Origin of the sequence: Spiroplasma endosymbiont of Danaus chrysippus (assembly GCF_902809815.1) — a bacterium.
GTDB lineage: Bacteria > Bacillota_I > Bacilli_A > Mycoplasmatales > VBWQ01 > Spiroplasma_E.
The window spans coordinates 57672-173014 of sequence record NZ_CADDIL010000003.1; the positions used below are offsets into that span (position 1 = coordinate 57672).

The 115343-nt window shown below is 23.2% G+C and carries 128 protein-coding genes and 4 pseudogenes (1 of these 132 only partly in view); 63 read left to right on the top strand and 69 right to left on the bottom strand.

The window, feature by feature from the left end; all coding sequences use genetic code 4:
- Nucleotides 1-221: 221 nt before the first annotated feature.
- The 3 genes from SPIRDC1_RS03975 to SPIRDC1_RS03985 all read right to left on the bottom strand — a co-directional run bounded on the left by SPIRDC1_RS03975 (nt 222) and on the right by SPIRDC1_RS03985 (nt 3664).
- Nucleotides 222-899 (bottom strand): hypothetical protein, encoded by a 678-nt coding sequence (locus tag SPIRDC1_RS03975; RefSeq protein ID WP_174480651.1) that lies wholly within the window; start codon nt 897-899, stop codon nt 222-224.
- Nucleotides 900-1000: 101 nt separating this feature from the next.
- Nucleotides 1001-1555, bottom strand: coding sequence for a hypothetical protein (locus tag SPIRDC1_RS03980; RefSeq protein ID WP_174480652.1), 555 nt, complete (start codon nt 1553-1555; stop codon nt 1001-1003).
- A 726-nt stretch (nt 1556-2281) separates the two neighbouring features.
- Nucleotides 2282-3664, bottom strand: a complete 1383-nt coding sequence (locus SPIRDC1_RS03985; protein WP_174480653.1) for an MFS transporter — start codon at nt 3662-3664, stop codon at nt 2282-2284.
- 523 nt (nt 3665-4187) lie between these two features.
- Between SPIRDC1_RS03985 and trxA the strand changes: the two genes are divergently transcribed.
- Both trxA and SPIRDC1_RS03995 read left to right on the top strand, forming a co-directional pair.
- Nucleotides 4188-4529, top strand: coding sequence for a thioredoxin (gene trxA, locus SPIRDC1_RS03990; protein WP_199188855.1), 342 nt, complete (start codon nt 4188-4190; stop codon nt 4527-4529).
- Nucleotides 4530-4539: 10 nt separating this feature from the next.
- Entirely contained in the window at nt 4540-5364 is an 825-nt protein-coding gene (locus SPIRDC1_RS03995) for an HAD family hydrolase (protein ID WP_174480654.1), read from the top strand.
- Between the two features lie 238 nt (nt 5365-5602).
- On the opposite strand, the gene SPIRDC1_RS10245 is transcribed toward SPIRDC1_RS03995, so the two are convergent.
- Entirely contained in the window at nt 5603-5725 is a 123-nt protein-coding gene (locus SPIRDC1_RS10245) for a hypothetical protein (protein WP_255495910.1), read from the bottom strand.
- Between SPIRDC1_RS10245 and SPIRDC1_RS10485 the strand changes: the two genes are divergently transcribed.
- A complete protein-coding gene (locus SPIRDC1_RS10485; RefSeq protein WP_368668556.1) occupies nt 5706-5819 on the top strand; it encodes a thioredoxin family protein in 114 nt (37 codons plus the stop codon). The genes SPIRDC1_RS10245 and SPIRDC1_RS10485 overlap by 20 nt on opposite strands.
- Here the strand turns inward: SPIRDC1_RS10485 and SPIRDC1_RS04005 are convergent.
- The 3 genes and pseudogenes from SPIRDC1_RS04005 to SPIRDC1_RS04015 all read right to left on the bottom strand — a co-directional run.
- Nucleotides 5812-6207 (bottom strand): annotated as a pseudogene (locus SPIRDC1_RS04005) (transposase); the annotation flags it as partial. The gene SPIRDC1_RS10485 and the pseudogene SPIRDC1_RS04005 overlap by 8 nt on opposite strands.
- A 398-nt stretch (nt 6208-6605) precedes the next feature.
- Entirely contained in the window at nt 6606-7448 is an 843-nt protein-coding gene (locus SPIRDC1_RS04010; RefSeq protein WP_174480656.1) for a hypothetical protein, read from the bottom strand.
- 125 nt (nt 7449-7573) lie between these two features.
- Nucleotides 7574-8758 carry a hypothetical protein gene (locus SPIRDC1_RS04015; RefSeq protein ID WP_174480657.1) on the bottom strand — a complete coding sequence of 395 codons (1185 nt, stop codon included), beginning with the start codon at nt 8756-8758 and terminating at the stop codon, nt 7574-7576.
- 399 nt (nt 8759-9157) lie between these two features.
- On the opposite strand from SPIRDC1_RS04015, the gene SPIRDC1_RS04020 reads away from it, so the two are divergent.
- The 14 genes from SPIRDC1_RS04020 to SPIRDC1_RS04075 all read left to right on the top strand — a co-directional run bounded on the left by SPIRDC1_RS04020 (nt 9158) and on the right by SPIRDC1_RS04075 (nt 14316).
- A complete protein-coding gene (locus SPIRDC1_RS04020; protein WP_174480658.1) occupies nt 9158-9646 on the top strand; it encodes a hypothetical protein in 489 nt (162 codons plus the stop codon).
- Between the two features lie 130 nt (nt 9647-9776).
- A complete protein-coding gene (locus SPIRDC1_RS04025; protein WP_174480659.1) occupies nt 9777-9974 on the top strand; it encodes a hypothetical protein in 198 nt (65 codons plus the stop codon).
- 18 nt (nt 9975-9992) lie between these two features.
- Nucleotides 9993-10145: a hypothetical protein gene (locus tag SPIRDC1_RS04030; protein WP_174480660.1), complete on the top strand. Its 153-nt coding sequence runs from the start codon at nt 9993-9995 to the stop codon at nt 10143-10145.
- Nucleotides 10135-10317: a hypothetical protein gene (locus SPIRDC1_RS04035; protein WP_174480661.1), complete on the top strand. Its 183-nt coding sequence runs from the start codon at nt 10135-10137 to the stop codon at nt 10315-10317. The genes SPIRDC1_RS04030 and SPIRDC1_RS04035 overlap by 11 nt, the downstream gene beginning before the upstream one ends.
- Nucleotides 10318-10320: 3 nt before the next feature.
- Nucleotides 10321-10449 (top strand): hypothetical protein, encoded by a 129-nt coding sequence (locus SPIRDC1_RS10250; protein WP_255495911.1) that lies wholly within the window; start codon nt 10321-10323, stop codon nt 10447-10449.
- A gap of 121 nt (nt 10450-10570) precedes the next feature.
- On the top strand, nt 10571-10759 hold the full coding sequence (locus SPIRDC1_RS04040) for a hypothetical protein (protein WP_174480662.1): 189 nt from the start codon (nt 10571-10573) through the stop codon (nt 10757-10759).
- Nucleotides 10752-11480: an ERF family protein gene (locus SPIRDC1_RS04045; protein ID WP_174480663.1), complete on the top strand. Its 729-nt coding sequence runs from the start codon at nt 10752-10754 to the stop codon at nt 11478-11480. The genes SPIRDC1_RS04040 and SPIRDC1_RS04045 overlap by 8 nt, the downstream gene beginning before the upstream one ends.
- Nucleotides 11473-11964 (top strand): RuvC family protein, encoded by a 492-nt coding sequence (locus SPIRDC1_RS04050; RefSeq protein WP_174480664.1) that lies wholly within the window; start codon nt 11473-11475, stop codon nt 11962-11964. The genes SPIRDC1_RS04045 and SPIRDC1_RS04050 overlap by 8 nt, the downstream gene beginning before the upstream one ends.
- Nucleotides 11964-12089, top strand: a complete 126-nt coding sequence (locus SPIRDC1_RS10255; protein WP_255495912.1) for a hypothetical protein — start codon at nt 11964-11966, stop codon at nt 12087-12089. The genes SPIRDC1_RS04050 and SPIRDC1_RS10255 overlap by 1 nt, the downstream gene beginning before the upstream one ends.
- Complete coding sequence (locus SPIRDC1_RS04055; protein ID WP_174480665.1) at nt 12089-12283, top strand: hypothetical protein; 195 nt, start codon at nt 12089-12091, stop codon at nt 12281-12283. Before SPIRDC1_RS10255 ends, SPIRDC1_RS04055 begins: the two co-directional genes overlap by 1 nt.
- A 2-nt stretch (nt 12284-12285) precedes the next feature.
- Nucleotides 12286-12558 (top strand): hypothetical protein, encoded by a 273-nt coding sequence (locus SPIRDC1_RS04060; protein ID WP_174480666.1) that lies wholly within the window; start codon nt 12286-12288, stop codon nt 12556-12558.
- A gap of 21 nt (nt 12559-12579) precedes the next feature.
- A complete protein-coding gene (locus tag SPIRDC1_RS04065) occupies nt 12580-12807 on the top strand; it encodes a hypothetical protein (RefSeq protein WP_174480667.1) in 228 nt (75 codons plus the stop codon).
- On the top strand, nt 12807-13019 hold the full coding sequence (locus tag SPIRDC1_RS04070; RefSeq protein ID WP_174480668.1) for a hypothetical protein: 213 nt from the start codon (nt 12807-12809) through the stop codon (nt 13017-13019). Before SPIRDC1_RS04065 ends, SPIRDC1_RS04070 begins: the two co-directional genes overlap by 1 nt.
- A 58-nt stretch (nt 13020-13077) precedes the next feature.
- Complete coding sequence (locus tag SPIRDC1_RS04075; protein WP_174479940.1) at nt 13078-14316, top strand: IS256 family transposase; 1239 nt, start codon at nt 13078-13080, stop codon at nt 14314-14316.
- 75 nt (nt 14317-14391) lie between these two features.
- Here SPIRDC1_RS04075 and SPIRDC1_RS04080 read toward each other — a convergent pair whose 3' ends face one another.
- The 14 genes from SPIRDC1_RS04080 to SPIRDC1_RS04145 all read right to left on the bottom strand — a co-directional run bounded on the left by SPIRDC1_RS04080 (nt 14392) and on the right by SPIRDC1_RS04145 (nt 31872).
- Nucleotides 14392-14850: a hypothetical protein gene (locus SPIRDC1_RS04080; RefSeq protein WP_174480669.1), complete on the bottom strand. Its 459-nt coding sequence runs from the start codon at nt 14848-14850 to the stop codon at nt 14392-14394.
- 624 nt (nt 14851-15474) lie between these two features.
- On the bottom strand, nt 15475-18426 hold the full coding sequence (locus tag SPIRDC1_RS04085; RefSeq protein ID WP_174480670.1) for a hypothetical protein: 2952 nt from the start codon (nt 18424-18426) through the stop codon (nt 15475-15477).
- The gene (locus SPIRDC1_RS04090; RefSeq protein WP_174480671.1) at nt 18338-19723 is read right to left on the bottom strand and encodes a hypothetical protein; all 1386 of its coding nucleotides are present in this window, start codon (nt 19721-19723) and stop codon (nt 18338-18340) included. The genes SPIRDC1_RS04085 and SPIRDC1_RS04090 overlap by 89 nt, the downstream gene beginning before the upstream one ends.
- A 1-nt stretch (nt 19724) precedes the next feature.
- Nucleotides 19725-21128, bottom strand: a 1404-nt coding sequence (locus SPIRDC1_RS04095; protein ID WP_233214980.1) for a hypothetical protein, incomplete at its 5' end; no start/stop codon positions are given.
- Between the two features lie 93 nt (nt 21129-21221).
- Entirely contained in the window at nt 21222-23051 is a 1830-nt protein-coding gene (locus SPIRDC1_RS04100) for a hypothetical protein (protein ID WP_174480673.1), read from the bottom strand.
- Nucleotides 23017-23652 carry a hypothetical protein gene (locus SPIRDC1_RS04105; protein WP_174480674.1) on the bottom strand — a complete coding sequence of 212 codons (636 nt, stop codon included), beginning with the start codon at nt 23650-23652 and terminating at the stop codon, nt 23017-23019. The genes SPIRDC1_RS04100 and SPIRDC1_RS04105 overlap by 35 nt, the downstream gene beginning before the upstream one ends.
- A gap of 153 nt (nt 23653-23805) precedes the next feature.
- Nucleotides 23806-24996, bottom strand: coding sequence for a hypothetical protein (locus SPIRDC1_RS04110; RefSeq protein WP_174480675.1), 1191 nt, complete (start codon nt 24994-24996; stop codon nt 23806-23808).
- Between the two features lie 4 nt (nt 24997-25000).
- Complete coding sequence (locus tag SPIRDC1_RS04115) at nt 25001-25489, bottom strand: hypothetical protein (protein WP_174480676.1); 489 nt, start codon at nt 25487-25489, stop codon at nt 25001-25003.
- A 16-nt stretch (nt 25490-25505) separates the two neighbouring features.
- Entirely contained in the window at nt 25506-28364 is a 2859-nt protein-coding gene (locus SPIRDC1_RS04120) for a hypothetical protein (RefSeq protein ID WP_174480677.1), read from the bottom strand.
- Complete coding sequence (locus SPIRDC1_RS04125) at nt 28327-28695, bottom strand: ANTAR domain-containing protein (protein WP_174480678.1); 369 nt, start codon at nt 28693-28695, stop codon at nt 28327-28329. Before SPIRDC1_RS04125 ends, SPIRDC1_RS04120 begins: the two co-directional genes overlap by 38 nt.
- A gap of 261 nt (nt 28696-28956) precedes the next feature.
- Complete coding sequence (locus SPIRDC1_RS04130) at nt 28957-29640, bottom strand: phage portal protein (protein WP_174480679.1); 684 nt, start codon at nt 29638-29640, stop codon at nt 28957-28959.
- Nucleotides 29641-29643: 3 nt separating this feature from the next.
- Nucleotides 29644-31002, bottom strand: a complete 1359-nt coding sequence (locus SPIRDC1_RS04135) for a terminase large subunit domain-containing protein (protein WP_174480680.1) — start codon at nt 31000-31002, stop codon at nt 29644-29646.
- The gene (locus tag SPIRDC1_RS04140) at nt 30996-31391 is read right to left on the bottom strand and encodes a terminase small subunit (protein ID WP_174480681.1); all 396 of its coding nucleotides are present in this window, start codon (nt 31389-31391) and stop codon (nt 30996-30998) included. The genes SPIRDC1_RS04135 and SPIRDC1_RS04140 overlap by 7 nt, the downstream gene beginning before the upstream one ends.
- A 163-nt stretch (nt 31392-31554) precedes the next feature.
- Nucleotides 31555-31872 (bottom strand): hypothetical protein, encoded by a 318-nt coding sequence (locus tag SPIRDC1_RS04145; protein ID WP_174480682.1) that lies wholly within the window; start codon nt 31870-31872, stop codon nt 31555-31557.
- Between the two features lie 299 nt (nt 31873-32171).
- Between SPIRDC1_RS04145 and SPIRDC1_RS04150 the strand changes: the two genes are divergently transcribed.
- Together SPIRDC1_RS04150 and SPIRDC1_RS04155 are read left to right on the top strand one after the other, a co-directional pair.
- Nucleotides 32172-33242: an Mbov_0401 family ICE element transposase-like protein gene (locus tag SPIRDC1_RS04150; RefSeq protein WP_174480683.1), complete on the top strand. Its 1071-nt coding sequence runs from the start codon at nt 32172-32174 to the stop codon at nt 33240-33242.
- 470 nt (nt 33243-33712) lie between these two features.
- Nucleotides 33713-34708 carry an IS3 family transposase gene (locus SPIRDC1_RS04155; RefSeq protein WP_174479968.1) on the top strand — a complete coding sequence of 332 codons (996 nt, stop codon included), beginning with the start codon at nt 33713-33715 and terminating at the stop codon, nt 34706-34708.
- A 6-nt stretch (nt 34709-34714) separates the two neighbouring features.
- Here the strand turns inward: SPIRDC1_RS04155 and coaE are convergent, their stop codons facing one another.
- The 3 genes from coaE to SPIRDC1_RS04170 are packed head-to-tail and all read right to left on the bottom strand — an operon-like array spanning nt 34715 to nt 37083.
- Entirely contained in the window at nt 34715-35332 is a 618-nt protein-coding gene (gene coaE / locus SPIRDC1_RS04160; protein ID WP_174480684.1) for a dephospho-CoA kinase, read from the bottom strand.
- 10 nt (nt 35333-35342) lie between these two features.
- Entirely contained in the window at nt 35343-36281 is a 939-nt protein-coding gene (tsaD, locus tag SPIRDC1_RS04165) for a tRNA (adenosine(37)-N6)-threonylcarbamoyltransferase complex transferase subunit TsaD (protein ID WP_174480685.1), read from the bottom strand.
- A complete protein-coding gene (locus SPIRDC1_RS04170) occupies nt 36256-37083 on the bottom strand; it encodes a purine-nucleoside phosphorylase (RefSeq protein ID WP_174480686.1) in 828 nt (275 codons plus the stop codon). Before SPIRDC1_RS04170 ends, tsaD begins: the two co-directional genes overlap by 26 nt.
- Nucleotides 37084-37369: 286 nt before the next feature.
- On the opposite strand from SPIRDC1_RS04170, the gene SPIRDC1_RS10260 reads away from it, so the two are divergent.
- Nucleotides 37370-37504, top strand: a complete 135-nt coding sequence (locus SPIRDC1_RS10260) for a hypothetical protein (RefSeq protein ID WP_255495913.1) — start codon at nt 37370-37372, stop codon at nt 37502-37504.
- A 34-nt stretch (nt 37505-37538) separates the two neighbouring features.
- Here the strand turns inward: SPIRDC1_RS10260 and SPIRDC1_RS04175 are convergent, their stop codons facing one another.
- The 4 genes from SPIRDC1_RS04175 to SPIRDC1_RS04190 form a co-directional block, all read right to left on the bottom strand.
- Complete coding sequence (locus SPIRDC1_RS04175; RefSeq protein WP_174480061.1) at nt 37539-38534, bottom strand: IS3 family transposase; 996 nt, start codon at nt 38532-38534, stop codon at nt 37539-37541.
- Nucleotides 38535-38786: 252 nt separating this feature from the next.
- Entirely contained in the window at nt 38787-39650 is an 864-nt protein-coding gene (locus SPIRDC1_RS04180) for an ABC transporter permease subunit (protein WP_174480687.1), read from the bottom strand.
- The gene (locus SPIRDC1_RS04185; RefSeq protein WP_174480688.1) at nt 39643-40548 is read right to left on the bottom strand and encodes an ABC transporter ATP-binding protein; all 906 of its coding nucleotides are present in this window, start codon (nt 40546-40548) and stop codon (nt 39643-39645) included. The genes SPIRDC1_RS04180 and SPIRDC1_RS04185 overlap by 8 nt, the downstream gene beginning before the upstream one ends.
- 150 nt (nt 40549-40698) lie before the next feature.
- A complete protein-coding gene (locus tag SPIRDC1_RS04190; RefSeq protein WP_174480689.1) occupies nt 40699-41334 on the bottom strand; it encodes a hypothetical protein in 636 nt (211 codons plus the stop codon).
- A gap of 97 nt (nt 41335-41431) precedes the next feature.
- On the opposite strand from SPIRDC1_RS04190, the gene SPIRDC1_RS04195 reads away from it, so the two are divergent.
- A complete protein-coding gene (locus SPIRDC1_RS04195) occupies nt 41432-42427 on the top strand; it encodes an IS3 family transposase (RefSeq protein ID WP_174479968.1) in 996 nt (331 codons plus the stop codon).
- A gap of 139 nt (nt 42428-42566) precedes the next feature.
- Here SPIRDC1_RS04195 and SPIRDC1_RS04200 read toward each other — a convergent pair whose 3' ends face one another.
- Nucleotides 42567-43805, bottom strand: coding sequence for an IS256 family transposase (locus tag SPIRDC1_RS04200; RefSeq protein ID WP_174479940.1), 1239 nt, complete (start codon nt 43803-43805; stop codon nt 42567-42569).
- A 94-nt stretch (nt 43806-43899) separates the two neighbouring features.
- Here SPIRDC1_RS04200 and SPIRDC1_RS04205 point away from each other — a divergent pair.
- Nucleotides 43900-44793, top strand: a pseudogene (locus SPIRDC1_RS04205) (IS256 family transposase); the annotation flags it as partial.
- 29 nt (nt 44794-44822) lie between these two features.
- On the opposite strand, the gene SPIRDC1_RS04210 reads toward SPIRDC1_RS04205, so the two are convergent.
- The 9 genes from SPIRDC1_RS04210 to SPIRDC1_RS04250 all read right to left on the bottom strand — a co-directional run bounded on the left by SPIRDC1_RS04210 (nt 44823) and on the right by SPIRDC1_RS04250 (nt 51671).
- Nucleotides 44823-45641 carry a hypothetical protein gene (locus tag SPIRDC1_RS04210; RefSeq protein WP_174480690.1) on the bottom strand — a complete coding sequence of 273 codons (819 nt, stop codon included), beginning with the start codon at nt 45639-45641 and terminating at the stop codon, nt 44823-44825.
- Nucleotides 45642-45645: 4 nt separating this feature from the next.
- Nucleotides 45646-45891, bottom strand: coding sequence for a hypothetical protein (locus tag SPIRDC1_RS04215; protein WP_174480691.1), 246 nt, complete (start codon nt 45889-45891; stop codon nt 45646-45648).
- Nucleotides 45892-45908: 17 nt separating this feature from the next.
- A complete protein-coding gene (locus SPIRDC1_RS04220) occupies nt 45909-46094 on the bottom strand; it encodes a hypothetical protein (protein WP_174480219.1) in 186 nt (61 codons plus the stop codon).
- A 17-nt stretch (nt 46095-46111) separates the two neighbouring features.
- Nucleotides 46112-46285 carry a hypothetical protein gene (locus SPIRDC1_RS04225; protein ID WP_174480692.1) on the bottom strand — a complete coding sequence of 58 codons (174 nt, stop codon included), beginning with the start codon at nt 46283-46285 and terminating at the stop codon, nt 46112-46114.
- A gap of 108 nt (nt 46286-46393) precedes the next feature.
- A complete protein-coding gene (locus tag SPIRDC1_RS04230) occupies nt 46394-47281 on the bottom strand; it encodes a hypothetical protein (RefSeq protein ID WP_174480693.1) in 888 nt (295 codons plus the stop codon).
- 22 nt (nt 47282-47303) lie between these two features.
- On the bottom strand, nt 47304-48323 hold the full coding sequence (locus tag SPIRDC1_RS04235) for a hypothetical protein (protein WP_174480694.1): 1020 nt from the start codon (nt 48321-48323) through the stop codon (nt 47304-47306).
- A gap of 87 nt (nt 48324-48410) precedes the next feature.
- Entirely contained in the window at nt 48411-49457 is a 1047-nt protein-coding gene (locus SPIRDC1_RS04240; protein ID WP_174480695.1) for a DUF3137 domain-containing protein, read from the bottom strand.
- A gap of 152 nt (nt 49458-49609) precedes the next feature.
- On the bottom strand, nt 49610-50764 hold the full coding sequence (locus SPIRDC1_RS04245) for a YitT family protein (protein ID WP_174480696.1): 1155 nt from the start codon (nt 50762-50764) through the stop codon (nt 49610-49612).
- Between the two features lie 13 nt (nt 50765-50777).
- The gene (locus SPIRDC1_RS04250) at nt 50778-51671 is read right to left on the bottom strand and encodes a hypothetical protein (RefSeq protein WP_174480697.1); all 894 of its coding nucleotides are present in this window, start codon (nt 51669-51671) and stop codon (nt 50778-50780) included.
- Nucleotides 51672-51797: 126 nt separating this feature from the next.
- Here SPIRDC1_RS04250 and SPIRDC1_RS04255 point away from each other — a divergent pair, with 126 nt between their 5' ends.
- Entirely contained in the window at nt 51798-52082 is a 285-nt protein-coding gene (locus SPIRDC1_RS04255) for a hypothetical protein (protein ID WP_174480698.1), read from the top strand.
- A 154-nt stretch (nt 52083-52236) separates the two neighbouring features.
- Nucleotides 52237-53438 (top strand): annotated as a pseudogene (locus SPIRDC1_RS04260) (IS256 family transposase).
- 29 nt (nt 53439-53467) lie between these two features.
- On the opposite strand, the gene SPIRDC1_RS04265 reads toward SPIRDC1_RS04260, so the two are convergent.
- Nucleotides 53468-54406: a hypothetical protein gene (locus tag SPIRDC1_RS04265; protein WP_174480699.1), complete on the bottom strand. Its 939-nt coding sequence runs from the start codon at nt 54404-54406 to the stop codon at nt 53468-53470.
- A gap of 684 nt (nt 54407-55090) precedes the next feature.
- On the opposite strand from SPIRDC1_RS04265, the gene SPIRDC1_RS04270 reads away from it, so the two are divergent.
- Complete coding sequence (locus SPIRDC1_RS04270; RefSeq protein ID WP_174480700.1) at nt 55091-55276, top strand: hypothetical protein; 186 nt, start codon at nt 55091-55093, stop codon at nt 55274-55276.
- 73 nt (nt 55277-55349) lie between these two features.
- Here the strand turns inward: SPIRDC1_RS04270 and SPIRDC1_RS04275 are convergent, their stop codons facing one another.
- Nucleotides 55350-56843 (bottom strand): YfcC family protein, encoded by a 1494-nt coding sequence (locus SPIRDC1_RS04275; RefSeq protein WP_174480701.1) that lies wholly within the window; start codon nt 56841-56843, stop codon nt 55350-55352.
- A 356-nt stretch (nt 56844-57199) separates the two neighbouring features.
- Here SPIRDC1_RS04275 and SPIRDC1_RS04280 point away from each other — a divergent pair, with 356 nt between their 5' ends.
- The 4 genes from SPIRDC1_RS04280 to SPIRDC1_RS04295 all read left to right on the top strand — a co-directional run bounded on the left by SPIRDC1_RS04280 (nt 57200) and on the right by SPIRDC1_RS04295 (nt 61448).
- The gene (locus SPIRDC1_RS04280; RefSeq protein WP_174480702.1) at nt 57200-58960 is read left to right on the top strand and encodes an APC family permease; all 1761 of its coding nucleotides are present in this window, start codon (nt 57200-57202) and stop codon (nt 58958-58960) included.
- Between the two features lie 255 nt (nt 58961-59215).
- Nucleotides 59216-60055 (top strand): hypothetical protein, encoded by an 840-nt coding sequence (locus SPIRDC1_RS04285; RefSeq protein ID WP_174480703.1) that lies wholly within the window; start codon nt 59216-59218, stop codon nt 60053-60055.
- A 286-nt stretch (nt 60056-60341) separates the two neighbouring features.
- Entirely contained in the window at nt 60342-60695 is a 354-nt protein-coding gene (locus SPIRDC1_RS04290; protein ID WP_174480704.1) for a hypothetical protein, read from the top strand.
- Nucleotides 60696-60983: 288 nt separating this feature from the next.
- Complete coding sequence (locus tag SPIRDC1_RS04295) at nt 60984-61448, top strand: hypothetical protein (RefSeq protein ID WP_174480705.1); 465 nt, start codon at nt 60984-60986, stop codon at nt 61446-61448.
- A 73-nt stretch (nt 61449-61521) separates the two neighbouring features.
- Here SPIRDC1_RS04295 and SPIRDC1_RS04300 read toward each other — a convergent pair whose 3' ends face one another.
- The 5 genes from SPIRDC1_RS04300 to SPIRDC1_RS04320 form a co-directional block, all read right to left on the bottom strand.
- Nucleotides 61522-61914, bottom strand: coding sequence for a hypothetical protein (locus SPIRDC1_RS04300; RefSeq protein ID WP_174480706.1), 393 nt, complete (start codon nt 61912-61914; stop codon nt 61522-61524).
- 8 nt (nt 61915-61922) lie between these two features.
- Complete coding sequence (locus tag SPIRDC1_RS04305; protein WP_174480707.1) at nt 61923-62258, bottom strand: NHL repeat-containing protein; 336 nt, start codon at nt 62256-62258, stop codon at nt 61923-61925.
- The gene (locus tag SPIRDC1_RS04310; protein ID WP_174480708.1) at nt 62249-63187 is read right to left on the bottom strand and encodes a ligand-binding sensor domain-containing protein; all 939 of its coding nucleotides are present in this window, start codon (nt 63185-63187) and stop codon (nt 62249-62251) included. Before SPIRDC1_RS04310 ends, SPIRDC1_RS04305 begins: the two co-directional genes overlap by 10 nt.
- A gap of 197 nt (nt 63188-63384) precedes the next feature.
- The gene (gene mnmA, locus SPIRDC1_RS04315; protein ID WP_174480709.1) at nt 63385-64500 is read right to left on the bottom strand and encodes a tRNA 2-thiouridine(34) synthase MnmA; all 1116 of its coding nucleotides are present in this window, start codon (nt 64498-64500) and stop codon (nt 63385-63387) included.
- 313 nt (nt 64501-64813) lie between these two features.
- The gene (locus SPIRDC1_RS04320; RefSeq protein WP_174479968.1) at nt 64814-65809 is read right to left on the bottom strand and encodes an IS3 family transposase; all 996 of its coding nucleotides are present in this window, start codon (nt 65807-65809) and stop codon (nt 64814-64816) included.
- Nucleotides 65810-65974: 165 nt separating this feature from the next.
- Between SPIRDC1_RS04320 and SPIRDC1_RS04325 the strand changes: the two genes are divergently transcribed.
- Complete coding sequence (locus tag SPIRDC1_RS04325) at nt 65975-66292, top strand: hypothetical protein (RefSeq protein WP_174480710.1); 318 nt, start codon at nt 65975-65977, stop codon at nt 66290-66292.
- A gap of 29 nt (nt 66293-66321) precedes the next feature.
- Nucleotides 66322-66645 (top strand): hypothetical protein, encoded by a 324-nt coding sequence (locus SPIRDC1_RS04330; RefSeq protein WP_174480711.1) that lies wholly within the window; start codon nt 66322-66324, stop codon nt 66643-66645.
- A gap of 53 nt (nt 66646-66698) precedes the next feature.
- Here SPIRDC1_RS04330 and SPIRDC1_RS04335 read toward each other — a convergent pair whose 3' ends face one another.
- The 3 genes from SPIRDC1_RS04335 to SPIRDC1_RS04345 all read right to left on the bottom strand — a co-directional run bounded on the left by SPIRDC1_RS04335 (nt 66699) and on the right by SPIRDC1_RS04345 (nt 70724).
- Complete coding sequence (locus SPIRDC1_RS04335; protein ID WP_174480712.1) at nt 66699-68060, bottom strand: Sapep family Mn(2+)-dependent dipeptidase; 1362 nt, start codon at nt 68058-68060, stop codon at nt 66699-66701.
- 26 nt (nt 68061-68086) lie between these two features.
- The gene (locus SPIRDC1_RS04340; protein WP_174480713.1) at nt 68087-69097 is read right to left on the bottom strand and encodes a hypothetical protein; all 1011 of its coding nucleotides are present in this window, start codon (nt 69095-69097) and stop codon (nt 68087-68089) included.
- A 91-nt stretch (nt 69098-69188) separates the two neighbouring features.
- Nucleotides 69189-70724, bottom strand: coding sequence for a hypothetical protein (locus tag SPIRDC1_RS04345; RefSeq protein ID WP_174480714.1), 1536 nt, complete (start codon nt 70722-70724; stop codon nt 69189-69191).
- Nucleotides 70725-71193: 469 nt separating this feature from the next.
- On the opposite strand from SPIRDC1_RS04345, the gene SPIRDC1_RS04350 reads away from it, so the two are divergent.
- Nucleotides 71194-71841, top strand: a complete 648-nt coding sequence (locus tag SPIRDC1_RS04350; protein WP_174480715.1) for a hypothetical protein — start codon at nt 71194-71196, stop codon at nt 71839-71841.
- A 418-nt stretch (nt 71842-72259) separates the two neighbouring features.
- Here SPIRDC1_RS04350 and SPIRDC1_RS04355 read toward each other — a convergent pair whose 3' ends face one another.
- Nucleotides 72260-72586 (bottom strand): hypothetical protein, encoded by a 327-nt coding sequence (locus tag SPIRDC1_RS04355; RefSeq protein WP_174480716.1) that lies wholly within the window; start codon nt 72584-72586, stop codon nt 72260-72262.
- Between the two features lie 597 nt (nt 72587-73183).
- On the opposite strand from SPIRDC1_RS04355, the gene SPIRDC1_RS04360 reads away from it, so the two are divergent.
- From SPIRDC1_RS04360 to SPIRDC1_RS04395, 9 genes are all read left to right on the top strand, one after another.
- Complete coding sequence (locus SPIRDC1_RS04360; protein ID WP_174480717.1) at nt 73184-73393, top strand: hypothetical protein; 210 nt, start codon at nt 73184-73186, stop codon at nt 73391-73393.
- 17 nt (nt 73394-73410) lie between these two features.
- Nucleotides 73411-73533 (top strand): hypothetical protein, encoded by a 123-nt coding sequence (locus tag SPIRDC1_RS10265; RefSeq protein ID WP_255495914.1) that lies wholly within the window; start codon nt 73411-73413, stop codon nt 73531-73533.
- Nucleotides 73526-74167, top strand: coding sequence for a PD-(D/E)XK nuclease family protein (locus SPIRDC1_RS04365; RefSeq protein ID WP_174480718.1), 642 nt, complete (start codon nt 73526-73528; stop codon nt 74165-74167). The genes SPIRDC1_RS10265 and SPIRDC1_RS04365 overlap by 8 nt, the downstream gene beginning before the upstream one ends.
- A 3-nt stretch (nt 74168-74170) precedes the next feature.
- The gene (locus tag SPIRDC1_RS04370; RefSeq protein ID WP_174480719.1) at nt 74171-74395 is read left to right on the top strand and encodes a hypothetical protein; all 225 of its coding nucleotides are present in this window, start codon (nt 74171-74173) and stop codon (nt 74393-74395) included.
- A complete protein-coding gene (locus tag SPIRDC1_RS04375; RefSeq protein WP_174480720.1) occupies nt 74388-74579 on the top strand; it encodes a hypothetical protein in 192 nt (63 codons plus the stop codon). Before SPIRDC1_RS04370 ends, SPIRDC1_RS04375 begins: the two co-directional genes overlap by 8 nt.
- A 110-nt stretch (nt 74580-74689) precedes the next feature.
- Nucleotides 74690-75535: a RecT family recombinase gene (locus tag SPIRDC1_RS04380; RefSeq protein WP_174480721.1), complete on the top strand. Its 846-nt coding sequence runs from the start codon at nt 74690-74692 to the stop codon at nt 75533-75535.
- Between the two features lies 1 nt (nt 75536).
- Nucleotides 75537-75677, top strand: coding sequence for a hypothetical protein (locus SPIRDC1_RS04385; protein ID WP_174480287.1), 141 nt, complete (start codon nt 75537-75539; stop codon nt 75675-75677).
- Nucleotides 75678-75982: 305 nt separating this feature from the next.
- On the top strand, nt 75983-76240 hold the full coding sequence (locus SPIRDC1_RS04390; RefSeq protein ID WP_174480722.1) for a hypothetical protein: 258 nt from the start codon (nt 75983-75985) through the stop codon (nt 76238-76240).
- A 3-nt stretch (nt 76241-76243) separates the two neighbouring features.
- On the top strand, nt 76244-77032 hold the full coding sequence (locus SPIRDC1_RS04395; RefSeq protein ID WP_174480723.1) for a hypothetical protein: 789 nt from the start codon (nt 76244-76246) through the stop codon (nt 77030-77032).
- Nucleotides 77033-77225: 193 nt separating this feature from the next.
- Here SPIRDC1_RS04395 and SPIRDC1_RS04400 read toward each other — a convergent pair whose 3' ends face one another.
- From SPIRDC1_RS04400 to SPIRDC1_RS04420, 5 genes are all read right to left on the bottom strand, one after another.
- Nucleotides 77226-77432, bottom strand: coding sequence for a hypothetical protein (locus tag SPIRDC1_RS04400; RefSeq protein ID WP_174480724.1), 207 nt, complete (start codon nt 77430-77432; stop codon nt 77226-77228).
- A gap of 461 nt (nt 77433-77893) precedes the next feature.
- A complete protein-coding gene (locus SPIRDC1_RS04405) occupies nt 77894-78955 on the bottom strand; it encodes a hypothetical protein (RefSeq protein ID WP_174480725.1) in 1062 nt (353 codons plus the stop codon).
- Nucleotides 78956-78959: 4 nt separating this feature from the next.
- A complete protein-coding gene (locus SPIRDC1_RS04410) occupies nt 78960-79412 on the bottom strand; it encodes a hypothetical protein (protein ID WP_174480726.1) in 453 nt (150 codons plus the stop codon).
- A gap of 16 nt (nt 79413-79428) precedes the next feature.
- On the bottom strand, nt 79429-82248 hold the full coding sequence (locus tag SPIRDC1_RS04415; protein ID WP_174480727.1) for a hypothetical protein: 2820 nt from the start codon (nt 82246-82248) through the stop codon (nt 79429-79431).
- Nucleotides 82217-82567, bottom strand: a complete 351-nt coding sequence (locus SPIRDC1_RS04420; protein ID WP_174480728.1) for a hypothetical protein — start codon at nt 82565-82567, stop codon at nt 82217-82219. Before SPIRDC1_RS04420 ends, SPIRDC1_RS04415 begins: the two co-directional genes overlap by 32 nt.
- 156 nt (nt 82568-82723) lie before the next feature.
- Between SPIRDC1_RS04420 and SPIRDC1_RS04425 the strand changes: the two genes are divergently transcribed.
- On the top strand, nt 82724-83524 hold the full coding sequence (locus SPIRDC1_RS04425; RefSeq protein WP_174480729.1) for a DDE-type integrase/transposase/recombinase: 801 nt from the start codon (nt 82724-82726) through the stop codon (nt 83522-83524).
- A 29-nt stretch (nt 83525-83553) separates the two neighbouring features.
- Here SPIRDC1_RS04425 and SPIRDC1_RS04430 read toward each other — a convergent pair whose 3' ends face one another.
- From SPIRDC1_RS04430 to SPIRDC1_RS04440, 3 genes are all read right to left on the bottom strand, one after another.
- Entirely contained in the window at nt 83554-84792 is a 1239-nt protein-coding gene (locus SPIRDC1_RS04430; RefSeq protein WP_174479940.1) for an IS256 family transposase, read from the bottom strand.
- An 805-nt stretch (nt 84793-85597) separates the two neighbouring features.
- A complete protein-coding gene (locus SPIRDC1_RS04435; protein WP_174480730.1) occupies nt 85598-86155 on the bottom strand; it encodes a hypothetical protein in 558 nt (185 codons plus the stop codon).
- Complete coding sequence (locus tag SPIRDC1_RS04440; RefSeq protein WP_174480731.1) at nt 86094-86417, bottom strand: V-type ATP synthase subunit I domain-containing protein; 324 nt, start codon at nt 86415-86417, stop codon at nt 86094-86096. Before SPIRDC1_RS04440 ends, SPIRDC1_RS04435 begins: the two co-directional genes overlap by 62 nt.
- 577 nt (nt 86418-86994) lie before the next feature.
- Here SPIRDC1_RS04440 and obgE point away from each other — a divergent pair.
- The 5 genes from obgE to SPIRDC1_RS10270 all read left to right on the top strand — a co-directional run bounded on the left by obgE (nt 86995) and on the right by SPIRDC1_RS10270 (nt 91199).
- Nucleotides 86995-88281: a GTPase ObgE gene (obgE, locus tag SPIRDC1_RS04445; RefSeq protein WP_174480732.1), complete on the top strand. Its 1287-nt coding sequence runs from the start codon at nt 86995-86997 to the stop codon at nt 88279-88281.
- Between the two features lie 24 nt (nt 88282-88305).
- Nucleotides 88306-89397 carry a DNA recombination protein RmuC gene (locus SPIRDC1_RS04450; protein WP_174480733.1) on the top strand — a complete coding sequence of 364 codons (1092 nt, stop codon included), beginning with the start codon at nt 88306-88308 and terminating at the stop codon, nt 89395-89397.
- Nucleotides 89398-89399: 2 nt separating this feature from the next.
- On the top strand, nt 89400-90146 hold the full coding sequence (nadE, locus tag SPIRDC1_RS04455; protein WP_174480734.1) for an NAD(+) synthase: 747 nt from the start codon (nt 89400-89402) through the stop codon (nt 90144-90146).
- A 12-nt stretch (nt 90147-90158) separates the two neighbouring features.
- Nucleotides 90159-90881: a YebC/PmpR family DNA-binding transcriptional regulator gene (locus SPIRDC1_RS04460; RefSeq protein WP_174480735.1), complete on the top strand. Its 723-nt coding sequence runs from the start codon at nt 90159-90161 to the stop codon at nt 90879-90881.
- A 186-nt stretch (nt 90882-91067) separates the two neighbouring features.
- The gene (locus tag SPIRDC1_RS10270) at nt 91068-91199 is read left to right on the top strand and encodes a Holliday junction ATP-dependent DNA helicase RuvA (RefSeq protein WP_255495915.1); all 132 of its coding nucleotides are present in this window, start codon (nt 91068-91070) and stop codon (nt 91197-91199) included.
- Between the two features lie 34 nt (nt 91200-91233).
- On the opposite strand, the gene SPIRDC1_RS04465 is transcribed toward SPIRDC1_RS10270, so the two are convergent.
- Complete coding sequence (locus SPIRDC1_RS04465) at nt 91234-92229, bottom strand: IS3 family transposase (RefSeq protein ID WP_174479968.1); 996 nt, start codon at nt 92227-92229, stop codon at nt 91234-91236.
- A gap of 59 nt (nt 92230-92288) precedes the next feature.
- A complete protein-coding gene (locus tag SPIRDC1_RS04470; RefSeq protein WP_174480736.1) occupies nt 92289-92510 on the bottom strand; it encodes a hypothetical protein in 222 nt (73 codons plus the stop codon).
- A gap of 561 nt (nt 92511-93071) precedes the next feature.
- Between SPIRDC1_RS04470 and SPIRDC1_RS04475 the strand changes: the two genes are divergently transcribed.
- The 11 genes from SPIRDC1_RS04475 to SPIRDC1_RS04525 all read left to right on the top strand — a co-directional run bounded on the left by SPIRDC1_RS04475 (nt 93072) and on the right by SPIRDC1_RS04525 (nt 103416).
- Nucleotides 93072-93776 carry a hypothetical protein gene (locus tag SPIRDC1_RS04475; protein ID WP_174480737.1) on the top strand — a complete coding sequence of 235 codons (705 nt, stop codon included), beginning with the start codon at nt 93072-93074 and terminating at the stop codon, nt 93774-93776.
- 385 nt (nt 93777-94161) lie between these two features.
- A complete protein-coding gene (infC, locus tag SPIRDC1_RS04480) occupies nt 94162-94704 on the top strand; it encodes a translation initiation factor IF-3 (protein WP_174480738.1) in 543 nt (180 codons plus the stop codon).
- Nucleotides 94705-94720: 16 nt separating this feature from the next.
- A complete protein-coding gene (gene rpmI / locus SPIRDC1_RS04485; RefSeq protein ID WP_174480739.1) occupies nt 94721-94909 on the top strand; it encodes a 50S ribosomal protein L35 in 189 nt (62 codons plus the stop codon).
- A 16-nt stretch (nt 94910-94925) separates the two neighbouring features.
- On the top strand, nt 94926-95285 hold the full coding sequence (gene rplT, locus SPIRDC1_RS04490) for a 50S ribosomal protein L20 (RefSeq protein ID WP_174480740.1): 360 nt from the start codon (nt 94926-94928) through the stop codon (nt 95283-95285).
- Nucleotides 95286-95462: 177 nt separating this feature from the next.
- Complete coding sequence (locus SPIRDC1_RS04495) at nt 95463-96335, top strand: TMEM164 family acyltransferase (protein ID WP_174480741.1); 873 nt, start codon at nt 95463-95465, stop codon at nt 96333-96335.
- Between the two features lie 20 nt (nt 96336-96355).
- Entirely contained in the window at nt 96356-96859 is a 504-nt protein-coding gene (locus tag SPIRDC1_RS04500) for a dUTP diphosphatase (RefSeq protein WP_174480742.1), read from the top strand.
- A 35-nt stretch (nt 96860-96894) separates the two neighbouring features.
- Nucleotides 96895-97602, top strand: a complete 708-nt coding sequence (locus tag SPIRDC1_RS04505; RefSeq protein ID WP_174480743.1) for a M48 family metallopeptidase — start codon at nt 96895-96897, stop codon at nt 97600-97602.
- Nucleotides 97580-98359, top strand: coding sequence for a TrmH family RNA methyltransferase (locus tag SPIRDC1_RS04510; protein WP_174480744.1), 780 nt, complete (start codon nt 97580-97582; stop codon nt 98357-98359). Before SPIRDC1_RS04505 ends, SPIRDC1_RS04510 begins: the two co-directional genes overlap by 23 nt.
- Before the next feature lie 64 nt (nt 98360-98423).
- Nucleotides 98424-99488 (top strand): phenylalanine--tRNA ligase subunit alpha, encoded by a 1065-nt coding sequence (gene pheS / locus SPIRDC1_RS04515; RefSeq protein WP_174480745.1) that lies wholly within the window; start codon nt 98424-98426, stop codon nt 99486-99488.
- Between the two features lie 24 nt (nt 99489-99512).
- Complete coding sequence (gene pheT / locus SPIRDC1_RS04520; protein ID WP_174480746.1) at nt 99513-101918, top strand: phenylalanine--tRNA ligase subunit beta; 2406 nt, start codon at nt 99513-99515, stop codon at nt 101916-101918.
- Nucleotides 101919-101994: 76 nt separating this feature from the next.
- Complete coding sequence (locus SPIRDC1_RS04525; protein WP_174480747.1) at nt 101995-103416, top strand: MATE family efflux transporter; 1422 nt, start codon at nt 101995-101997, stop codon at nt 103414-103416.
- A gap of 638 nt (nt 103417-104054) precedes the next feature.
- Here SPIRDC1_RS04525 and SPIRDC1_RS04530 read toward each other — a convergent pair.
- From SPIRDC1_RS04530 to SPIRDC1_RS04545, 4 genes and pseudogenes are all read right to left on the bottom strand, one after another.
- Nucleotides 104055-104378, bottom strand: a pseudogene (locus SPIRDC1_RS04530) (transposase); the annotation flags it as partial.
- Nucleotides 104371-105366 (bottom strand): IS3 family transposase, encoded by a 996-nt coding sequence (locus SPIRDC1_RS04535; protein WP_174479968.1) that lies wholly within the window; start codon nt 105364-105366, stop codon nt 104371-104373. The pseudogene SPIRDC1_RS04530 and the gene SPIRDC1_RS04535, both read right to left, overlap by 8 nt.
- A gap of 71 nt (nt 105367-105437) precedes the next feature.
- Nucleotides 105438-105650: a hypothetical protein gene (locus SPIRDC1_RS04540; protein WP_174480749.1), complete on the bottom strand. Its 213-nt coding sequence runs from the start codon at nt 105648-105650 to the stop codon at nt 105438-105440.
- Between the two features lie 20 nt (nt 105651-105670).
- Entirely contained in the window at nt 105671-106336 is a 666-nt protein-coding gene (locus tag SPIRDC1_RS04545) for a hypothetical protein (protein ID WP_174480750.1), read from the bottom strand.
- Between the two features lie 854 nt (nt 106337-107190).
- On the opposite strand from SPIRDC1_RS04545, the gene SPIRDC1_RS04550 reads away from it, so the two are divergent.
- From SPIRDC1_RS04550 to SPIRDC1_RS10490, 3 genes are all read left to right on the top strand, one after another.
- Nucleotides 107191-107385, top strand: coding sequence for a hypothetical protein (locus SPIRDC1_RS04550; RefSeq protein WP_174480751.1), 195 nt, complete (start codon nt 107191-107193; stop codon nt 107383-107385).
- Complete coding sequence (locus SPIRDC1_RS04555) at nt 107385-107531, top strand: hypothetical protein (RefSeq protein ID WP_174480752.1); 147 nt, start codon at nt 107385-107387, stop codon at nt 107529-107531. Before SPIRDC1_RS04550 ends, SPIRDC1_RS04555 begins: the two co-directional genes overlap by 1 nt.
- A gap of 134 nt (nt 107532-107665) precedes the next feature.
- Nucleotides 107666-108101: transposase (locus SPIRDC1_RS10490; RefSeq protein WP_368668554.1), on the top strand; the 436-nt coding region annotated here is incomplete at its 3' end.
- Between the two features lie 414 nt (nt 108102-108515).
- Here SPIRDC1_RS10490 and SPIRDC1_RS04570 read toward each other — a convergent pair.
- From SPIRDC1_RS04570 to SPIRDC1_RS04595, 6 genes are read right to left on the bottom strand one after another with little or no spacing between them, the layout of a single operon-like run.
- Nucleotides 108516-109877 (bottom strand): hypothetical protein, encoded by a 1362-nt coding sequence (locus tag SPIRDC1_RS04570; protein WP_174480560.1) that lies wholly within the window; start codon nt 109875-109877, stop codon nt 108516-108518.
- A 2-nt stretch (nt 109878-109879) separates the two neighbouring features.
- Complete coding sequence (locus SPIRDC1_RS04575) at nt 109880-111349, bottom strand: phage terminase large subunit (protein WP_174480755.1); 1470 nt, start codon at nt 111347-111349, stop codon at nt 109880-109882.
- 4 nt (nt 111350-111353) lie between these two features.
- The gene (locus SPIRDC1_RS04580) at nt 111354-112583 is read right to left on the bottom strand and encodes a hypothetical protein (RefSeq protein ID WP_174480756.1); all 1230 of its coding nucleotides are present in this window, start codon (nt 112581-112583) and stop codon (nt 111354-111356) included.
- On the bottom strand, nt 112522-113106 hold the full coding sequence (locus tag SPIRDC1_RS04585) for a hypothetical protein (protein WP_174480757.1): 585 nt from the start codon (nt 113104-113106) through the stop codon (nt 112522-112524). Before SPIRDC1_RS04585 ends, SPIRDC1_RS04580 begins: the two co-directional genes overlap by 62 nt.
- 43 nt (nt 113107-113149) lie before the next feature.
- Nucleotides 113150-113500 carry a hypothetical protein gene (locus tag SPIRDC1_RS04590; RefSeq protein WP_174480758.1) on the bottom strand — a complete coding sequence of 117 codons (351 nt, stop codon included), beginning with the start codon at nt 113498-113500 and terminating at the stop codon, nt 113150-113152.
- 3 nt (nt 113501-113503) lie between these two features.
- A complete protein-coding gene (locus SPIRDC1_RS04595) occupies nt 113504-113770 on the bottom strand; it encodes a hypothetical protein (RefSeq protein ID WP_174480759.1) in 267 nt (88 codons plus the stop codon).
- A gap of 138 nt (nt 113771-113908) precedes the next feature.
- Between SPIRDC1_RS04595 and SPIRDC1_RS04600 the strand changes: the two genes are divergently transcribed.
- Complete coding sequence (locus SPIRDC1_RS04600) at nt 113909-114904, top strand: IS3 family transposase (RefSeq protein ID WP_174479968.1); 996 nt, start codon at nt 113909-113911, stop codon at nt 114902-114904.
- 437 nt (nt 114905-115341) lie between these two features.
- On the top strand, nt 115342-115343 hold a 2-nt sliver of the coding sequence (locus tag SPIRDC1_RS04610) for a hypothetical protein (protein WP_174480761.1). 424 nt of this gene lie beyond the right edge of the window; only 2 of the gene's 426 nt are visible here; only part of the start codon is in view: it crosses the right edge, with 2 bases visible at nt 115342-115343; its stop codon lies beyond the right edge, outside the window.

Sequence of the window (115343 nt, forward strand, 5' to 3'; positions counted from 1 at the left end):
ATTATTAATATGACCATTTATTGTTCTAGTAAGAAAACCTCTTCCATCACTAGCAGCATTCCCATTTGCTTGATTTATTATATTTGGTAATTCAGATAATACTTCGTCAATAATCTTTTATTGCTCTTCTTGCTTATATATTAATTTAAAAGCTGGTTTCATTTTATTTGTTAAATTATATAAATCAGAACTAGTTACACCAAGTGCTGATAATACCATTCCTAATTTTGGAAATGTTTCTTTAAATTGAATTCAAGCTTTTTTTCAATCACCTTTATTTTGTGTAACATCTGTTGCATAAGTTTTAATAGCATTAGTATAGCGCTAATAAAAAGAAAACTAACGATAAAGACTCCTAATTGACTTAATTCATTTTGATTTTTAACTCAATTTTTAAATGATTGTAGCAATGTATGATCATTATTTTGAGGGCAAAAATAATTTTTTACTGGTTCAAAAATTGTATTTAATGCATTTTTAATAAAACATTCATTAACAAATATCATTACTGTAGCACGAACAATAGTTGAAATAATATTATTAATTGATACTATATCTTCTTTATAAGATTCTCATGTTAATGTTTCAACAGTATAAGCAGAAGAAGCAGTAATAACTAAATGATTTATTAATAATGTTTTCAAAAAAAAGTTAGTATTGGATAAACTATTTTTTATAATTTCTTTAATAGAATAGTCTTCATTTTTTAAATCAGTTTTTGATAATTCACTTAATTCATTTAAAAGTTCTTTTAAAAAATCATTACTGATTTCTGCACTAATTAAAGAATTAAATTTTTCAAAAGTAAATTCATCATTAAAATTAATATTTTTTAATTCATCTGTAATATGATTTATTACATCATGTTTTTTGATAATTGTTGATAAATTAGTACACAACTTATCTAAGTTCGAATTAATTTTATTTAATTTTTCATATTCTTTAAGTTCTAAATGTTTTTCTAATTTTTTAATAATAATTTCAAGTGGTAAATATTCATCTAATTCTTTTTTTGTGTTAATTGATTTGAAGGTAATAAATCAATAATACTTTTTAATCCAAATGGATAGTAAGATAAAAAATAAGATGTAAGTGTATCAACACCAGCCATAGCATAATTTTCAGGAATTTTTAATGATTCTCACATTCCTTTGCCTAATATTTCTAATTGTTCTATAAAAGTTTTACCTATTATAGACTTTTCTGATACTACAGCTATTGAAAAATATCTTTGTGCTACTCTAATTGAAATGCCTGTTAATAATACAATTGGAGAAGATAAATATTCAATAGTTTTTCAACAACAATTATTTGAACTTATTTCACTTTCTTTTTTAATAAATTTTGGTAAGTTTTCATAAATTTCTCCTAAATCATTAAAATATATTCTTACTTTATTTTTATATTTTTGTTCATCACTATTTCAATATTGATTAATGTAATTGGTATAATAACGAATTCTTAAATTAATATTTGCAAGTTCTCCAATAATTTTTTTAGTTTTATTAATAACTATTTCATTATTATTTTCTATTCCTACCACTAAAGATTCCATATTTTGATTTCTTATATTGGCACTAGCTACTGCTACTTAGCCCTTTTTAAACTTATATTAATAACACGTTTTCTCTATTATGTATAATTAAAATTTTATTGCATAAAGATTCAGAAAAGTTTCCAAAGATTTTTTAAACATATTTTAAAATTAACACAATATTTTCATTTTCTTTTTAAAGAAATATAGGTTTTATTTTGAAATTTTAATATTTATGTTAAATGTTCTATTTATATGTTTCTATATTAATTCAATTCGCTTATATTTCTTGATTTTATTCCAATATCTCTTTTTAATAGAACTATTTAAATTAAAAATAAAAGTTCATAATATATATTTTTATATATAAGAAATTATTGTTTTACTTACAAAGAATAATTGAATCAACTAAATTTCATTTTTTCTATCAATATGTAAAAGAAAAACCCCATAAATAATATATTGTAATTTCATTAAATAAAAAATAATAATATATAACTAGATTTATTTAAAAATAACAATATATTTTTCCTTTTTATAAGACATTACAAAAAAACATAAAAAAACTACTTAGTAAAAATAAAAAATAATACTAGTAGGCTAATAACCAATAATTTTGTGTGTCTTAAATTTATTATAACACCGTAACTTTGAAAATCAATAAAATTTTATTAATTTTATTATTAAAATATCATTTTAAATAAAAAAAATTAGCACCCTTATTATGGTGCTAATCTAATAATATTTTTATAATATTTTATTATCTTGATTTTTTGTTCATAGTAAAGCTAATGAAATAATAGCAGCAGCAATACAACCATAAAAGTAATAAAATACATAATCTCAGTTTTCATTACCAATACCAGCAATTACTACTTTTGAAAAAAGAGCATCACCAAGAAAATAACCAGATAATCCTGTAAATCCTGAAGCAGTAGCAGCTGCTTTCTTATTTGTTAGTTCAATAGCAGTAGCACCAATCATCGCTTGTGGCATATAAATACCAAAACCAGCAATCATTAAAGCAGTAATAAGCATAGGCATATTACCACGAGGAGCAACTTGCAATAAAACTAGTCCACAAAGTGCAATTAATAATCCAAATATCATTAATGGTGCTTTACGATTATTAAAAAATCACTTAGCAAAATATGCTGCAGAAATACCACCAAATAAACCAGATAATTCAAAACAGGCAGCAAATCATTTACTGTGTTTTAAATCTAAGCCATGAATATCTTTCATTAAAATTAATGTTCATCCTGCCAGTCCTTGTCGTACAACATATACTCAAATATTAGCAAATGCTAATATTCATAAAAATTTATTTTTTAAAATATACTTTACAAAAATTTCTTTTCAATTAAGTTCTACTTTTTCTTCTTTATGTTCTAGAACACCTTTTCATTTTTCAACAGTAGGTAACCCTTCTGCTTCAGGGCGATCACGTAATCCTCATAAACATAATGGAATCATAGCTAAAGCAAAAATACTAGGAATTCAAAAATATAAACCATAAATTGTTCCACCCGGATCAAGTAATGTTACTAAAGAAATAACAACAACCGGTAATAAAGCAGCACCAATATTTTGTCCTGAGTTTCAAATTCCAATACGTCCTGAACGTTCTTTATCAGTAAATCAATGAGAAAATAGTCTAGCTGTAGCTGGTCAACCCATACCTTGGAAAACAGCCAACATCGCAATCAAACTCAACATCATTACAAATGGGCCAACACTAATTTTAGTTCCAGCAAAAGCAACTACACCACCCATAATAATATTTAAAATAGAAGAAACAAATAATCCAACAATCATGATTACTCTTCCTGAACTACGGTCAGCGACATTTCCAACAATAAATTTAGCACCACCATAAACAACGGCAAAAATTGTTCCCATTAAAGCATACTCCATTTTAGTTATGCTACCATTGCTTTCTAAAGCAGAACCCGCTACTGTATACGCTTGACGAGTAAAGTAGTAAAGAATATATGATAAAATGCTAAAACCAAAAACTTGATTACGTAAAATAATAATTTTTTTATTAACTTGCTTTAAGTCTTCACTAAAAATTTCTTTTTTTGCAGGTGGCTTAAAAACACATGCAAGTCTATTAAAAACAGACATTTTTTTACTCTCCTTCTAAAAGGATGCATAAATTATAGTAACCCAAATAACCTGCTCTTAAAAACTTAATATAAACATACTTTAACACATAGGTTTTTATAATTTTTGTTTTTGTGGAAAAATAAATAATATTAAAAATTAAAAAATAACTCTCTACCAAACTATTTTTTTGAAATACCATAAATAAATATTAACTCTACACCTTTTAAAATTCATTTACATTTATTTATTAAACAGTTTTATAAAATGTACTAATAATTTATTTATCCCCTTTTCAAATTGTTTAGTCCTAACCTATATATTTCAGATTATAACAGATATATTCTAAAATTGAAAAGATATTTCTTTAATTTTAAAAAAAATAATTTACAATTTTCTTATGAATTTATTCTAAAAAAATTATAAATATTTATATAGTAATAACTAAAATTAAAAAAATTATTTTATCGTTTAATGTTTTAAAAATTAAAACTAATGATAGAATTAAACCATAAAATAAATTAAAAGAAAAGGTAGTGAACACATGCATAATGAAAGCAAAATACAACATATTAATTCTATAAAAGAAGTTGAGCAACTTTTACAATCAAAAAAAATAACAGTAATTGATTTTTCAGCAGAATGATGTGGTCCTTGTAAAATGTTAGGGCCAAGATTTGAAAATGTTGCTAATGACGAAAAACACAAAAATATTAATTTTATTAAAGTTGATGTTGACAAAGCTAAAGAACTAGCAAAAGATTATGAAATCCAATCAATTCCAACATTAATTTATTTTAATAAAGAAGGAAAAGAAGTTAAAAAAACTTTTGGTTTAGTTTCTGAAAAAGATATGACTAATATTATCGAAGAAATAGGAAAATAAGGTATTTATAATGGCTATTAAATTAATTGTTCTTGATCTAGATGGAACTTTATTGAAAAGTAGATGAAAAATTCATCCTAAAAATCTAATTGCAATTCAAAAAGCATATCAAAAAAATATTAAAGTTATTATTGCAACAGGAAGAGCACCAAGTTCAACCATTGATATTGCAAAAGCATGTTTAATGCATGAAAAAACCGGTCATATTATTTGTTATAATGGTGGTAACATCCTTGATATTACTAATGATAATAGATTAGATATATTGTATGAAAAATCATTAACAAAAGAACAAATACAAACAATAGTTAAATTTGCTAATAAAAATAATTTAGCAATGTGAGGATATAGTACCGATAATAAAACAGGCTTAATTAATCGCAGATCACTAAAAGTTAAAATTATGGAAAATTTTAATAACCTACCAACTAAACAAATTGATGAGAATACCGATGAGGGTATGTATAAAATTTTATTATTTTGTAAAAAGAAAAAACAAGTTAATCCAATTTTAGAACAATTAAATACTATAAAAGATTTAGAACTTGCTACTTCTTCTCATAGTGTTATCGAAATTAATCCAATTGGTGTTAATAAAGCTGCTGCTGTACAATTTTTATGCAAAAAATGAAATATTACTCCTGACCAAGTACTAGCTTGTGGTGATGGTATGAATGATTATAACTTAATAAAGTGGGCTAAATATGGTATTGCAATGCAAAATGCTCATCCTAATTTAAAAGAAATAGCATATGATGTTACTAGTAAAAATACTTGTGGTGGTGTTGCAAAAGCTATCGATAAATATGTATTTCCTAAATCAGAGTTTGAATAAATAATTAAATATATTTTTATTAATACTTAGTCATATTAAAGTAGTATCAGATTATATAACAGGAAGTAAAAAATGATATATTATTGATTTTATTGATGAAAAAACTCGAATTACTTATTGTTATCCATCTGAACAAGCACAAACCAGAGATATTGTAAAAATTATTAAAAATCCTTTCATGTCAAAATTAGTGTTAATTGTATAACACAATTGTTTTTCGAATACATTCAAGTTTTTTTTAAATTAATGGTCTAGTAAAAAGGGCTAAGTAGCAAGTAGCAAGTAGCGGGCCAAGATTTGAAAATGTTGCTAATGACGAAAAACACAAAAATATTAATTTTATTAAAGTTGATGTTGACAAAGCTAAAGAACTAGCAAAAGATTATGAAATCCAATCAATTCCAACATTAATTTATTTTAATAAAGAAGGAAAAGAAGTTAAAAAAAAATTCTAATATCTGATAAAGTCATACCTTTTGCATATAGTGAAAGAACTTGTTGATCAAAACCATCAAATCTTCTCTGTCTTTTTGTGATTATTACTGGTTCAAAATTACTATTGCGATCTCTTGGTATATCAATTTCAATTTTACCTTGTTGAGTTATTAATTTTTTTGATGTTGTACCATTACGAACATTGTCATTATTACTGCGTTGATTTCTTTCATGTCCTAAATAATTTTGCATCTCAGAATTGAACATTTTTTCTACCAATCGTTTAGTTAATTCTTTATATAAGCCTCCCTCTTTAAAAACTGTTGTTAAATCCTCAGTATTTTCTAATAATAAATCTACTGCTTTTGATATTGGATCATTGTTATTAAGATTATCTTTTTTAGCCATCTGTAACTGACTCTTTCTAGATATATAAATTATATTTACTAGAATTAATTAAACATAGTTATTTTTGTAAGTCACACAGATTACTAAACATTTCCCAAAAAAATGAACATTGCCTATTCAAAATTGAAATACAGCAATTGCTCATTTTATGATAAAATTTGAAGACAGAATTAATCTGAACTAGTACTTTGTAAAACAAAGAAACATAGATTACTAAAAAGCCTCTTGTGCGTGTTTAATTGCTCTTTTTTCTGCACTAGTAAATAAATCAGTTGCTTTTTCTTTTAATTTCTGAATTTTTTCAAATGCTTGTTTTTCTAACTTTTCAAATTTTTCTTGTAATTTATATATACTTTCTCGTATTTTTTCAAAATATGGTGTATCTTTTCAAAATTTATTTAAACCTTTTTTAAATAAAATCTAATATCAAAATATTTAAAAGTTTGATTTGCTTTTAAAACAAGTTGATGAATAACATTATTTTTAAAATTAAATTTAATAGCATTAGCACGAATTTTTTGTAAATCTAAAATTAAAGTTTTTCCATATCTATTTTCTGTATGTATTGTATGAACTAAATTTAATCAATCATGTTGATTCATTTTTAATACTTCTTTTAAATCAGTATTAAATTTTTTTAAAAAGTTATTTGCTTTTTCAATATCTTTAATTTTAAATTTAGGAGTTAATTGTGGACTTAGTTTTATTAATGTATTTTCTAATAATAAGTAATCTTTTAACTCTTGTGCTTCTAATTTTTGAAAATTATTTTTATATTGTCTTTCAGCAACATAACCTAAATCTCGTAATACTGTTTCACGATTAGGAGTAAAACTATAATTCATTAAATAACGTTTATTACCAATAATTTTATCTGTTAAAATTTCTTTTCCACTTACTTGACTAATAATTTCTTGTAAATTTTTTGCTTCTTTAATTCCCACTTGTTCTAATGTTTTAGTTTTTTGTGCTAGTTTAATAAATTTACTTGTACGATAACCACGACTAATTTTATTAAGTCCAGCAAATGCAGGAAGTATATTAAAGAAAGTATTTAATTTTGTTACATTTCCTTTTAAATAATCATAAACTTGATTAATAGTAAAATCAGTTAAAAACTCTACACCAACAGCACTAATACTAGCAACTAAATCACTTGCACCTAATCCAAGGGCTACACTTTCACTTAATCCACCAGTAAAAGGAGCAAGTGCTACTGCTATAACTTGTACACCAATCATTTCTAAAATTTGTCATTAAAAACTTTTATTTTCTTGTTGGTTACTTGTTCTAGTATGTTTTGGTTTATTTATGTTTAAAAGTATTGCTGTACTAGTTGTACCAATTGGCATGATATTAATTTCCTTTATTTAAGAGTTATTTTAATTGGATTTGTTGAACCTTTATAATTTAAATCATTAACATTTGCAGTAATAGTTATATATAAGTCACCCGCTTTTTGTTTTTGATTACTTACATTAGTTTTTCCTTGTGCATCACTAAAATATTTAATAGTTGGATTTGTTAAATTAGGATTTAATGATTTAAGTTCATTAGTACTTTTTATTTGTGTATTTAATTCACTATTATTGTTATTAATATTTGCAGTAATATCAGTTGTTAAACTTGTAATTTTAGTTTTTAAATCAGTTTTTTCTGTTTTAATAACTCCACATAACATTCATCTTGATGTTGTTTCATTATTAGAAATATATGGTATTGCTTCTCCAACAACTTCACCAGCAACTTTATGTGCTCTTCCTGCTTTATCATCTTTAATAAAATCTACATAAATAACTGTATTTTCTATCATGTATCTTTTCATCGCTCTTGGTGTTGCTAAAATAAAGGTCATTAATTGTTGTTCATTTTTATCATTAGTAAAAATCATATAATCATCAAGAACGATTTCACATAATACACCTTTTACATATAAATTATTTCCATTTAAACGTAATTGTTGTGCCAACTGATTATCGGTAATTAAACCTTTATTATCTGCTAAATAAACTAAACTATCATAAAGACCATTAGTAATAAAAAATTTACTATTTGCAATGTTTCTAAATTGAAACAAAGTATTTCAAGCAGATAACATTGATTTTAAATAACCTACTGGTGTTGTATCTTCAATATCTATTTTAGTAGCAAATTTTGCAATTGCTTGTGTATCATCAATTGCCAATTTATCTGCTAAATCATTTGCAACTTCATATTGCATACTATCTAATAAATTTTGTCCATTATTTGCTTTTAAATCTACATCTGTAATAATTTCTCCTGCAAGATATTTTTTAGTTATTTTTTTACTAATTTTATCTGTATCAACATATGGTAATTCATATCTTTTGCTTTTATCATCCCAAGCAATAATTTTAACTTTTGGATCTTTTGGTTTTTTAACTATAAATTCAATATTTACTGAATCAACAATTTCAGTAGGAAAAAAGTTTGCCCATGGACTATTTGAAATTTTAAAAAACTCTATAAATTCTGGTGCTTCTACTAATCTCTCTGTATTGTCTAAATTTTGATTAAATGGTACTGACATTTTATTTCTTCCTTTCGTTTATAAATAATTGGACGTATTGCAAGGTTAGTTAGATTTAATAAGAACTTAAATGAGAGATAAAACTCTCATTTTTAATTGTTGAACAATTATAATTAATTATTTTATTAAACCTATACTTTATTAAAGTAATTAATTATTCCAAATTTAATAAAAATTATAAAAGCTATTGTATAGGAATTTGCAAATAGTAATTTTTCTGCTGGTCTTTAAAAATTTAAGATTTTTTTCTCCCCCTCCCTCCAGACCTCCTACCCCCAAGGCTTTTGCTACCTATAGTAGCAATAAGCCTATACGTATAGTAGTAGAAGTATTTAGTTAGTAGTATATAAGCCTTTTATCACTGTAGGTGATAAGGCTTATACGTAGAAAGGATTTGTAATGATTAATGTTAATTTAGATATTAAAAATAAAGTTAGAGAAACAACTAAAGGTATGTTATTAGAAATTGGTGAATATGAAACATGATTTCCTATTAAAGATACTATTATTAATCAAAATAATAAAAAAATAACATTAAAAATAATTGAAGATTTTAATTATAAATTAGGTAAAAAATCAATTACAAAAGATATTGAAAGTATTAAAGGTAGTGATATTTTAAAATATATAAAAAATATTTCAGATATTACTACAAATGAAAATGAATTAATATCTTGTGAATTTTATGAAGAATATAATGGTTATTATATTTTTACAAATGATAAAAATCAAGAATGTTTTAAATATAACATTACATGAGAACAAGATATGAAAAGTTTTAAAATAAATAATCCATATAATGATAATGATTTAGCAATAAATTATATTGTTACACCAATGAAAGATATAAATACTCATAATGAAAAAATATTTTATTTAAAGTATTAAAGGAAATTAATATGTTATTAAATGTTGAAAAAATAGAATTAATAAAAAATTTATGTAATGAAAAATTACTTAAAAATAAAAAATATATTGAAATACAAGAAATATTAAAAATTATAGAAAGAGATTAAAAATGGAAGAAATAGATAATTTAGAAATACAAGAAGATAATAAAGAATTACAAAATAAATTATTAAAAGAACAAATTGAATTAATTGAAGAACAAAAAGAATTTTATAAAAAATCATGAAAAAGTAGAATTATATTTTTAACAATTTGAATAATTATTATGATTTTAACATTAATAATTATTGCTTCTAAATATTCTTAATTAAAGGAGTTAATATAAATGATTAATTTAAAAGAAGAAAAAAGAATGTATTTAAAACATGAAATAAAAGTATATGGTTCATGTGATATTTGTCATAAAAATTCATCATTTGCAAATAGAACTTGTAATAAATGTTTTTATAAATTAATAGGTGAAAAAAATGAAATGTAATATACATAATGAAAAATATATATGATGAAGTGAAATTGAAAATACATATTATTGTAATAAATGTATTAATGAAATGATTGAAGAAGATATGTATTTAACATCAAATAATTGAGATTACTTATATGAATATTATATTAATGAATTACAATTAGAAAATTTTAAAGGAGTGTAAATCATGGATGATTATAATTATATTTCTAGAGAAAAATTAATTAAATTTTTAGAAGAAAGTGAAAAAAATTATGAAGCAATTAATATTAAATGATTAAAAAAAGAAATAGAAGATGGAGAGTTTATAGAATAATGAAAAATACAAATATTCCTCAATGAGCAAATGATTTACAAACATTTTTTAATGATTTAGAAAATGGTGTGTATGGTGAAAGTATTAAAAATGCTTTTAAAAAAGAAAGTAGTGAATAAAAATGGTAGCAGCACCTAAAAAGAAACCAGAAGATTTAATTATTAAACAAATTCATATTAGATTAAATAAAAGTGATTATTATGAATTAAAAAAGATGTGTTTAGAAGAAGATATTACAATTAATAGTTTTGTAAAGAATTTAATTAAAAATGCAATTAAAAAAAATAGAAAGAGTGATTATAATGAATAATTTATATAAAAAAATACTTAAATTACAATTAGAAATTGGTAGTACACCTAAAAATGGTTTTAATAAATTTGGAAATTATAAATATTGATTATTAAGTGATATTTTTAATAAATTTAAATTATTATGTAAAGAATTAAATATTGTTATTATACATGAAGATATATTAACAACTGATAGAAAAATAAATTATTTAGATACTAAAGAAGTAGAAATAACTTATTTTAAAAGATATACAATTATTGATTTAGATAATGATAAAGAAATAAAATATTTTGATATACTTGCTTGTGCTAAAAATACAGATATAGCAAAAGCAAAAGGTAGTGCAGAAACTTATGCTTATAGATATTTTTTAATGAATTTACTTTTATTAAGTGAAGATGAACTTGACCCAGATAATGATAGTGTTAATTTAATTCAAAATAATAATAAACAACAAAATAATTATATTAATAATAATGTAAAAATACAAAATGAAAAATGAGAACCAAGTGAAAAACAATTAGATTATTTTGAAAAATATATGGTTACAAATACAGTTTTATTTGATGAATGTATAAGAGATGATATGGAAAGATTAAATCCAAGTAATAATAAAGATTTTTTAATATTAATGGGTGAAAATTATTTAAAAGTATTATTTGATAAATTTAAAGAAATTCGTGAAAGATTTAAAAATTTAAAAAATAATAATAAAAATGAGTATAGAAATTATGAATAATTATTTACTTTCAATTGACCCAAGTATTAAAAATACTGGATTTACTTTATGAGAAAATAAAAAACCAATTTGAATAAATAGCTATGATTTTAAAAAATATGATAATTGTAAATTTTTTAATGAAATTGAAGATAAAATTGATGATTATTGTTTTCTTGAAGATTTTGATTTAATTATTGAACGTGGTACTTTTCATAGTAAAAATGGAATTGGTTATGAAACACAAGAACATTTACGTGGTTTTATTGCTGGACAATTTAATAAATTAATAACAAAAGATATGCTTATTAGTCCTAGTGAATGAAAGAAATGATATGTAAAAATATTTTGATATGCAAAAGATAAAAAATGAGATAAAGAATTATCATTAAAATTAGCTAATCAAGTAATTCAAGAACAAGGTTGAAATATAACAATATCAAATCATGATGAAGCAGATAGTTTATTAATTGGTTGATATTATTTAAATAAGGAGAATAAATAATGAAAAAAGAAAAAATTAAAATTAAAAATCATGAATTTGAATTATATGATTATCAAATTAATACTTTATTAGATATTATAAAAGAAATGATAAAAGCAAATATATATGAAAGAAGAATAGATTAATGCAAAAACAAAAAGAAGAAAAAGTATTATTAAAATGTATTGTTAAAGATTGTAATAGTAAAGTATTAGTTACTTTAAAAATTGGAAATATTGAAGATAGTGCTGTTCAATTTTTTAATATGTGTTATTTTCATAAAAAACAATTTAAAAATAAAATAAAAGAAATTAAAAATGAATTTAAAAATAAGGAGTAAATATGAATTTATGAGACTTTTTAAAATATAGTGATAAATATAATGTTTTTAAAATATTTACTGAAGATAAAGAAATATATTTTTCATGAAATGGTGGAAGTAGTGAATTAGATGATGACCGTACTTTATTAGGTTATGAATTAGCAGACTGAAAAGTATTATCATATAAACAATATCCAAATGAAATTATGGTATTTATTAAATTAGATAATCAATTAATGCAAAATTATAATCATTTTCCAGATTATTTCCAGATACAAAAGAAGAAAGATTAAATTATAAAAAAGGAGTAAATAATGAAAACTAAAGAAAAAATTATAAATATTAATAATATTACTAAATATAAAAATGATATTGAAAATTTATATAATGATGGAATTAAAATCATAAATAATTTAAAAAATAATAATTATATAAATAAAATTGATTATGAAATTATAAATACTATTTTAAGAATGTTTAAAGTACAAGAAGATTTAATTTGTAATATTTCTATAAAACATAATAAAGAAGAACATAAATAATGGAAAATAAAATACTAATTGCTATTACTCTAGAAGATTTAATTAATATTTTAGATAATAATTTAAAAGATAATAATTCAATAAAAATACTAAAAGAAATAATTGATAAAAAATATCATTATGGTGTTATGCAAGAAAAAGAAAATACAGATTTACAATTAGAATTAATTAAATTGGGAATGTTTAGTAATCTGTGTGACTTACAAAAATAACTATGTTTAATTAATTCTAGTAAATATAATTTATATATCTAGAAAGAGTGAGTTACAGATGGCTAAAAAAGATAATCTTAATAACAATGATCCAATATCAAAAGCAGTAGATTTATTATTAGAAAATACTGAGGATTTAACAACAGTTTTTAAAGAGGGAGGCTTATATAAAGAATTAACTAAACGATTGGTAGAAAAAATGTTGAATTCTGAGATGCAAAATTATTTAGGACACGAAAGAAATCAACGCAGTAATAATGACAATGTTCGTAATGGTACAACATCAAAAAAATTAATAACTCAACAAGGTAAAATTGAAATTGATGTACCAAGAGATCGTAATAGTAATTTTGAACCAGTAATAATCACAAAAAGACAGAGAAGATTTGATGGTTTTGATCAACAAGTTCTTTCACTATATGCAAAAGGTATGACTTTATCAGATATTAGAATGCAGTTGCAAGAGTTATATGATGGCGCAGATATTAGCGAAAGCGTAATTAGTCAAATTACTGATGATGTCATTGATGATGTCAAAGCATGGCAAAATCGTCCATTAGATAGTGTTTATCCAATCATTTATTTTGATTGTATCGTAGTTAAAGTACGTCAGGATAAACGTATTATTAACAAATCAGTTTATATAGCTTTAGGAGTTGATTTAGAAGGTAAAAAAGATGTTTTAGGTTTATGAATTAGTGAAAATGAAGGTGCTAAATTCTGATTAAATAATTTTACAGAAATGAAAAATCGAGGCTTAAATGATATTCTTATTGCTTGTAGTGATAATTTAACAGGCATGTCAGAGGCAATACAATCAGTTTATCCTAAAACTGAACATCAATTATGCATAGTTCATCAAATTAGAAATAGCTTAAAATATGTTTCATACAAACATCGAAAGTCTCTAGTTATCGATTTAAAGCCAATTTATACAGCATGTAGTGAAGAACAAGCAATGCAAGCTTTAGAATCATTTGAAAGTAAATGAAATAAACAATATCCACAAATTGCTAAATCTTGATATAAAAATTGAGAAAATTTAATGGTTTTTATTAGTTATCCAGCAGAAATTAAAAGGGTAATTTATACTACAAATGCTATTGAATCTGTTAATAGCCAATTACGAAAAGTTATTAGAAATAAAAAAGTTTTTCCTAATGATATGGCAGTTTTTAAAATTTTTTACTTAGCAATTGAAAATATCACAAAAAAATGAACATTGCCTATTCAAAATTGAAATACAGCAATTGCTCATTTTATGATAAAATTTGAAGACAGAATTAATCTGAACTAGTACTTTGTAAAACAAAGAAACACAGATTACTAAAAAGCCTCATTAAATTGAAAAATGCTTTATAAAAGGCATTTTTTATTTTAAATTTATATTAGTTTTATTAACTATTTTTTGATATTCATTTATTAAAAAATTTCATTTTTTTCATTTTTTTTGAACTATTTTGTGTTTAAAACTACATGTATTTGCAATTAATCCTTTCATTAAATTTTCTTCTTGATTTTTTAATTTAATAATGATTTTATCATATTGATTTTTTTTATTTATGAAATTCATGTCATTTTCTATTTTATAACTAATCATATCATTTATAAGACCACTTTTTTTATTTAGAAATTTATCTAAATTAGATAGTATTTCTTTTAAAGCAGGTTCAATATTATTTCAACAAAAACTACATTTTATTAATTTTATTTTATTTTCATTATATTTATATTTTAACTTAGCAATTTTTTTTGATAATTTTTTTAATTTTTTAAAATTATTATTTCATTCTAATGTAGGTTTGAATGATTTATCAATCAATGATGACATATTTAATTCCTTTATTTTATTATTAATTTAATATAATATATTTTTATAATAACAGAATATATAAAAAAGTTACCATATTGGTAACTTTTTAATTAGGTGCTAGCCTAACAATCGTATACAGTGAGAATTATTATACTTACCAATTAGGTAAACATTTTCATATTTATACATTAATATTTAAGATTTTGAAGAAATATTATTTTGATTATGTTTTCTTTTGAATTTAAAAATAGATTTTAATTTTGGATATTTTTTAATTAATTTTAAAATTATTGGAATAAAATAAAAATATAATAACTCAATACATCCAAAAATAATAAAAATATAATAAACACTTTTTATATTCAAATTATTATTAAAAAAATAAAAAAGTAAAGGACATATAAGGAAAAAAGTTAAAGTAGTATATATATATATATAGTTTTTAATATTTTTATTACCACAAAAACGAATAAATAATTTGTATGGTACAAACATTAAAAACAAAAATGTCAGAGACAAGGCAATTGAAAATGTATAAGGAGAATTAATAAAATTATCTCATCATGGTCAAAATTCATTACGATTTAAAAAATACATGCTTACTCACTTCCTAAAAATTAATCATATTTTAATTCTACCAAATTATCTTGAATTTAAAACTATTTTATAAATATTAGATTTAATATTTGATATATATCTATATGCTCAACTTTTATCAGGTTCTCTTTGTGCAGAATTAGTATATTCTATTTTACCTAAATTTCCTTGCAAATAAATAGTTCAATTTAATTTTTCAGAGTTATTAACTATACTAAATACTATAGGATAATCATTATTTATTTTTTGTTCATAAGAATTATAAGACTTTTTAATTTTTAAATCAAATTCATAATTACAGAAAGAATATGAATTAAAAATATTATAATTGTTAATACTTTTATAATAAGCATTTGCAAAATAATCATTAACTTCATTAGGAGCAATTGTACCAAACTTACTAAAAAATTCAGATTCTGGAAAATTGTTTTTATTTATTTTTAAATCTTTTAAATCAATAGTTATACTTGTATTTTTTACTTCTTTTGATGGTTTAAAAGTTTCGTTATTAATATCAATGATATTTAAATCAGAACTTTTTGAATTTGCTATTGTTTCAAATTTATAGCTATAATGTATTGTTATGCTTTTGTAAAATCTTTTTAAATGATTAAATGTATTAATTAATAATGTAGGGTCTAATAATGAATTTAAATCTATTTCATATTTATCAAATTTACTTATATTTTTTTCTTCTCATTCTTTTATATTATTAAATCCTTTTTTTATTAATGATACATCGTTTGCTGTCATTTCTATTTTTAAATCTGGATTAATAATTATTGTTTTTGCTATATTTTGTGGACTTGGTGGTAATATTTTTGCTGGATAACTAAAAGTAGTTTCTTCAGTTTCTTCATATTCATCATGATTTAATTTATATAAAGTTGTTCAATTAAAAGCATTACCAGTTAAATAACCCATATTATTATAACGAAATTGAGCAACTGATATTTCATTATAATCACCTTGATAAGTAAATGGATTATCACTATAAAATGTATGTCTTTCTTCACCTTGATGTAATGATTGAGTTACAATTGTATCAATAATATAAGCATAATTTGAACCATCAATAACTCCATTTGCACTTGGATTTCATTGACAATCTTTATCTTCATTTGTAAAAGGACTTGCTATATCTAAAAACTCAGTATCTTCTGCTAAAATATATACTTTATTATTTTTCTTTTGTGATAAATCAACGGTACTTATTTGTTCTTTTACAGTTAATTTCTTACCAGAACTAGGGTCTCATGGATAAACTGATACTCTATCACTTAATTTCATAGTCATAGCAGTTGTACTAACATGTGAACCTAACATTTTACCTAATGCAAACTCACTTGAATTACTAAATACATTTAAAGGTATAAATCAATTATTATCATTATTACCAATAATTGAACTTAAATTACTTGCAAAGAATGCTGACATAAATCCATTAAAAAATGGCATATTTTTATATTGTTGAGAATTTTGAGTGATAATAAATCCTACTGGTATACCTAATGTTAAAGCATTTAATAATTTACCTACTAATGGAATTGAACTTAAAGCAAATGGTAATCATTGTACACTATCATAAGGCATTTGAATTAATGAACTAAATACTACACTATTAAAATTTAATATTGCTGACATATACTTTTGTGATATTTTTTTATAATCAACAGTTGGTGAACCAATAACTAATCCAGTATCTGGGTCTTTATATTTAAAATTACTTGACATATCAACATTATATTCACCTTGTAAATTATTTATATTTCATTCACTATCTCAAAAAAACTTTGCTTTACCAATAGCATCACCATTACTATTTATTGCTAATTGTTTATTACATGTTAATATACCTTGAAAATCTTTTTGAGCTAACATATCAAATTTTCTTGCTTCTAAAAATTTTTGTCATGTATCATAATGAGTAAATCCAGTTGGTTTAGCATCCATAATATTATAAAATGTTGTTTCTGGATGACTACTTGTAGTTATTTTATCATTTATACCAGCAAGTAAACCACCATTATTTTTAATATTAGTTGTAGATTTTTCATTATTACCAGCAATAAATAATCTTCTTGAAGCAAATACTTTACTTTCAAATATTTCTTCATTATTTTGTTGAATTGGTTCTTGACCTTGAATTATTGGTCTACCATAATAATAACAACTTGTTAATAATTCTAATCCATAACTTTGTCTATGACTATATCTTACTCCTATATCACGCATTAAAGTACGATTTAATGTTACTTTTCCTTGTTGAATAGTAGGAAAAGCATAACCACTACCTGGTGAAGCATATTGTACAAAATCAAGTGTATTTTGACCACTTGCAACTACTCTATCATTTAAACTACTAAAAGTTAATACTTGCATACTAAATGCACCATTATAAGGACTATAATAATTTGTTACATTTGAAATATATAATAATTGTCTATCTTGATTTTTACCACTATTACCACCAATATTTTCATTTTCATCATTAAATACAACAAAAAATTGTAAATAATCATCAATTGTAATATGTTCTTCAAACATTACTAAAGTATATTGTCTTTTAGTTTGTACTGTTTTAAATATTTGATTATTTGGTAAATTACTAAAATCAACACCACTTGTATCATCAATTAAATAAGCATTTCAATAATCACCAATTTTATATTTTTTTGTATAAAATTCATCTTGACCATTAACTTTATGTATTTCTTCATTAATTTTACCTTTATTTTTTTGAGATATTTTTGTACTATTTTTTCAAATACATACAACTGGAGTAGTACCAGTTAATATTAATTCATATTGACCAAAATCACTTATTTTACTATTAATAGGTTTATATCCAGTTTCAGTTAAAGGTATAGCACCATTATTAATAATAAATGGAAATATTTTTCAATAACTACATCTCTTTATTAATTGTTGAGTTTGCTTTAATGCTAGATGTGCTTGTTTCATTAATTGAATTCTTACTGCGTTGTTCATTATCATTTGTATTATCTCCTAAATTTTTATTTAAAAATTTATTTTCATTAATAATATGTTCTAATTTTTGTTTTGCCATTAATGTATCAATATTTTCATATAAACTAATTGCTTCAACTATTGACATTGTTCCATTATTTAATCTACTATTAATTAATTCATCTTGTACTAATTGGTCAACCATAGCAATTGGTATAAATTCAAAACTATAAGGCCTTTCACCTTTACCATTTCAATATACTTTTCCATTTTCATCTTTAGAAGAAGTTACTAACATATCAAACATTCTATATAAATAAGTTGTATAATGTGTTATTTTTACTTCTGTTGTTTGCATATCAAATTTATTATTCATTAATGTTTTAGTTTTATTTTCATAATTAATACCATTAAATTCATCATAATCATAACCAGCACCATTAAATATTTGTTTTGCTGTACCATTATAATCAAGTCAATATTCACCAAATTTTGGATTACCTTGTACAATATCAACTCCACCATTACCACCTTTTACATAATTTGCAGTAGTAATATTTAAAAATGCGTCTTTAATAATTGATTGAAAATCATCACTTAAATTTAAAGCTTTAAATTTTTCATTATCAATAATTCCATAAAATCTAGTTAAATTTAATATTCTTTCTTTTCTTTTTTGTTTAATAATATGTTGTAAATCTCATATTAAATTTCATACTGGTGCACAATCTGGATATGCATTCATTTGTGTACTATTACCATAAAAATGAATTTGTGGTAAATTTGTAATTTCAACAATTGGTAAATAACCAAATGGATTTTTTAATTCATATTTTTCTTTTAATTGACTTTCTGGTTTAATTTTTGATTTTGTACTACCTAATAAAATCTCTCTATTACCATTAAATATTTCAACTTTTACTTTTGAATTTTCTATTGTTACTCATGTTAAACTACCATTATCACTTTGTTCATTCATAAAAAATAATTCTGCTGATTGTTCTTGTTCATTAAATTTAGCAACACGTGACATAAAACTTGGACTTGGTAAAGTTAAACTTAATTCACCATTTTTAGTTAACATTCATATTAAAAAACATTTACCTAATAATGAATTTTGAATACCAAATTGATATAATTTTTCATTTCATTTATCTTTATCTTTTAATTTATTTAAAAAATTTAATAATTCTTTATTTTCACTTTTAAATAATAAACCTTTACCTAATCATAACATTGTACTTTTATTTGCAATAATTCTAGGTATATCTAATTCTCAAGTATCTTCATGTATACTAAAATATTCTGTTGGACTATAATTCATATTATCACTCCTTATTATTAATAAAACTATATTGTTTACCAAATTCAAATTTAGTTTTATTAATTAATAATTCATTATTTATTTGTTCAATTAATCATTTCATATCATTCATTAATGCATAACAATCACTATCTCAAGTATCATCATATAAATCTAACATTTTAGGTTCATTATTTGAATTTTCTATTTTAGATTTAGATAATCATTGAATTAAACTATATTGTCTTTTAGTTTCTTGACAATTATTTCAATCATAACTTAATATATTTTTAATTAATCCAGTAGTAGTAAAATCAATTCTATCTTTTAAATACATTACTGATTTATCTACTGGTTCAAAATTTAATCAACTCATATTTCTTTTATTTTTTTCCACATTTAAAACATCAATAAATGCTTGACCACCATTACCATAATCAACATAACAAGTAAAACCTTTAAACATAGCAAAATATTTTTGTGCTTCAATTAAATAATAATCAATAATACTATTTGCTAATTCATAAGTATTTTTAAAATGCATTGCTGGTTGACCATTAATATTAGCATTACTATGATAAAATTCACTTACTTTATGCGCTCTTCTTCCATTATAATTTTCACCAATAAATCATAATGAAGCAGCAGTAGGATGACCACTACTACTTGTTGCCATACCTATATCTAAACCACCACTTAATCTTTGTACTTGAAAATCTAATTTAGTATTTACTTTATCTAAATATCTTGCAAATATAGCACCTTGTAAAACACTAGGAACTCCATAATATCAACTTTGTGCTTTTATAGAGTCTAATACTTTTAATTCTTCTAAATCATTAATTATATCTTGTGATAAATTATGTTTATTTAATTTTCAATTACTATAATGAAATAATTTAAATTTATTATTATCAATAATAGATTTTATTTGTTCATTTTTTACTTTCATTATTTCTAAATTATAAGGTACACGTTCATTCATATAATTAATATGATATTGATATATATTATCTGGATTACAAGTTGTTATTTTAATTCTTTTTTTAGCATTACCAATAGCAAATGTAATTGCTTGAAATTCTTGTTGTGTAAATTCATTTGCTTCTTCTTCTCATTCTATTGATAAATCAAATCCTTTTATTTCACTACGAGAAAGGCCTTTTAATGGTATTCTATCATTACTATTACTATACACACCCATAACTCTAATAAATGATTTACTACCTTTAAAACGAAAATCTGCTTGTTTATTTGGATATTTTAAAGTAAAATCTTTATAATCTTGAAATCCAGCAGATATAAATGCTTCATATATTTCTTTAACCATATCATTAATATCTTTATTAAGTTTTCTAAAACCATAAATAGCAACTTTTTTATTTAATTTAATTGCTACTGCAAATAATACTGGTAATATCATTGCNCAATAATGAATATAATTAAACCAGCAACCGCAGAAGATAATAAAACTCCTATTAAACCTAAAATAATCTTTATAATTTTAAAAAACATAATATTATTCCTGTAATTCTTCTAATTTTAAAAGTTGGCCAAATCTTGTAGGGTCACTAACGATAGCAATGGTATCATTTTGCATTTGTAAAGAAATTATTATTCTATCATTAACTTTATCTCAATCCAAAGTTTGAACCTCTTTATTTAACTCACCATATAAAAATTCTTTACACATAAAAGCAAATTTTTTATTACTTGATTGACTTTCAAAATTATAATAAATTTTATATTTAGTATTTGATTTAAAAGTATATTTAATATGATTTATATTAATTTTTGTTCCTACTTCTTTTCATTTTCGAATACTTGGAATTGGATTATTTTTTAATTCAATATCTCAACAATTTTCTTCAATTTCATTTGTTTCTAAATTATTAGAAATAATTTTTATTGGTTTATTCATATTAATTTTATTTGGTGAAATAATATTTAATGTATTACTAGTAATTTTATAAATATTTTCATTATTTTCTTCTAATTCTTCTAATTTTCATAAATTACCGTTTCTTGTATTTCCAGCTAATCAAGTAAATATTGGAGTATTTGTTCTATTACAAATTAAATAAGGTTGAGAATGATTTATATCAAATGTTAATTCAGTATTACTTCCTTTTGAATAAATAAATTCTTCATAAATATAAATATCAGATAATATTAATGTTTGTCTTCTAATACCATAATTAAATCATATACGATATCTTTTATTTTCTTTACAATCATATGTAATAGTTTGATTAACTCCATTTATAACACTTGTAGCAACTATTAATCACTTTTCTTTATCTTGCTTTTTATCTAATAAATTATCAACATATTGTTTTGTAGTTGCATCTTTTTCTTGTTCTGGTTCACCTATATCAACAATTCTAGAATTATTTGAAGTAATAATTCTTTTTTCTTTAGGTTGAATAATATTTGGACTATTAGGGTCTACTTCTCATAATGATTCACTACTACCACCAGTAGCACTAATAGTATTAGTTTCTTTATCAATAGTAATATTTTCACCAGCAATTAATTTATCTTGTTTTTTATCTAATAAATTATCAACATATACTTTAGTTGTAGCATCACTTAAAAATGTAGGTGTACCAACATCAATAATTCTTCTACCATTAACATCAATACCTTTATCATCTTTTGGTTTAATAAAATTAGGATTATCTTTATCAAGTTCTCATAATGAATCAATATTACTATCAACATGAATTTTTAATTTAGGTATAGTATCAGTAATATCATCAATTTTTATACCAGTACCTTCAATTAAACTCATTTTTTGTAAAAATGTTTTATTTCCAGAATCTCAAGTTATAACTCTAGTATCACTTTCATCAAAAATATTAGGTGTATTAAAATTATCTGTATTACATGAAATAGGATTATTAATTGCTTTTCTTGAAGTATGTAAATTTGCTTGTTGTAATAAATTATATACTTCCATTAAAACATAATCTGGTTCACTTGGTGGACTAATACTACTTGATAAACCATTACCACTAATAGATACTGAACTTCTTATAAAGGCCATTCCATCAGTTAAATAATATATAGTCATTCTTGCTGTTGCTCTTTTAACTAATTGTTGTTGAGTTTCATTAAGATTTTTAAATCCTATTACTTCAATTTGATTACCAGTAATAGTATTAATTCTTTCACTACTAATAGCAATTGCCATAACAGTTAAATTAGTTTTATTTTCATCACTAGTAGTTTGGTCAGCATCTGGTATAAAACCATATATAGTTTTTAAATCATCTTTTGTAATATAATTTAAATTTACATTTCAATCAATATTATTTTTGTTTTCCATAATCTTTATACCTTCCATATCCTTGTACTGCTTGTGATTTATTAACTACACCAATAACAGATTTATATTTTCCTTGTTGAGTAACTTTTTTATTCATATTTTTAACATTAGTTCTAACTCTTTTTTCTCTATCAGTTTTAGATAAACCACCATTGGCATATTCTCTAATAAATACACTATTAGCACCAGTACCATACATACTTTTTGCTTTACACATATCAATTCAAGTTTCTCTTGTGACCATAAAATAATCATAACTTTTAGATAAATTAGTTCTATAAGTTAATGTAGCAATACCATAAGTACCAGATTGTTGTTGTATTACTGGAGTTCATATACCACCCGCTAATGCACTACTAGAAAGATTAATATAAACTCCAATAACACTATCAGCAAAATTTTCATTAATAGCATTCATTATTATTTCTTTACCTTTTTGCATTAATCCTTTACCAGTTAAATATTGTTTTTGAATATGTTGTAATTTTGCAATATTATTATTAGTAATATGTGTCATTATTTTTTTATGAATTACTGGTAAATTAGTTAATTTTTGTAAAACTTGTTGAAATTCTGATAATTCTTTTTGAGATTTACCTTGTCCTAATACTTTTGACATTAATTGATTTTTTAATATTCCTGCTGGATTTTTTAAAAAACTATTAAATAATGAATTATTTTTTTTTAAATTTTTCTATTAATTCAGCAGTTTGTATATCACTAACAGCAGTTTCTAATATTATTTTTAATAATAATATAATAGGCATTTAAATTACTTCTTTGTAAAAGTTACTTGTAAAGAACCATCATATAAAGTTTTACCTTCAACATTAGCACTTGTTGCTGTTAAATTTGAAAAATTAGCATTACCTTTAACATAATTAGGATTTTTAGCAATAACTCCTGCTTCTACTTCATCAGCAGTTGGTGTAGCACCAGCCATAGTTATTTTTCCTAAATTAGTAAATTCAATTGCTGTTGCAATATCTATACTTGAAGTAACTGTAAATCCTTTAACTAAATCTGGACGTAATGCTTTACCTTCTGAAACTAAAAACTTATGAAAATTCTTAATATTACCATTAGTTTGTAAAACAAAAATATTATCTTGACCACGATTAAATGGAAATGCTAATGCTTCTTTATGAACTAATACAGCATCACATCCTAAAAAATTAAATCCTTCTTTTTTATCAATAACTCCAGCGGGATAATTTCTACCTAATCAAGGACATTCTACAATTTTAATACCACCAATTTCTACAATTTTACCATCTTTTAATGCTTGACTTGCACTATCACTACCTAATGTAGTTGTTGATAATAATACTAATGGTTTAAAAAAACTAGATACTCATAATGTATAATCTTCTTCATCTGTACCAATATATTCATCAGTAATTCTTGCTTTTAATGTTGCTAATGTATTTGATATTTTTAATCATAATAACATTCTATAATCATCTATTTTTGGATTACTTGGTAATGCAATTTTAATAATTTCATTATCTTTTGCTGTTTTAACTGCTAATGATAATAATTTTGCTACTAAATAAGTTTCTACTGTTTTTGCTTTTGCATCAATTCAACTAGATGCTAAACTATCTGATACAAGAACATTACCATCTTCATATCTTGCACCTAATCTTTTTAAATCTAATGTTTCTTCTTCAAAAACAATTTGTTTCTTTTTATCTAATAAAATTTGTTCAACTCTTGTGGCTGTTAAATCATTAGCACCAGCACCAGCATTATAATCATCTGTAAGATTTTTTTTAGTAATATTATAAATAGCAGTACCAGCATCTAATTGTTCTCTATTTTCTACTGTAGCATTAATTAATGCAACTCTTTTTGATAATAAAACTTTTAAATTTTTAATATATTTAACTGATAAATCTAATTTACCAGTTGGATTACTTGGGTCATTAATTGTTGTTGATTGTGTTGTAATAATTGCCATATTTTTAACCTACCATTCCTATTTTTCTAGTATCTACTTCATCTTCTTTTTTTTCTTTAAATTTATCTTTTATATCTAAAGAATTACTAATATTTGTATCTTTATTTTTATTAAATAAATGTGGAAAATCTTTATTTAATAATGATAATTCTTCTTCAATATCTTCTTTATCTCCAAGATATCTTTTTAATAAATTAATATTTTCTTGTGATAAATCATATTTTTTATAACTTTCTGAATGTCTAATTTCTCTATCTTTATCAGTTTTTTCTTTATATAAAGCATTATATTTTTCTTCTAATTCTTTATTTCTACTTTCTAATTCTTTATATTTATCTTCTAAAGTTGGTTCTTTAGATTCTTCAGTTTCTGGTTCTTTTTCTACACTTTCTTCTGATTTTGTTACATTTTCTTCCTTTTTTTCTACACTTTCTTGTTCATCTTTTTTTTCTTCCATAGTATTACTTCCTTTCATTTCATTTTCATTTAACATAATTACCACCACCTTTCTAAGTTGAACTTTTAGGATTAATTACTAATGACGTAGTTTGAAGATTTCAATTAGCAGATGATGCTCCCATATAAAGTTTTGATACTAATGTTGTTATAAATTGGTATTGAACTACGATTAAGTTATCATCTTGACTTTGATATGCTTTTGTTTTAAAAGCCATTATTTTAAATCAAATACTATTTGGTAAATTTTTACCACTAGTTGTTTGAATATCATTAGTTCATATTAAATCATTAATATATATATTATTTAATCTTTCTGCATTTGTTAAAGAAGCAGTTTGATTAATTCCTATACCACCATAATCTTCATTTTTTATATTAAATGTTCAATTATTATTACTATCATTATGATTTCCAGAATCATTGTTATAAGTATTATCATTATCTTGAAAAAGAGCAGTGTTATTTTGGTCATCTGGGAAATTACCAATATCATTTAAATTTATTTTAATAGGTGTAAATCAATTTTTATTATTTATATATTTTTCTGCTAATGGTCTATCATCATATATTGCATTCATATTAAAATTAAATGTTAAACTTTCATAATCTTCTTTAAATTTATCAACATTATCATAACCATATTGATTTACATAAATACTAATACTATTATGAAACTTACCTTTAACATCTTCTAAAATATGTGGTCTCATTTGATAATTTAAACTTGCATTTTCTAATGGAGAATTAATATTATTATTAATTCCATATTGACTTTGATTACTTAAATCAATAAATATAGGGTGCGCTCTTGGTATTAATGGTGGTGGTTGTATTGCTTGTGGATAATTAAATGGTTTGTCAAATTTAAAAGTATTATTTGCTAAAATAAATGTATTTTGAATTAATCTACTATTATTACTTGCTTTACCTACTGTTTGATAAGTACCACTTCAAATAATAAAATTATCATTAATAGCACCACTTCTATTATTAGGCATACTATAAAATGTTATTTTAAAATTACTTTTACCAACAACTTTAATATCAATCATATCAATTGCTCATTTAACAATATTTGTATTAGTAAAATCTGATGTAACTAATAAAGGATTTATATTATTATCTTGTGGTAATAAATTAATTAATTCATTATTTGTTTGATTAATTTGAGCAAGATTATCTGTTGTTAATGTTTGATTACCAATAGCATCACCAGTATTTAAATTAAATTGATAAATATTCATATTATCTGTTAAATTAAATGTAAATGATGTCATATGACTTGCTGTTCCTAATACAGATTGAATAGTATCTGGTGTTTCATTTCTAAATACATCTAATGGAATTAATGCTGGATTAGTACTTTGTGAACTATATAATAATGTTGTATAAAAATTATATAATTCAGCAGATATTAAACCATTTATATAAGGAAATTGAGGTATTAATAAATTACTTGATAATTTAGCACCAATATCTAATCCACCAACAAAAGCATTCATAAATGAACCAAATAATGGAATAGTATTAAGATTAATTTTAATAGTTTCTCTAACTGTTAAAGGTATTTCACTAATAGGATTATAAATAAAATAATGTAATGCATTAATAGTATTTAATTGCTTAAATTTATTATTATTCATATTATAATGAGTATTACCAATAAATTTTTTAGTATTTTTATTATAATATTGAAAATATGGATTACCAGCAGTTGCATAATTATAATCTTCTATTTCAGCACCATTTAAAAAATTATTATCTCAATAATTTACTAATCTATTAGAAACATCTAATTTATTAGTATTCTTAGTTTTTTCAACATTAGTTCTTAAATGACCTTCATAATGTTTAGTTGCTCCATCATCATAATTTGGAGAAATTACTTTTTGTCAATCTTGATAACTATCCATTGTACTTTCACCACGTACAGTTAATACATAATTAGTTTCTGGTAATGCTTGAAAACTTACTGGGTCATAAGTTGAACATTGATATTGTCATGGAAATAATAATTTACTTGGATATTGTCTATATTTATGCTGTTTAGTATTAATAGGATTATTATCAATATCTCTACCCCATAATGCTATTGAAATAGGTTTTACTGAACCATAAAAAGATATTTGACAATGAGTAACTGGTAATGGTGTTAAATAATTACTATCTAAAATAATATTATTATTTTCATCTAATGTTGGTAATGCTACTGGGTCACCTGGCGCACCTAATTGTACATATTGATTAATTGCTAATCCACTATGTGCTAATTTATCATTTAATGAACTAAAAGTACATTGAATATATGCAAGTTCTTTATTTTCATTATTATAAGTTTTACTTGCAACTTCTAATATATATCATTGTCTATCAACTTTAATTGATTTATCAGTATTTATAACTTTATTAATTTCTGGAATCATATAAAGTTTATAAAGATTTGAAACAATATTATTAATAAAATTAAAATTCTTTTTTTCATTTGGAATATTAATAACTACATTTTTAATGGCTTGTTCTTGAATAAAAGCATTATTTGCTGGAGTAGCACTATAAGTAATACCTAATTGGTCACTTAAAATATTTCCATAAAATACATCACCAATTTGTAATTGTTTATATGCTTCATCTGGATTATCTTTATTTTGAATAGGATAATAAGAATGGTCTCAAACTGCTTGTATTGCTTCTCTACCAGTATATATTTTTGCAAATGAAGTATAATCATTAGGAATACTAGTTGGTGGTTTATATCCAGTTTCTGTTGAATTTATAGCACCTAAAATAATAGTAAAAGGACATACACGAAATTGTAAATCTTTATTTTGTGTAAAATCTTTTTCAATTTCCCCAGTTGATTTTCAAACTGTTTTAATTAATTGATGATTTATTTTCGGTATCATTCCCATTTTTAGTTTCTCCATCAACATCTTTTATTAATTTATTTTCAAATTCAATTTCTTCTTTTTTATAATTTCTATTTTCTTTTAAAATTTGTTGTGCTTCTTCTTCACTAACACCATTACGTTTCATAATAATACGTTTTCTATTAGTTAAATCTAATGCTAATTCCATTTCATGAATTTCAAGTGATTTTAATCTATCTGTAATAGTATTTTCTTTAATTTCAAATGTTCATTTAGATTTATCACCATCTAATCCCATTAATATAAAACATCTTTGAAATATTTCATTTCAATCACTTTGATTTAAAGTTCTTTTAATTCTTGTAGTTTCCATATCACGAGAATTAGTAATTAATACTTCTGCTTCAGTTTTTTGACTTGTAGTATCATTTACTGGACTATAGCCACTACCTTCAAATGCTTTATCAATAATAAATTGAATAAATTCTGCATATTTATCTAATATTGGACTACCTTGTAAAATAGCAATTGGTGGTGTTCCACTAGTACTTCCTAAACTTCTTAAATTTGCTTGTAAAATAAATTTACCTATTAATTTTTTTAAATCAAAAGCAGTTTTAGATTGATTTATTTCTTATTCAGTAATATCTAAAAATACACGAGTAACATTATATTCAAGTTCATGTTCAATTGATTCAAATGTTTTATTTAATAATTTTTGTAATTTTTTAATTGGAGTCATATCTGGATAATAATCACCAATAACTCCACCAAAGAAATTCTTTTTAGGTAAATTTTGCATAAATTTAACTGGAATAATACCTAAATTATGATTTTCTATTAATGGTAATTGTAAATCTTTACTTATTTTTTCTTGTAATCCATCTAATGTAATAAAATCACTAGTAAAATATCTAATTATTTGATTTGGAGTATATGTTGTTTTAACATAAATACTTTGGTCATCATATTGTAATCTTGACCATGTTGAAGCACTTTGTTCAGTATCTAATACTCTTGCAACCCGTGATTGAGCATAAGGTTGAGCAAAATTTAATGATATTCTACCAGTTTTACTTTTATCAATTTGAACAATACTATAACCATAACCAGATTTAATATGACAATCTTGATAAAATAATGAATCTAAATTATTTCATTCTTTTAATTTTTCAATTGCTCTTTTATATTCTTCATGTTCACTAGTTAATGTATAACCATTACCCCATAATAATTTAGAAGCATGATTTGCTATAATTTCTTGAAGATTTATCATACATCAATTAGGAGTTAATATTTCAGTATTATGATTATTCATATGTTATTTCCTTTCAAAATAAGGATTTATATTTGCACTTAAATTTCTAATATATGGCTCAATTGCATAATCAAATGCATCTCGTAAATGGTCGTTACCCGGCAAAGGTATTTGTTTAATACTTTTTTCATCTCATATTGCTAATCTAAATTCATCTAATAATTCTTGTGCATTCATACTAATATTTAAGCGTTCTGAAGCCATTAAAGCCACATTCTTACCTATTCTAAATTCAAGTCTTAATTTCACACAATCTTTAAAATATAGCCATGAATTAACTTGATATTTAATCGCTGTATCATTTAACATTTCAATAAATGTATAATTACTAAAATCACAATATACAGTTAAACCATATTCATATAACAAATTATTTTCTTTTGCTAATTTAATATAAAACTCAACTACTAATCTTGCTAATTGTTTATTATCATAACGAATTAATTTATTTTCTATTTTTAAACAATCAATAACATTAACAAATTTAAAATTATAATCAAAACCTATTAATAAACATGCTAATGCATCATCTTTAAACCCATAATCTAATCCAGCACTAAATCTATAACTTGGTTGTAATAAACGTGATATCTTATGAATTAAATGTGTATATATTCCACCAGATTCATAACCTACTAAACCATGACTTCTGACTCTTGCAGATATTGGGTCTAGAGCTTCTAATTCTAATAAACTTTCACCTTCATGTTTTGGTAATAAATAATTAAGTTTTCAATTTTGATAATGAATAATTCTTTTATCTTTTTCATTAAAATAAAATTGTTCATATTCATTAATAATTTGCTTTTCATTTTGTGGATAATAAGTAACTACATTTTTAATATAATAATTTAAAATACTTCAAGGATTACAACTATTAATTTCTAATAATTGACTACAACCACGAATAGCATCTGCCATATCTTGTCAATCTTTTTCAGCAATTTGATGTGCTTCATCAACATGTCTAATTACATAATCATATTTTGAATTATCTGGTAAACCAGTTAATTTAATTTCACTATTATTTTGTTTATATAAAGCACGACATTCAATTTCACTATCTTTATATTTAATAGTTTTACGTGTTTCAGAAAGTGTATAATCTAACCCAATTGCAAATAATACTCATCTATTTTTTAATTGATTTCAAGTATCATATAATTGTTCACTCATATTTCTAAAAACATAAGTTTTAACTTTTGTATTAGGTAATACAGTTGCTTTACATTCAAAATCAAAATCTTGAATAGTTTTACCAGATTTACGACTAACTAATTGGTCAATTCTTTTAACAGTTAAAGATTTTTTATAATACATTTGTTTTAAAATATCATTAAGATATCCAAAATGTTCTAACATTTATTTTTACTCTTATTTTCTAAACTAATTGCTATAGGGGCTGTATTATCACTACTTTTTATATCAATTTTTGTAGATAAATGATATTCTTTCACAAATGCTCTTTCTAAATATCATGCAGTATTATTTGCATTTGCTTTTAAATATCTTTGTGTATTAATATGGCGTATTTGTAAATATGCTCAATTAATTTGTTGTAAAAAAGTATTTCTCTTTTTTTGTTTTCAACTATAAAGAGTATTTTCTGTAATATTTAAATAAACTAACATACCAATTTTAGTAGGTACTTCATCAAACTCTTTACAATGAATAAAATAATTTTCTAATGCTTCTCTTAATTTTGTAGCATCATTAAAAATTGTTCTTATTTTTATTTTTTCTTCTTGCACATAAAAATCTCCTTTCATATGCTTTAAAAATACAAAAATTTATGCTATAATTAATATAATCTTTAAGTTAGAACTGCCTTGTAAATAACTTATTAACTTTATTAATTACTTCATATATCTTTTTATTTAATTTTTATAATATAATTATAACAAAAAATAGCAGTTATATTGCTATTTTTTTATTTCTTTTTTTAAATTTAAACATTTTCTTAACTTTATTTCCTAAACTTTTTCAAAACTTAAATTCTGGATGTTGTGATTTATACATAATCATAGCGCCAATAACAGTACCAATAATATTTAAAGAAATGGTAAACAATACGATTCCAAAAGGATTATTTTTTTCACATAACTCTCACCCTAAATTAATTAAATGAAGGGAAAATGCTATTCATGCTAATGATAAGGGAACTAACATAATATAAAATACAGTCATAGGTGGGTCTACTTCTTTTATTTCAGTTAACAATAAATAATCCATTTTACTTTCCTTTTCTATTTATATTTTTCTTTATTGTACATTATTTTATTAAAAAAGAAAAGATAACTAATAAAAGTTATCTCTAAACGTTGCAATAGATTTGCTAGTTATTTCAATCGTTCTTTATTATTATACTCTAAAACCAAACATTTTTCAACAATAATTTAGTAAATTTGTTAGAATAGTTAGGATTAAAAAATAAATAGAAAGGTGTTAAAAAATGTTTAATTATAAAAATAATCTTGAATATGAAATTAATAGAATTATAACAAATCATGTTAATAAAATCCATGCTTTTGATGAATATTTTTTTTCAAAATAGAGATAAAGATAGATATAAAGTTGCTAAAAAATGTAATCGTAGTATTATTTTTGAATTTGGTAAAATGATTTTTAATCAAAGAGTTTATTGAGATAAATTAAAAAAAGAATATTATTATCCAGTTTATGAAGAGTTTAATATTGAAAAAAGAGCAAAAATTATTAGTTGATTAAAAGACGAAATAATATCATATATTGGAAGAAAGAAACATTATCAAGATATTCAAGATATTTTAAAATTTACTTATGTTTCAAAAGTAACAATTAGTAAAATTCATAAAAATGCAAAAGTGCAAGAAAAATTACCAGAACAAAAATTTAAAGTTAAAAATAGTGAATTTATTTATATTAATGCTGATGATTGTTATGTTCCAGTTTGAAATAAAAATCATAAAAGAGAAATGCAAAAAATTCGTAGTATTAGTTACAATACTGGTAAAAAACAAATAGGTAAAAATAGAAATAAGTTATCAAATAAAATTTATACTTTTATGGGTGATTATAAATATAGTCCTAAAGAAGATTATTTACAAGCAAATCCAACAGTTGATTTTACTTGAAATGGATTAAAAAAATATTATGAATTTGAAAATGCTAAATTAGTAGTTTCTGGTGATGGTGCTGGATGAATATATAATTTAGCAAAATATTTGGGCGCTTATTATGTATTAGATAAATATCATGCTTTTTATTATTTATGAACTGCATATAAACCTGATAAAAGAAAAAATAAAGTTAATCCAGAAAATTTAAAAAACTTTTTAAGGTCTTGAAAATATTTTTGTAATGGTCAATATGATGAGTTAATAGCATTTTTAATTGAAACCAAAGTAAATAAAGAAACTTTAAGAATTTTTGAAAATAATAAAGAAGGTATTATTAATCAACCTGCTGATTGAAATATTGGCTGTAGTGCTGAAAGTGATATTCAACATTTAGTTAAATCTCAAACTAAAGGTGCAAAAATATATGCTTATCCAACGTTAATTAATATGTTAATGGCTAGAGCCAATTATTTAAATAGTAGAAATTATATTAATAGTGCTTAAAGTAATACAATTTAATATTTTTTAATTCTAATTTTAAGATTAGTATTTTTGTGTTGTTTAAATGTAATTTTGTAATTATATTTTTTAATCTTTTTAAATTTTATGATATAATTTAATTAACAAATATTTAGATTTGCTAGTTTTATTGTTTGAAGTTAGAAAATCTATCCGTTATATTTATTCGTCCTAGATTTACTTAAAATATTTTTTCATTCAAGATTATGTATTTAAATAAAGTAATTTTTATATGACCTAAATGAGGACCTTAATATTTTTTAAAGATTATTTTAAGTAAATCTAAAAATATTTACATTAAATATAAAAGGAGAATACAATTATGTCAAAAAATGAAAGTAAATTTCAAGTAGATGCTACTTGCTACTTAGCCCTTTTTACTAGACCATTAATTTAAAAAAAACTTGAATGTATTCAAAAAACAATTGTGTTATACAATTAACACTAATTTTGACATGAAAGGATTTTTAATAATGGATAAAATTAAACAAATAGCATTAGTAATTAACAAGTTAAATATCAAACAAAAAATTCAAATTATTGATGATAGCAAAAACCAATATTCAATTAGATATCTTTGCCAACATCTTCAACTAAACCGATCAACATATTATTTTGTAAAAAACAAACAAAACCCTATTAAAAAAGAAAAAAATCAAATTAGTAATTGTACACATAAATATCAAGAATTATGCCAACTTTTACTTGAATTTCATTTTACAAGAAAAGGACAAATTTATGGCTATTTACGAATTTTTTCAGCATTTAAAGAATGATTAAAACAATACAAACATATTATTTTAAATCTAGAATTATCAACAAAACAAATGCGAAAAATTATGAAAGATCACAATCTTCAAGGATTAAAACAAACTAAAAATAACTATCCTAAAAACAAAAAAAATCCAAATAAGTGAATACCTACAATGGATAAAGTAAACAAAGATTATAAAAGTACAACCTCTTCAAATCAAATTTGATCAATGGACACTAAACAAATAAATACTAAAGAAGGTTGATTATATCTTTTTGTAATTATTGATTTTTATTCAAATAATATTGTAAGCTATAATACATGTTCAAACAAATCCTATCAAGATTTAATTCTTCCTGCACTTGAAAAAATAAATCAACAATTCTCTTGAAACCAAGTAAAAAACGTTATTTTACACTCAGATAACGCCAACGAATTTTATTGTCAAGACATCACAAATTGAGCTGCTGATAAGCAAATAATTTTAAGCAAAAAACAACCTTATGATATTGGTGGCAATGTAATATCTGAAAACTGATTTTCTCATTTATCTCAAGAATGACTACCTAAAGGTTCAAATCAATATTTTTCTCTCAATGAAGCTATAAATGATGTAAACCAATATATTATGTTTTATAATTACGAAAGAATACATTCTAAATTTCTAAAACCACCAATTTCACAAATAAAAATTTAAAACTGTCTATCCAAAAGTGGTCCAGTATTTAGGGCTAACCACCGTTAATAACTTTTTTTCAACTTTTTGTAATTGTTTAATAAAATCATTAATAGTACCGTTATTTTTAACAATAAAATCAATATCTTTATTTAAAATTAAATATTTTTTTTGTTGATTTAATAATGAAATAACTTGTAAATCATTAACATTATCACGTTCTTTTATTCGTTGGATTTTTTTATCTTCTTCAGCCTCAATTAAAAGAATTTTATCAACTAATAAATTTAAATTTGCATTAAATAATACTGCACAATCAATAACAATTAATTCTTGCTGTATTTTATTACGAATAATATCTTCTTCAACAATTTTTATCATTTTTGGTCAAATAATATTTTCTAATTTACGTAAAATATGAGGGTGTTGAAATGCTTCATACCGTAATTTTATTTTATTAATTGTTTTATCATTATTAATAAAAGTATCACCGAATTCATTAATTAATGCTTTTTTTGTTTCTTTTAGTGTATAAATATGTTTAACAACTTTATCAACAAAAATAACATACGCACCTTTATTTTGAAAAAAATTTGTAGCAGTTGTCTTACCTACTCCCGCTTCACCAATAATACCAATAATCATGAATTCACCCTTACTTATGTTCAATTTGATAACTTGCAAGAATACCAATCATTGCTGCATTATCAGTACAGTATTCTAATTTTGGAACAATTATTTTTAAATTTGGATATTTAATTTTTAAATTTAATACTGCTAATCTTAATTGCTGATTAGCACTAACTCCTCCTGCTAAAACTAAAGTTTTTGGATTATGTTTTTTTAATGCTAATTCAATTTTATTAATCAATACTTGAATAACTGTTGTTTGAAAAGAAGTTGCAAAATTATTAAATTGTAACTTACCTTTTTCTTTATTTATCAAATTAGCACAGGCTGATTTTAAACCACTAAAACTAAAATCTAAACTATTATCATTTTTAGGTAATGGTAATTTATAAGTTTGTTTTCCCAATTTAGCACTTCGTTCAATTTCAGGACCACCCGGATATTTTAAACCTAACATTCTTGCAACTTTATCATAACATTCACCAACAGCATCATCTAATGTTTGACCAAGTATAGTGAAATTTAAATGTTCATTTGCCAACATCAACTGTGTATGACCACCACTAACTAATAAACCAAGTACTGGAAATTCTCATTCATTATTAATTAAAGAAGCATACAAATGTCCATACAAATGATTACACGGAAGCAATGGCTTTTCTAAATAAGCAGCAATAGTTTCTGCTATAATTTTACCTACGTGTAAACAACTAGCCAGACCAGGAGTATTAGTATAAGCAACAAAATCAATATCCATAATTGAAATGTTAGATTTTTCAATTGCTGTTTGTAAGACAGTAGCAATATTTTCACTATGAGCTCGTGCTGCTAATTCTGGAACAACACCACCATATTGTTGATGAAGCTTAATTTGTGAAGCAATAATATTACTTAAAACGTTTTTATCTTTAATAACAGCAACACTAGTTTCATCACAACTAGTTTCTATCGCTAAGATTATCATCAATATCCTCTTCTTTATAATAAGCAACTGCTGATTCTAAAGCTAAAATCATCATTTTTTTAAAACTAGTTTCACGTAATGCTGCTGAAATTGATTCACCGGTAATAAAAGAATCAGAAATTGTTAATAAACAAGCCGCATTTTTTTCTAAATGTTTTGCATTAGCAAATAAGGCAAAAGATTCCATTTCTACTGCTAAGCATTTACTAATTAAAGGATTAGTTTTATAATCATTATCATTAATACGATAAAATACATCACTTGAATGAATTAAACCCGATCTTAAATTTATTTTTTCACTTACTATATACGAAGAATTTTCATTTTTTTGCTGATCAAATTCATTATCAATTTTTTGTGCCACTTTATTAATAATTTTGCTAATATTACCAACAGATTCAATTTGATTTTCATCAATATTAGCAGCATATTTAGCGAAAGTAGATTCACTATATACTTTAGTAGTATTAATAATATCATAAACTTTAACATCTTTTTGATATGAACCAGCGCTACCAACACGAATAATACAGTCAACATCATAAAATTTAAATAACTCATATGAATATATACCAATTGAAGGCATACCCATACCACTAGCAGCAATAGTAATATTATATCCTTTATATTTTCCAGTAAACATTAACATATTACGAACATTATTTACTTGTTTTCAATCTTGTAAAAAATTAGAAGCAATAAATTGAGCACGTAATGGATCACCTGGCATAATTACTACTTTTGCAATTTGATCACGAGCAGCTTTGATATGAGCTGTTGAAATTTTTTCTTTATTTTCCATATATTCTCCTTTTTTTAAATAATAATAGTTATTATAATATATTGTTAATTTAGTAACAACATTAATATTTTTAATGACTAGTTTTTTATTTTAAAAATTAAATTTAATTTTATAACTTTTCATACTAATTAAAGAAAATAAAAAATATTCTAAAAAAAGTTTAATCAACACCTTTTTTAGTTTTTTAGTATAATTTATTAAAACTAAATAATGTTTAGTTTATAAAAAACTCATTACTTTATTTTAAAGTAAATGAGTTTTTATTTTAAAAAGGTGGGAAACATAAATGTTTAAAAATTTAACTAAAGGAAATAAAAAAGAAATAGAAGAATGCCAAAGAAAAATGAAAAGTTCTTCTGAAAATCGCAAATATTTACAACAAAAAATATATTTTGAATGAGAAAAATTAGATGGTGGTTAGCCCTAAATACTGGACCACTTTTGGATAGACAGTTTTAAATTTTTATTTGTGAAATTGGTGGTTTTAGAAATTTAGAATGTATTCTTTCGTAATTATAAAACATAATATATTGGTTTACATCATTTATAGCTTCATTGAGAGAAAAATATTGATTTGAACCTTTAGGTAGTCATTCTTGAGATAAATGAGAAAATCAGTTTTCAGATATTACATTGCCACCAATATCATAAGGTTGTTTTTTGCTTAAAATTATTTGCTTATCAGCAGCTCAATTTGTGATGTCTTGACAATAAAATTCGTTGGCGTTATCTGAGTGTAAAATAACGTTTTTTACTTGGTTTCAAGAGAATTGTTGATTTATTTTTTCAAGTGCAGGAAGAATTAAATCTTGATAGGATTTGTTTGAACATGTATTATAGCTTACAATATTATTTGAATAAAAATCAATAATTACAAAAAGATATAATCAACCTTCTTTAGTATTTATTTGTTTAGTGTCCATTGATCAAATTTGATTTGAAGAGGTTGTACTTTTATAATCTTTGTTTACTTTATCCATTGTAGGTATTCACTTATTTGGATTTTTTTTGTTTTTAGGATAGTTATTTTTAGTTTGTTTTAATCCTTGAAGATTGTGATCTTTCATAATTTTTCGCATTTGTTTTGTTGATAATTCTAGATTTAAAATAATATGTTTGTATTGTTTTAATCATTCTTTAAATGCTGAAAAAATTCGTAAATAGCCATAAATTTGTCCTTTTCTTGTAAAATGAAATTCAAGTAAAAGTTGGCATAATTCTTGATATTTATGTGTACAATTACTAATTTGATTTTTTTCTTTTTTAATAGGGTTTTGTTTGTTTTTTACAAAATAATATGTTGATCGGTTTAGTTGAAGATGTTGGCAAAGATATCTAATTGAATATTGGTTTTTGCTATCATCAATAATTTGAATTTTTTGTTTGATATTTAACTTGTTAATTACTAATGCTATTTGTTTAATTTTATCCATTATTAAAAATTCTTTCATGTCAAAATTAGTGTTAATTGTATAACACAATTGTTTTTCGAATACATTCAAGTTTTTTTTAAATTAATGGTCTAGTAAAAAGGGCTAAGTAGCAAGTAGCAAGTAGCATTCTAATAAATAACCAAAATTTAAAAACTAAAATCAAAAATTTTAATAAAAAAGTAATATCTTATTGACATTAAATAAATAAAAATGTCTTTAAAGTTTTAAAGACATTTTTATTAAACTCATTTATTAAACAATATTATCAATTTACAAAGATAAATCTTTTTTAATAAGAAAATAATTTCCTAATGGAAATAAACCAAGAGGTACTATTAACATTATTGGATATTGTCAAGCAAAATCTAATGCTCTAACAGAAAAAAGCGGTGCTTTTGCTACTTCTGTAACACCGGGAGCGGGTGTTATATTTGGAATATCACCAAACTTAAATGGAGAATTAAATAAAGAAGCAATTGTCATATATTTAAAATATTTAAGGTATTCAAGTCCAGGCATAAAAGAGAATAATGTCATTGTTTGAAACAAAATAAATACTGTTGAAATACATGTTGCTACTGAAAGAGAAATAACTGACTTATTAAAGTAACTAATAAAAGTTCAATTAATTGATGCTCAAAGTAAAGCCAATAATATTAAACCCAAATTATATAAAACAAGATATCCAAATTCTTGAAGTTTAAAATCTTGAAATCTAATTGGAAAAATAATTAATTGAAAAACAAAAATTGAACCATATAATATTAATATTGAAGAAAGCAAAACAAAAAGTTTTGAATTTAAAATAGTTTTTCTAGACATTGGCATTGTTAATCATGAAGCTAAATAACCTTTATCAATTTCTTTAGAAACTAAAATATGATTTAAAATTAAACTAAAAGAAAAAATTAATATTAACCCCGGAATACCAAAAAAAACAAAATTAAGATAATTCATGCCACCTAATCCACCTAAACCTAATACTCCATGTTCTTCACCAATTAATGTCGTAGTTGGAGCAAGATAATCTTGTGTTAAAATGGGAGCTATTAAAATGCATAAAATTATAAAAAATAATATTAATGGAATTTTAATATTTTTAAATTGTGATTTAACAAATCTAAAATTAATCATTAAAATTTACCTCATCCTTATAAAATTTAATAAAATATTCTTCTAAACTAAATGGTAATTCTTTAAAATTATCAACTTTATAAAGTGATAATTCTTTTAAAAACTTATCAACATTAGTACTTAAAACATTCAGTTTAATAACTTTTGTTATATTATTTTTTTCAATAATATCTCATTTTTTATTTAAGAAATCATTATAATCTTTCACTGTTGAAAATTTAATTTCATAATTTTTCTTAGCAGAATTTTGTATTTCCTTAATTGATATTTCAGAAATTATTTTCCCTTTTTTAATAACAGCAACTTTATCACATATATTTTCAATTTCGCCAAAAATATGAGAACTCATAAATATTGTTGCACCTTCATTTTTAGAATTTCTAATTAAAGTATTAAACCTTTCTTGCATTAAAGGATCTAAACCTGAAGTTGGTTCATCTAAAACTAAAACTTTTGGTTTATGCATAAAAACTGAAATAATCGCTACTTTTTGTTTCATACCCTTAGACATTTTTTTAATTTTTCTTTTTGCATCAAGTTCAAAATAATTAATTAATTTTTCAACATATGCCCAAGAAATATTTTTTCTAATATTAGCTACTGTCTTTAAATAAGCAATTCCTGACATATAATCAGGCAATGTTACTTCACCAGCTAAATAGCCAAGAGATTCCATAATTTTTGCCGATTCTTTTCAACAATCATAATCTAAAATCTTTGCAAAACCAGTATCAGATTTAATAAAACCTATCATTTGTCTAATAACAGTAGTTTTTCCAGCACCATTAGGACCAATAAAACCATAAACTTCACCTTTATTGATTGAAATATTAATATCAAAACAACCAATATTTGGAGAATATTCTTTAGTTAAATTTTTTAATTGAATTATATTCATATTTTCCTCCAAACTAAACTAATTCATGAAATTATTATAAACCAAAAAGAAGAAAATATAAATAATGATATGTTTCTTTTTTATAAAAGAATCTTTAATATACTTATTTTCAAGTTTTATAAAATATTATCATTTAATTAAATTAAATAATTAAACGTTTCCTAACTCACGAAAACGAAATGAAGTTTTATTTAGTTTCTTTAACTCTCGTTTATTTAAAATATAAATAATTATTCCGGCAATTAAACCAACTAAAACACAAACGATAGCAATAATTAATAAAATTTGAATTCCCTGCAATGAATAATTTCGATGACCATCAACCACATAAGAATTATTTGGCAATTTTCCAATGGCTGAAGCGACATAATTAAATCAAGCATCTGGAGTAAAAGCAATTCAAGAAATTAATGATATTGTACTAGCATAACTATTTTTTTCCATTGGTAATTCTCCAACTTGAACAAATCTTAACGTCAATAATGCTCAACCCACACAACCAATAAACATAAAAAGTAAACACATTATAACTTGAAATAAAATTTGAACTGCTTTTGATGACTGTAAAAATCAAGCATTACCTCAACCAGGGATAACTACATATAAAGAGCATGCAATCATTCCAACTAATAATAAAAATATTAAACCCAAAACGTAAGACTTTCACTTATCAGCTCAACGACCAATTGGACTAGCAACTAAAAATATTAAACCATATGAACGAATTCCACCAAGAATAGTTACTACACCAACAGTAACACCAACTTCTGTTAAAGCATCTTTCATATAAGCTACTTAGCCCTTTTTACTAGACCATTAATTTAAAAAAAAATTGAATGTATTCGAAAAACAATTGTGTTATACAATTAACACTAATTTTGACATGAAAGGATTTTTAATAATGGATAAAATTAAACAAATAGCATTAGTAATTAACAAGTTAAATATCAAACAAAAAATTCAAATTATTGATGATAGCAAAAACCAATATTCAATTAGATATCTTTGCCAACATCTTCAACTAAACCGATCAACATATTATTTTGTAAAAAACAAACAAAACCCTATTAAAAAAGAAAAAAATCAAATTAGTAATTGTACACATAAATATCAAGAATTATGCCAACTTTTACTTGAATTTCATTTTACAAGAAAAGGACAAATTTATGGCTATTTACGAATTTTTTCAGCATTTAAAGAATGATTAAAACAATACAAACATATTATTTTAAATCTAGAATTATCAACAAAACAAATGCGAAAAATTATGAAAGATCACAATCTTCAAGGATTAAAACAAACTAAAAATAACTATCCTAAAAACAAAAAAAATCCAAATAAGTGAATACCTACAATGGATAAAGTAAACAAAGATTATAAAAGTACAACCTCTTCAAATCAAATTTGATCAATGGACACTAAACAAATAAATACTAAAGAAGGTTGATTATATCTTTTTGTAATTATTGATTTTTATTCAAATAATATTGTAAGCTATAATACATGTTCAAACAAATCCTATCAAGATTTAATCCTTCCTGCACTTGAAAAAATAAATCAACAATTCTCTTGAAACCAAGTAAAAAACGTTATTTTACACTCAGATAACGCCAACGAATTTTATTGTCAAGACATCACAAATTGAGCTGCTGATAAGCAAATAATTTTAAGCAAAAAACAACCTTATGATATTGGTGGCAATGTAATATCTGAAAACTGATTTTCTCATTTATCTCAAGAATGACTACCTAAAGGTTCAAATCAATATTTTTCTCTCAATGAAGCTATAAATGATGTAAACCAATATATTATGTTTTATAATTACGAAAGAATACATTCTAAATTTCTAAAACCACCAATTTCACAAATAAAAATTTAAAACTGTCTATCCAAAAGTGGTCCAGTATTTAGGGCTAACCACCTAATATGCAAAAGTAGACTGGAACATGTACATCCCAAAAACAAAAATACCACAAAGAGGCTTTTTAGTAATCTGTGTTTCTTTGTTTTACAAAGTACTAGTTCAGATTAATTCTGTCTTCAAATTTTATCATAAAATGAGCAATTGCTGTATTTCAATTTTGAATAGGCAATGTTCATTTTTTTGTGATATTTTCAATTGCTAAGTAAAAAATTTTAAAAACTGCCATATCATTAGGAAAAACTTTTTTATTTCTAATAACTTTTCGTAATTGGCTATTAACAGATTCAATAGCATTTGTAGTATAAATTACCCTTTTAATTTCTGCTGGATAACTAATAAAAACCATTAAATTTTCTCAATTTTTATATCAAGATTTAGCAATTTGTGGATATTGTTTATTTCATTTACTTTCAAATGATTCTAAAGCTTGCATTGCTTGTTCTTCACTACATGCTGTATAAATTGGCTTTAAATCGATAACTAGAGACTTTCGATGTTTGTATGAAACATATTTTAAGCTATTTCTAATTTGATGAACTATGCATAATTGATGTTCAGTTTTAGGATAAACTGATTGTATTGCCTCTGACATGCCTGTTAAATTATCACTACAAGCAATAAGAATATCATTTAAGCCTCGATTTTTCATTTCTGTAAAATTATTTAATCAGAATTTAGCACCTTCATTTTCACTAATTCATAAACCTAAAACATCTTTTTTACCTTCTAAATCAACTCCTAAAGCTATATAAACTGATTTGTTAATAATACGTTTATCCTGACGTACTTTAACTACGATACAATCAAAATAAATGATTGGATAAACACTATCTAATGGACGATTTTGCCATGCTTTGACATCATCAATGACATCATCAGTAATTTGACTAATTACGCTTTCGCTAATATCTGCGCCATCATATAACTCTTGCAACTGCATTCTAATATCTGATAAAGTCATACCTTTTGCATATAGTGAAAGAACTTGTTGATCAAAACCATCAAATCTTCTCTGTCTTTTTGTGATTATTACTGGTTCAAAATTACTATTACGATCTCTTGGTACATCAATTTCAATTTTACCTTGTTGAGTTATTAATTTTTTTGATGTTGTACCATTACGAACATTGTCATTATTACTGCGTTGATTTCTTTCGTGTCCTAAATAATTTTGCATCTCAGAATTCAACATTTTTTCTACCAATCGTTTAGTTAATTCTTTATATAAGCCTCCCTCTTTAAAAACTGTTGTTAAATCCTCAGTATTTTCTAATAATAAATCTACTGCTTTTGATATTGGATCATTGTTATTAAGATTATCTTTTTTAGCCATCTGTAACTCACTCTTTCTAGATATATAAATTATATTTACTAGAATTAATTAAACATAGTTATTTTTGTAAGTCACACAGATTACTAAACATTCCCAAATTTTTTCACTATATGCAAAAGGTATGACTTTATCAGATATTAGAATGCAGTTGCAAGAGTTATATGATGGCGCAGATATTAGCGAAAGCGTAATTAGTCAAATTACTGATGATGTCATTGATGATGTCAAAGCATGGCAAAATCGTCCATTAGATAGTGTTTATCCAATCATTTATTTTGATTGTATCGTAGTTAAAGTACGTCAGGATAAACGTATTATTAACAAATCAGTTTATATAGCTTTAGGAGTTGATTTAGAAGGTAAAAAAGATGTTTTAGGTTTATGAATTAGTGAAAATGAAGGTGCTAAATTCTGATTAAATAATTTTACAGAAATGAAAAATCGAGGCTTAAATGATATTCTTATTGCTTGTAGTGATAATTTAACAGGCATGTCAGAGGCAATACAATCAGTTTATCCTAAAACTGAACATCAATTATGCATAGTTCATCAAATTAGAAATAGCTTAAAATATGTTTCATACAAACATCGAAAGTCTCTAGTTATCGATTTAAAGCCAATTTATACAGCATGTAGTGAAGAACAAGCAATGCAAGCTTTAGAATCATTTGAAAGTAAATGAAATAAACAATATCCACAAATTGCTAAATCTTGATATAAAAATTGAGAAAATTTAATGGATTTTATTAGTTATCCAGCAGAAATTAAAAGGGTAATTTATACTACAAATGCTATTGAATCTGTTAATAGCCAATTACGAAAAGTTATTAGAAATAAAAAAGTTTTTCCTAATGATATGGCAGTTTTTAAAATTTTTTACTTAGCAATTGAAAATATCACAAAAAAATGAACATTGCCTATTCAAAATTGAAATACAGCAATTGCTCATTTTATGATAAAATTTGAAGACAGAATTAATCTGAACTAGTACTTTGTAAAACAAAGAAACACAGATTACTAAACATTCCCATTTTTTCTATCATTTCAAAATTCTGTGGGTATTGCTTTTCTTAAAATACCAGTTGCTGCTCTTTTTTGTTCTTCGGCATCATATTTATAATTAATTTTAACTATAAAATTTAATTCTTCTTTTACTTTACTATTTTTTGTTGGTTTAATTTTTATTTTTAATTCTTTTCCTTGTACAATATCATTAGTATTTAAAGTTTCAAATTCAATTTTGTAATCTTCATTAATAACAGCGCTAGGATAAAGATTTTTTATTTTATTAGCAATCATTTCTCTAATACTATTAGTACTATTAAATTCTTCAATTGTGGTTACCTTTGTAATAGTAAATTCACCAATAACTTCTTCTTTAGAACAAATATTATTGTTACTATTATTATTTATTTTTTCTTCTAAATCTATTTTTTCTTTTTTTATTTGTTCAAGTTCTGATTGAATTTTAATTATTTTTTCTTGAAGTTCTTTTTTTTCAAGTTCTTTTTCTAAATTTTTTTGTTTTTGTTCTAAATCTTTAATTTCTTTATCAATTTTAGCTGCTTTATCATAATCAGCATCTTTTACAAATTGTTCTTTTTCTTTAATTAAATTATTTTTATTATTTTCTAATTCACTTAACTTATCTTTAATTTCTTGACTATTAGTATTATTATTTATTTTTGCTTCTAATTCTTTAATTTGTTTATTCTTTTCTTCAATATTTTTGTTTAATTTTTCAATTTCTTTCATAGATTTATCATTATTATAGTTTAGAAGTTGATCCATTTTTTTATTAATTGTTTGTTTAAATATTGGTTGTTCTTTAATCATTTTTTTAATAGTTTCTTCTAATTTTTCAATTTTCTAGATTATTTGTTTTAAATTTTAAGTAATCATAAAATTCAGTTTTAACTTGATATTTTTTAAATATATTAATCATTTCTTTTTCTTTAATTTCTTGATTAAGTTTATTTAACTTATTTTCTGCTTCATTAACTTTATTTTCTATTTCTTGTGAAGAAGCATTATTTTCAGTTAAAGGTTCAGTTGTTTGTTGAACATTATTTTCATTTTCTAACATTTAACATTCTCCTAATCTTATCCCAATAATCAATCTTTAACTAATTGTGGCATTTCACTTATTAGTTTTTTATAATCATTAACAGCATTTTCTAATGTATTGATATCAGAAAATTTAAAACAATTATCAATATGTAAATCAAAATCTCTATCAATACTGATATCTTGTTTTCTATATTTTTCATTAAATTCAATTTTTGTCATATTATTTTTCTCCTTTATTAATTTTTTCGTTTAATTTTGCTAATTTTTTTTTGATGTTTTATAATTTTGTTATTTACTCTAACATGTTTTGGAGTTGTGATAAATCTTTTTAATAAAACAATAATTTCTCTGCAAATTAATGTTCCAACACTTGTTCCAATAATTATTAATTCATGTAAAAATTCTTTCATTTGAATATTTTCCTTTCAATTTTTAATTTTTTTAATACAAAATTAGTTATAAAAGTAATTTTTATTATTAATTTTTATCTTTTCAAAAAGGAACTAAAAATGTATTAATTAACTATTAGTAGTAAAAATAAAAGTTAAACCTTCATATTTATTACCAAAAGCAATATCCTTTGAATTTTTACCCTTTAATCCAATTTTTATATAATCATAATATTTATCACCAAATTTTTTATTGCCAGTAATAGCAATAACATTATTATAGCCACCAGCATTTAACAAATATGGTTTAAAATTATCAAAAGTTAACCAAGTAAAGGGTTTTTTTGGAATAAAATTTAACAATAGAACTAAAATATTACCAAGTAAAGGGTTTTTCACTTCTTCAGAAGGAATTCACTCTTGAAATAATTTTCAAAAATTTTTAGCTTTATCTGAATTATTTCTTAAATATTGTTCTTTTTGATTTTTTTCTTCCCTTTTAAAAGTGGCACCAGCAGTAACTAAGTCATTATAAAATCCACCACTGTCTTTTTTGTTAATTGATAAATATTGTGTTCCATTAACTAATGGTTCTAATTTTTCATTTATATAATCTTGTAATGGACTAAAATTAGCATTAAAACTACAATCTTTTACCGTAGAATTATTATAAACAGCTAAATGAATTTTAATATTAGTAGTACTAATTTTTTTTATTTCATCTTGACCATTAGTAATTTCATAAGTAATATTACTAAAATCTTCTGGAGCAGTATTAAACAAGTTACTAATATTGTCTTCAATTAATTTTTTAAAATCAAAAACATGAGTTTTATTTTCGGGTTTTAAAAAATTATTAAAATTGGGATAAGTATTATTAGCAATTAAATTTGCAGCATCTTCTAATAATTGCTGATAATCAACTGATGAATTCTGAAAAACATCACATGCACTAATATTAATACTAGTAATACTAGTAAATGCAAAAACACTTATAATTTTTAATATTTTTTTCATAATAAACTTCCTTAGATAATCACTACTTTTTTAGTATTATCTTCAAATTTTTCTTTTTTGTATTAATAATTCTATTTTTAATTTGTGAAATTTCATCGCGGTTTGTTATTTCATAAAATAAATGATAATAAATATATTTCAACTCACTAACTTTAATGTTTTGTTTTTCAACAAATATTAGAAATTGATAAATTTCATGTAAAAGTTCAAATATTTTATTTTTTTCTTCATTAGTTAATACTTTTTGTTTTAATTCATTTCGAATAATTAATGGTGCTTCTTTAACAAATAGAAAATCACTAATGATATTTTTATAATCTCAATTATAAAATATTTTAAAATCATCAACTTTAGTTTTAACATTTTTAATATTATTTAAAATAGTTTTAACATCATTTTTAACTAAACTTTGAATGAAGACTGCTAATATTAATGCTAAAGAACTAGCGGGAATAAAGTACTTTAAAACTTGATCAATGTTAATAGCACCCTTAGTAAAATTTAAAATTGAATTTTTTATAATTAAATATAAAACTTCAAAACCTAAAATGATAAATAATGATCGTTTTTCTATATCTTTTCATCAAGGATTACCAAGAATCTGATTTTTTTCTTCTAATATTTTTTCTAAAATAATATAAATAATAAAATAACAAAATCAATAAGTTAAAACAAATAATGTGGTAAAAACATTAGTAAAACAAAAAATATAAGTAATGTTTCTAGCAACATTTAATACTAATAAAGCTTTAAAAATAAAAAAATTATTTTCAAAATTTGAAATTACCTTATATTTATTTTCAATATATTTTTTCATTCAACATCTGATTTGAATAAATATTAAAGTATTACTTGCAATACAACTACTAAAAATAGCAATATATAAATAAGTTTTTAAAGTAATAATAGTTTCATCAGTAATACTAGCATTATTGAAAAAATCAAATGTTAAAATTTTATTAAAAATACTACTTTTAATTTCTCATAAAATTGCACAAATAATCAAACAAATTGTTAATAACATTCATAAGATTGTTTGCATTAAGTATTTATTGTTAAATCATTTTCAACTTGATTTTAATAATTGATAGTTATTCATAATTTTATCTACCTTATTTTTAAATTATTATTATAATAATTGCAAACTATTAACTCACATTTGTGCTTGCGTTAAATTTAAAATATCTTTACTAATCATTGCTAATAATTTATTAATAAACTTTTCAAGATTAGTAGTAGTGGGTAAAACCATTAATTTACCTTTTCCGTCATTATAAGGATTTTTTCCTAATTCATATTTTCAACTTAATGTTAATTGTTCATTTTCTATGTGAATAACTGGTAAATCCTTATTTCCTAAACTATAAGCAAATTCATTAAGTAAATTCATTACTTTTGGTTCTAAAATTAATCTTAATTTAATTTGATTATCACATTTTACTTCAAATAAATCTTCAAATAAATGTGATTCTAATTGAACTTTCTTTTTACTACGAAATTTTTTTGAAAATATATTACGTGGTGTTAATGTCATTGTAAAATTATTATTACTAATAATAGTTGTATAATAAACAAAACGTGCATAATAACAAGTAATTTTTTCTGTTTCAATAACTTGAGCAGCACTATTATATCCAGAACTTGTCTCATACATAACTTTTTGGTTAATGATACTTCCATAGTTAAAATTTTGACCATTAATACTTCCTATCATTACTTGTTCGCAATAATTATAATAATTAGGTTGTTCATCTAAAGGTAAATTACCTTGTGGTTCAATTGTTCAATAATCACTAATAGTTGTTAAATTCATTTGTGAATTATTATCTTTAATAACTCATTGATAATAGTTAATAATTGGTAGTTCTTCTATTAATTTTTCATGAATTTTAGTTTTTAATACAAAACTCTGCACTAATAAAAAGCATCCAACAATGAATCCAATAATACTAATAATGGTAAATGGTTTTTTAATAAATGATGATTTGTTAATACCAATACTAGCACCAATAGCAATTAGAGCAATTAGAGCAATAATGGTAGTAATAATTCATAAACTAATTCATAAACGATTATTTATTAATTTAATTCATCAATGATTACTACTATTATTATAGTCAGTATGAATATTATTAACAATCTCATTTACAACCTTTGGTGATAAACTATGTTTCATAATTATTCCATTCTTTTTTAATTCTTAATATAGTTTATAACTAATTTTGTTTTATAAAAAAATAGAAAAAGACTAACTATAGATGTAATAATCTATTTAGAAGTCTAAAAACCTACTATTATAAAACTAATTACATTATAACATATATATTATTAGTTTTTTTCTAAAAAATCATTAATTTCAGTAATATTAACAGATGCATTTTGTGGAGGTTTACCTGCATTACCACCATGCATATATTTTGCAGGAACTGCTACCATAAAAACTTTAGGATCGATTCGAACTATTTTTGTTTTAAAAAAATTATATTCTAATAATGACATTGTTGTCATCATCATTTTATATTCATTACCTGAATACAAACCTTTCACATTTCAAACATTACCACCACGTAAATAATTATTTCGATAAATATCATTACGGATTTGCTCTAATTCATTAGAAATAATAAAGACACTCATCAACATATATTTTGGATAAACTCTATTCATAACAAAAGCTGCTACATAAATATAAACAAGCGTTGACATAAAATAAGGTCTAACTAAAAAATTATCAACAAGACTAGTTTTCTGTAAAAAAGTTCCATCAAGAATTAAAACAATAACAACAATAATAATATTAGTATTTCTAATAATAGTAGCAATTGAATATTTACGTTTCATAGAAATATAAGTACTAATAAAATCCATACCACCACTAGATCCACCAGTTTTAAATAAAATACCAATACCAGCACCATAAATTAATCCACCTAAAGCAGCAAAAAGAAAAGTACGTGGTAAAACTAAGTGCCAATAATCTGTAGTACCTTTTAATGGCTCATTACCTAAAACTTGAAAATTTTTAAGAGCATCAATTGCTGTTAACAAAAAGTTAATTCCATTTTGAAATAACAAATAAATGATAGTATAAAGAGTAAAACGAAATCCAACCTTGAATAATCCCCAAATAATGATAGGACCATTAATAAGAAAATATACTGGATAAAATCAAAATGCTTGTGTTGTTTCTTGTTCAGTAATACTGCCATTATAAGATAAGGCAATAAATTTAGCTATTAATTGTGCAAAAGCTGATAAACCATTAGTATATAAACCAGCACGATTAATAAAATAAAAAAAGGAAACAGTTGTTAAAAAAGCACCAATAAAAATTAATAATAAATTTTTAGAAGTTATTTTTCAATTAAAGTTTTTTCATGAAGAATGGATCTCTTGTTTAACACCAATATTTTTAAAAGTAAAGGCATCAACAATTAACGGTGGCTCTTTTTCTTTATTTTTTGCTTCTGAATTATTGGACATATTAAACTCCTTTTTAACTATTAAATTGAAGTATTGTTGGAACATAATTACTATCATCATAAGGCGAAGGTAAAGACATGTCAATTAATGAATCTTGAAAACTAATCACAAAATTAACTTTAAGTTCTAATTTATTAGGACCAGAGCTTGTAACTTTTTGACCATCAATTCCTTTCATATTAATATCAACAGAATTAACATAAGGATTATTATTTAATGCTAAACTTATTCCTTCTTGAACTAAAGTTTTAGTTTTTTGAGAAAAATCAGCATATGTTTTATCAATATCAGGTTTAGTTTCTTCATCAACACTAATTGGTACTATTTGTCCTGATAATTTAGTAACATCACTAACACAACTATAAACTATGTAATAGCTTTGTGTATAAGAACATTTTATATTAAAAGTTTTTTTTATGTATTGTTCAACTTTAAAACTTTTATCATTATTTACTACTCCAACTTGATAAGTAATATTAATACTAATTCTACCGGTTGAAGTATCAACATTTCAAGTTCTTGCTTTTGTTGATTCATCTATTTTACCATTATCAATCGTAAAATAATAACATTTAGTACCTACTTCTAATTGACTATCAAATCAAGTTGGTTCTTTAATATTTGCTTTATCTAAAATTAATTTGGAAAGTGATTGTGCAAGACTGTTTTCTAATGCTTTATTTTCAATAACTTGTTCTTTTTCAGGTCTTTGACCATCAATAGGAACACCCACTGGTTTTTTAATACCAACTTTTGATAAAGTTGATTCTCAACCATTATAATTACCATTACCATTAGTAATTGCTTTTAAAATACTATCTTGTTGTTGATCAGAACAAGCTAAAACTGGTGTTACTATTCCACTACCAAAAGCAATAGTACCCATTAATGTTAAAATTTTTTTCATAATTATAATCATTCCTTAATTTAAAAAATATCATATATAAATTGTAACTTATTTTTATTATTTTGCTATACACTATCTTCAAAATCTTTATAATTAATATTAGTTTATATTAAAGGAATTGATAATATGTTTAAAATTTTATATACACTAGTTACTATTTCACTAGCCGCTTTTACTAATTTAAGCCAAGTGAAAATAAATAATTATCATCATAAAGAAATAAAATCAGAAAATACTATCCTAAATGAACAAAGTTTAACCTTAGCTTTTGAAAGTGGAAATTTTTATAATTGAAATGAAAATGATTCAACTAATTCTATTGCTGGTATTTTTACAAATTCACAAGCACAATCTTATTTATTAAAGGTGGTTAGCCCTAAATACTGGACCACTTTGGATAGACAGTTTTAAATTTTTATTTGTGAAATTGGTGGTTTTAGAAATTTAGAATGTATTCTTTCGTAATTATAAAACATAATATATTGGTTTACATCATTTATAGCTTCATTGAGAGAAAAATATTGATTTGAACCTTTAGGTAGTNAATCTTAATAACAATGATCCAATATCAAAAGCAGTAGATTTATTATTAGAAAATACTGAGGATTTAACAACAGTTTTTAAAGAGGGAGGCTTATATAAAGAATTAACTAAACGATTGGTAGAAAAAATGTTGAATTCTGAGATGCAAAATTATTTAGGACACGAAAGAAATCAACGCAGTAATAATGACAATGTTCGTAATGGTACAACATCAAAAAAATTAATAACTCAACAAGGTAAAATTGAAATTGATGTACCAAGAGATCGCAATAGTAATTTTGAACCAGTAATAATCACAAAAAGACAGAGAAGATTTGATGGTTTTGATCAACAAGTTCTTTCACTATATGCAAAAGGTATGACTTTATCAGATATTAGAATGCAGTTGCAAGAGTTATATGATGGCGCAGATATTAGCGAAAGCGTAATTAGTCAAATTACTGATGATGTCATTGATGATGTCAAAGCATGGCAAAATCGTCCATTAGATAGTGTTTATCCAATCATTTATTTTGATTGTATCGTAGTTAAAGTACGTCAGGATAAACGTATTATTAACAAATCAGTTTATATAGCTTTAGGAGTTGATTTAGAAGGTAAAAAAGATGTTTTAGGTTTATGAATTAGTGAAAATGAAGGTGCTAAATTCTGATTAAATAATTTTACAGAAATGAAAAATCGAGGCTTAAATGATATTCTTATTGCTTGTAGTGATAATTTAACAGGCATGTCAGAGGCAATACAATCAGTTTATCCTAAAACTGAACATCAATTATGCATAGTTCATCAAATTAGAAATAGCTTAAAATATGTTTCATACAAACATCGAAAGTCTCTAGTTATCGATTTAAAGCCAATTTATACAGCATGTAGTGAAGAACAAGCAATGCAAGCTTTAGAATCATTTGAAAGTAAATGAAATAAACAATATCCACAAATTGCTAAATCTTGATATAAAAATTGAGAAAATTTAATGGTTTTTATTAGTTATCCAGCAGAAATTAAAAGGGTAATTTATACTACAAATGCTATTGAATCTGTTAATAGCCAATTACGAAAAGTTATTAGAAATAAAAAAGTTTTTCCTAATGATATGGCAGTTTTTAAAATTTTTTACTTAGCAATTGAAAATATCACAAAAAATGAACATTGCCTATTCAAAATTGAAATACAGCAATTGCTCATTTTATGATAAAATTTGAAGACAGAATTAATCTGAACTAGTACTTTGTAAAACAAAGAAACACAGATTACTAAAAAGCCTCTTTTATTCTTATTGTTGTTGTTGACTTTAAAGAAATAGTTTCTTGATTTTTTACTAAAGCAATAGAAAGTGTTAGTTCATCTCCGTCTGTTAAATCATTTGGACGAGGGAATTCTCCTCTTCTTTCAAAACTTATAACATTAAATTTTGCTTTTCAACCAACTAATTGTTCAAAGTTATTAAATTTAATAGCTTTTTCAGTTCTGCTTTTGCTTATTAATGGTACTTCTGTTTTATCTTTTAATCATTTATTAACAGTTTCTTCTAATTTATAACCCGCTTGGAAATGCTCAATAGAACTTCCTTCATAAACAAATTCATTATAACTTAACTTAGCAGGACTATCACTTGCAAAAATATTAAATAAAGCATCAGTTCCAGTCATTGCTTTTACTGTATATTTATCCCCTAAATTTGTTTTACCATCTTCTTTAAAGAATTGTAAATTATATGTCCCATCACCAACTACAAGTTTTTCATCATCATTTGGTTCTACAAATTTACTAGTAGAAACTTTTATATTAGATATTTTATTTTTAATTTTAGCAACTTCCGCTGCATCAAAAGTACCATCTTCAGGTGTTGTTCCTGATGTTAATTTCTGTTGTAAAACAGATTTTAAAAAATAGAAACTGTCTTTATCTTTAGCTTTGGCTTGACCAGTAGTTGCCTCATTTTCTAATAATTTAGTAACCAAAATATCGGAATTATCAATTCAGAAAAAGGATGTATCTTTTTCTCAATCAAGTCTAATAGTTTTTAAACCGTTTCCTTCATCATTTGTTAAATTTAAATTTATTGATACTTGATCTAGTAATATTTTTACCTGATCTTCTTTGTTGTTACCACAAGCTATAACAGTAGTTACTGGTACTGTTGTTATGACACTAGCACCTAATAACTTTAATAATGTTCTCATATTCCTCATTTTTCTCTTAACCTCCTCAGTTAAATCTAGAATAGATGTGAGAAATTATCTTCAATAATCTTATGTAAAACATATTATTTTAAATAACTCACTAACACTATTATAATACATAAAAAAATTTTATGGTTTTTTTAAACCTTTAAGAGTGTATTTATAAATTATTAATAGTAAAATTAAATAAAAAACACTTATAATTTTATTTTTTAATATAATCAAAATATATTAAAAATATTTAAGATTTTAATTAAAAATTAAAATCATATTAGTATTTATTGTTATAAAGTAATATCTGAAAAAAAATAAAAATAATAAAGTATAATATTTCTATAAATAAAAAAATATAAGTTTTTGACCTATTGTTTAAGTTTTAAGCAAGTAGGTTTTTTATTTTGAAAGGGGAAAATATGAATTTAAAATCTTTACTATCTGAAATAAAAGTTGATTATAAAGAAATTATAGAAAATTTTTAGAAAAATAGAAGCAAAAAAGGAAAATATTAAATCATTATGAGATGAATTAAGTAAGTATAAACAGCAATTACAGAAAGAAAAAAGTGATGATAATATTAACCAAAAATTATTAATTATTTATAAAGTTTCTGGTTTTGTTGAAGAAATGTTGTTAAATTCTTGTCAATCAACAGAATATGATCCTCCTACTGGAAAAATAATTAGAGACAGTAAAATGAGTGAAAATTTTGTAAATGATTGAAATAATATTAATAAAATATTAGAACAAATTTTTTTACCAGAAGATGAAGTTGTAGAAATTTCAGAATTAGCAGATGATCAATTAAGTCTACTAAATAATGAACAAACGGAAACAAATCGTGAAAGTGAATGTTTTCCCAAACGATGTTTAATTTTATAAAAATGAAATAAAAATTAAAAAACTTTTCTCTAATTAGAGAAAAGTTTTAATTAACATAGTGCTTTAAATTTTACTAAAATATTGATTGAGGTAATAAAGTTCCAATACTTAACATTATTAAGGCAAAGACAGTAATACCAATAGTATATGGTCAGATTGCTCGATAAAAACTTGTTAGGGGAACTTTAGCAATGGCAAGCCCTGCCATCATTACACCTGCACTTGGTGCAAATAAATTAATTCAACCACTAGCCATAACAAAAGTAGTAATCATTCCTGAACCTAATCCTAAAGGAATTACTATTTTTGAAACAATAGGGAAAACAGCTTTTGCAAATCCTGATGTTGAAGGAATAACAAAGGCAATCAAAAGAAAAGCAAAAAAACCAATAATAACAATAGCAAATCTTGGCAATTTATCAATACTTTGCAATTGACCAACAACAACATGTTGCATTCCTGAATGTTGTAATGATCAGCCAATTCCACCAGCAACAGCAATTATTAAAGCAACACCTAATAATTCTGAAGAACCACTAATAAAATTACGAACATATTGTTCTTCGCCTTTTCAATTAATTGCTGCAATGATAATTGAAACAAAGAAAAATAAGAAAGCTAACATTTCAATATTTCAGTCACCAAATGCATTAATTTGACTTGTGAAATATGGAAAATATTTAATTAATGTATTGTGAAAATCATCAAAAATAGTTGTTCCTGTAATTTTACCTCATGGAATAATACAAAGCACCATAATTAAAAATGTTAATCCAAATAGTGCTAAAATAATTTTACGACGTTTAGTAAATTCAGGTATTTCTTCTTTATTAATAAATTCTTCATGATGCTCACTATGTAAGTGAAAAACAACTGATTTTTCAGGATTACGTTTAACACGGATTGCATATCACATAACAAAAGCAATAGTACCGATAGTTGCTAAAAATCAACAAATTAAACGTCAGATGATTCCATCACCCGGATTTAAACCACTAGCTTGTGAAGCTGTGGCAATAGCAAAGGGATTAAGTGTTGAAAACATAACACCAACACCAGCACCCAATAAAATCATTAATACAGCTGTAACAACATCAAAACCAGCAGCTAACATTGCTGGAATAATAATTAAATAGTAAGGAATAGTTTCTTCACACATTCCTTCAACTGTTCCACCAATCGATAGGATAGTCATAATTGAAGGAATAATTCAAATTTCTTTTCCGTTTAGACGTTTAACTAAACGACCAATTCCTGCATCTAGTGCACCTGATTTCATAACTATGCCAATATATCCACCAATTACTAAAACAAAAACAATAATATCACTGCTACCAATGAAACCTTTAATTGGAGCCAAAAATAAGTCCATGATACCTAATGGTCCACCGTCTTGTCAGGGGTTATCAGTGCTTACAGGCTTTGATTCATCTTCTAATCATTTACCTGTTGTTCCTGGAATCCAAGAAATAATAATAATTAGAGCAATAATAAAGAATAAGACTGTAATTGCTGTTGGCATTTTAAATGGAAATAAACGAAATTTTTTCTTTTTGGTAATTCCCATATATGATTAATACCTCCTTCTTTATTTTTTTAAAAGTATTATTATATAATACACTATTTATCATGTAGAATAAAAGATGTTTAAGCTTATTTTTTAAAATAACTTATTAAAAAAGTAGTATTTTTATTTAAGTAACATTATTATAATAATAATAGTTTTTAAAAAATGTTATTTTTTTATTAGTATTATTTGAAAATTTAATTAAATATTAGTAGTATTTTAAAATAAAATTAGTTATTATAAATTACATATATTTTTTTTAATTTTTTTTATTTTTTTTGATTTTATTGACTATTTCATTAATTAATGAAATCACTTTAAAGGTATATAATTATTATAATTGAAAGGAGAATATTATGTTAAAACTTTTTAAGAAAAAAGAAAGGACAAATCATAAATTAACTTTATCAGAATTAGTCTGGTTTGGTTTTAATTATACTGTTGGAATTACTTTTACTGCTAACTTTGCAATTTTAATTAATAAAGATAGTTTAAATTTAGGTTCTCATATGATTTGAATTTTTTTAGTAGAAGGATTAATTGCAGGAACTTGTGCTTGAGCTTTCTCAAGACTTTCAAGAGTACATCCGGGTAATAATGGTGCTGCTTATATTTATGTTAGAAGTAGTTATGGTCGCTTCTGAGGTTGATTAATTTCTTTTTTACAGTATGCTACTTTACCTGTTATAGTTAGTTCACAAATTGTATCAATGATTAGAATTAATTTTACTGATCCATCTTCTTTTTTATATGCTAATTGAGGAGTATGACAACATTTAGGATTAGATTTGATTGGAATTCTAATTTATGGTTTAGCTTCTTGTGTATTATTTTTAGGAATGGCTGCATTTAAAAAATTTGTGAATATTTCTAGTTATTTAAAATGAGGAACAACTTTTTTATTAATCATAGCAACTATTATATTATTTGTGATGGCAGGAACTTCAAATTGAGATATGACTACTTCTCATCAAGAATTAACTGCCAATAACTTTTCACAAGCTTTTGCCATGTGTTTCTTTTTCTTTTTAGGATTTGAAACCTATTCAACAATTGGTAAAAATGTTAGAAATCCTGAAAAAAATATTAGTCGTTCATTAATTATTGTTATGATTTTATCTACTATTTTTTATATGGCAGTAACAATCCTTATGATTGGTGCTGTTGCTGGTAATTTTTCAGATAATCCCAACTTAAGTATTTTTAAAATTTTAGGTGATAAAGCTCATGCACAATGATTAGGAATAATTGGTATCCTTGTAATGTTAATTTGTACTATTTCATTAAAGTCTAATGCTGGAATGCAAAATGCTTTATATAGTGGTGCTATTTTAGAACCATTATCTGTTGAGGGGTATATTTCACCTAAATATAAAGAATTATCAAAAGATAACATTCCATTTAAAGCTTCTAGATTAAATTTAATTATTACTTTTTCTTCAGCTTTTGTATGATTAATTTTACCTGATATTATTGGAGTAATAGTTGATACGTTACATCCTGTTTATAAGGATGGACAATTAGTTTTAAGTTCGATTGTTAATTATGGAACATTAACTGCTGAAGCCGGTATTATTATGGTTATTATTTATGTTTTTGTACTTTCCATTGCAATTAAACTGTCTATAGAAAAGAAATTGAAAAAAAATATTTTTGAAATTATTATTTGACTTGCAGCAACACTTTTCTTAGTTTGACAATTTGAAGAATGATTAAGATCTTTAATCAATGGTTTAATTTCGGGTGCAAGTCTTATTGGTAAAGGTGGAACTGATACTACAAAAGGAATATCTGATATAACTTCTAATGTTTTACAATTAGTTTATTTAATTGCTAGCATTGCGTTTGCTCTAATTTGATACTTTGCTTATTATAAACCAATGCAAAGAAAAAGAATGCTTACAAATCCTAAATTACAAGAAGAATTGGATAGCGAATTTAGAGTGAAAGATGATTGACCTTTTGTTGCAAAAAATCTACAAAATGAAATTGAAAATTATTTAGTACGTAATGTTTTAATTAATGGTGATGATAAAAACCCTAATTATACGATTGCTAAAAATGTACGTAAAGAATTATTGATGTCAGAAGGCGAATGGCGTGAAGACGAAGAATAAAAAAAGTTTAAAAATGTATTGGTTATTATAACCAATACATTTTTAGTATTTATTATTTTTGACAAATTTTTATAGTAATATTAAAGGTGTTAATAATGAATATTTTTTATATTATTATAAAGTATATTGATGGTAGAAAGCAAAATATGATGTATAATGTTAATTGGATTCATTTCAATATTATGTTTAGAAGCAATTCTAAATTGTGGTTATTGTATTTGTAGTTCAAAAGTCATATTATTGGAGGTACTATATATGAATATGAAAAATATATTAAGATTAATGGGTGCATTAACATTAACAACAGCGGCTACTACTTCAGTTGTTGCTTGTGGTGATAAAGCTGGTGTAGCCATGAACGTAGAAGTATCAAAACAATTAGGGTTAACAGATGATAAAGGAGAAGGGGTACAAACAGTTTCACTTGATACAACTGTCAAGGATAATGTTACTTGAACTATTGATGCTTTAAAAACACCAATTAAAGTTAGTGCTCTATTAAAAGATGATGGTTCAGCTGCTAATCAAGCATGTGCTGATTTTCTTACTGGTAAATTAAAACAAACAGCTACAGATGGAAAATTTAATAAAGAAGAATTAGATAAAATTACTGGTGCAGTTACTGATTTTAAACCAGAATTAGCTAAAATGAATGATGGTAAAGATTATGCTATTACTGGTGGTACTTTTAACTTCCAATTTAAAAAAGGTGAAGAGGCACTTGGTGATGTTTATGGCATTAAGTTAAAAGCTGATAAAACAAAAGGTGTTATTGCTACTGCTCTTACTGCAATAGCTGCTGAAATTAAAATAACAGATACTGATGTCACTACAAATTCAAAAATTATGTTTGTAGATGGTACTACAATTCCAGAAACTGCAAAAAAACCAGGAGAACCAATACTAATTAAAGGAGAATCAGATCAAGTAAAACAGTTTACTGCTTTAAATACTCTAACTGCTTTAAAAATTGGGGCAAATTTAGGAACAATTACTCATGCTGATGAAGTTTGAGCTGCTGGTGATAAATTAGAAATAACTTATAAAACTGGTGATGTTACTTTTGAAGCAAAAACTGAATTAACACTTGCATAATTTTATAAAATAAAAATAAAATACTCCTTTTAAATTAAAAGGAGTATTTTATTTTTAAAAAATGTTTATTTTTCATATTTTTAAACATTATAAACATATAGTATATAATAAATATTCGAGAACTTATTATACGATGTTATATTAAAAAAAGTAACTAAGTTATTGATTTATAGTTATTATAATAAGTTTAAAGAATATTATTGGAGGTATATGTGAATATGAAAAATATATTAAGATTAATGGGTGCCCTTGCATTAACAGTAGGAGCAACTCCTTCAGTTGTTGCGTGTGCGGTAATAATGGTTCAAATATCCCTAATAATCCGCAATTAAATGGGAAATATGCAGAATTATTAGGATGATATAGTGATGAAAATACAAGTATAATTGATGAAGTAATAAATTTTGATAATCTTGGAACTTGTATTATCACTGCTGACTCTACTAATCTTATTAAAGATAATTTGTTTAAAGAAAAGTTATTAGTTGAAGGTTCTACTGATGGTAAATGGAAAGCAAAAGATGCTGATGCTGTAACCTTTTTAAGAGAATTGGGATTTACATCTGGTAATCAAGATAATGATTACTCAGAACCCGATGTTGATGCTATTACCAATTTAATTGTGCTACTTGCTACTTAGCCCTTTTAATGATGGTGAACCCGCATTTTTACAGTTACATTTTGATAGTGTTATTCTTGCGCAAAAAATGGTTGTTGGAACTCCAGGTAAATAATAAATTTTCTAATTAATATAAATTAAATTTAAATCTATAATAAAATATATTATTTTATTATAGATTTACTTTATTTCTAAATAATTTAGTTGTAAAATTAAATAAGAACTAATACTTGATTTTTTAATTTTTTAAATCTCTTTTTATTTATTTAAATTGAAAAAGGATTTATTTTATTTAAAGGTGGTAATCAAATGGCAAACAAATCATATTATGTTAATGATAACAATCAATTAAAAAATTATAAAATAGAAAAATATAAAGTTGATAATGATTTTAAAATTTTATATAAAGTAACAACAACTTATAATGATACTGAACACAAAATTTTAAAATCAATACCAATTGAAGAGTTGGATAATAATACTGTTGATTCTTTTTTTATGTTGATCAAACAAAAGCAATGTGATAATTTTGCTGTGTATTATGAAAATAATTATGATATTAAAAAAATTAATGATTTGATTACTAATCAAGAACTAAATTTTACATTTGAACAATTAGATTTTTTAAAGCAATTTTTTATTAGTATTAAAAATGTTACTATTACTATATTTGATATGCGTATTAAGCCAATTATAAATAATACTGTTGATATTACTAGTAGTAATAATGGTATTAGTAATACTTTTCATTCTAAACCACGAATTTTAAATTAATATTTTTTTACAATTTAATTTTAGAAAAAAATATCAAAATAAAAACTAAATATTACTTAATTATAATTAGGTTTTACTGATTAAATATTCCCATATTATCATTTTTATCTCATGATCCAATTCTATTTGTAATAATTTTTATACCTTGGACTTGTGATAAAGTTTTAAAAAATTGATTAATTTCTTCAAAATGTTCAATTATTATTGAAATTGCTGTAGTATAATCTGATTCTAAAATACCACCAGCAAACCCAGTCTCATCTTTTTTAGTAAAATCAATAATAATGTTATAAAATAATTTTTGAAAATTACTTTGATTTTCATCATTATATATTTGTTCCATATTCAAAAAAATATCATAGCTAATTTTTATAATTATTCAATCGTGAGCAGCAAAACGATATGTTACTTCAAATTGATTTTCATTATTGAATGTTTGTTTATTACAAATTTCTTTAAAATTCATTTCATTAACTAAGCATTTATAAGGATAATTTTTTTAGTTAATACATAAATATTATCTTTATCATCAAATTTTACATTTGTAATAGATCTTGCTAATCCTGTCATTTGTTTAAATTCCATTTCATTAGTTAAACACTTATAGATTCCATTTTTAAATCAATCATAAGTGTTATTATTTTTATCAAATAATAAAGTACACGGCATGCCTGGTCATCCTAATATACGTTTAAATTCCATTTCATTAGCTAAACATTTATAAATATGACCATCAATATCTATTAGATAAATATTATTATTTTTATCAATTGATATGCTTCTTGGTGTGTAATTATCTTCTATTGTCATTTTTTTAATTTCATTTTGTTGGATAGACATTTATAAACACCATCAGTTTGTACAACATAAATATTGTTTTCACTATCAAATACTATATTATTTATCTGAATGTTATTATTATTATTTATTAATAAAATTTCTTTAAATTGAGTTTCATTAGCTAAGCATTTATAAAATTTATTATGTAAGTTTAATATATAAATATTATTTTTACTATCAACTCTCAGATCAACGCTACTGTTTATAATATTTTTTGTCGGTAAACCATTTAATTCTATAAAACTATTTTTTTCAAATAAATATTTATAAACAATTGTTGTATTATTATTTCAGTTTTTACTTAATACATAAATATTTCCAATATTATCAACAGCAAAACGGTATGATTCAATATTATAGTTATTATTTATTTCTGTTTTATAGTCAATTAAAGTAAATTCATTTTCATTAGCTAAAAGTTTATAAATTATTTTATTATGATAATCATTATATTCAGTTGTTAAAGCATAAACATTATTTTTTGAAAAAAGTAAATATATTCTAAAATTATCTGCTTGACTTAAATAGATACCTCATATTTTTTTAAATTCATTTTTATTGACTAGACATTTATAAATGCCATTAGTTTTTAAAGCATAAATATTATCTTTTGCGTCAAGTTTTAAACTTATTATTAATTCATTTATGCCTTTCATTTTTATGAATGTATTTTTATCATTAGTATATTTATAAATACCATCATTAGTTATTGAATATATTTCACCTTTATTATTTTTATATAAATCAGAAAAAATAAAATCATTATTGCTTTGATGAACATTATTTTTTTTAAAACAATCATTTTGTAATGTGATTGTGCTTAAGTTAAAATTACTAATACAATTTTCGATAGTTATTGTAAATGCTAAGGTAGTTAATATTGTTAATATTTTTTTCATTAAAAATCTCCTTTTTGTTTTTTTCTATAACTTTTATAATAATAGGTTATTTTATATTTTAAAAACGCAAAAAAGAAAATGCAATAAAACTATCTAAAAACTAAAAAATAGTTTAATAGTAATTTTTAAATCTTGAAAATTATAAAAAAAATATGTAATTAAAATTTTATTATTTATATTAGTTTTTTAATAATTAATTAGCGAAATATTTGGTCAATAACTCCAGCACCAAGACAAATATCACCATCATAAAAAACAGCGGTTTGACCTGGCGTAATAGCACGTATCTTCTCTGAAAATTCAACCTTAATTTCATCATTATTAACAAAGTTAATAATAACAGCAACATCAGATTGACGATAGCGAAATTTTGCATTACATTTTAAAGTGTTTTTTAATGTACTATTATTAATTCAATTCAATGATTTAACAGTACAACCGCTATTCATTAGTCATTTATTTTCATTATCATTAGCAACATAAAGGATATTATTAGTAATATCTTTTTCAACAACAAAATACGGAACTTTCATTCCTGAAAGATTAATACCTTTTCTTTGGCCAAGTGTATAGTAGTAAACACCATTGTGATTACCAATAGTAGTTTTGGTATTAATATCAACAATTTTGCCAGGATTAGCTGGTAAATAATTTGTTAAAAATGTTTGAAAATTACGATTACCAATAAAACATATGCCAGTAGAATCTTTTTTTGTTGCTGTTGGTAAATTATATTTTTTTGCTAATTCCCTAACTTCAGTTTTAGTTTTATTACCTAAAGGAAATAAACTATATTTTAATTGTTTTTGTATTAATTGACATAAAAAATAACTTTGATCTTTATTATCATCAATTCCTTTTAATAACTGATATTGTTTAGTAATTGGATTGTAGTTAATTCGTGCATAGTGCCCCATTGCAATATAATCTGCTTGTAAATTTTTTTGTGCATATTTTAAAAAAGCATCGAATTTAATATATTTGTTACATAGAATATCGGGATTAGGAGTACGACTTTTTTTAAATTCTTCAAGAAAATAAGTAAAAACATTATCTCAATATTCCTTAACAAAATCAATTCTTTCTAATTTAATATTTAATTTTTGGCAAACAGTTAAAGCATCAAGATAATCTTGTTCTTGTGGACAAATATCTTGATTATTGTTACCTTGTAAATCATTATTTAAAAGTGAATCTCAATTACGCATAAAAAGACCAATAACTTCATGGCCTTCTGCTTGTAAAAGTGCTGCTGTTACTGATGAATCAACACCACCACTCATACCAACAACAATGCGTTTTTTTTCTGTCATTTTATTACTCCTTAATACTTTTCATAAATGCTTAATAATTGTAACAAATATATAATAAATACCCAAATAAATATTTTTAAATTATTGAATTTAGATATTGATTATTAAGTGATAATCGTTTATACTAATGTTAAAACACATAAAAGTAATTTAACAAAATATGGTTTATAACCACTTTTGTAAAGTTTGTTACTAATGTGTTTTTTATGTTTTAATAAAGAAATAGAGAGAAGAGAAAAAATGCCACAAGAAGAAGAATTATTAATAAATGGTGGTTAGCCCTAAATACTGGACCACTTTTGGATAGACAGTTTTAAATTTTTATTTGTGAAATTGGTGGTTTTAGAAATTTAGAATGTATTCTTTCGTAATTATAAAACATAATATATTGGTTTACATCATTTATAGCTTCATTGAGAGAAAAATATTGATTTGAACCTTTAGGTAGTCATTCTTGAGATAAATGAGAAAATCAGTTTTCAGATATTACATTGCCACCAATATCATAAGGTTGTTTTTTGCTTAAAATTATTTGCTTATCAGCAGCTCAATTTGTGATGTCTTGACAATAAAATTCGTTGGCGTTATCTGAGTGTAAAATAACGTTTTTTACTTGGTTTCAAGAGAATTGTTGATTTATTTTTTCAAGTGCAGGAAGGATTAAATCTTGATAGGATTTGTTTGAACATGTATTATAGCTTACAATATTATTTGAATAAAAATCAATAATTACAAAAAGATATAATCAACCTTCTTTAGTATTTATTTGTTTAGTGTCCATTGATCAAATTTGATTTGAAGAGGTTGTACTTTTATAATCTTTGTTTACTTTATCCATTGTAGGTATTCACTTATTTGGATTTTTTTTGTTTTTAGGATAGTTATTTTTAGTTTGTTTTAATCCTTGAAGATTGTGATCTTTCATAATTTTTCGCATTTGTTTTGTTGATAATTCTAGATTTAAAATAATATGTTTGTATTGTTTTAATCATTCTTTAAATGCTGAAAAAATTCGTAAATAGCCATAAATTTGTCCTTTTCTTGTAAAATGAAATTCAAGTAAAAGTTGGCATAATTCTTGATATTTATGTGTACAATTACTAATTTGATTTTTTTCTTTTTTAATAGGGTTTTGTTTGTTTTTTACAAAATAATATGTTGATCGGTTTAGTTGAAGATGTTGGCAAAGATATCTAATTGAATATTGGTTTTTGCTATCATCAATAATTTGAATTTTTTGTTTGATATTTAACTTGTTAATTACTAATGCTATTTGTTTAATTTTATCCATTATTAAAAATCCTTTCATGTCAAAATTAGTGTTAATTGTATAACACAATTGTTTTTCGAATACATTCAAGTTTTTTTTAAATTAATGGTCTAGTAAAAAGGGCTAAGTAGCAAATAGCAAGTAGCATCTTTGGAAAAATGCTAATAGCAAAAGTTGGATAGATATTGAATTTCGAATCATTTTATGATTACGGCTTCTAGTATGTATTCAGTTGGTTCTTTAACTAGTTTAGTTGAATATTTAAGTAAAATTATTTATGCTCCAAATATTTTATCAACAATTATACGAGCAGAAGTTTTATGTTATACTTCTATCTTAATAGATAAGGGTATAGAATATTTAACAAAAACACATATGTGGTTTGCTTTCAAAAGATATTTTAATTGTTTAAATAATAATGAAAATGATGAGTTAGAATCATTACTTTCTCAACAATCAAAATGTATGAGTTTTTTAAAAAGTGATGGTTATTTAACAGCAATGGTAATTGCAACTATATAATAGATAATGCAATTAAAACTGCAGCTGTTATGTATACTGCTGATAGATTACCAGAATTTGAATCTACATTTTTTCAAGTTCCAATGTTTGCTATTATGTTTGGTTTAATTATCAATGATACTATTGGTAATAAAGTATTAAATAAATATGCTAAAAAACAATGACAGAAATTTTTTAAGTCTACTCCAAATAATGAATTAGAGGAAATAGTAACTAATAGTAATTATATGAGTATTAATAGTAGTGATGAACGACAATTAACTAATAACTTTAATGATGAATTGGTAAGTGTTATTAATAGTATTAATGGTCCTGCTTTTGTTGGTTATTCTAGAACTCCTTCAATTGCATAAAATTTATTTGAATGAAAATATAAAAAGTTAGAATAAACTATTCTAACTTTTTTTTATAATTTACCAATTTCTAAACTTCCCAGTGTACTAATAGCACGTACATAAATTAACATTGATTTTCATAATTCGTCAACTTTAATACATTCATTATATTGATGTTCAGTTGAGTTAGTATGATCAAATATAGCACCAAATGCTACACAATTTGGCATTGCTCTAGCATAAGTTCCACCACCAATTGCAATTGGTTTTGCTTTTTTATCATCAGTAACTTCTTGATAAATTTCCATTAATTTAATAACAATTGTTGATTCTTGTGACATATATAATGGTTTATCATAATGTTGTTGTTTTATTGTTAAATTATAAGGTTTTAATATTTTTGTTAATCTATTTAAAATTTCTTGTAAATCAGTTTTAACTGGAATACGGATATTACATCCTAATTTTGAACTTTTGCTATTAATTTCAACAATGCCAACATTAATAGTAAAACTTCCAGATTCATCATCTAAATCACCAAAATATTTTGTTAAAGCAGTATCTTCTTGTAAAATATCACCAACAAATTTAATTAGATTATGTTCAACTTTAAGTTCATTTAAAATTAATAAACTTCTTAATCCTGCATTAATTCCTTCATCTGGTCGTGACCCATGTGCTGGTTTACCATGAATGGTAATTTGTTGATTATTATTTTCAATTCGATATTTCTTATTTTTCCCAATTTTAACAAATGATTCAATATCAACACCATTAATATTACTAATAGAACAAGTGACATTGTAAGCATCACCTGCATTAATAACAATGGATTTATGACCCGTACCAATAATATCTAAGTTAATAATTCCTTTTTCAGCATATACTAGCGGAAACATACCATCAGGAGTAAAACCAAAAGTTGGAGTACCTTCTTGCTTCATATATGTGTTAATTGAATCTCATGTTGTTTCTTCAGTTAAACCAAAGATAACTCTAATTCGACGATTTGGTTGATAGCCATGATCTTTTAAATATTTTAAACAGTATAGAATAATAATTGTTGGACCTTTATCATCTAATACACCTCGTCCATATAAAATATCATTAATAATTTCTGGCGAAAAAGGTGGAATTTTTCATTCTTCTAAATTACCTGGTGGTACAACATCAAGATGACCTAACATGGCAAATATTTCTTTACCATCACCATATTCTAAATATCCATACTTATTGTTTTTATCACGATAAGTTTTAAAACCTAATTCTTGTCCTAAATTAATAGCATAATCTAATACTTCCTTAACATCAGGCCCATAAGGTGCTGCTGTTGTGGGTGGTTGAGCATATGATTGAATTTTAACAATTTCTTTTATTTTTGTTAGTGCTTGCGGAAAATATTTTTCTTTTAGCAATTTTTCATTAAATTCCATGTTTATTCACTCCTTGATATATAAATTTAAATAGTAGTATTAGTTATACTATCAACTATTAAATCATTTAACAATAATCAGGAACTATTTGTGCAAGATAAATGATTATTTTTTATTTTTATTTGTTTATTTTTTATTAATTTACTAATCAGTGGCTGCTCTAGAATATTATCATTTTTGTTAAATTTTATTCCCTTTTTTAGTAATAAACCTTGTATTAATTTTTGGATTAAAATTTCATTTGTTGATAAAATACTATTTTTTTGATTGTTATTATTAATGTTATTGCTATTAGTAATTATTATTGCTTTATCTTCTGTTTTAATATATGAAACAGCATTTGGACCAATTCCATAATAGTTTTCTAATAAACAATATGCAATAATATATTTTGATTGATTATTAGTATTTTTACTATAACTATAGTATTCATAGTTATCATATTTGTGCTTTTTTAAGAAATTATTAATGTATCTTTTAATAGTAATATTTTGTTTGTGATTATAACTATCATAGCTAATATGAGGTGTTTTTAATTGCATACATATTTGTAAATCATTATTAATATCAATTACTGTTTGATGAGGAAGATTATATTTTAAATCAATTGAGAAATTATTAATTTTTAAGTTAATAGCATCATTAATAATTTCTATACTTTGTTGATAATTAAATTTGTTATTTAATTGATTTTTAAAACTAATTATTTTTCAAATTAAACGATTAATTTGAAATTTGGAAAATAATTGTAGAGTTGTGAAATTGGTATTATTAATAGTACATTCAAAGTTGTATTCTTTGATAGTGGTTGTCAATGGTTTAAGTATTATTAATAGTTGTTCTAAAAAAATAATTGGTAAAACTGACTTATTTTTGTTAGCAAGATAAATTGTTTTTAAGTTTAATTGGTATTTATTTATTATTTTTGTTAATTCTTTTTTAATACTTTCTATAAAATAAGAATAGTTAGTATTTACTTCATGTTTAAAATTAGGTATTTTTAAATATAAATGTTCAATGGTAGTTTGTGTATTCATAAATAAATGATACTATATTTAATTTAAATTACTATTAAATATTAAATATAATAAAAAAGATTTATTTTAAAATAAATCTTTTTTATTATATTTATGTTCGTGCTTTTCAATGTTGTTCTTTTGCAATATTTTTATTTCCTTTTGAAGAAATTTTAGTTTTTCAAGAAGGGTAATTTTCACCTTTACTTTTTGCATTAACAATATTCATTGGATCTAAATTATATAATTCAGTTGTTCCTTGTTGACTAGTAGGACGATGTAGAACAATAGTTCAAGAGTAAGTTTCTAAGTTATCTGCTGCACTATAATCAGTAGTAAATGAATCACGAAACATTCAAGCACCACCATAATCTTTACGATATAATTTATCACTAACAGCATCAATTATTTCCGCTTTTTCTCAAACAGCTTCAATTTGTTCTAGTGTTCAATGGCGAGTAGCAACTTTTTGCACTTCGATTGTTTCTTTTTTTGTTTTTGTGTTTGTTTTCTCTATTATTGGTTGTGTTTCTTCAACAGTTATTGTTGTTGCTTGTTCATTAAAATTAGATATTTCAGATTCAGAATAACTATTGTCTTTAACATCAAAACCACCTTGATTTTTTGGTTGGTAATTAGTTTCGTTATTAATATTACTTTCTGTTGTTGGTGATTTTGAATATATTGTTGTATCTTCTACACTTGTTTTTTCAACTGTTGGTTCTGAATATATTGTTGTATTTTCGATATTATCATTTATTTCTTCTTCATTTGTAATAGATTCGGATTTAAGATTAGTAAGAGTACCTGGTGTTGGTGAAACAGTTTCGGCATGATAAGCACCTTGCGTTGGTGTTTGTGATAGTTCATGATTAGTATAATGGACAGTTGTTGTTGAAGGGTTAGTGATTATTTTTTCTTGTGTTAGATCTTGCTTAAGAACAGTATTGTTAGTTTCTTGTTGTTCATTATTTTGAGGTACTGGTATTGGTACGACGTTAGGAAGCGTTATCGTATCATCAACTTCTTTTTTTGCTATTACTGTTTCTTGTTTTGCTTTTGGTTTAGCAATAGGCATTAATAGTGTATTTGATTTGTATTTAGAGGTAATATTAATAATTAATCAGAGACTGTGGATTAATAAAAGTATTGCAAATAGTTCAGCCAACATTCATGGTAAAAAAGCTATTAGAAAGTTACCGGTTGTATTTATTATTTCGCCGTCTTTTTTATTAGCTAAGAAAGAAAAAGTTTTAAATCTAAAAATAAAAAATACAATAAGAAAGATAACAAATATTGCTGAAAAAATAAAACTTATTAAACAAAAAAGTGCTGATACACTATTTTTAGTTTTTAAAAAAATAAAAGGTACGACTACTAATGCTAAAGATAAACCATAGACTATGAAAACAATAATACTTATTATATTGAAACTAATTTGTAAATTAGAATTAGGTTGTTTTGGATTATTGAATCATTTAATATAGTTATCAACTGCATCTCGACCAATAGTTGTTCATAAACCCCAACCTATCATTAAACTCGTAGTAATTAGAAGGCCATTAATAAGAATTGTTAATTTGCTATATAGACCAATACGATAAATTTTTGGTTCTTTCATTGAACTAGAATTTATTTCCTCTATCATAAAAATACCCCAATCTATTTTTAATATACTTACTCTTTTTATAATTATATCAAATTAAAAATTAAGATAGTGTCGTGTAATTAATTGAACTGGAAAAATGAACAATATTAATATATTATTCTATTAATATTGGTTTTTTAAATAAAATGAAAGTCTTTTTATTAAGATGATAATATTTACTTACATTTTATAATGTTAATAAAATTAGTAACAAGCATATTTATTGATAGATTAAAAAAAATAAACTATAATTTTAATTATTAAATTAAAGTTTTAGAGAAAAGGAAGATAAAAAGATATGTTAAATAAAACAGTAAAATAAATAAAAATAATAATTTTCGAATAACTATGTTATTTAAATAATGAATTTATTAATAGTTAAAATATTAGGTATTAATGGAGAACTTGGTCATATACTTGGTCATATAATAAAATTAAATAAGATTATTAATTTGAATGGAGAAAATTTATGAATAAAGAAAAAAGTCAAACAAAGATTAGTCATTTAGATAGATTAAAGTTAAAAACATTACCTAATAAAAAAGCGGCTGCGTTAAAAATACTTTGAGTAGCAGCAACACAACTATTTCGTAAAGAATTAACAACAGAAATAACTATTTCAAAGCAATTATTAGGATTAGAAAAAGAATGTTTACAATCAGTAGTATTGAACTGTATTAATAAAGATTCTAAGCAAATAATTTGAACTAAAAATATTTCTTTACCCCTTGATGAACTATGTTTATCATTTGGTATGTATAAATTAAGTGTTACTTTGAAAAATACAAATAAAGAGGAATCTAATTATTCTGGTTTATTAAATACAAATGATAAATCTGAAGAAACAATAGTATATGAATTATTATTTGATGGAAAATGATTTAAAATAAATGATATTGAAAGTTCCAATATGAATTTGGCAGAAAGATTAAAATGCAAAATTAATGAATTAGAAAGTAATTTAGAATGTGATAGTGATTTTGATGACATTGAAAAAAAAGAAATTAATACAATTGATTTACAAACTCAATCATCAACAGTTAAATCTAAATTAAACTTACCAAACTATTATATGCAAAAAAGATTTCAATTGAAATCTTTTTTTCTATATTTGTAAAATATTAAAAAGTTTATTGCATAATTTTAAAACTTTAGCAAAAATAAGTGTAAACTAAATAAACCTATTGTTTTTTATTTTTAAAATAATGGGTTTTTTATTTAAATAAGGGGGAATCAAAATGAGTTTACAAACAAAAACTATTATTGAAGAAGAATTAAAAAATGTAGCAGATTTAACATGATTTACTAAAAATTAGGGAGCGTACCGATGTTGTCAATAATATTCAAATTTGTCTTAAAATTATAAAATTAGACGAGAATAATTTTGACTTCAATATGCAATTCTATGTTAATCTTAACACTTGAAAAATATTAGTCAACAATAATACTTACTTTTATAACTTAAAAATTCTTATTAAAGTAAACTTTAATAAGTTTTATTTTATTTTTGGTTTTTTGAAATCTTTAATTTTAATTTATAATAACTGAATGGCAGTATTTATTTGATAGCATTTAAAATTAACCATTTTTGTATACATATCAATGTTATAGGTTCTATCACCAATCATATGCTTTAAAATTTGTTTAATATTAGTTTCAGTAAAACAACCAATATTTTCAACTAGTGCTTGGTTTAATACACCATCTTTTGCATTAATAAAATAACCAACTTTTAATTTTTTATATTGCAAAGTTAATCATTGTAAAAAATCAATTAATTCATAATATTGACCTTTTGAAAATAAATTTATTGCATTTTGATAGTGTAACTTAGCAATTTTATTTTTTCTTCTTCCAGCCATTATAGCAAGAAATAAAACATGAAAAGCATGAAATTTATCTAAAATAAATTTAGCATTTAAAATTGTAGCAGTTTTTCTAATTCATTTTACACTATCTCCACAAACTATTAAATTTGCTTGGTGAAAATTTTCAAAAAATAAATTACCATATTTTTCAATTAATTTTGCAGTTTTTTCAGAACCAATTTCTGTTTTTGATACTCTTATTTGACAGGCGGCTCTTTTATTAAGGGCGCATCACTTTAACTCCTAGTTTCATAAAATAACAAAGAACGATATAACTATCGTTCTTTTTTTGTTAAAAGATTAAAACTTCATAAAACTGTCGTAGAAGTCTAATAGTGAGTACAAAATGTAAATACTTCTATATCAGAATAAAAGAGCATTTAATGTTAAGCAAGTTAAAATGTTACACTGTATCGCTTAATGTAATTATAGATTAATTTGAATAGCCTTATTATGGCTCAGTAAATAACCCATTAATCTATATTAATAATTACATTTGTATTATTTAAAAAAATAGGGGGTTTATATATAAATACATACCTCATTAACAATATCATAACACAATAAAAAATTAAAAGGAGAAAAATAAATATGAAATATATTTACTTATTAAAATATGAAGTCAATTATACTAATCAAATAAAATTTAAAGCATTTTCAACTGTAGAGCATGCTAATAATTATCATAGAAATTATAAACATCATTTAATTAAAGATGCTTATATTGAAAAATATGAAATATTAGTAATGGAATTAGACATAAATTTAAATAATAAGGAATTAAATAAAAAACTTAATTAATGAAAGGAAAAATATTTATGGAATATAGAGAATATAGAATGAATAGTTCTTGTGATAAATGTAGAAAACAATCTTCTTTTGGTAATAGATTATGTAATAAATGTTTTTGAATATTAATAGGTAGAAAAAAATATGAGTAAATTTATTTTTAAAAAAGAAACTCATCAATATTTTTTAGAAAATAAAGAATTAATATCTGTTTCTAGAATTATTGATAATTATTTAGGTTTTGGATATAGTCATATAGCACCAGAAGTATTAAAAAATGCTTCAGTTCGTGGTAAATGAGTTCATAAACTTAATGAATTATATTTACAAAATATTAATCAAGAAAATATAATTAATAATTTATTAAAAAAATTAAAACCAGTAACTAATAATATAAATTATTCTTATTGTAAAAAATCACTTATATTTTTACAAGAAAAATTTAAAGATAAAAATAATTATGAATTTATTATAGAAAAACCTATTAATGATAGTGTAATTGCTGGAACACCAGATTTAGTTTATTGAGATAAAAAAGAAAATAAATATTATTTAGTAGATTATAAAACTTATGCCTGTATAGATGATGATAAATTAAAAAGAATTAAATTACAATTAACTGCTTATTATTGTATGTTACTTGCTAATGGTATATGGCCATCTAATAAAACTTATGTTTATTTAACTAATAAAAATACTCAAAAAGAAATAGAAATTGAAATAACCAATGAATTAATACTTGAATGAATAAATGCAAAAACAAATTATTTTAAAGGAGAAAAATAAAAAATGGAATATAAATTGGAATATTGTAAAAATAAAAAATGTAATTTTAATGAATTATTAGTTAAAAATCTTAATGCTAGAATTGAATTTTTAGAATATCAAATTGAAGAAATTAATTTAAGTCAATTAAATTTATGAGAATTAGATGTGTTCAGAGGTCAAATTAAAGAATTAAATATTTTAAAAAATAATATTAAAGAATGATTAAGAAGAAATAAAAATGATTAATGAAAAAACAATTAAAGAAAAAAATATTTATTCTTGTAATTCAATTGAATTTGATAAATTACCTAAAAAATTAGATAGTAATTTAAATAATTGAATTGTTATGAATAGTCATTTAATAGTTAATCCTAGTAAAAATATTGAAGTACATTTAGATAATAGATTTAAAACAATTAAAAAATGATAGGAGAAAAATTATGGATAATCAAACTTTAATTTTATTAAAACACTTAGGAAAAATTAATAAAAAATTAGATGAAATTTTAGAATTATTAAATAAAAAAGGAGAAGAAAATAATGAGTAATAATACTAAAAATGAATTAAAAATTCCTAATTTTATTAAAAGTAATAAAGAAGAATTATTAAAATTTAGAAATTATTATGAAATGATTATAAATTCTAGTAAAGATTTAAAAAATATGAATACTCAAAGTTTAATTAATGCATTAATTAATTTATATAAGTTAAATCTTTCAATTAATCCTATAAAAAAAGAATTAGCATTAATTCCTTATGGTGATGAATTACAAGTGCAAATTCAAGAAGATGGTTGATTAACATTATTGCAAAGAACTGGATTAGTTGTTGATTTTCAAAGAGAAAAAATAACAACTGCACATAAATTTAATAAAGAAAATAATAAATGAGAAATTAATCCAGCATTAATTTTTGAAAGAAAAACAATTAATACTATTGGTTATTATTGTTATATTTCACTTTTAGATAAAAATGGTAAAATTAATAATTTTTATAAAGGAATGACTGTTGAAGAAATTAATCAACATAAAGATAAATATGGCAAAACTTATAATAAAAAAAGTCAAGAATGAAAATTAAATCATATATGAACTTCTGCTTTTGACCAAATGGCTTTAAAAACAGTTGTAAAAGCATTAATTAGAGAAATTAATAAAACACCAATTATAGTATTAAATAATCAAGATGATATTAATTTAGCACTTCAATTAGACCAAGGTGTAGTAATTGATGAAGAAACAATTGCTTATAAAGATAATACTGGTGAAGAAGTTAAAATTATTAATTCAAATAATGAAACTGATAATAATGATTTAAATTCTGCTTTATCTAAATTAGAAGAATTAGAAAAAGAAGAAGAAATAATAGAAAGTTTTGAAGTTTAATATGAATAAAGAAAAATTAATTATTTGATTAAATAAACAAATTAATATTTGTTTATGTGACTCTTTAAAAGAAGTAGGTAAACTTACTGCTTATTATAAAATACTTGAATTTATAGAAAAAGGTGAATTTGATAATGACTAAACAAGATATTTTAGAAATAATAGATAAATTAAAAGAATTAAAAAACTTAGATGGAATAACTATAAATATAAAAATTGAAGATATTAATATTGAAAATAATTAATATTTAGGCATTTGACATATACTGTTCTTAATTTAACTCCTATTCCTTATTTTATTTCTCGCTTAAAATATGTCAATGTAAGTCCTAAATTTTATTTTATACAGAACGAAACTATAGAATTATTAAAAATTTGGATAACATTATAATTCTATAGTCCACCGTTTATTACGGTGCTGATGAGTTCATAAAAGGATGTGAAATAATGAGAAACATTAGAACTGAATGATTTTATAATGAAAAAAGTCCTAAAGAAATAAAATGTCGAACAGTAGAATTATTAAAAAATAAAGAAGATGCTTTATGTTATTTATTAGCATTAAATTTATATCCAAAATTATATCCACAAGATATTTTTTATTCATGAATTTTAGAAAATAATCAAACTGGATATTTAATTATAGTTGGTAATAATAGAGATACTATTGGACATATGAAATTTAAATTTATAAAAGGAGAATAGAAAATGCCAAATACAGAAAATTCACAATCAAATTATACTTTATTAAAATTAATAAGAATGGGAATAAGTCCATTATCAGCAATGATAGGCACTTCTGCCTACTATGGTCAGTTAATAGGAAATCCAGTATTAGGTTCAATAAATGCTTTGTTATTTAGTAAAAAATTAGGAATTGATATTTGAAATTTAAATCAAAGACCAAATACTAAAACTAAATTATTAAATAGTTCTAAAAAAATTATTTTAGGTTTAGGAACAATTGGATTGGTAAATTATGCTAAATTTACTAATGCAGATATTAATCCTAATCCAACTGAAAGTCCAATAACTACTACTATTGACCCATTCCCACCAGATTTATTATTAAGTACTACTAATAATAATGATAATCATTTAATGGATTGAGATACATTTATTAGTCTTAATTCATATGGTATTGCTAATTTAATTGCTGGAATTACTGAATTAATACCAAGTAAATTTGAAACTATACGTAAAATAGCAAATATGGCTACTGGTGGTTGCTTAATATCAAGTGGGGTTGCTATGGGTATTAATAATGATTTTATGAATGCTTATGCAGTACCAACAATAGTTGCTGGTGCATCTGAAATTATTCATAATCTATTGCCTATGGAAACTACAAATAATGTAGCAGAAATGCAAGAAACAACATTTACAAATGAAGCAAGAAGATTAATTAATAGCGATGCTATTAGTAATGGTAGTGGAACTAGTGACGTTTTATTTGAGCAACCAATATATAGACCAACTACATACGATAGTTTATAATTATGGTATTATTATTCTGTATTAATATCAAATAATATAACAAATAAGGGGTAATTATGAAAAATAATTGTAAGTGTATATCTAATGATTATTGTTATGATTGTAATGAATGATATTGTTGTGACTGCAATGATGGTCATAAAAATAATTGTGAATGCAATTAAAAAAACACCTAATTGGTGTTTTTTTATTATTAATAAATACTTTTAACTTCTGTTTGTTTATTAATAGAATTTAATTTAGTTTGTAATTTATTAATTTTATTTTGTTTTTTAAGTTCTTTTTTATTAGGGTCTGTTAAAGATTTACCAAATGCAACTAATGCTTTTCCTAATTTAATTAAAACATAACCCCCATTAATACATAAATTAGCAACTATAATAATTGTTGTAGTATCCATATTAATCACCACCTTTCTAAAAAATTTGATTAATTTTTAATACAATTTTTACAATAATGAATATAATTAAACCAGCAACCGCAGAAGATAATAAAACTCCTATTAAACCTAAAATAATCTTTATAATTTTAAAAAACATAATATTATTCCTGTAATTCTTCTAATTTTAAAAGTTGGCCAAATCTTGTAGGGTCACTAACGATAGCAATGGTATCATTTTGCATTTGTAAAGAAATTATTATTCTATCATTAACTTTATCTCAATTAATCTATAATTACATTAAGCGATACAGTGTAACATTTTAACTTGCTTAACATTAAATGCTCTTTTATTCTGATATAGAAGTATTTACATTTTGTACTCACTATTAGACTTCTACGACAGTTTTATGAAGTTTTAATCTTTTAACAAAAAAAGAACGATAGTTATATCGTTCTTTGTTATTTTATGAAACTAGGAGTTAAAGTGATGCGCCCTCAGCAGTTGGAGTTGCTCCAACCATAGTAATAGCACCTAAATTAGTAAATTCAATTGCTGTAGCAATATCAATACTTGAAGTAACTGTAAATCCTTTAACTAAATCTGGTCTTAATGCTTTACCTTCTGAAACTAAAAACTTATGAAAATTCTTAACATTACCATTACTTTGTAAAACAAAAGTATTATCTTGACGACGATTAAATGGAAATGCTAATGCTTCTTTATGTACTAATACAGCATCACATCCTAAAAAATTAAATGATTCTTGTTTATCAATAACTCCAGCTGGATAATTTCTTCCTAATCATGGACATTCTATAATTTTAATACCACCAATTTCTACAATTTTACCATCTTTTAATGCTTGACTTGCACTATCACTACCTAAAGTTGTAGTTGATAATAATACTAAAGGTTTAAAGAAACTAGATACTCATAATACATAATCTTCTTCATCTGTACCAATATATTCATCATTAATACGTGCTTTTAATGTTGCTAATGTATTTGATATTTTTAATCATAAAAGCATACGATAATCATCTATTTTTGGATTACTTGGTAATGCAATATTAATAATGCCATTATCTTTGGCTGTTTTAACTGCTAATGATAATAATTTAGCAACTAAATATATTTCTACTGATTTTGCTTTTCCATCAATTCAACTTGATGCTAAACTATCTGATACAAGAACATTACCATCTTCATATTTAGCACCTAATAACTTTAAATCTAATGTTTCTTCTTCAAAATTAATTTCTTTCTTTTTATTTAAAAGAATTTGTATTGTATCTGCTGTTGTTAAATTATTTGCACCAGCACCAGCAGTATAATCTTCAGTAGGATTTCTTTTTGTAATATTATAAATAGCAGTACCAGCATCTAATTGTTCTCTATTTTCTACTGTAGCATTAATTAATGCAACTCTTTTTGATAATAAAACTTTTAAATTTTTAATATATTTTACTGATAAATCTAATTTACCCGTTGGATTACTTGGGTCATTAATTGTTGTTAATTGTGTTGTAATAATTGCCATATTTTTAACCTACCATTCCTATTTTTCTAGTATCTACTTCATCTTCTTTTTCTTCTTTAAATTTATCTTTTACATCTAAAGAATTACTAATATTTGTATCTTTATTTTTATTAAATAAATGTGGAAAATCTTTATTTAATAATGATAATTCTTCTTCAATATCTTCTTTATCTCCAAGATATCTTTTTAATAAATTAATATTTTCTTGTGATAAATCATATTTTTTATAACTTTCTGAATGTCTAATTTCTCTATCTTTATCAGTTTTTTCTTTATATAAAGCATTATATTTTTCTTCTAATTCTTTATATTTTTCTTCTAAAGTTGGTTCTTTAGATTCTTCAGTTTCATTGTCTTTTGATTCACTTTCTGTTGAATTTGATTCAGTTTCTTCTTGTTCATCTTTTTCTTTTTCTTCCATAGTATTACCTTCTTTCATTTCATTTTCATTTAACATAATTACCACCACCTTTCTAAGTTGAACTTTTTGGATTTATTACCAATGATGTAGTTTGAAGATTTCAATCTGCTTTTGCTACAAATATGCTTCCAAGATAACTTCAACTTGTAAGGGTTGAAATAAATTGATATCTTAATACTATATATTTATTAAAACTAGTATAAGCCACTATTTTAAATCAAACGCTTCCTAATGAATCTATACCAGTTGTAGTTGGTAAATCATTAGTTCATAATAAATCATTAATATAAGTATTAGAAATACTATCATTAGGAGTTAAAGTTGCTATTTGTTTATCTTTACCTTCATTAATACTATTATTTATATTAAATGTTCAATTATTTGTAGCATCATTATGATTTCCAGAATTATTATCATAATAATTAACATTTGATTCAAATTGTGGATTTTTTTCATTAATATCTTTTAAATCATTTAAATTAATTTTTATAGGTGTAAATCATGATTTTTTATTACCAGTTGTTGATGTTCCTTTCAATGGAAATGAACCACTCATATTAAAATTAAAATTAAATGTCATACTTTCATAATCTTCTTTAAATTTATCAAAACTATCATAACCATAATCTTTAAATGAAAATAATATTGCTCTACCATAACCACTTAATTCTTCATTTACAGAAGGTCTCATTTGATAACTTTTATTTTCTGGTGTGGTACTAATAATACTATTTGTAATCCCATATTGATTTTGATTACTTAAATCAATAAATATAGGTTGCGCTCTTTCTATTAATGGTGGTGGTTGTATTGCTTGAGGATAATTAAATGGTTGGTCAAATTTAAAAGTATTATTTGCTAAAATAAATGTATTTTGAATTAATCTACTATTATTACTTGCTTTACCAACTGTTTGATATGTTCCTGCTCAAATACTAAAATTATCATTAACAGCACCACTTCTATTATCTGGCATACTATAAAATGTTATTTTAAAATTACTTTTACCAACAACTTTTATGTCAATCATATCAATTGCTCATTTAACAATATTTGTATTAGTAAAAGCTGGTGATTGTAATAATGAATTTGTAGAATCATCTTTTGGTAATAATATTGATTTATTAGGAAATATTTGACCTAAATTTTCAGTAGTATAATTATGTTCACCATCACTATTTCCATTATTAATATCAAATATTTCTAAATTCATAACATCCGTTAAATTAAATGTAAATGATGTCATATGACTTGCTGTTCCAGCAACTGCTTGTATAGCATCTGGTGTATCATTTCTAAATACATCTAATGGAATTAATGCTGGATTAGTACTTTGTGAACTATATAATAATGTTGTATAAAAATTATATAATTCAGCAGATATTAAACCATTTATATAAGGAAATTGTGGTATTAATAAATTACTTGATAATTTAGCACCAATATCTAAACCACCAACAAAAGCATTCATAAATGACCCAAATATTGGTATAGTATTAAGATTAATTTTAATAGTTTCTCTAACTGTTAAAGGTATTTCACTAATAGGATTATAAATAAAATAATGTAAAGCATTTATAGTATTTAATTGCTTAAATTTATTATTATTCATATTATAATGAGTATTACCAATAAATTTTTTATTATTTTTATTATAATATTGAAAATATGGATTACCAGCAATTGCATAATTATAATCTTCTATTTCAGCACCATTTAAAAAATTATTATCTCAATAATTTACTAATCTATTTGATACATCAACTTTATTAGTATTTTTAGTTTTTTCAACATTAGTTCTTAAATGACCTTCATAATGTTTTGTTGCACCATCATCATAATTTGGTGCAATTACTTTTTGTCAATCTTGATAACTATCCATTGTACTTTCACCAGGTACAGTTAAAACATAATTTGTTTCTGGTAATGCTTGAAAACTTACTGGGTCATAAGTTGAACATTGATATTGTCATGGAAATAATAATTTACTTGGATATTGTCTATATTTATGTTGTTTAGTATTAATAGGATTATTATCAATATCTCTACCTCATAATGCTATTGAAATAGGCTTTACTGAACCATAAAAAGATATCTGACAATGAGTAACTGGTAATGGAGTTAAATAATTATCATCTAAAACAATATTATTATTTTCATCTAATGCTGGTAATGCAACTGGGTCACCAGGCGCCCCTAATTGTACATATTGATTAATTGCTAATCCACTATGTGCTAATTTATCATTTAAACTACTAAAAGTACATTGAATATAAGCCAATTTTTTATTTTCATTATTATAAGTTTTACTAGCAACTTCAAGAATATATCATTGTCTATCAACTTTAATTGATTTATCAGTATTTATAACTTTATTAACTTCTGGAATCATATATAACTTATATAAATTAGAAACAATATTGTTAATAAAATTAAAATTCTTTTTTTCATTTGGAATATTAATAACTACATTTTTAATTGCTTGTTCTTGAATAAAAGCATTATTTGCTGGTGTAGCACTATAAGTGATACCTAATTGGTCACTTAAAATATTTCCATAAAATACATCACCAATTTGTAATTGTTTATATGCTTCATCTGGATTATCTTTATTTTGAATAGGATAATAAGAATGGTCTCAAACTGCCTGTATTGCTTCTCTTCTAGTAAAGATTTTACTAAAACTAGTATAATCATTAGGAATACTAGTTGGTGGTTTATACCCCGTTTCTGTTGAATTTATAGCACCTAAAATAATAGTAAAAGGACATACACGAAATTGTAAATCTTTATTTTGTGTAAAATCTTTTTCAATTTCACCAGTTGATTTTCAAACTGTTTTAATTAATTGATGATTTATTTTCGGTATCATTTTTAGTTTCTCCTAAAAAAGTATTATTAAATTCAATTTCTTCTTTTCTCATTTTTCTATTTTCTTTAAAAATGTTCATTGCTTCTTCTTCACTAACGCCATATCTTTTAACAATAATACGTTTTCTGTTAGTTAAATCTAATGCTAATTCTGCTTCATCAATTTCAAGTGATTTTAATCTATCTGTAATAGTATTTTCTTTAATTTCAAATGTTCATTTAGATTTATCACCATCTAATCCCATTAATATAAAACATCTTTGAAATATTTCATTTCAATCACTTTGATTTAAAGTTCTTTTAATTCTTGTAGTTTCCATATCACGAGAATTAGTAATTAATACTTCTGCTTCAGTTTTTTGACTTGTAGCTACTTGCTACTTGCTACTTAGCCCTTTTTACTAGACCATTAATTTAAAAAAAACTTGAATGTATTCGAAAAACAATTGTGTTATACAATTAACACTAATTTTGACATGAAAGGATTTTTAATAATGGATAAAATTAAACAAATAGCATTAGTAATTAACAAGTTAAATATCAAACAAAAAATTCAAATTATTGATGATAGCAAAAACCAATATTCAATTAGATATCTTTGCCAACATCTTCAACTAAACCGATCAACATATTATTTTGTAAAAAACAAACAAAACCCTATTAAAAAAGAAAAAAATCAAATTAGTAATTGTACACATAAATATCAAGAATTATGCCAACTTTTACTTGAATTTCATTTTACAAGAAAAGGACAAATTTATGGCTATTTACGAATTTTTTCAGCATTTAAAGAATGATTAAAACAATACAAACATATTATTTTAAATCTAGAATTATCAACAAAACAAATGCGAAAAATTATGAAAGATCACAATCTTCAAGGATTAAAACAAACTAAAAATAACTATCCTAAAAACAAAAAAAATCCAAATAAGTGAATACCTACAATGGATAAAGTAAACAAAGATTATAAAAGTACAACCTCTTCAAATCAAATTTGATCAATGGACACTAAACAAATAAATACTAAAGAAGGTTGATTATATCTTTTTGTAATTATTGATTTTTATTCAAATAATATTGTAAGCTATAATACATGTTCAAACAAATCCTATCAAGATTTAATCCTTCCTGCACTTGAAAAAATAAATCAACAATTCTCTTGAAACCAAGTAAAAAACGTTATTTTACACTCAGATAACGCCAACGAATTTTATTGTCAAGACATCACAAATTGAGCTGCTGATAAGCAAATAATTTTAAGCGAGGCTTTTTAGTAATCTGTGTTTCTTTGTTTTACAAAGTACTAGTTCAGATTAATTCTGTCTTCAAATTTTATCATAAAATGAGCAATTGCTGTATTTCAATTTTGAATAGGCAATGTTCATTTTTTTGTGATATTTTCAATTGCTAAGTAAAAAATTTTAAAAACTGCCATATCATTAGGAAAAACTTTTTTATTTCTAATAACTTTTCGTAATTGGCTATTAACAGATTCAATAGCATTTGTAGTATAAATTACCCTTTTAATTTCTGCTGGATAACTAATAAAAACCATTAAATTTTCTCAATTTTTATATCAAGATTTAGCAATTTGTGGATATTGTTTATTTCATTTACTTTCAAATGATTCTAAAGCTTGCATTGCTTGTTCTTCACTACATGCTGTATAAATTGGCTTTAAATCGATAACTAGAGACTTTCGATGTTTGTATGAAACATATTTTAAGCTATTTCTAATTTGATGAACTATGCATAATTGATGTTCAGTTTTAGGATAAACTGATTGTATTGCCTCTGACATGCCTGTTAAATTATCACTACAAGCAATAAGAATATCATTTAAGCCTCGATTTTTCATTTCTGTAAAATTATTTAATCAGAATTTAGCACCTTCATTTTCACTAATTCATAAACCTAAAACATCTTTTTTACCTTCTAAATCAACTCCTAAAGCTATATAAACTGATTTGTTAATAATACGTTTATCCTGACGTACTTTAACTACGATACAATCAAAATAAATGATTGGATAAACACTATCTAATGGACGATTTTGCCATGCTTTGACATCATCAATGACATCATCAGTAATTTGACTAATTACGCTTTCGCTAATATCTGCGCCATCATATAACTCTTGCAACTGCATTCTAATATCTGATAAAGTCATACCTTTTGCATATAGTGAAAGAACTTGTTGATCAAAACCATCAAATCTTCTCTGTCTTTTTGTGATTATTACTGGTTCAAAATTACTATTGCGATCTCTTGGTACATCAATTTCAATTTTACCTTGTTGAGTTATTAATTTTTTTGATGTTGTACCATTACGAACATTGTCATTATTACTGCGTTGATTTCTTTCGTGTCCTAAATAATTTTGCATCTCAGAATTCAACATTTTTTCTACCAATCGTTTAGTTAATTCTTTATATAAGCCTCCCTCTTTAAAAACTGTTGTTAAATCCTCAGTATTTTCTAATAATAAATCTACTGCTTTTGATATTGGATCATTGTTATTAAGATTATCTTTTTTAGCCATCTGTAACTCACTCTTTCTAGATATATAAATTATATTTACTAGAATTAATTAAACATAGTTATTTTTGTAAGTCACACAGATTACTAAACATTCCCTGAGCTGCTGATAAGCAAATAATTTTAAGCAAAAAACAACCTTATGATATTGGTGGCAATGTAATATCTGAAAACTGATTTTCTCATTTATCTCAAGAATGACTACCTAAAGGTTCAAATCAATATTTTTCTCTCAATGAAGCTATAAATGATGTAAACCAATATATTATGTTTTATAATTACGAAAGAATACATTCTAAATTTCTAAAACCACCAATTTCACAAATAAAAATTTAAAACTGTCTATCCAAAAGTGGTCCAGTATTTAGGGCTAACCACCATATTTACTAGAATTAATTAAACATAGTTATTTTTGTAAGTCACACAGATTACTAAACATTCCCTTTATTTGCTTTAATATTTTTTCTTAACAATAGATTATTTTAAAAAAATTATTTATATAGTTAACTTTTTTATAATAAAATTTGAATATGTAATTAATTTGTATCAATAAATATATAAGAAAAGGTTATATATTTAAGTGTTTTTTAATTTAAAGGTACACATTCAAGTACAAAGTCTCTAATTTTTTTATTAATATCCTTAGTGTTTTTTAATTCTTTTTCTAGTTTTTCTACAGTGTTTTTACAATCTTGTATTATTTTTTTTTAGTTCTTCAATGTTTTCTTTTGTAAGTTTTAATTGTTTTTCTAATTTTTCTTTATCATATTGAGATTGTTTTAGTTCTTTTTCTAATTTTTGGTTTTTATTTATATAATCTTTAATTCTTTTTCTAATTGTGTTTTACTTTCTGTATTTTCTTGTATTATTTTTTGTAAATATCTAATATTTTTTTCTGTTTCTTTTAATTGTTGTTCTAATTTTTCTTTAATACCTTTAGATTCTCTTAATTCTGCTGCTTGTTTTGCTATAGTATATCTAGATTTTCTTAATTCTTCTTCTAAATTTTCATTATTATTTTTATAATCTTTAAGTTCTGTTTCTAGTTTTTCTTTATCATTTTCTACTTCTTTTAATTTTGTTTCCAGTTTTATATTATTATCTTGAATTTCTTTTAGTTCTTCTTCTAGTTTTTCTTTATTATCCATGTAATCTTGGATTATTTGTTGTAAATGTACAATACTTTCTGTTGCTTCTTTTAAGTTTGTTTCTAATTTTGTATTTTTATCTTCAATTTCTTTTAGTTCTTCTTCTAATCTTTCTTTACTATTTCTAGAATTTTTAAGTTCTGTTTCTAGTTTTTCTTTACTGTCTTGAAATTGTTTTAATTGTGCTTCTAATTCTTTTTTTATTGTTTTTTGAATCATTTAATTCTGTTTCTAATTTTGTATTATTATCTTGAATTTTTTTTAATTCTTCTTTTAGTTCTTTAACTTTATATTCAAAATTTTTGTTTTCTTTTACTGATTTTGTATAAAGATTGCTTATTTCGTCTAATTTATTACATGTTTCTTGTAATTTTTTATTTAATTTCTCAATTTTTTTATCACATTTATTGCTAGTGGTAATACCTCATCAACTATCAACATCAGATTTTTTTACTATATTTTTATCTTTATCATTTATCATTTTTAAAGTACCCCTTTTTAAATATAAATATTTATTTTTAATAATTGAGATTTATTAAAATATTTTTAATTAAATTTTCATTTATTTTTTCTTATAAATTAAAAAAATAAATATATTTAAACTAATATTATTAATGTTTTAATTTAAATAAAAGTAGTTGACTAATAAGTCAGTAATAAATTTTATTTTTTTAAATTACTTTAAATAAATCTCAAATAAAGTTTATATGTGAAAAAATCAATATACAATATATTTTTTCAAAGATAAAATTAAATAAAAAAAACTATTGATTTGATTTTAATCAAATTAATAAAAACATCTATAAGTTTTATTTTAATATATAATTTTTCATATATGAAAATAACTTAAATGATATTTAACATTAAAAAAAACATTTTTTTAATTTTCATAAAGCAAAAATAGTTTACAAAAAATATTAACTAGATATAGTAAATTATTATTTTTTTAACAATAATATCTGTATACTAAAATTATATGAAAAATAAAATAGTATTTTACACAAAAATGTTAACACTATATAATAAGAGTTTTTATTAATATAAAAAAGGAGTAAGAAATGCGTTTTATAGATGTAACAAAATTAAAAGTTACTGCCGGCAAAGGCGGTGATGGTGTTGTTGCTTTTCGTCGTGAACTTTATGTAGCCAAAGGTGGTCCATCTGGTGGAGATGGAGGAAGAGGCGGTAATATTATCTTTATTGGTGATTCAGGTATGAATACTCTATTAGACTTACGTAAAAATAAAGAGATAACTGCTGAAGATGGTAAAAATGGTGCACCCAAAAATATGCATGGACGTAAAGGAACCAATACTTATGTAAAAGTTCCATTAGGTACTATTATTAGAGATAACAAAACTCAAAATATTCTTGGTGATATTATTAAAGATAAACAAGAAGTAATAATTGCTGCCGGTGGTCTTGGTGGACGAGGAAATGCTCGTTTTGCTTCGGCAATAAATCGAGTACCTAAAATATGTGAAAAAGGAATGCCTGGACAACATTTTGAAATAATTTGTGAGTTGAAATTATTGGCCAATGCCGGATTAGTTGGGTTGCCTAACGCCGGTAAATCAACATTATTAGGAGCTATTTCTGCTTCAACTCCAACAGTTGCTGATTATCCTTTTACTACTCTTAATCCACATTTAGGTGTTGTTAGAGTTGATAAAAATAATAATTTTGTTATGGCGGATTTGCCTGGATTAATAGCAGGAGCTAGTTTAGGAAAAGGACTAGGTTTACAGTTTTTGCGTCATATTGAACGTTGTCAAGTTTTAGTACATATGATTGATATTAGTGATAAAACTCAAGATCATTTTTTAAATTATCAATTAATTATGAGTGAATTAGAAAGTTATAATAAAGATTTGACAAAAAAACCGCATTTAATTGTTGCAAATAAAATTGATTTACCAGATGCACAAACTAATTTAGAGAAATTAAAAGAACAAATTAAATTACCAATAATTGCAATTTCTGCTATGAAACATATTAGTTTGGATATATTAATTAAAGATATTGCTAAAGCTGTTGAAAAAGAACAACTGCATCAAGTTAATAATAATGAAAATAATGAAGAACATATCCTTTATGAATATATTAATAAAGAAGAAGTTCCACAAGTTATTATTACTAAATTTGCAAATAATCAATGAACTATTTCTGGTAAAACCGTTGAAGTAATATATCAAAAAAATCCTTTAAATAATTATCATAATATTTTATTATTTAAAATTAAATTACAAGATTTAGGAATTTATGATGAATTAAGAAAGCAAGGAATAAAAAAAGGTGATCATGTTAAGATTTTTAATTATGATATGATTTGAGAAGAAGAATAAAAAAAGGGCAAAGGAAAATAGGAAATGGAAATAGTAATTAGTTTATTGGTAGTTATTTTAATTATTAGTAGTATTGGTGGCTTAATAATTTATATGCAAATTAAAAAAAGTCAGAAGGTTACTAGCGACCCAATTGCACAAGACTTTTTAAAAATGCAAGTAGAAACTTTAAAAGAACAATTAAATGATTTTAAAACATCATGAAATGGTTCAGATCGTGATAAAACCGAAAAATTAATTAATTTAATGAGTAATATTGATAATTTTCAAAAAAATTTAGATAAAAAAGAAGATGATTATAAACGCAATGCTGATGTCATTCAAAGACAAGTAGTAGATGTTATTAAAAATTTAGCAAAGTTACAAGAATCATCAACTGTTTTAGGAAAAATTAATGATAATATTCAAAGTTTACAAGAAGTTTTTATTAATACTAAAAAACGTGGTAATGTTGGTGAATTTGTTTTAGAAAAAATTTTGACTAATATGTTGGGTTCAAATCAAAAATTATGAGAACGACAATATACAACAATTGATGGCAAAGTTGTTGATGCCTATGTAAAAACAGATTCTGAAAAAGAGGGAATTGCTATTGATTCAAAGTTTTCAATTGATAACTATCAAAGGTATTTAGTAAGTGAAGATATTAAAGTTAAACAAAATTATTTAAAAGATTTTCGTAATGATATTCGTAAACGAATTGATGAAGTTGGAAAATATATTAATATTAAAAATAAGATTTCTAGCGCAGTAATGTTTATTCCTTCTGAAGAAATATTTGCTTTTATTTACGCACAATTTGCTGATGATATTGTTGAATATGCTTTTAAGAAACGTGTTTGAATTACCTCTCCTACTACTTTATCTGCTGTTTTATTTACAGTTGATAAAAATCGTAAAGACATTGATTTTAATAAAAATTTAGAAAAAATGGCAAAAAAATTACGTTTATTCAAAGATGATTTTGATCGTTGGGTTGATAGATGAGAAAAAGTTAAGGCTGGTTTTGATACAACTAATAAAGCCATTGAAACTTTAGATAAAACCCATAATAAAATTGCTGGACATTATAACAATATTTTTGAAATGTCTGAAGAAATAAAAGAGAGTGAATAATTATGAATTTAGAACAATATTTAGATGAAATTATTAAATTTTTACAAAGTGAAGTAAAAAAAGCAAATGCCAAAGGTTTAATTGTTGGTTTAAGTGGTGGTGTTGACTCAGCAGTAGTAGCATTATTGATTAAAAAAGCTTTTCCTAATAATCATTTAGCATTAATTATGCCTTGTTTTTCACCAGATATTGATTTAGAATATGCAAATAATTTAGTTAATATTCATAAATTAAATGCCAAAGTAGTTAATTTAAATAATGTTTTTTTAAGTTTTAAAAAAACATTAGAAACTGAAATTAATATAGAAAAATTAAAGTTAATTTTAGGCAATTTAAAAGCTAGATTAAGAATGAATACTCTTTATGCATATGCACAAAATCATAATTATTTAGTTGTAGGAACAGATAATAGTGATGAATGACACATTGGTTATTTTACTAAATATGGTGATGGTGGTGTTGATTTATTACCAATTATTCATTTGTTAAAAAAAGATGTTTTTGCTGCAGCAAAGATATTAAAAGTTAGTGAAGAGATCATTATTCGTAAGCCAACTGCTGGTTTATGAGATGGACAAACTGATGAAATGGAAATGCAATTTAAGTATGAACAATTAGATCAATATTTACTAGGAAATAAATCATTAATACCATCATCAGTAATTAATAAAATTGAATTTATGCATCAGAATAGTGCACACAAAAGAATACCTGTACCGCAAGCTCCGAAATGAACAAGAAAAAAATAAAGGAATGAGAATATGGCTGGACATTCACAATATGCAAATATTAAACATCGTAAAGATGCCCAAGATAACAAACGTGGTAAAATTTTTCAAAAATTATCAAGAGAAATTTATGTTGCTGTTAAATTAGGTGGTGCAAATGTTGAAAATAATCCGCGATTGAAATTAATGTTAGAAAAAGCACTACGTATAAATATGCCAAAGGATAATATTAATCGTGCTATTAATAAAGCTAGTAATAAAAATGAAACAACTAATTATGAAGCAGTCACTTATGAAGGATATGGACCAAGTAATATTGCCATAATTATTCATTGTTTAACTGATAATAAAAATCGAACTGCAAGTAATATTCGAAGTTATTTTAATAAATTGGGTGGTCATTTAGCTGCTACTAATTCTGTTCAATATTTATTTCAAACAACTGGGGTAATTCAATTTTCAAGTTTATTATCAGTTGAAGAAATTTTGGAGTTAATAATTGATTTTGAAATTTTTAATATTGAAAAAAATGAAGATATCATTGATATTGAAGTTAATCCTAAACAGTTAAATGCTGTAATTAATTTATTAGAAAAAAATAATATTAATGATTTTATTACTAATGAAATTGTTAATATTCCCCATGAATTGATTACCATTACTGATCAACAACAAATTAAATTAATTGATATATTGTTAGAAACAATTGAAAATGATGATGATGTTCTTTCAATTGAACATAATTTTAAAAAATAAAAAGGTTTATTTTTTTTTTTTTTTCATCTAATTAATAGTAAGAATAGAAAAGGAGGAATAAGTCATGGATGAATATTTTTAGGTATTATTAAAGAATTTTATGAAAATAAAATTATTTTTGAATGTAATGATCATGGATATATTATTGAAGGTGTTAATTTACAAACATTACCATTAAATATTAAAGTGAAAATTTATGTTTATTTTCATCAAAAACCAACTTATGAACAATTTTTTGGGTTTGTATCAAAACCAATAAAAACCTTTTTTATTCACTTACTTAATATTAGTAATATTGGACCAAAAACTGGTGGTTAGCCCTAAATACTGGACCACTTTTGGATAGACAGTTTTAAATTTTTATTTGTGAAATTGGTGGTTTTAGAAATTTAGAATGTATTCTTTCGTAATTATAAAACATAATATATTGGTTTACATCATTTATAGCTTCATTGAGAGAAAAATATTGATTTGAACCTTTAGGTAGTCATTCTTGAGATAAATGAGAAAATCAGTTTTCAGATATTACATTGCCACCAATATCATAAGGTTGTTTTTTGCTTAAAATTATTTGCTTATCAGCAGCTCAATTTGTGATGTCTTGACAATAAAATTCGTTGGCGTTATCTGAGTGTAAAATAACGTTTTTTACTTGGTTTCAAGAGAATTGTTGATTTATTTTTTCAAGTGCAGGAAGGATTAAATCTTGATAGGATTTGTTTGAACATGTATTATAGCTTACAATATTATTTGAATAAAAATCAATAATTACAAAAAGATATAATCAACCTTCTTTAGTATTTATTTGTTTAGTGTCCATTGATCAAATTTGATTTGAAGAGGTTGTACTTTTATAATCTTTGTTTACTTTATCCATTGTAGGTATTCACTTATTTGGATTTTTTTTGTTTTTAGGATAGTTATTTTTAGTTTGTTTTAATCCTTGAAGATTGTGATCTTTCATAATTTTTCGCATTTGTTTTGTTGATAATTCTAGATTTAAAATAATATGTTTGTATTGTTTTAATCATTCTTTAAATGCTGAAAAAATTCGTAAATAGCCATAAATTTGTCCTTTTCTTGTAAAATGAAATTCAAGTAAAAGTTGGCATAATTCTTGATATTTATGTGTACAATTACTAATTTGATTTTTTTCTTTTTTAATAGGGTTTTGTTTGTTTTTTACAAAATAATATGTTGATCGGTTTAGTTGAAGATGTTGGCAAAGATATCTAATTGAATATTGGTTTTTGCTATCATCAATAATTTGAATTTTTTGTTTGATATTTAACTTGTTAATTACTAATGCTATTTGTTTAATTTTATCCATTATTAAAAATCCTTTCATGTCAAAATTAGTGTTAATTGTATAACACAATTGTTTTTCGAATACATTCAAGTTTTTTTTTAAATTAATGGTCTAGTAAAAAGGGCTAAGTAGCAAGTAGCCATATTAATATTATTATCAGAGCAATATTTTTTTAATTGACAATAAGAATTTTTATCAATAAATAATTTTAATTTAATTTTTTTAAATTTAATTTTTTTATTTTTTCTTTTAATTTTTAATTTGTTTTTTATACTGTTTCAAAATCTAAATTCTGGATGTTGATTTTTATATATAATCATACATCCTATAAAAGTTCCAATAATAGGTAATGAAATAGTTAATAAAAAAATACCAAAAACTTTATTTTTTTACATAAAACTATTCCTTGCATAATTGGTACAAATAAAACAATACCACCAAATATTAAAACTGCTAATGATATAATTGCTCAGTTGGCATATATTTATAATTCCTTTTCTATTTATATTTTTCTTTATTGTACATTATTTTATTAAAAAAAGAAAAGATAACTAATAAAAGTTATCTTTAAACGTTGCAATAGATTTGCTAGTTATTTCAATTGTTCTTTAACATTATACTCTAAAACCAAACATTTTTCAAGAATATTTTAACAAATTTGTTAGAATAGTTAGGATAAAAAAATAAATAGAAAGGTGTTAAAAAATGTTTAATTATAAAAATAATCTTGAATATGAAATGAATATGAAATTAATAGAATTATAACAAATCATGTTAATAAAATCCATGCTTTTGATGAATATTTTTTTCAAAATAAAGATAAAGATAGATATAAAGTTGCTAAAAAATCTAATCGTAGTATTATTTTTGAATTTGGTAAAATGATTTTTAATCAAAGAGTTTATTGAGATAAATTAAAGAAAAAATATTATTATCCAGTTTATGAAGAGTTTAATATTGAAAAAAGAGCAAAAATTATTAGTTGATTAAAAGAAGAAATAATATCATATATTGGAAGAAAGAAACATTATCAAGATATACAAGATATTTTAAAATTTACTTATGTTTCAAAAGTAACAATTAGTAAAATTCATAAAAATGCAAAAGTTCAAGAAAAATTACCAGAACAAAAATTTAAAGTTAAAAATAGTGAATTTATTTATATTAATGCTGATGATTGTTATTTTCCTGTTTGAAATAAAAATCAACATCCAGAATTTAGATTTTGAAACAGTATAAAAAACAAATTAAAAATTAAAAGAAAAAATAAAGTTAATCCAGAAAATTTAAAAAACTTTTTAAAGGCTTGAAAATATTTTTGTAATGGTCAATATGATGAATTAATAGCATTTTTAATTGAAACGAAAGTAAATAAAGATACTTTAAAGATTTTTGTAAATAATAAAGAAGGTATTATAAATCAACCTGCTATTTGAAATATTGGTTGCAGTGCAGAAAGTGATATTCAACATTTAGTTAAATCTCAAACTAAAGGTGCAAAAATATATGCTTATCCAACATTAATTAATATGTTAATGGCTACAGCTAATTATTTAAATAGTAAAAATTATATTAATAGTGCTTAATAAGTTAAAACTTAATATTTTTAAAAACTAATTTTAAGATTAGGATTTTTGTGTTATTTAAATGTAATTTTGTAATTATATTTTTTAATATTTTAAAAATTTATGGTATAATTTAATTAAGAAATATTTAGATTTGCTAGTTTTATTGTTTGAAGTTAGAAAATCTATCCGTTATATTAATTCGTCCACATATTAAAAAAATCTTGTAATTTATTAAAAATCTAATATAATAATACTTGACATAAAGAAAGTAGTTTTTACGCTCACCTGATAGCTAAGTTGTTATAGGTTCAATGCTTTAAATTTTTATTTTTAAAATAAAGTTTTGTAGTGGTGAGTGTGCGTTTTAGCACAATTTTATTTATGCAAATTAAAGGAGGTATGTATGGCTTTTAAAAATAATGATAATTTATGAAATAGTAATATTCCCTTTTATGAATTTTTATTAATTGGTAATGATGGTACTAATTATGGTTTAATGAAAAAAAATGATGCTTTAAAAAAAGCAGAAGATTTAGGATATGACCTATTATGTATATCACCAAATGCTAAACCACCTGTTTGTAAAATGTTTAAATTTGATACATATCGTTTTGAACAACAAAAAAAGGAAAAAGAAGTTAAAAAAGCACAAAAATTAACAATTGTTGAAGAAAAAGAAATTCGACTAAGTGTTGTTATTGATAACAATGACATTAAAACAAAGGCAAATAAGGCTCGTAAATTTCTAAGTAATGGTAACAAAGTAAAAGTTACATTAAAATATCGTGGTCGTGAATTACATAATCCTGAAGCAGGATTTGAAGTAATTACAAAATTTTATAAAGAATTAGAAGATATTTGTATTTATGATAAAAACTTTGATAAAAAAGAAAAAAATATACAAACTATTTATCTTTTTCCAAAAAAGAAAAATCAAGAAAATTAACAATAGGAGGTAAAATATGCCAAAAATGAAAACAAAAAAAGCTTTAAAAAAAAGAATTAAAGTAACAGGAAGTGGTAAATGAATGCGTAGTGGTGCTTTTGTTTCTCACTTAGCTCAAAATAAAACAACAAAACAAAAACGTCAATTACGTGGGTGAAGTGAAGTATCTGCTTCTGACTATAAGCGTTTAAAAGATTTAATTTAGGAAGGTGACAAAATAAATGGCTAGAGTTAAAGGTGGTTATACAACTAATCATCGTCGTAAAAAAATACTAAAAGCAGCAAAAGGATATTATGGAGCAAAACATAGTTTATATCGTACAGCAAATGAACAAGTAATGAACTCATTAGCATATGCTTATCGTGATCGTAAAAATTGTAAACGTGAGTTTCGCAAGTTATGAATTCAAAGAATTAATGCAGCTGTTCGTAATTATGATTTATCATATTCACGTTTTATTGATGGCTTAAATAAAGCTAATATTAATCTTAATCGTAAAATATTGTCTGAGTTATCAATTAATCAACCAGAAGAATTTGAAAAATTAGTTTTGGCATCAAAATCTGTTTTAACAAAATAATTAATTGTAAATTTTATATAAATTATGATAAGTTTTAGAAATGTATTTAATATAAATTTCAAAGAATATTTTTTTATCACAAACTTTGTTTTATAATATATTTAATGGTAAAATTAAAAAATAAATTCGCTTCTTAGTATAAAAATAAGAAAGAAATTTAAAAAAGAGGGGGCCATTATGCAATTTACTTTTCTTGGATTTTTTGATGGTAATCCACAAGCAGTTATTAATCCTTTATTTGGTATGTATTATTGAATTGGCTTATCTATATCATTATTCTTGATAATTAGTTTATTTATTTTTAAAAGGTTTTATGCTAATTTAAGTAAGTGTTATAGTTTTAAATGTAGTTTAGGTATTTTTCAAATACTTTTATATATTAGTTTTTATATTGTTCATGGATTGAATGGTGAAAATAATCATACCATTGATAATTTTCCTTTTCAATTATGTTCGGTATTAAATATTACTAGTGGTATACTATTAATTATTCCTAATAAAAGTTTATTTAATATTACTTTTCCTTTAATTGGTCCTGTTATTTTGGCATTTTTATTACCAGATAAAACAAAATGAGTTTTTGGTCCACAGCATTTTCTTTATTGAAATTATTATTTTATTCATATTATTATTCTTTTTTCTTATTTACTTTTATATTTATATGGTCATATTGAATATGACAAAATATATATCAAAAAAAGTATATTATATTTAACTTTATTTGGTAGTGGTGTTTTTATTTTTAATACTTCTTTTGATACTAATTACTTATTTATTGGTAATGCTGGTTATACAGCAAGTTTTGGTAAAAAAATATTAGACACTTCAGTGTGGTTACCAATTTTACGTTTTACATTTATGTCTGTTGTTGGTATTTCATTACTAGTTTTAACATATATTTTTATTATACAAACTTTATCTCCTTTTTATTTAGAAAAAGGAATAAAAATTAATCCTATTTACAAAGATAAAAAATCATTAATTACAAAATTTTATAAAAAATTAAATTTAAAAGATAAAAAAAATAATGAAATCTTAATTAATAATTAAAAAAAGAAAGTGAGTTAATTATGTTAAATTCAAAACAATTTTCAACAATTATCCAACTTCAAAATGAGTTAGATAAAAAAATAATTATTAATCGTGGTGTTAGCGATATTAAAACATTAAATTCTAGATTTTTAGCACTTTTAGTTGAATTAGGTGAATTTGCAAATGAACAAAGATGTTTTAAATATTGAAGTTCAAAACCAAGTAGTGAAAAATCAGTAATGCTTGAAGAATATATTGATAGTCTTCATTTTATTCTTAGTATTGGTAATAGCCTTAATATTGATTTTAAAAATTTTAGTTTTTCAGAAAAAACAAATTATCAAGATCTTAATCTTACATTCATTGATTTATTTGCTTTTGTTACAACTCTTTTTAAATCAAAATCAAGTAATGATTTTTTTGAATTATTAAATATTTATTTTACAATTGGTAAAAAATGTAATTTTAATAGTGAAGACATTATTTCTTGTTATATTTATAAAAATGAAATAAATCATTTACGACAATCACAAAATTATTAATGGAAATAAGTGATCGTTTTATTTAGGAGATTAAAATGACTAATGTTAAAATTTTCAATTATAATAATACAAAATGAGAGTACATTATTACATATAAACAACAAAAACATATGTATTTAAAAGTGCGCAACGATCAAATTATTATTAGTGCTCCATTTTTTATGCAAGAAAAATTAATTGAAGATTTCATTTTAAAAAGTTTACCTAAAATTTTAAAAAAGAAAATTATATTAAAACCTAATATTGTTATTAATAATAATGATAGTTATATTTATTTTTTAAGTAAAAAATATCAATTAATTACTAAGTATCATTCAAAAAAAACCATTATTTATTTTGAATTTAATAATTTGGTAGTATGCACAAATATTCAAGATGATAAGCAAATATTAATTAAAATTCAAAAATTTTTAAAAGAAGAGTCAAAAAATATTTTTATGAGTCGCTTGCAATATTGATCAGAAATTATGAATATTGAGTTTTCAGTACTAAAAATTCGTTCGATGTTAAATAAATGAGGTGTTTGTCAACCAAATACTAAAATCATTACACTTAATTATAAATTAATTCATTTTGATTATACTGTAATTGATTATGTTATAATTCATGAGTTAACGCATATAATTCATGCTCATCATAAAAAAACATTTTGAAATTTTGTTGCTCAATATTGTCCAGATTTTCAAGATTGTCAAAAAATATTAAAACAAGGAGTTATGGATGAAACAAATAACCTCACTTAAAAATCCGATAATTCAAGAATTAGTTTTATTACATGAAAGAAAACATCGCAATGTTAAAAAAATGTTTTTAATTGAAGGAGAACATTTAATTAGTATTGCATTATTAAAAAAAAGATTACTTGCAGTATATGTTGATGAGAAGTATTTAGACAAATATGCAAATTTATTAAAAGCTTGTAATAATATTGAAGTTATTGTTGTAAATAGTATGATTATTAAAAAAATTTCACAACAAAAAACACCACAACCAATAATTGGCGTTTGTAATATTGTTAAACCTTTAAATTATTTTTATTCTTCTCATATTATTCTAATTGATACAATTCAAGATCCAGGTAATTTAGGAAATATTTTACGCAGTGTTACTGCTTTTAATATTTCTGAAGTATATTTATCAAATGAAAGCGTTGATTTATATAATCACAAAGTAATTAGTGCAAGTCAAGGAGCTATTTTTTATACTAATGTGTATTATGAAAATTTTGATCAATTTTTATTAAAAGTAAAAAATGCAAATTATATGATTTATGGTACATTTCTACATGAAGATAATAGTACTAATTTATCTGAAATTACCTTTAAGCAAAAGAATGCTTTTTTATTTGGCAATGAAGGACAAGGTATTAATAAAAAGTATAAAGATAAAATTAATAGTAATATTTTTATTCCAACTTCTTTTAATGTTGAATCATTAAATTTAGCAACAAGTGTAGCAATAGTAACGTATTGCTTATTTATTACTAATATATTAAAATAAATTATACTTATTTTGAATTATAAAAATTTAATTATACATATTAATAAATTAATGGAGGAATAGAATGTTAGCGGTTAACGATTTAAAAAAAAGATTAGAAATTATTAGACAGCAAGCATTTAATAATATTGATGAAGTTGCTGATTTACATAAATTGCAAGTTTTAAAATCACAATATTTAGGTAAAAATTCGAATATTAATAATATATTAAAATCTTTAGAAAAGTTTCCTCATAATTTTAGAATTGAAATTGGTCAAGCAGCTAATAAATTAAAAAAAGAAATTAATGAATATATAATAAAAAAATTTAATGAAATTGAGAAAGATAACATTAATGAGCGTCTTAAATCTTCAGAAATTGATTTAACACTACCGGGTATTGATTTTAATATTGGTCACATCAATCCTCTATTAAAAACTGTTACCGAAATATCTGAAATTTTTAAAAATTTGGGTTATCAAATCATTAGTGGTAATGAAGTAGAAAATGAAGAATATAATTTTAATCGATTAAATTTACCATTTGATCATCCAGCAAGAAATATGCAAGATACTTTTTATCTTGAAAATAATAATGACAAACTTAATCGTTGATTATTAAGAACACACGCTACAAATATGACTGCACGCATTCTTAGTGAGCAAGATAAAAATTCAAAAGAAACCACGGCTATTATTAGTTTAGGAAATGTTTATCGAAAAGATGATGATGATGTTACTCATTCTCATCAATTTATGCAAGTTGATGGGTTTTTAGTTGGATCTAATATTACTTTTGCAAATTTAAAATGAACATTAAATTATTTTTGTCAGCAATTTTTTGGTATGGAAACTAAAACAAGATTACGTCCTAGTTATTTCCCATTTACGGAGCCTTCAGTTGAAGTAGATGTAAGTTGCCCAAAATGTAATACAGAAGGTTGTTCATTATGTAAGTATACTGGTTGAATTGAAGTTTTAGGTGCTGGTATGATTCATCCAAATGTTTTTATTGCTGCCGGTTTAGATGAAACAACAGCAAGTTTTGCCTTTGGTGTAGGCATTGAAAGAATTACTATGATTAAATATGGCATTGACGATATCAGATTATTTTATAATAATGATTTTCGATTCTTAAAACAATTTTAAAAATTAAAAGGAGTATAAAATAAAATGATAATTTCACGTAAAATCATTTCGCAGTGATTGAATATTAATAGCATTAAAGATTATGAAATCGTTGATGCTTTAAATACTTTAGGTTTTGAGGTTGATCAAGTAAAAAATTTAATGTTCAGTAATACAAACTTAGTTGTTGGTCAAATTACTAAAATTACTAAACATCCTAAATCAAATAAATTAAATATTTGTGAAGTAACAGTAGGCACTGAAATGTTAACTATAGTTTGTGGTGCAGCAAATGTAGTTATTGGTATTAAAGTTGTTGTAGCAAGGATAGGAAGTAATTTAGGTAATGGTCTTACTATTGTTGAAAGAACAATTCAAGACGTTGTTTCTTCAGGAATGCTTTGTTCATTAACAGAATTAGGATTAAGCGGTATTGTTCAGAATAAAGAAGAATTAAGTGGTATTATTCATTTACCAGATGATGCAATGGTTGGTAATATTAATCCATTACAATATTTAAATTTAGATGATACAATTTTTTTTATTGATTTAACAGTAAATCGTAGTGATTGTTTGGGGATTTATAGTATTGCTAGAGAATTAAGCGGTTATTTTAAAATTCCTTTAAAAAACATGGAAGTTAGTAGTATAGGAAAATTTGATAATAAAAGTCAAGTTAGTGTTCTTAATGGTAAAATTCAAGCTTTAGCAACATTAAAGATTGAATTTGATGATAAATCTGTAATAACACCAATTTGAATTAGAAGAACACTACAACTTGCAAATATTGTACCCAAAACTTTATCAGAAGATATTATTCATTTAGTAATGTTAGAATTGGGTCAACCCTTAATTACTTTTAGTGCCGATGTTTTAAAAAAACCATCTTTAAATATTTCACCTAAATCATACCCAGAAGGTAATTTGCAAATTAAAGAGGGTGATATTTTATTACACGATAAATATTTGGCTTTTAGTGTTTTAGGAGTTAGTCATAATATTGAATATGAAGTTAAACCAAGTTCCAAAGAAGTTTTTATATTTTCAATTAATCCTGATGTTACCTTAATGAGCAAACAAGCAAAGCGACATGGTGCTCTTATTAATACATTATTAGAACGTTTAACAAGACCAGTTGTTCCTGATTATTATTTAATTGCTTTACAACGTTATTTGTTTATTTTAGGACAATTACAAGTTAAATATGAAATTACTGGTTTTAGTAATGATGTTCCTTATCAAGTTAAAACAAAAGTGATCAATTTTAATTTTAATTTTATTAATAAAATTTTAGGTACAAATTTTGGGGTTAATGAAATAATTAATTATTTGACTATTATTGGTTCTCAAATTGAAATTGATGCAAAAAATCAAGAAATTTTAAAAGTAACAGTTCCTAATCATCGTAGTGATTTAAATAATGCTAATGATTTTAGTGAAGAAGTTGCCAGAGTATTTGGATATGATAAATTACCAGTTATTAAACCACAATTTAATGTATCATTTAAGTCACCAACGGCAATGGAAAATTTAATGATGAAGTGAAGACAACATTTAACAAGTTATGGTTTTAATCAAGTAAAAACATATAGTTTAACAAGTATGCAGAGATTAAATGATTTTAATTTTTTTAAATATAAAATACCGGTAAAATTAGAAGCACCGTTGACATTAACAAGAGAAGTTATGCGTTTTAGTTTGACAGATAGTTTATTAAGAATTTGTCAATATAATTATGCACGTAAAGAAACACAATTAAAAATTTTTACTGATGAAACTATTTATACAGGTGATGAAACTGATGATAATCATCATTTAGCTTTTATGATTATGGATAATTTTTGACCAAAAATTAATACTAATAAAATTACTAATAGTACGTATTATTTTATTAAAGGTTTTTTAGATGGTTTTTTAGCAAAAGTTATGCCAAATTTATTTAACTCTATTGTTTATAAAACAAATAATAATTCTTTAATGCATCCGTATTTAAGCGCAGATATTTTTTATGAGCAAGAACATATTGCTACTATTGGCGCACTGCATCCACAAACTGAAAAAATAATGAATGTTGAAAAAATATTCTTAGCAGAAATTAATTGTAGTAAGTTAGTTAAAATCATAGAAGAACAACAAAAAGTAGTTTCTAAATTTAAGCTTTGATCAAAATTTAATGCTTTAAGTCGTGATATATCAATTATTGTTAATAGCGATATTCAATTTTCTGATGTAAAAAATGCTATAATATTTGCAAATATTGATTTTTTAGAACAAATATCTTTGGTAGATTTTTATAATGATGAAAAATTAAAATCACAACATCAACACTCATTAACTTTTAATTTGAAATTTAATAGTCAAGAAGAACAATTAGATGAAACAAAAGTAAGTGGACAAATAAGTATTATTCAAGAAATATTAAAGAAAAAATTTCAAGCAATTATTCGTTAAAAATATAACAAAATATTAAATAATAAAATTAATATATTTTTTTATTATATTAAATTTTTAAATTGGGTGAGATAATATGAAAACATTGAACAAAGATAATTTAAACTTTTATAAAATGGCATTATTATTTATGATTCCAATTTGTGCACAATCTTTAATTGAAACATTAATAAACTTAATGAATAATTTTGTGGCTGGTCAATTTGGAAATGATGATGCTATTGCTGGAGTTGCATCATCAAGTAATATTTATGATATGGTTTGATATATCTTTTTTGCTATCGTTGCTACCGGTAATATTTTTAATGCTCAATATTTAGGTATTAAAGATAAGAAAAAAATTCAAGAAACTACTAATATAAAATTATTTTATACTTTAATTTTTTCAATATTTTTTGTTGTAATATTAGAATTATTTAGTAAACAAATTATGGGAGTAATTCTTGGTGCTGAAGATAATTCTCATCAAAATGCTATTGGTATTGCTGAAGAATATAGTAAATTAATTGCTTGAAATTACCCATTGTTAGGTTTTGCTTTTATTATGTCAATTACTATGAATACATGTGGTAATGTTAAAACACCATTGATAACTTCTATTTGCTCATTACTCTTAAATACATTTTTAGTTTGTATTTTATCATTACCATATAGTGGGGGACCACAATTAGGTATTGAAGGATTAGCAATAAGTTTAATTATTTCAAGAGCAGTAGAATGTTTTATATTGTTAGGTTATTTAATTTATAAAAAACCAATTTATGCTCCTAATTGAAATATTTTTAAATTTACAAAAGATTTACATAAAAAATATATTATTACTTTTATTCCTTTATTTGCTAGTCAAGTATTATTTGGTGTTTCAGTAGTAATGTTAACAGCTTTATATTCTCATTTTGGTGATACTGAAGTTGTTGCCGCTGTGCAAATTGTTGGTAGCGTTGTTGCTATTTTTTATTCTACTTTTAGGGGATATAATGCTTTAGTTGGATATGCTGTTGGTAGCAAGTTAGGTTCAGGAGAACTAGTACTGGCTAAAGAAAATGCTAAGAAGATATTAAAATTGAGTTTTGCTATTTCAACTGTTATTGCTTTAATTATTTTGGGTAGTGCTTTTTGAGTTCCAAAAGTATTATTTCCAAATTTATCTAATAATGCTATGAAACTTGCAGTTTGATATATGGCTTTTTCAGCAGTAACTTATTTTTTCATTAATATGATGCAACCATTATTTAGTTTTCTTTATGCTGGTGGCTATACTTTAATTATTAGTATTGCTGATCTATTTTTAATTTGATTTATTGATATTTTTATTACCTTTGCTTTATTGCAGTGAACTGACTTAAGTATTAAAATGGTAATTATGATTTCGTGTTTAAGTAAATCAGCTGATTTTATTTGTTCTTATGTATTTTATAAGGTGATTCCTTGAAATAAAAATATCATTAATTCTAAAGTAGAAAATCTACCTCATCCGACATTTGAACCACATGGATAATATAAAAATCCCTTTTTAATAATAGATTTTATTTTAATAAATTTTGTTTAAAAAATGTTAAAAAAATTCTATTATATTTTAGCAAATAAATTCATATTTATCGTTTTATTTTTATTGTATTTAATATACAATTATTATAGTTACTGGTGTGATTTTAGAGGATGGTAGAAGTAATGATTTTTTTATTTTTAGTTATAATTAAACTTTTATAATAATTAAATTTTAAATAACTAAATAAATACGGACATTAAAAATTTTGACATACCTTTATTATAAGAAATTTTTATTTGTTGAAAGAATTTTAAAAATAAGTTTAAGTAAATATATAAAAATAGTAATAACACCAGAACTAATAAAATCATTTTGGAATTAAAAAAGAAATTAAGAAATAATAAAAAAATAAAAAGAGCATGATTGTTTTAAAATTTTTTTATTTTTTTATAAGAAGGAAAAAGAAAATGTTAAAGTTTATAAGAAAATTTTATAATAAGTATCTTAAAAAGTACTTTAAAAAAAATAAAGAATTACAAAAATTAAGAAAAGAAATTCTTGATATAGAAAAAGAGATGAAAAAACTAAAAGAAGACAATATTTTTTGAGGCTTTTTAGTAATCTGTGTTTCTTTGTTTTACAAAGTACTAGTTCAGATTAATTCTGTCTTCAAATTTTATCATAAAATGAGCAATTGCTGTATTTCAATTTTGAATAGGCAATGTTCATTTTTTTGTGATATTTTCAATTGCTAAGTAAAAAATTTTAAAAACTGCCATATCATTAGGAAAAAATTTTTTATTTCTAATAACTTTTCGTAATTGGCTATTAACAGATTCAATAGCATTTGTAGTATAAATTACCCTTTTAATTTCTGCTGGATAACTAATAAAAACCATTAAATTTTCTCAATTTTTATAGGTGGTTAGCCCTAAATACTGGACCACTTTTGGATAGACAGTTTTAAATTTTTATTTGTGAAATTGGTGGTTTTAGAAATTTAGAATGTATTCTTTCGTAATTATAAAACATAATATATTGGTTTACATCATTTATAGCTTCATTGAGAGAAAAATATTGATTTGAACCTTTAGGTAGTCATTCTTGAGATAAATGAGAAAATCAGTTTTCAGATATTACATTGCCACCAATATCATAAGGTTGTTTTTTGCTTAAAATTATTTGCTTATCAGCAGCTCAATTTGTGATGTCTTGACAATAAAATTCGTTGGCGTTATCTGAGTGTAAAATAACGTTTTTTACTTGGTTTCAAGAGAATTGTTGATTTATTTTTTCAAGTGCAGGAAGGATTAAATCTTGATAGGATTTGTTTGAACATGTATTATAGCTTACAATATTATTTGAATAAAAATCAATAATTACAAAAAGATATAATCAACCTTCTTTAGTATTTATTTGTTTAGTGTCCATTGATCAAATTTGATTTGAAGAGGTTGTACTTTTATAATCTTTGTTTACTTTATCCATTGTAGGTATTCACTTATTTGGATTTTTTTTGTTTTTAGGATAGTTATTTTTAGTTTGTTTTAATCCTTGAAGATTGTGATCTTTCATAATTTTTCGCATTTGTTTTGTTGATAATTCTAGATTTAAAATAATATGTTTGTATTGTTTTAATCATTCTTTAAATGCTGAAAAAATTCGTAAATAGCCATAAATTTGTCCTTTTCTTGTAAAATGAAATTCAAGTAAAAGTTGGCATAATTCTTGATATTTATGTGTACAATTACTAATTTGATTTTTTTCTTTTTTAATAGGGTTTTGTTTGTTTTTTACAAAATAATATGTTGATCGGTTTAGTTGAAGATGTTGGCAAAGATATCTAATTGAATATTGGTTTTTGCTATCATCAATAATTTGAATTTTTTGTTTGATATTTAACTTGTTAATTACTAATGCTATTTGTTTAATTTTATCCATTATTAAAAATCCTTTCATGTCAAAATTAGTGTTAATTGTATAACACAATTGTTTTTCGAATACATTCAAGTTTTTTTTAAATTAATGGTCTAGTAAAAAGGGCTAAGTAGCAAGTAGCAAGTAGCATCATCACTTAAGTAACCATATTGATTATTAAATAATGAAGTTGAAATATTATTTATTGATGATTTGTTTGTTAATCTACTGCTAATAACAGTATTATCATTAATACTATTATTAATAGTATTACTTGTTAAAGTTAATGTTGTTAATGTACTTAAAGTTATTAATAATTGTTTCATTTTATATTCTCTTTTCTTTATTAACTCATTAATTGGAAATTAAAATTAAAATCAGGGAATGTTAAAGTAGCGCGTTCACTAACAGTTTCACCTTTAAATCTGTCTGATAAATCAAAAATATAAAGTGTATTATCTTTGGTTGGTTGTATTTCATCATTAGTAAATATCAATTTTACATTATTTAAATCTCAATCTGAACTTACTGAAACATCAGTTTCTAAAAAAATACTTTTTGTTTTAGTAATTAAATCTCAAAAATTAGTTACCTTATCGCTAGTAATATCTTTACTAATATCAGTTGTCATACTACCTTTATTTTTGCCATCTAATATATAATTAATAATAAAGTTTCCACCAAAACTATCAGCAATTGGATAATAAGAATTATTAACAATTGTATTTAATAAACTATCTTTATTAGAAATTCATTTATCTAATAATTTGTTTTGTTCATAAAAATGTTGACCTTCCTGTAAAACGTTTGTATCTTTACCATCTTTTAACCAAATACCATCTAAATCAAAAGGTGTTCTTGAAAAATTACCAGCAATACTTTTTTTATTATGACCATGAATAGTAACGTTAATATTATCTAAACTATTTTTTAATTTATAAGTAGAACCGTTATCTTTAATGCTAATTGTAAAATCTTTACCTAATTTATTATTAAAAATATTATCACCCACCGCTAAAGTAGTTGCTACATCATAATCTGTTTCATCAATAATAAGTTCAGTATCATGAGTTTTAAAATAATTTTGAACAATAACTTTAATAGTAGTACTAATATTAGTATTAATTAAATCTAAAGTAGTTTGTGTTAATTTAGTGTCAACATTTTTATTATCAATAGTATTATCAACATCAACATTTAATCATTTAGATTTATCATTTTGATGATAGTAAGCATTTTCAATAATATTTTTTAAATCTGTTTCATTACTTAAATCAACACACTTATTAATTACACTAACTTGTCCTTGATAAGTACCTGCAAAATTTAATTGATTAACATTTTTTCAAGAACTAGTTATTTTGTAATCAATATTTACTGCGTTAGTAAAATCTTGATTTTCTTTATTATCTTTAATAAAAATATTGTAATATTTATCATTAATGTCTTCTGAATTAATTTTTAATTGTTGACTTAATTTTTGTTTAAATTCGGGCGCATAACTTTAATGGATAGATTAATAAAATAATGGATAACAAAGAACGATATAACTATCGTTCTTTTTTTTGTTAAAGATTAAAACTTCATAAAACTGTCATAGAAGTCTAATAGTGAGTACTTTATGTAAATACTTCTATATGAGTATAAAAGAGCATTTAACGTTAAGCAAGTTAAAATGTTACACTGTATCGCTTAATGTAATTATAGATTAATTTGAATAGCCTTATTATGGCTCAGTAAATAACCCATTAATCTAATGAATAATTACATTTGTATTATTTAAGAAAATAGGGGCTTTTATATATAAATACATACCTCATTAACAATATCATAACACAATAAATAAAATAAAGGAGAAAAATAAATATGGCATACGTTTATTTAATAAAATATAAAGTTAATTATACATTTGAAACGAAATATAAAGCCTTTTGCACTTTTGTAGAGGCTACTAATTTTCATAAAAATTATAAACATCATTTATTAGAAGATGCATATATTATACATTATGAAATATTAGTATTAGAAGTTGATATGCATTGTACAGAAGAAAAACATTAATGAAAGGATTAATAATTATGGAATATAGAGAATATAGAATGGTTGGTTCTTGTGATAGATGTAGAAAACAATCTTCAATTGGTAATAGATTATGTAATAAATGTTTTTGAATATTAATAGGTAGAAAAAAAATATGAGTAAATTAATTTTTAAAAAAGAAACACATCAGTATTTTATTGATAATCGGGAATGTTTAGTAATCTGTGTGACTTACAAAAATAACTATGTTTAATTAATTCTAGTAAATATAATTTATATATCTAGAAAGAGTGAGTTACAGATGGCTAAAAAAGATAATCTTAATAACAATGATCCAATATCAAAAGCAGTAGATTTATTATTAGAAAATACTGAGGATTTAACAACAGTTTTTAAAGAGGGAGGCTTATATAAAGAATTAACTAAACGATTGGTAGAAAAAATGTTGAATTCTGAGATGCAAAATTATTTAGGACACGAAAGAAATCAACGCAGTAATAATGACAATGTTCGTAATGGTACAACATCAAAAAAATTAATAACTCAACAAGGTAAAATTGAAATTGATGTACCAAGAGATCGTAATAGTAATTTTGAACCAGTAATAATCACAAAAAGACAGAGAAGATTTGATGGTTTTGATCAACAAGTTCTTTCACTATATGCAAAAGGTATGACTTTATCAGATATTAGAATGCAGTTGCAAGAGTTATATGATGGCGCAGATATTAGCGAAANAAAATTGTAAATAATCATCAATTGTAATATGTTCTTCAAACATTACTAAAGTATATTGTCTTTTTGTTTGTACTGTTTTAAATATTTGATTATTTGGTAAATTACTAAAATCAACACCACTTGTATCATCAATTAAATAAGCATTTCAATAATCTCCTATTTTATATTGTTTTGTATAAAATTCATCTTGACCATTAACTTTATGTGTTTCTTCATTAATTTTACCTTTATTTTTTTGATATATTTTTGTACTATTTTTTCAAATACATACAACTGGAGTAGTACCAGTTAATATTAATTCATATTGTCCAAAATCACTAATTTTACTATTAATTGGTTTATAACCAGTTTCAGTTAAAGGAATTGCTCCATTATTAATAACAAATGGAAATATTTTTCAATAACTACATCTTTTAATTAGCAATTGTTGTCTTTTTAATTGAAGATGTAGATGTTTCATTAATTGAATTTGTTGATGTATCATTTTCATTTTCTCCTAATAATTTTATTTCTTCTTTATCTTCTTCCATTATTTCTTTATAATGTTTTTTTGCTTGTTGTTTTGTTACTTCATCTAATTCAGCAATAGCTTGTGTATATGACATTGTTCTATCTGCTAATCTTTGACTAATCATTTCTTGTTTTAATAATTGGTCAGTCATTGCTATAGGTAAAAATTTAAAACTATAAGGTCTATCACCCTTACCATTTCATAATTTTTCATAAATTAATAACATATCAAAAAATCTATAAAAATAATATGAATAATGACTTATTTTAGTTTCTGTTGTTTCCATATCATTTTTATTATTAAATAATGATTTAGTTTTATTTTCATAATTTACACCAGAAAATTCATTATAATCATATCCAGCACCATTTCATATATCTTTACCTAAATCATCTTTATCTAAAATATAATTACTAGCTTTAAAATCACCTTGTATAACTTCCATACCACCAGCACCAGATTTATTATAGCCAGCAGTACCAACATTAACTACAATATTTTTTTTAGGATTATCAATAATTTTTCCATGTTCAATCATATTTTTAACAGTTTCATTATCAAATGCACCAAATAAAGTTGTAACATTTAATTCTCTATCAACATTTCTTTGAGTATAAGATTTATGATAATATTCAATTAAATTTCAAACTGGATAAGTATCTGGATATGCATTTAATGTTGTTGAATTACCATAAAAATTAACCATTGGTAAATTTGTTATTTCTAATATTGGTAAATAATTTCAAGGATTTTTAATTTCATAACTATATTTTGGTATTAAATTAGGTTTTAATTTTGTATGTGCTGTTCCTAAAATAATTTCTTTTTCATTTTTATTATCATTTTTATAAGTTTCAAATCTTATTTTTCCATTTTCAGCAATTACTCAAGTTAAAGTTGCACTATCTGCTTGTTCATTTATAAAAAAGAATTCTGCACATTGTTCTTCTTCATTATATTTAGCAACTCTACCAGCAAATGAATTAGGTAATACTTTTAAACTTGTACTATTATCTTTATAAATAATTGGCATTATATATACTTTTCCAAGTAAACTTTCTTGAATTCCAAATTTATATAATTTTTCAAATCATTTATCACTAATAATTTTATTAGTAAAATATTTTAAAATTTCATCTTTTTCACTATCAAATAATAAACCTTTACCTAATCATAATTTAGTTGATTTTTGAGCAATTCTCATAGGAATATCACTATATCATTCTCTTCTATTACAAGAAAGATATTCTAATGGATTATTCATTTTTATCACTCTCCAAATTTATTTTTATTAATTAATAATTCATTATTAATATTATTAATTAATCATTTCATTTTATGCATTGAAGCATACATTCTTGCATCTCAACAATTATCATATAAATCAAGCATTTGTGGTTCATTATTTGAATTTTCTAATTTAGATTTTGCTAATCATTGCATTTTTGATAATTCTTCATGTGTATTAGAACATCTTTTTCAATTAATACTTAATATACCTTTAATCATACAAATAGTATCTCAATCAATTCTATCTCTTAAATACATTGTAGTTTTATCTACTGGAGTAAAATTTAATCAATTTATTTTTCTTTTTTCTACTTCTTTTTTTAAAATATCAATAACTGCTAATCCACCACTACCATAATCAACATAACAAGTAAATCCAAATTTCATTGCTTGAAATTTAATACTTTCATCTAAATAATAATCAATAATATTATTTGCTAATTCATAAGTATCTTTAAATTTCATAATAGCATTACTATGATAAAATTCACTTTCTTGATGTATTCTTCTAGTTTTTTCATTTTCACCAATAAAACATAAAACAGCAACAGTAGGATGTGCTTGTGAACTTGTAGCAAAACCTAAATCTAAACCACCAACTATTTCATTAACATTAAAATCTAATTCAGTTTTAAGTTTATCTAAATATCTTGCAAATATAGAACCAGTTAAAACACTAGGTACACCATAATATCAACTTTGTGCTTTAATAGGGTCTAATTCTTTTAATTCTTCTAAATCATTAATTTTATCTTGTTTTAAATTATGTTCATTTAATTTTCAATTTGAATAATGAAATAATTTAAACATTTGATTTTCTTCTATTGATTTAATTTGTTCATTATTTTCTTTCATTAAATCTAAATTAAAAGGTACACGTTTATTCATATATTCAATAAAATATTGATAAATATTATCTGGATTACAACTTCTAATTTTAATAGTTTTTTTAGCATTACCTAATGCAAAAGTAATTGCTTGAAATTCTGCTTGACTAAATTCATTTGCTTCTTCACATCATTCAATTGCTAAATCAAAACCTTTTATTTCACTTCTAGAAAGCCCTTTAAGTGGTATTCTATCATTACTATTACTATATACACCCATAACTCTAATAAATGATTTACTACCTTTAAAACGAAAATCTGCTTGTTTATTTGGATATTTTAAAGTAAAATCTTTATAATCAAAACCAATATTAATTAAAGCTTCATCAATTTCTTTTGTTAATTCATTAATATCTTTATTTAATTTTCTAAAACAATATATAGCAATTGATTTATTAACTTTAATTGATATTGCAAGTAATATTGCTAATTCTTCTGCAATACTATATGTTTTACTTGAATATCTACTTCCACTTAAATTATATTCACTATGAGTAAAATCACTTTTATTTAATAATCAATAACTAATTTCATGTAAATAAGTAAATTCTTTATTCATAATATTATTCCTGTAATTCTTCTAATTTTAAAAGTTGACCATATCTTGTAGGGTTACTAACAACAGCAATGGTATCATTTTGCATTTGTAAAGAAATTATTATTCTCTCATTAACTTTATCTCAATATAATGTTTGAACATCAGTATTCAACTCACCGTATAAAAATTCTTTAGACATAAAAGCAAATTTCTTATTACTTGATTGACTTTCAAAATTATAATAAATTTTATATTTAGTATTTGATTTAAAAGTATATTTAATATGATTTATATTAACTTTTGTTCCTACTTCTTTTCAATTTGAACCACTTGGACTTGGTGTTGGTGGAATATCTTTTAATTCAATATTAAAGGCATCTTTTTCTAGTAATTTTATATTTAAAGTTTTAGAAATAATATTTAAAGGTAAAATATTAACTTTAATAGTATTTTGTAATTCTTCTAACGAAAATATATTTCCATATTTTTCATTACCACCTTCTATAATTAATTTAAAATTATTTGCATTTACTACAACTAAATATAAATTTGCTTCAATTCCATCAATTTCTCCTTGTGTAAGAAAAATTTTATCACCAGCCTTACCACCTAAATATTTACCAGTTTTAAATTCTAATATAATTCTTGTATTTACTTGATTAAATGGTGGTTTTTCTCAAATTATAAGTACCCTATAAAGTTTATCAAATCAAAGTTTAAAATTATTATATTCACGATTATTTATACTTTCACCTATTATTTTTCAATTTTCTTTATCCATTTTATTTTCTAAGTTTTTATCAACATATCTTTTATTTACAGCATCTTGTGGTTGTTGAGGGTCTGCTATATAAACAATTCTTTTATTATTAGCAGTAATTAATCTTTTTTCTTTAGGTTGAATAATATTTGGACTATTAGGGTCTGTTTCTCATAATGATTGACCACTACCACCAGAAGCACTAATAGTATTAGTTTTTTCATCAATCTTAATATTTTCACCAGCAATTAATTTATCTTGCTTTTTATCAACATATTCTTTAGTTGTAGCATCACTTAAAAATGTAGGAGTACCAACATCAATAATTCTTTTACCATTAACATCAATACCTTTATCATCTTTTAATTTAACAAAATTAATATTATCTTTATCAACTTCTCATAATGAATTATCAATATCTGTTTTAATACCACTAGTATCAATGTCAACTATTGTTCCAATAATATTTTTTTGATGTATTTTTTTTAATTTCAACTCTTGGGTCACTTGATTTTAAATTTGTAATTTCAACATATCTTGTAAAAGGACTATCTTCACCATAATTACTATAAAAATTACTAAAAAAATCATTTCTTTTAGGTAAAACATTTAGATTAAATCCAGTAATATTTGGATATTCTTTAATTTTTCTTAAACAATTAAATACTTCTGGAACAATAAAATAAGGGTCAGTAGGATTATTTTCACTATAAGTCATACCACCTTGACTAATACTTGATTGACCACGAATATAATTACTATCTTTTGTTAATAAAAATCTAACATAATATGTAGTTGCAGTTTGTATTTCATCAGTAAATTCTGTTAATGTAGTTTCTGGTCATTTTTTTGAAATAGAATATCCACTTAAATAATCAATATTATTACTTGCAACTGAAATAGCAAATCAAATTTCATTATCTGGTGTTGTAGTATCATCAAATTCTAATTTATTAAAACCTTTTCAATTTTTAAATTCTTCAATTGTTATAAACATTAATGGGTCTTTAATAGCCATAATAATTTACTCCTTAATGTAAAATAAAGGGTATTTAAACCCTTTAAATTCCAACTTTAGTTGCTTTTTTCTTATCTTTTTCTGATAATTCTTTTTTAGAAGCTCTTTGACTAATAATAGTATTTTTAAATACTTCATCTTTTTCATTATCATTATTAAAACTATCAAGTAATTTAGCAACTGATGTAGTTTCTAATTGTAATTGAGAATTTATTTGTTTAATATTTTCAATAATAAATTGAATTTCTTTATCTCTTTTTAATTCTTTTGATATTTTATTTTGTTTTGATTTTTTAATAATTTTTGATAAAAATAATAAAACAATAGTAACTATAATTCCACTAGCTAATGCTCCACTTAATACTGCTGTTATTAATTCTTTTGATAAATTCATTTTTTATTCCTCCAGTTGTATTTTATTTGAATGTTGTTTACATAAATGACATTCTTTTTTATGTTTTCTAATATGTTTATATTGATATATTAAATATGGACTTGTAATAATAATTGGTATTGTTATCAATGCATATTTAATTAATTTTCCATAATTACCTAATTTAGTTACTAAATTTAATCCAATATGACCAAACATAGGAAATAAAGTTAATATTAAATGGTCAGGTCAAGTAAAATTATATTGATTAGTATAATTACCTATTCCCATTTCTATTGGTATTTTAGGTATTAATCAAGGTGTTATTGTAAAAAAGCTACTTAGCCCTTTTTACTAGACCATTAATTTAAAAAAAACTTGAATGTATTCGAAAAACAATTGTGTTATACAATTAACACTAATTTTGACATGAAAGGATTTTTAATAATGGATAAAATTAAACAAATAGCATTAGTAATTAACAAGTTAAATATCAAACAAAAAATTCAAATTATTGATGATAGCAAAAACCAATATTCAATTAGATATCTTTGCCAACATCTTCAACTAAACCGATCAACATATTATTTTGTAAAAAACAAACAAAACCCTATTAAAAAAGAAAAAAATCAAATTAGTAATTGTACACATAAATATCAAGAATTATGCCAACTTTTACTTGAATTTCATTTTACAAGAAAAGGACAAATTTATGGCTATTTACGAATTTTTTCAGCATTTAAAGAATGATTAAAACAATACAAACATATTATTTTAAATCTAGAATTATCAACAAAACAAATGCGAAAAATTATGAAAGATCACAATCTTCAAGGATTAAAACAAACTAAAAATAACTATCCTAAAAACAAAAAAAATCCAAATAAGTGAATACCTACAATGGATAAAGTAAACAAAGATTATAAAAGTACAACCTCTTCAAATCAAATTTGATCAATGGACACTAAACAAATAAATACTAAAGAAGGTTGATTATATCTTTTTGTAATTATTGATTTTTATTCAAATAATATTGTAAGCTATAATACATGTTCAAACAAATCCTATCAAGATTTAATTCTTCCTGCACTTGAAAAAATAAATCAACAATTCTCTTGAAACCAAGTAAAAAACGTTATTTTACACTCAGATAACGCCAACGAATTTTATTGTCAAGACATCACAAATTGAGCTGCTGATAAGCAAATAATTTTAAGCAAAAAACAACCTTATGATATTGGTGGCAATGTAATATCTGAAAACTGATTTTCTCATTTATCTCAAGAATGACTACCTAAAGGTTCAAATCAATATTTTTCTCTCAATGAAGCTATAAATGATGTAAACCAATATATTATGTTTTATAATTACGAAAGAATACATTCTAAATTTCTAAAACCACCAATTTCACAAATAAAAATTTAAAACTGTCTATCCAAAAGTGGTCCAGTATTTAGNTATATATTTTCTTTTATGTAAAGAATTTTTTAATAATTGTTTTCTTTCATATCTTCATTGATTACTTCCTATTTCATTTTTAGATAAATTTTTATATTCTTTTAATTTAAAAAAACCTTTTTCTAATTTATTAATAAAATGCATAGTTTTTTGTACATTAATATTATTTGGATAAATTACACTAGTATCTTGTGAACCATAAAAAAAATATGGGAGATTGTCAAAAATCCGGAATAAATTAAATCTTATATAGTCTTATTATAATTTTAGACAAGAAATAATTTGGATTTTTATGAAATTGTACACTTATATTACTATTTTTTTAAATTTATTGCAACTAAAATACTTATAATTAAGTTTGTTAAGTGTTAAACTTATGAAATAAAGTTAAGGAGAATTTAAAGAT